Raw genomic sequence first — 115,343 nt, 5'->3', positions numbered from 1 at the left:
ATTTCTATCCCGCGCATTAAGAAGATTATCCGTAACACAAACTTCGAAGATGCGAAGGTGTTAGCAGAGCAGGCTCTTGCTCAACCGACAACGGACGAGTTAATGATGCTGGTTAACAAGTTCATTGAAGAAAAAACAATCTGCTAATCCACGAGATGCGGCCCAAATTACTGCTTAGGAGAAGATCATGGGTTTGTTCGATAAACTGAAATCTCTGGTTTCTGATGATAAAAAAGACACCGGAACCATTGAGATTGTTGCCCCACTTTCTGGCGAAATCGTCAATATTGAAGATGTGCCGGATGTGGTGTTCGCTGAAAAAATCGTTGGTGATGGCATCGCTATCAAACCGACCGGCAATAAAATGGTTGCTCCGGTTGATGGTACTATCGGCAAAATCTTTGAAACCAACCATGCCTTCTCTATCGAATCCGATAGCGGCATTGAACTGTTCGTTCACTTCGGTATCGACACCGTTGAACTGAAAGGCGAAGGCTTCAAACGCATCGCGGAAGAAGGCCAGCGCGTGAAAGTTGGCGACCCGGTAATCGAATTTGATCTGCCGCTGCTGGAAGAGAAAGCCAAGTCAACTCTGACTCCGGTTGTTATCTCCAACATGGACGAAATCAAAGAGCTGATTAAACTTTCTGGTAGCGTCACCGTGGGTGAAACCCCGGTTATCCGCATCAAAAAATAAGCTCAATGCATAAAAAAATGGCGCCTGCGGGCGCCATTTTTATTGTTTAGCACGGCGGTAAAATGAGCTCGTCGTAACCTTTCTCCAGCGTATAGCCCATTACCTGCACCACTCTGTTCCCTGCTGCGCGAACGGCCACATCCAGCTTATTTCCCTGAATAACGCCGCTGACCAGCTCGGAGCAAAACAGATCGCCAGTGCCTTTCAAATCCGTTTCGACACGTGGATAGCCACTGACGGTAACCTCATCCGCCGTCACCAGCACCACATGTATCTGACCGTCATCTTCATCCACCGGCGCACTGGTTATCGCCACCCAGTGCAGAGTCGCAGACAGCAGCCCTTTTGCCGCAGCGATAGCGCTTTGCAGATCCCGGCACGGTTTGCCGCTGAGAATTTCCAGTTCAAACACGTTCGGCGTGATCCCCTGCGCCAGCGGCAACAAATGTTCGCGGTAGGCCTGAGGAATTTCCTCTTTTACATAGATGCCGCTGTCAGTATCACCAATAACCGGATCGACCAGAATCAATAGCTGTGGGTGTTTCTCCCGTAGCGCTTTAAGCCACGTTGCCAGCAGTGCAATCTGACTGGCACTTCCCATATAGCCTGTGGTTACCGCTTTCAGCGTACGCAAAACGTCGCGCTCTTCCAACGCTTGCAGGTAACCGCTAAACCATTCATCCGGGATCACACCACCGTAAAAGGTATCGTAATGCGGCGTATTGCTGAACAGCACTGTCGGCACGGCCAGCACATTGAGATTGTGCTGGCGAATATTTGGCACCGCAATGCTGTTGCCAACGCTGCCGTACACAACCTGAGACTGCACCGCAACGATATCAGCCTGCTGCGCCCGGGTTTTATCCCGAAACAGGATCATCTCCATCCTCTCTTCCTTAACGGGTTAAATCCCCGCGCCCTGCGAATAACTCTCTTCACCAAACACGCCGGTGGAGAGGTAACGATCGCCGCGATCGCAGATAATAGCGACGATCACTGCGCCTGGCGTACTTTTCGCCACGCGCAATGCGCCCGCTACCGCGCCGCCAGAACTGACGCCGCAGAAGATCCCCTCCTGAACCGCCAGCGCGCGCATGGTATTTTCCGCCTCGCGTTGGTGGATATCCAGAACCTCATCCACCAGCGCGGCGTTAAAAATGCCCGGCATATATTCGGCAGGCCAGCGGCGAATGCCAGGAATGCTGCTCCCCTCTTCCGGTTGCAGCCCAACAATAGTGACGGGTTTATCCTGTTCACGCAGAAAACGCGACACGCCGGTGATAGTACCGGTTGTTCCCATGCTGGAGACAAAATGGGTGATCCGCCCGGCAGTCTGCTGCCAGATTTCCGGACCGGTAGTGGTGTAATGGGCGTAGGGGTTATCCGGGTTGTTGAATTGATCGAGCAGCTTGCCCTCGCCGCGAGCGGCCATTTCCAGCGCCAGATCGCGCGCGCCTTCCATTCCTTGCTCTTTGGTGACCAGAATCAGCTCTGCGCCATAAGCGCGCATTGCCGCACGCCGTTCCTGACTCATGTTGTCCGGCATCAGCAATTTCATGCGATAGCCTTTCAGCGCAGCAATCATCGCCAGTGCGATCCCGGTATTGCCGCTGGTAGCTTCAATCAGCACATCCCCGGGCTTAATCTCTCCGCGCTTTTCCGCCTGCACAATCATCGACAGTGCGGCGCGATCTTTGACCGATCCTGCGGGATTATTACCTTCCAGTTTGACCCAGATTTCGCTGCCGTTATCCGGCGTCAGACGTTGCAATTTAACCAGCGGTGTATTGCCGATGGTATCTTCTAATGTATTCACAGTTCCTGCTCAATAAAAAAGCCGGGTAGCGCTACGCTTACCCGGCCTACAAAGCAGTGCTGATGCAGATATTGTAGGCCCGGTAATCAAGGAGCTACCGGGCGATAGACATGCTGCTTAACCTATCAGGCAGTTTCCGCCAGAGCAAGCTCTGTACCGGCTTCAATACGTTCATTGCCGTTATACAACCGCGCATGCTGCAAACCGACAAACAGGCGCTCGCCGCGCTGTGGCGGCTGTTCATCGCGCATCACAACGATGAGAGGTTCAGGGTTCCAGCCGAGCGGCTGCACCACCAGTTGGGTATAGTGCCCTTTCGGGCTGGCTTCCAGCACCTGCACCGGCAGTGGAGAATCCAGGCTGGTGCGGCGGCTGATATCCACTTCCCAGGGGCGCAAAAACAGATCCACTTCGCCCTGCCAGGCGGGTGTATAACCCAGCGGCCAGCGATGTGCGCCCACCTGGAACTGCCCGCCCGTCACCGTGCCTTTCAGGCGATTGACCTCGCCCATAAACTCCAGCACAAAGCGGGTCGCCGGTTCACGCCACACCTGATCCGGCGCATCAGCCTGTTCAATGTTCCCCTGGCTCATCACCACCACGCGGTCGGCCACTTCCGTCGCCTCTTCCTGGTCGTGGGTGACGAACACGCTGGTAAATTTTAGCTCTTCATGCAACTGACGCAGCCAGCGACGCAGCTCTTTACGCACCTGCGCATCCAGCGCGCCAAACGGTTCATCCAGCAGCAGGATCTGCGGCTCTACCGCCAACGCACGCGCCAGCGCCACACGCTGTTTCTGTCCGCCGGAAAGCTGTGCCGGATAGCGTTCGGCCAGATGAGCAAGCTGCACCATCTCCAGCAATTGCGTCACTTTGGCTTTGATTGCCGCGGCGTTCGGCCGTTCGCGACGCGGCAGCACTGTCAGCCCAAAAGCGATGTTGTCGAACACCGTCATATGGCGGAACAGCGCATAGTGCTGAAACACAAAACCAACGCGGCGATCGCGGGCATGCAGCCGGCTTACGTCCGTTCCGTGAAAACGAATACGACCGCTGGTCTGGTGCTCCAGCCCGGCGATAATGCGCAGCAGCGTGGTCTTCCCGGAGCCGGATGGCCCCAGCAGCGCCACCATTTGCCCGGAAGGGATATCTAGCGAGATATCATTCAGCACCTGGGTGCGACCAAAAGACTTCTTAATATTGGCAATCTCAATGCTCATGATTTCCCTCCTGTTGCTGGCGTTTTTCATGGTTGTTCAAACGCCACTGCAACGCACTCTTCAAAAACAGTGTCAAAATAGCCATCAGGGTCAGCAGGGCGGCGGCGGTAAAGGCACCCACCGTGTTGTAGTCCTGCTCCAGCAACTCAATTTGTAGCGGCAGCGACAGCGTTTCACCGCGAATCGAACCGGAGACCACCGAGACCGCGCCAAACTCGCCAATCGCGCGCGCATTGGTCAGCACCACGCCATACAGCAGCGCCCAGCGGATATTCGGCAGCGTTACGCGGCGAAACATCTGCCAGCCACTGGCACCCAGCAGGATCGCCGCTTCATCTTCCTGGCTCCCCTGGCTCAGCATCACCGGAACCAGCTCGCGCACAACAAACGGGCAGGTAACGAAAATAGTGACCAGCACCATGCCCGGCCAGGCAAACATAATTTGCAGGTTATGCGCATCCATCCAGCCGCCAAGCGGACCATTCGAACCGTAAAACAGCAGATAAATCAGACCCGCAACCACTGGCGAAACCGCAAACGGAATATCCAGTAACGTCAGTAAAAGCTGGCGACCGGGAAAGTTAAAGCGTGTCACCAGCCACGCCAGCAGCGTGCCAAACACGAGGTTAACCGGTACGGTGATCAGCGCAATCAACACCGTCAGCCAGATGGCATGCAGCATGTCGGCATTCGCCAGGTTTTCCAGCACCGGTACCAGCCCTTTGCTGAAAGCCTTCACGAAGATATATATCATCGGCACGACAAGGATAAACGCAGAGAGCAAAACCCCCGCGGTAATCAGAAATATTTTCCCCCAGTTCACCTGAGGTTTGTCATAGCGTTTCAATTCGGTTATTTCCGCCATTAGTGACCTACCACACGCTGGCCAAAACGGCTTTGCAGGGTGTTGATGGAAAACAGCAGCAGCAGCGACGCCGCGAGGATCACCGAAGCAATCGCGCTCGCCGCCGGGTAATCAAACTCCTGCAAACGAACAAAAATCATCAGCGAGGTGACTTCGGTCTTCCAGGCAATGTTACCGGCAATAAAGATCACCGCGCCAAATTCGCCGAGACTGCGAGTGAACGACAGCGCCACGCCCGCCATCAACGCCGGAGAAAGTTCCGGCAGCACGACGCGACGAAAGCTCTGCCAGCGCGTTGCGCCGAGGGTTTCCGCCGCTTCTTCGTATTCCGGCCCCAGCTCCTCCAGCACCGGCTGGATGGTGCGCACCACAAACGGGATGCTGGTAAAGGCCATGGCGACTGCGATGCCAAGCCAGGTGTAAGTCACTTTGATATCGAACTTCGCCAGCCACTCGCCATAAAACCCGTTCACGGAGAACAGCGACGCCAGCGTTAAACCGGCCACCGCAGTCGGCAGTGCAAACGGCAGGTCAATCAGCGCGTCCAGCAGCGTACGCCCCGGAAAACGGTAACGGGTGAGGATCCAGGCCATCAGCAGACCAAAAACGCCGTTAAAAGCGGATGCCACAAACGCCGACAGCAAAGTGACTTTATAAGCCGCCACCACCTGCGGGTCGGTGACCACTTGCCAGTATTGCGACCAGCTCATTTGCGCCAGTTGCATTACCAGAGCACTCAGCGGCAACAGCAATACCAGACAAACAAAAAACAGGCTGCTGCCGAGGCTTAAACCAAACCCCGGCAACACACGTTTTGCGGTTCCTGCAAACATCACTTACGCCCCGCCGCCAGTAACTTGTCCAGCTCGCCGCCGCTGGCGAAGTGGGTTTTCATCACATCAGGCCAGGAGCCAAATTTGTCTTCCACGCGGAACAGCGCGGTCTGCGGGAATTTATCCGCCAGCTTCGCCATCACTTCCGGATTATTCACGCGGTAGTAGTAATCGGTGATGATGGTTTGCGCCTGCGGGCTGTAGAGCCAGTTGAGGTACGCTTTCGCGGCCTTTTCCGTCCCGTTGGCTTTAACATTTTTATCGACCCAGGCCACCGGGAATTCCGCCAGGATGTTGACCTTCGGCACCACCACTTCAAAACCCTGCGCTTCGTACTGTTTGCGGATGTTGTTGACTTCGGATTCAAAGGAAATCAGCACATCGCCAAGACCGCGCTCAACGAACGTGGTGGTTGCGCCGCGACCGCCGGTATCGAACACTTCGACGTTTTTCAAAAACTGCGTCATAAACTGTTCAGTTTTCGCTTTATCGCCGCCGTCCGCCTGATCCGCTGCGCCCCACGCCGCCAGATAAGTGTAACGGGCATTACCAGAGGTTTTCGGGTTCGGGAAAATCAGTTTTACGTCGGAACGCACCAGGTCGCTCCACTCGTGGATATTCTTCGGATTGCCTTTACGAACGAGAAACGCCATCGTCGAATAGAACGGTGAACTGTTGTTCGGTAAACGGCTTTGCCAGTCCGCCGGGATCAAGTTGCCTTTGTCGTGCAGGATCTGCACATCCGTTACCTGGTTATAGGTAACGACATCCGCTTTCAGCCCCTGCAAAATCGCCAGCGCCTGTTTTGACGAACCAGCATGAGATTGTTTGATCGTCAGCTTATCGCCAGCGTTATCTTTCGCCCATTGCTGTTCAAACGGTGTATTCAGCGCCGCAAAGAGCTCGCGTGACACATCATAAGAGCTGTTTAGCAGTTCCGTCGCCTGTGCCTGCGCCGCCCACAGCGTCATTGCTGCCAGCGTCAGATATCCTTTTTTCAGTAAGTTAACGGCCATTGCGCACCCTTATAAGCTGATGACTCCACAACCCTCAGTTTATTTATAACGGGTGTGAAACCAGTAACGGTTTTATATACCATTTGGTGATTTGGAATCATAAAAGAGTATAAGCAGAAAGGAGTATGGCCGGGTCTCCCCGGCCAGGAAGGAAGCCGGATATTACAGCGACAGCAGCTTATCGAGCGACGGCGCAAAATAGTAACCGCCTGTTACCGGACGGGTGAAACGCAGCATTGCATCGCGTTTGCCATCAGTATCGCCAAACATGCTCAGCAGTTGCTGTTCAATGTTGTAAAGACGCGCACAGTAAGTACAGAAGTAAAGGCCGTGCGTGCCGCTGGCGGTGCCGTACGGCAGGCTCTGGCGCACAATTTTCAGCCCTTTGCCGTCCTCTTTCAGATCGACACGGGTCAGGTGCGAGGTAACCGGACGCGCATCGCCGTCGATCTCTTCATTCGCCTCTTTGGTGCGGCCAATCATCATCTCCTGATCGGCAACGCTCATACGGTTGAGCTGCTTCAGATTGTGCTCCCAGCGCTGCACCATCACATACGTGCCGCCAGCGTCGACGCCATCCTGAATAATCGCCACTTCGCGGCGCTTCTCATCGCCCGCCGGGTTTTCCGTACCGTCGACAAAGCCGCTCAGATCGCGATCTTCCACCCAACGGAAGCCGTGTGTCTCTTCTTTCACCTCGATAGCATCGCCAAACGCTTCCAGCGCGGCCTGGGCGACAGAAAAATTCACATCATGGCGCAGGGAGAGAATATGGATCAGCACATCATGTTGCGTGGCGGGAGCCAGACCTTTGCCGTAAGAGGGGAAATCTTTCAGCTCCTCTGCGCCTTGCGGGCCGTTCAGCGCGCGCCATGCGTTGTTACCGAAGGCTACCGTCGCCCCCAACGCCGCATCGGGAAATTTTTGCTGAAAAGTTGCCAGCTTATCGACAAAAACTTTACTGCCCGCGCGCAGGGCATCTGTGTCCCCTTTGACGCTGGCTTCAATCCAAATCGCTGCACGGCAGTGTTCCGGCAAAATGCCGCTTTGCACCTGAGACATCACTCCTCCTGGAAAAAACAAGCCACACATGCGTGGCGATAAGCGCGCTATTGTACCGTCTTTTCGCCACGTCGCGGCGCGTTGCGATCAAATTATCGGCGCCATACCAGCTTGCTTAATTTCCAGTTTTTCAGGGTGTCATCAGAAGGCATTAACCCTTCAGGGCCGCTCCATTCGCCAGTAAAGACATAGCTAATGTGCTGGCTGCCCGGCGCTTTACATTCAACGCCAGTACTGTCATCGCCCGCCCCTTTCACACAGTTGCCAAACGCCTTATCAAACACGGCGCTGAACGGTGTGCCGATTTTCACGCCTTTGTCGGTGGCGATATCGCTATCCAGCACATCAATGCGGCTCACCGCGCCATTTTCGCCGTTAACAACCAGCGCCAGTTGGGTATCTTTCAGCGCCTCGAAATAGCGGACAATGCTGCCATTTTCCGTTTTCATGCCGCTACGCAGATGGTAGTCGCCGCTTAACGCATCATTAATGGCCTGCTCATCAAGCGGCGTGCTGGCAGTAATTTTGCCGACGCCGTTTTCGCTCACTTCGATCGAGGAACCAAACCAGTTCCACGGATACGCAGCCGACCAATTCACAGACGCGAGTGTTGAGCAGCCGGTCAATGCCAGCGGCAGCACACAAATAAAAGTACGCAGGGATTTCATGCACCGTTCCTTTTTTTCATTTAACGCCAGTTGGAGTCGCTGGCGGGCAAAAAGTGCCGTTCATTCATCTGAGGAATAAAAACAGGCGCGCAGACGGCGGGACGTCGCCAGCCACCAGAGAATAAAGAGGTCGATAACCAGCAGTGAAAACCCAATACCAGAGAGCGCTTCGCCGCTGAACCAGCGCGAAGGCAGCCACAGCACCAGTGCCAACTGTACCAGCAGCATTAATGGGTAGATCGCACGCCAGAGACGCGGGTGATGCTCACGGCGCGCGCTGAGAAAAAAAGCCAGCGCCGCAGGCAAGCCGGGCAATAAGCCCAGCCAGAACTGATTATGGTCGGGATAAAACAGCATCAGCAGCGCATCGCCCTGCCCGCGCGATGCACCTGCCATCACAAATAAAATCCAGGTACGCGCCTGTAACACCAGCGCGCACCAGAACAGAAAGGGAAGCCGTAGGCGTCCATGCCTGTCGTAGTCGGAAGGTGAAATATCAATACTCTTCATCTTCTATCAAACGTTTTCCTAAGTTAACCGAGTCGCTATGCTCGTAGCCCAGCCGCTCGTACATGCCGATCACCATATCGTTATCTTCACGTACCATCAGATTGATTTTCGGGCAGCCACGGGCAATCAGTTTTTTCTCCAGCCGATTAAGCAAAGCATTAGCAATGCCGCGGCCGCGAAATTCCGGGTGTACGCCGAGATAGTATGCCGAGCCACGATGGCCGTCATAACCGCCCATTACCGTGCCCACCACTTCACCACTCACTTCCGCCACCAGAAACAGACTGACATCGTGATTCACTTTTCGTTCGATATCCATTTCCGGATCATTCCATGGTCGCAGCAGATCACAGCGCTCCCACAAGGTGATCACTTCTTCGAAGTCGTCCTGGCGAAAAACGCGTATCTCCATGGTATTCCCCGTCTTTTCAACTGTGTAAATGGTGATTATGGCCCGAAGCAGCGCCTTAGCCAATATCCAGACTCTTTACCGTAGAAATTTGGCATAATGGCGCTCTGTCACGTATTGAAATGAAAAGTAAAACAATCGCTCTTGTGGATTGTCGTCGCGACCAGGACGATACGATATAACACCAGGGACCACGGATAAAAACATTCAGACGTATGAGCACCTTTAAACCATTAAAAACACTCACCTCGCGTCGCCAGATGCTGAAAGCGGGTCTGGCCGCCCTGACATTGTCGGGTATGTCTCGTGCTATCGCTAAGGACGAGACGCCACTGAAAACCACCACCGGCCACAGCAAGCCAAAGGCGAAAAAGGCCGGAGCACGGCGCATCGTCATGCTCGATCCCGGTCACGGCGGCATTGATACCGGCGCGATTGGCCATAACGGCTCAAAAGAGAAACATGTGGTGCTGGCGATCGCCAAAAATGTCCGCGCTCAGCTACGGGCGCAGGGTATTGACGCGCGTCTGACACGCACCGGCGATACCTTTATCCCGCTCTACGATCGGGTCGAGATCGCCCACCAGCACGGCGCAGACCTGTTTATGTCGATTCATGCCGATGGCTTTACCAACCCGAGTGCAGCCGGTGCGTCGGTGTTTGCGCTCTCCAACCGGGGTGCCAGTAGCGCGATGGCGAAATACCTGTCGGATAAAGAGAACGCCGCGGATGAAGTTGCCGGGAAAAAAACCACCGATAAAGACCATCTGCTGCAGCAGGTGCTGTTCGATCTGGTACAAACGGACACCATCAAAAACAGCCTGACGCTCGGCTCGCATATTCTCAAGCAGATCAAACCGGTCCACCGTCTGCACAGCCGCAATACCGAGCAGGCCGCGTTTGTGGTGCTAAAATCCCCGTCGATCCCCTCGGTACTGGTGGAAACCTCCTTTATCACTAATCCGGCGGAGGAGAAGCTGCTCGGCACCACGGCGTTTCGCCAGAAGATTGCCACCGCCATTGCCGACGGTATTCTGAGCTACTTTAGCTGGTTCGATAACCACAAAGCCCATGTGAAGAGACGCGGATGATGACCCCAGAGATAGCGCCAGTAAAAAACGCCCTGCTTGCCCTGCAGGATAAGATCTGCCGCCAGCTTAGCGACATCGACGGCGCGACGTTTGTTGAAGACGCCTGGCAGCGCGCGGAAGGCGGCGGCGGACGCAGCCGCGTGCTGCGTGACGGCGGCGTATTTGAACAGGCCGGGGTCAATTTTTCCCACGTCCACGGCGATGCGATGCCCGCATCCGCCACAGCGCACCGTCCTGAGCTGGCGGGTCGCAGCTTCGAAGCGATGGGCGTTTCGCTGGTTGTGCACCCGCGTAATCCCTATGTTCCCACCAGCCATGCTAATGTGCGTTTCTTTATTGCGCAAAAACCCGGCGCCGATCCGGTGTGGTGGTTTGGCGGCGGTTTCGATTTAACGCCCTACTACGGTTTTGAAGAAGATGCGATCCACTGGCACCGCACCGCCCGCGATATCTGTCTGCCGTTTGGTGAGGAGATCTATCCGCGCTACAAAAAGTGGTGCGATGACTATTTCTACCTCAAGCACCGCAATGAGCAGCGCGGCATCGGCGGGCTCTTTTTTGACGATTTGAACACGCCGGATTTTGACCACTGTTTTGCGTTTATGCAGGCCGTCGGCAACGGTTATCTCGACGCGTATTTGCCCATCGTCGCGCGCCGTAAAGCGCTGCCTTACGGCGAGCGCGAGCGCGATTTCCAGCTCTATCGTCGTGGCCGCTACGTAGAGTTCAATCTGGTGTGGGATCGCGGAACGCTGTTCGGTTTGCAAACCGGCGGGCGTACCGAGTCGATTTTAATGTCGATGCCGCCGCTAGTGCGCTGGGAGTATAACTATCAACCCGCCGAAGGCAGCCCGGAAGCGGCCCTCAGCGAGTTTATTCAGGTTAAAGATTGGGTGTGATTGCGGGTTTTACAGGCCGGATAAGCGCTTACGCGCCATCCGGCCAATAATGCCTGAACAGGCCTGCAACACATTTACAGCGGCTGGGTCTGCGCTTCCACCACCGCCAGCGCCACCATGTTGACGATACGCCGTACTGAGGCGATTGGCGTCAGCACATGCACCGGTTTGGCAACGCCCATCAGCACCGGCCCGACGGTCACCCCTTCTGAACTGGAGACGCGCAGCAGATTGTAGCTGATTCGCGCAGCTTCAACGTTCGGCATAATCAGGATATTCGCCGCCCCTTTCAGCGGGCTGTCCGGCATCCGCTCATGGCGGATACTCTCATCGAGCGCCGCATCACCATGCATTTCGCCATCGATCATCAGATCCGGCGCGCGTTGACGCACCAGTGTCAACGTATCGCGCATTTTCACCGCAGCGGGCGCACTGGATGAGCCAAACTGCGAGTGCGACAGCAGCGCCACACGCGGTTCGATACCAAAGCGCCGCACGGTTTCCGCTGCCAGCAAGGTGATCTCCGCCAGTTGTTCGGCGCTGGGATCTTCATTGACATAGGTATCAGCAATAAACGTGTTACCGCTGGGCAGCAGCAGCGCATTCATCGCCCCGGCCGCATGCACATTATCGCGATAGCCGAATATCTCCTGCACTACACTGAAGTGCTCATGGTAATCGCCGATGGTGCCGCAAATCATTGCGTCGGCTTCGCCACGATGTACCATGATCGCGCCGATCACCGTGGTATTGGCGATCACGGCGCGCTGCGCCTGCTCTTGCGTAATCCCCCGACGCTTCATGATGCTGAAGTATTCCGTCCAGTACTCTTTAAAGCGCGGATCCGACTCGTTGTTGACGATCTCAAAATCGACGCCCGGACGAATTTGCAGGCCGAGCTTCTGAATGCGCATCTCAATTACGCCCGGTCGCCCGACGAGGATCGGTTTCGCCAGCCCCAGCGTAACCAGCTCCTGCGTTGCATGCAGCACGCGCGGCTCTTCGCCTTCGGTCAGCACCACGCGTTTCGGCGCATTGCGGGCCTGAGAGAAAACCGGCTTCATAAACAGGTTGGTTTTGTAGACGAACTCGGTGAGCTTATCGACGTAGGCATCGAAATCAGCAATCGGCCGTGTCGCCACGCCGGAAGTCATCGCCGCTTTCGCTACTGCGGGCGCGATTTTAACAATCAGCCGTGGGTCGAAAGGTTTCGGGATCAGATAATCCGGGCCAAAGCTCAAATCCTGATCGCCATATGCCGAAGCCACCACCTCGCTCTGCTCCGCATGCGCCAGCTCAGCGATAGCGTTGACCGCCGCCAGCTTCATCTCTTCGTTGATCGCCGTAGCGCCCACATCCAGCGCGCCGCGGAAGATAAACGGGAAACAGAGCACGTTGTTTACCTGATTCGGGTAATCGGAGCGGCCGGTACAGATAATCGCATCCGGGCGCACCGCTTTCGCCAGATCCGGCAGGATCTCCGGCTCCGGATTCGCCAGCGCAAGGATCAGCGGCTGCCGTGCCATGCCTTTTACCATCTCCGGCGTCAGTACTTTTGGCCCGGAGCAGCCAAGGAAGATATCCGCGCCCGCGACCACATCCGCCAGCGTTCGTCTACCGTCATCGTCAACGGCGTAGGCCGCTTTGGTCTCGGCCATATTCGGCTCGCGGCCTTTATAAATAACGCCTTTTGAATCGCAGACCACAATATTGTGTTTCTGCATTCCCAGCGCCACCAGCAGGTTCATACAGGCAATGGCCGCCGCCCCCGCACCCGACACCACCATGCGCACGTCAGAGAGGTTCTTCGACACGACGCGCAGGCCGTTAAGAATGGCGGCAGTGCTGATAATCGCCGTGCCGTGCTGATCGTCATGAAAAACAGGAATGTTCATGCGCTCGCGCAGTTTGGCTTCAATATAGAAGCACTCCGGCGCTTTGATATCTTCAAGGTTTATACCGCCGAACGTCGGTTCCAGCGCGGCAACCACGTCGATCAGTTTGTCCGGATTTTGCTCATCCACTTCAATATCGAATACGTCGATACCGGCGAATTTCTTGAACAATACACCTTTGCCTTCCATCACCGGCTTACCGGCCAATGCGCCGATATTGCCAAGCCCCAGCACCGCAGTGCCGTTAGAGACCACCGCCACGAGGTTGCCGCGCGCGGTGTATTTGTAGGCCGCCAGCGGATCTTTTTCGATTTCAAGGCAGGGCGCAGCAACGCCCGGAGAGTATGCCAGCGCCAGATCGCGCTGCGTGGCCAGCGGTTTTGTCGGGGAGACCTGAATCTTTCCCGGTCGCGGGAATTCATGGAAGTCGAGGGCACTTTGTTTTAGTTGGTCGTCCATTTGAGGTTCCTTTCGCGTTTTGCTTTCAGAGTGATACCGCGTGATGTCTATCCCAATACGGCGCTTAGTATGGCCGCTGTTGCGATGGCAAACTTTGAACATAGCCAAACTCTCACCATACATAAGCAAAATTGTTATCAATTTATCGCATCTTTGTTACATCCCAGAAAAAGCAGGCCGGGACGCTTCTGCTATGCTTTTTTGTTATGCATCTCTCATTCTTATCAAAGTGCGAACGGAAGCACTCCAATAACACATTGCTTTTAAAGGAGTTATTTTTCATGAATTACTTAGACGGCCTGAAACAATTCACCACCGTTGTGGCAGACAGCGGCGATATCGAATCGATCCGCCACTATCAGCCGGAAGATGCCACGACTAACCCTTCTTTACTGCTGAAAGCAGCCGCGCTGGAGCATTTCTCCCATCTGATTGATGACGCGATTGCCTATGGCAAAAAGCGCGGCAAAACGCAGGAGCAACAAGTAGCGGAAGCCAGCGACAAACTGGCGGTCAATTTTGGTGCGGAAATTCTGAAAAGCATTCCAGGGCGCGTTTCAACCGAGGTGGATGCGCGCCTCTCTTACGATAAAGCGAAAAGCATTGCCAAAGCGCACCGCCTGGTTGAACTGTATGAGGAACAGGGTATTCCGAAATCCCGCATTCTGATCAAACTGGCCTCCACCTGGGAAGGTATTCGCGCGGCAGAGGAGCTGGAAAAAGAGGGTATCAACTGTAACCTGACGCTGTTGTTCTCCTTCGCCCAGGCGCGCGCCTGCGCCGAAGCCGGGGTGTTTCTCATCTCGCCATTCGTTGGCCGTATTTACGACTGGTACAACGACCGTAAACCACTCGATCCCTACGTGGTGGATGAAGATCCTGGCGTGAAATCGGTGCGCAATATTTACGATTACTTCAAACAACATCGCTACGAAACCATCGTCATGGGCGCCAGCTTCCGCCGCACGGAACAGATCCTGGCGCTGGCCGGTTGCGATCGCCTGACTATCTCTCCGGCGTTGCTGAAAGAGTTGCAGGGACAAGAAGGGGTCGTGGAACGCAAGCTGGTTCCTTCCCGCCAAACCTTCCACCGCCCGGAACCGCTTACGGAAGCGGAGTTCCGCTGGGAGCATAACCAGGATCCGATGGCCGTCGACAAACTGGCCGACGGTATCCGCCAGTTCGCCGTCGATCAGCGCAAACTGGAAGATCTGCTGGCCGCCAAACTTTAACTTTTGCCAAGGAGTGAACGATGTCCCGTAGAGAGCTTGCTAACGCCATTCGCGCCCTGAGTATGGACGCGGTGCAAAAAGCCAATTCCGGCCACCCTGGCGCGCCGATGGGGATGGCGGATATCGCCGAAGTGCTGTGGAATGATTTTCTTAAACATAACCCGGCCGATCCCACCTGGTATGACCGTGACCGTTTTATCCTGTCCAACGGTCACGCTTCAATGCTGCTGTACAGCCTGCTGCACTTAAGCGGGTATGATTTGCCGCTCGAAGAGCTGAAAAATTTCCGCCAGTTACACTCGAAAACACCGGGTCACCCGGAAATTGGTTACACGCCGGGCGTGGAAACCACCACCGGTCCTCTGGGCCAGGGGCTGGCGAACGCGGTCGGGCTGGCGATTGCCGAACGTACGCTGGCCGCGCAGTTTAACCGCCCCGGTCACGATATCGTCGATCATTACACCTACGTCTTTATGGGCGACGGCTGCCTGATGGAAGGCATCTCCCATGAAGTCTGTTCGCTGGCGGGAACACTGGGGCTGGGCAAGCTGATTGGTTTCTACGACCACAACGGTATCTCGATTGATGGCGAAACCGAAGGCTGGTTTACCGACGACACCGCCAAACGCTTCGAGGCGTATCACTGGCATGTGATTGGCGATATTGACGGTCACTCTCCGGAAGCGGTGAAAAAGGCCATCGAGGAAGCGCAAAGCGTGAAGGATAAGCCGTCGCTGATTATCTGCCGCACGGTGATTGGTTTTGGCTCGCCGAATAAAGCCGGTAAAGAGGAGTCGCACGGCGCAGCGCTGGGTGAAGAAGAAGTAGCACTGACCCGGCAAAAACTGGGCTGGAAATACCCGGCGTTCGAAATTCCCAAAGAGATCTATCAGGCGTGGGATGCCCGTGAACGCGGGGCGAAGCAGCAGCAATCATGGAATGAGAAACTGGCGGCCTGGGAGAAAGCGTACCCGGAGCTGGCTGCCGAGTTTAAACGCCGCATGAGCGGTGGTCTGCCGGAATCGTGGGAGAAAACGACCAGCGAATGGATCAATAATTTGCAGGCGAATCCGGCGAAAATCGCCACCCGTAAAGCCTCGCAGAACACGCTGAATACGTATGGTCCGGTACTGCCGGAGCTGCTTGGCGGCTCGGCCGATCTGGCGCCCAGCAACCTCACCATCTGGTCGGGCTCTAAATCGCTAAAAGAAGATCTTGCCGGTAACTACATTCACTATGGCGTGCGCGAATTCGGCATGACCGCCATTGCTAACGGCATTGCCCACCACGGCGGCTTTGTGCCTTACACCGCCACCTTCCTGATGTTTGTCGAATATGCGCGTAACGCAGCGCGCATGGCTGCGCTGATGAAGGCGCGGCAGATTATGGTCTACACCCATGACTCCATCGGTCTGGGGGAAGATGGCCCGACGCACCAGGCCGTTGAACAGCTTGCCAGCCTGCGTTTAACGCCGAACTTCAGCACCTGGCGACCGTGCGATCAGGTTGAAGCTGCGGTTGGCTGGAAGCTGGCCATCGAGCGCCATAACGGCCCGACAGCGCTGATTCTGTCGCGGCAAAATCTGACGCAAATGGAGAGAACGCCGGAGCAGGTGCAGGCCATCAGCCGCGGCGGCTACATTCTGAAAGAGAGCGCCGGGAAACCAGATCTGATCCTGATTGCCACCGGTTCGGAGATGGAAATCACCGTCAAAGCCGCTGAGCAACTGAGCGCCGAAGGCGTGAATGTGCGCGTGGTTTCCCTGCCTTCAACGGATATCTTTGATGCCCAGGATGAAGCGTGGCGCGAAGCGGTTCTGCCGTCGGATGTCAGCGCACGCGTCGCGGTAGAAGCGGGGATCGCCGACTACTGGTACAAATATGTCGGCCTGAAAGGAGCGATTGTCGGGATGACCGGCTACGGTGAATCCGCGCCAGCGGAAAAACTGTTCCCGTACTTTGGCTTTACCGTCGAAAACGTGGTGGCGAAAGCCAAAGCGGTACTGAAAAAATAAACCTGCGGCGCGCCAGCTTGTCACGGCTGGCGCCCCCCTTTCTTTCACACCCGTCGGGCGCGCTCTAGCGCGTCACCCACAGCGTGGGCCACGCATCAGGGCCATGCCAGCCATCGCAGGCCGGTTCCTGAGCGTAACGTACCAGGCGAAAACGCTGGCCATCAAAACGCCAGCGGCTCGACACGCCGCAATCCTGCAAACCACGGCCTTTCGACAATGTGTTCAGCTCGCCGCTTTTCTCGTCAAATACCGCGTTCATCAGCTCCATCTCATCGTTACCATTATCCGGCGTAAACGGCAGATGCAGGCGAACGGGTTGTGAGGCGAACGGTTTCTGCCGCGACACCAGCCACGCCAGATCGACAATGTTATACGCACCGGCTTCACAGTCGATCATCAGCAACGCTTTGTCATCGGTGAGCGCCGAGACGCGAACCTGGCGGCGCATCGGATCCAGCGAACACTGGCTGTTGTTCATGCGCCAGTTGCCGTAATCCAGCAAATCATTCAGTTCCGCATGGGTCAGCGGCGTCGGGGTCATACTCGCCTGAGCCACCTCTTTCAATGCGGGCGCAGGCGGGACGCTAAGCGGCGGGCCATCGCCCTTTTTAATCCACGCCGTTTCGCTGCCGACGCGTTTTTGCAGCGAATCAATGAACAGCAGCGAGGCTTTCAGCCCCACCAGCGAAATCATCCCTTTGCTGCCCTGCAAGGTAATGGCCTGCCCTTCCTGAATGGTTTGCAGAAAACGGGCGATGGTTTCGCTGTCACTGGTTATCAGATGCCAGGGTGTGATTTGCCAGCGCGCTCCGGCCAGCGTTAACGGTTGTTCGTCAAGCTGCAGGCGGCCAGCGATGGGCGGCTCTTTGGCCGCAGGCAGATCAAGCCCGCCCAGATCGATACGCAGCGTCGCATCGGTTCGCGCACCGGCGCTACGCTCTAATGTCATGACCAGGCCATTGTGTTCGCCGGTGTTACGCGCAACGCAGAAATTCTGGTTATTGCAGGTCACCTGCCAGTCGGAAAAAGATTGTTGTGCAGGCGCAGCCCACAGCAACGGCGCAGAGAAAAGCCCGAACAGCAGAGTGAAAACGCCGCGATAACGCATGAATGGTACAACCCCGGAAGAAGAGACGCAGAACCTGCGTATCTTCTATCTCCGGCTTCGCTTGCTCAATCGGATTTATCGGATAGCTTCATCTGAAACTGCCCGCTATTAACCCTTTAAAATTCAGTCCATTAACCCGGATAATTTCAGGTACTGCAATAAAATCACCGCCTTGCCATCGCGAATCTCGCCGCTGGCGACCATTTCCAGCGCCTGGCTGAACGGAAATTCCAGCACTTCAATATCTTCATCTTCCACGCCGCCGCCATTATTGACCCGCTGCGCATCGCCATATTCAGCAATAAAAAAGTGTACCAGCTCAGTCACGCCGCCCGGCGACATATAGAGTTCGAAGACTTTACGCACCCCGCCGACCTGGTAACCGGTCTCTTCAATCGCCTCTTTGCGGATACAGACTTCCGGTTCATCGTCATCCAGCAAACCGGCGCAGCTCTCAATCAGACGACCATCCTCATTGCCGTTTACCCAGGTCGCAACCCGGAACTGGCGGATCAGCAGGACGCTTTTTTTATCGCGGTTATACAGCAGGATCGTTGCGCCGTTGCCCCGGTCATAAACTTCGCGTTTATGGCGGATGACTTCGCCGTTGCTACGGGTCAGTTCATAGGTGATATTGCGCAGAACAAAGTAGTTCTCAGAAAGGATTTTATCTTTGATGACATTAATTTTCAGTGACATACAGGCTCCAGGGCACTAACACTTAGCGTTATAGTATGCCGAAGAGCCTGTTTTGTCGCGCCGGGTGTTAATGCTTATCCGGCGTTTTTACCCCTAACCAGTCCAGCATGCCTTGTGCAGCATGACGCCCTTCCGCCATGGCCGTCACCACCAAATCGGCACCTCGTACCGCATCGCCACCGGCGAAAATTTTCGGATTGCTGGTCTGGTAACGGTACGGGCTGTTAACGCTGGCGGCAATGCGTCCCCACTCATCCATGCGCACACCCTGACGCTCCAGCCACGGCATGGAATGTGGGTTAAAGCCAAACGCCATGATCACCGCATCGGCAGGCATGACAAACTCGCTGCCCGCAATCGGCACCGGGCGACGACGCCCTTTGGCATCCGGTTCGCCCAGTTGCGTCCGCAGCAGACGAATGCCGCAAACCTTGCCGCTTTCATCCAGCTCCACGTTCACGGGTTGCACATTAAATTCGAATTCCGCCCCCTCATCGCGGGCGTTTTTCACCTCTTTTTTCGAACCGGGCATATTGGCTTCGTCGCGCCGATACGCGCAGGTCACTTTGCTCGCCCCGTGGCGCAACGCCGTGCGCACGCAGTCCATCGCCGTATCGCCACCGCCCAGCACCACCACATTCAGGCCTTCGGTATTGATAAACGGCTCTTGCGCAATTTCCGGCAGCCCCATCAGTTGTTTCGTATTGGCGATCAAAAACGGCAGCGCATCATACACGCCAGGTGCATCGTCGTTCGGCAAATTGGCCTGCATTGAACGGTACGTACCCACGCCGATAAACACCGCGTCGTAATCACTCAGCAGCGTATCCAGCGCGATATCCTTGCCGATCTCGCAGTTCAGCTCGAAACGGATGCCCATCGCGCTGAAGATTTCCCGGCGGCGCGCCAGCAGCGATTTATCCAGCTTGAAGGAGGGAATACCAAAAGTCAGCAGACCGCCGATTTCGGGGTGACGGTCAAAGACGGTCGCGCTGACGCCATGACGCGCCAGCACATCCGCGCAGGCCAGCCCGGCAGGACCGGCACCGATAATAGCGATGCGTTTATCCACTGCCTGCACCTGCCCTAAATCTGGTCGCCAGCCCTGCGCCAGCGCCCGATCGGAAATGTAACGCTCGATATTGCCGATGGTCACCGCGCCGTACTCATCGCGCACCGTGCAGGCGCCTTCACATAAACGATCCTGCGGGCAGACGCGCCCGGTGATCTCCGGCAGGCAGTTAGTTTGATGGGAAAGCTCAACGGCGGAGGCAATATCGCCCTCTTTCACCCGCGCAACCCACTGCGGAATATGGTTGTGCAGCGGACAGGTCCATTCGCAGATGCTGTGTTCACCGCAGCTCAGACAACGTTGCGCTTCACGCTGCGCCTGGTCAGCGCGAAACGGCAGATAGATTTCATCAAAACCGCACTTGCGTGCCGCCAGTGGCAGTTTATCCGGCTCTCCGCGCGCGGGCGTTTTACGCATCTGCAGCACCTTGCGATCGTCAAACGCAGAAGTCTGCGCCGCAACACTGTGCCACGGCTGAGCTTCATGGCCTGCAGTACGCAGACGACGTGTTTTTGCCAGATTCGCCAGCACGTCGCTATTAACCAGTTGCATCGCGTCTGCCGGACAATTTTGCACGCAGGCCGGACCGTCAGCGCGACCCGCGCAGAGATCGCATTTGTGCGCTGTCGCTTTTACCTGGCCTTCGCCAACGGGGGTAACAAGCACTTGCATGGTGCCGAATGGACAGGCGACAACGCAGGATTTGCAGCCAATACATTTCTGCTGGTTAACCTGTACGGAATCATCAACGCGGCTAATGGCGCCGTTCGGGCAACTGCGGGCACAGGGCGCAGCTTCACAATGATGACAGGTCACCGCGCTGCGCTGCTGTTGATTTTTAATAACTGTAATTCGCGGATGAAATTGTTCGGGGCTTAATACATGTAGCTCATTGTTATGCGCCATCACGCAGGCAACTTCACAGGCACGACATCCTATACATTGTTGGCTGTTCGCCATAATAAAACGATTCATGGCAACCTTCTTTTTATTTAATTTGTTTAACCCTGGTTTTAATCAGGCATTTTATTTACCGGGAGTCTCAGAGACAGGCAATGTTCAATTGCCCAGGAAGGTTATCTATTTGTCACGAACTTGTAGCAGATCAATTTCCAGACGCATTTTGGAACAAATGCGTCTGATTGGCAGGGTTAAAAAGGGCTCCGTGCGGCGCGACCATCAGGCGGGTGTTTTTTGCTGCCAATAGCGCAAATAATCAATAACTGTAAAAAAACGTCTTTAGACTGACGAAATGACGGAAGAAAATTTGGGTTAAAATAGGTTCTGCATAGATACGCCTTAAACAGGCATGATAATTTACATTTTCTCCTTTTTTTCTCCACGATTGGTTTCTGCATTGCCGCTACATTGATGCAAGCAATGTGACTATAACGATACGCAGCGATATGAGGTTTTCTTTCTGATGGCGAATTTTTTTATTGATCGCCCCATTTTTGCGTGGGTGCTGGCGATCCTGATCTGTCTTACGGGGACACTTGCCATTATCTCTTTACCCGTCGAGCAATATCCTGATTTAGCACCACCGAACGTTCGTATTACTGCTAACTACCCTGGCGCTTCAGCGCAAACTCTGGAAAATACCGTCACCCAGGTTATCGAGCAGAATATGACTGGCCTCGATAATCTGATGTATATGTCATCGCAAAGTAGCGCAACCGGCCAGGCGACGGTGACGCTGAACTTTAGCGCCGGAACCAACCCGGATGAAGCCGTGCAACAGGTGCAAAACCAGTTGCAGTCCGCGCTGCGTAAGCTGCCGCAGGCGGTACAGAATCAGGGCGTAACGGTGCGTAAAACCGGTGATACCAACATCCTGACCATCGCCTTCGTATCCACCGACGGCTCGATGGATAAACAGGATATCGCCGATTATGTCGCCAGTAATATTCAGGACCCTATCAGCCGCGTCAACGGCGTCGGCGATATCGACGCGTACGGTTCGCAATATTCGATGCGCATCTGGCTCGACCCGGCAAAACTCAACAGCTACCAGCTCACCGCATCCGACGTTACCAAAGCCATTTCGTCGCAGAACGCGCAGATCGCTGTCGGCCAGCTTGGCGGTACGCCTTCCGTTGACCGCCAGGCGCTTAACGCCACCATCAATGCGCAGTCGCTATTACAAACGCCGGAACAGTTTCGCAATATCACGCTGCGCGTCAACCAGGATGGTTCCGAAGTGCGGCTGGGCGATGTCGCAACGGTGGAACTGGGCGCAGAAAAATATGATTACTTAAGCCGCTTTAATGGTAAAGCCGCCTCCGGTCTGGGGGTGAAGCTGGCCTCCGGCGCCAACGAAATGGAGACCGCCGAGCAGGTGATCAACCGGCTTAACGAGCTGGAGCCTTTTTTTCCGCATGGTCTGGAATATAAAGTCGCTTATGAAACTACGTCGTTTGTAAAAGCCTCCATTATCGACGTGGTGAAAACCCTGCTGGAAGCGATCTTACTGGTATTCCTGGTGATGTATCTGTTCCTGCAAAACTTCCGTGCCACCCTGATCCCCACCATTGCCGTACCGGTCGTGCTGCTCGGCACGTTCGCGGTGCTTTATTCCTTCGGTTACAGCATCAACACACTGACCATGTTCGCCATGGTGCTGGCCATCGGTCTGTTGGTGGACGATGCGATTGTGGTGGTCGAGAACGTCGAACGCATCATGACCGAAGAGGGGCTTTCGCCCAGGGAAGCGACGCGCAAATCGATGGGGCAGATCCAGGGCGCGCTGGTCGGGATTGCGATGGTGCTGTCGGCGGTATTTGTGCCGATGGCTTTCTTTGGCGGCACCACGGGCGCTATCTACCGTCAGTTCTCCATCACCATTGTGTCGGCGATGGTACTGTCGGTGCTGGTGGCGATGATCCTCACCCCGGCGCTGTGCTCGACGCTGCTGAAGCCGCTGCACAAGGGCGAGTTACACGGGCAGAAAGGGTTCTTTGGCGCATTTAACCGTATTTTCGACCGCAATGCGCATCGCTATGAAACCGTGGTTGGGAAAATCCTCCACCGCAGCCTGCGCTGGATTGTTCTCTACGTGCTGCTGATTGGCGGCATGGTGCTGCTCTTCCTGCGCCTGCCCACTTCGTTTCTGCCGCTGGAAGACCGCGGGATGTTCACCACTTCCGTGCAATTACCGAGCGGCGCAACACAGCAACAGACGCTGAAAGTGGTGCAAAAAGTCGAAGATTACTTTTTCACTCATGAAAAAGAGAATGTCGAATCGGTCTTCTCTACCGTCGGTTCCGGTCCTGGGGGGAACGGGCAAAACGTTGCGCGCCTGTTTGTCCGCCTGAAAGACTGGGATGCGCGTAACCCGACAACCGGCAGCGCCGCCGCCATTATTGAACGCGCCACCAAAGCCTTTAACCGCATTAATGAAGCCCGCGTCTTTGCCAGCAGCCCGCCAGCCATCAGCGGGATGGGCAGTTCCGCCGGTTTTGATATGGAGTTGCAGGATCACGCCGGAGCGGGCCACGATGCGCTGATGGCGGCACGTGACCGGCTGCTGGAGATGGCAGCGAAAGATCCGGCGCTGACCCGTGTTCGCCATAACGGCCTCGACGACAGCGCACAGTTGCAAATTGATATCGATCAGCGCAAAGCGCAGGCGCTGGGCGTGTCGATTGATGATATCAACGACACGCTGCAAACAGCCTGGGGTTCCAGCTACGTTAATGACTTTATGGATCGCGGTCGCGTGAAGAAAGTCTACGTACAGGCCGCCGCGAAGTACCGTATGTTACCGGACGATATCAACCTCTGGTACGTGCGCAACAGCAGCGGAACGATGGTACCCTTCTCAGCCTTTGCCACCTCGCGCTGGGAAACCGGTTCGCCGCGCCTCGAACGTTACAACGGCTATGCTGCGCTGGAGATTATCGGGGAGTCCGCTCCCGGCGTCAGTACCGGTACGGCAATGGATGTGATGGAGAAGCTGGTCAAACAGTTGCCGACCGGTTTTGGGCTGGAGTGGACGGCGATGTCCTATCAGGAACGGCTCTCCGGCGCGCAGGCGCCTGCGCTGTATGCCGTGTCGCTGCTGGTGGTGTTCCTGTGTCTGGCGGCACTGTATGAGAGCTGGTCGGTGCCGTTCTCGGTAATGCTGGTCGTGCCGCTCGGCGTGATCGGTGCGCTGCTCGCAACCTGGCTGCGCGGGCTGGAAAACGATGTTTATTTCCAGGTCGGTCTGCTGACGGTTATCGGCCTGTCGGCGAAGAACGCCATTCTGATTGTTGAATTTGCCAACGACATGAATGCGAAAGGTGAAGATCTGCTGGTTTCAACGCTGCATGCCTGCCGCCAGCGTCTGCGCCCTATTTTGATGACCTCGCTGGCCTTTGTCTTCGGCGTACTGCCGATGGCGACCAGCACCGGGGCAGGTTCCGGCAGCCAGCACGCGGTCGGTACGGGCGTTATCGGCGGGATGCTCTCGGCCACCATCCTGGCCATCTTCTTCGTCCCGCTGTTCTTTGTGCTGGTACGTCGCCGCTTCCCGCTGAAAGAGCGCGCGCAATAAAGCCAGCAAAAAGGCGACTCCGTGGAGTCGCCTTTTTTTATGTGATTGGTCACATTTTATTTTTAAGCCGTCACTGCTTAACTATTCGTCAGGAAATTATTTACGAAGCATGCCTTCGATAAAATCTTTCCAGTTCCCCAGTTCATGTTCAATCATAACAACCTCTCTTATTATCGCCGCCATTCTACTAAACGCCCCGATGACTGTGAAGGTATTTTAACTGATTGCTTCACTCATCATTAGCAGGGTATTTTTAATGGAGCTGTGTTAACTATGCGCCGGCAATTCGGTTTTTACTGTGAGTGATAGCAATATTCCACAGGCTCTATAAGGATAAATAAAATGGCGATCACATTGTACGATAAATCCGCAATTGAACATGTTGACTGGCAGGAAGTGACAGCGCTGCTCGCCGCCGGTGGGCTCAACCAGCGCGACCCGGCATTAGTCGAGCAGGCATGGCGTAACAGCACCTTCTGCTGGTTCGGTTACCATGAGGGGAAACTGGTCGCCACGGCGCGCGCCATCAGCGATCTGACATGGGCCAGCTATGCGGCGGATATTGTTGTTGCGCCTGAAATGCAGGGCCGCGGTTATGGTAAGCAGTTGATGATCAATATTGTTAAAACGTTATTACCCTTCGGCAAAACATTTATATATTCAGTTCCGGAAAAGACAGGATTTTATCAACAATATGGTTTCCGTTTTTTAACCACTGGAATGGTATGCGCAACATCTGAAAATTTATTCAAACTGGAACAAAGCGGTTACATTCGTTAAAACCGTATTAGCAGAAGAATGATATTTTAATTACATTCCGTTATTCTAATTTCTTGTGCAAATATCCAAAAATGAGACAAAAGGATTCACCATGATCACAATGTACGGCATTAAAAATTGCGACACCATCAAAAAAGCGCGCCGCTGGCTGGAAGCGAACCAGGTGGACTATCGCTTTCACGATTACCGCGCTGACGGCCTTGATGCCCAATTACTGCGTACATTTATTGATGAACTTGGCTGGGAAGCCCTGCTGAATACCCGTGGCACCACCTGGCGTAAGCTGGATGAAAGCCTGCGTGCCACTATTACCAACGCCGATGCCGCCGCCGCGCTGATGCTTGAAATGCCATCAATCATCAAACGCCCATTGCTCTGCGCGCCCGGTAAGCCTATGCTGCTGGGTTTCAATGAATCCAGTTATGAGAAGTTTATCAACGAGGTGTAGTTTATGTCGTGCCCGGTTATTGAGCTGACACAGCAGCTTATTCGTCGCCCTTCTCTGAGTCCAAATGATGAAGGTTGCCAGGCGTTAATGATTGAACGTCTGCGTGCCATCGGTTTTACCATCGAGCCGATGAACTTTGGCGACACGCTCAACTTCTGGGCATGGCGCGGCCAGGGGGAGACGCTGGCGTTCGCCGGGCATACCGATGTGGTGCCTGCCGGCGATGCCGATCGCTGGATCAACCCGCCGTTTGAACCGACCATTCGTGATGGCATGCTATTTGGCCGCGGCGCGGCAGACATGAAAGGTTCGCTGGCCGCGATGGTAGTCGCCGCCGAACGTTTTGTCGCACAGCACCCGCAACATAAAGGACGCCTTGCCTTTCTGATCACGTCTGATGAAGAAGCCAGCGCTGCCAACGGTACGGTAAAAGTGGTCGAGGCGCTGATGGCGCGCAACGAACGTCTTGATTATTGCCTGGTTGGCGAACCCTCCAGTTCGGAAGTGGTTGGCGACGTGGTGAAAAACGGTCGTCGCGGCTCCCTGACCTGCAACCTGACAATTCACGGTGTGCAGGGCCATGTGGCTTACCCGCATCTTGCCGATAACCCGGTACACCGCGCTGCGCCAATGCTCAACGAGCTGGTGGCAATTGAGTGGGATCGCGGCAACGAATACTTCCCGCCGACCAGCATGCAGATTGCCAATATCAAAGCAGGCACCGGCAGCAATAACGTCATTCCTGGCGATCTGTTTGTGCAGTTTAACTTCCGTTTCAGCACTGAACTGACCGACGAGATGATTAAAGCGCAGGTACAGGCGCTGCTGGAAAAACATCAGCTGCGCTACACCGTAGACTGGTGGCTTTCCGGGCAGCCTTTCCTGACCGGGCGCGGCAAGCTGGTCGATGCGGTGGTGAACGCTATCGAGCACTATAATGAGATCAGACCGCAACTGTTAACCACAGGCGGCACGTCCGATGGGCGCTTTATCGCGCGTATGGGCGCGCAGGTCGTTGAACTGGGGCCGGTGAACGCGACCATTCATAAAATCAACGAGTGTGTGAATGCGGCGGATTTACAGCTGCTTGCCCGCATGTATCAACGCATTATGGAACAACTCATTGCCTGACGGGTCTGGAGGATTGCATGGACTGGCTTGCTAAATATTGGTGGATTCTGGTGCTGGTGTTTTTACTCGGCGTACTGCTGAACGTGATCAAAGATCTTAACCGCATCGATCACAAAAAATTCCTCGCCAATAAACCCGATCTGCCGCCGCATCGTGATTTCAACGCCAAATGGGATGACGATGATGACTGGCCGAACAAGGACCAGCCGAAAAAGTAACCCCGCTAACGCATTCACCCCCAGCCGGGGGTGAATTCGCTTTTACAGCAATTCAATAATATCGTCATCGTTCGGCTTACCGCCGCTTAACGCTTCGTCAAAGTAGTGTTTCGGCACGGTGTAACGCAGATGATTTAACGCCAGTTCGATACTGCGATCGTCAATCGCATGACCTAAATCATCGACGATATCCAGCGTCACATCACCGCCAAGATGCAGCAGTGCTTCCTGTGCGCTTACCGCCCATGCCAGATCGATCACCCGATCTTCGCCACCGTGAATGAGATGGATCGTCTGGGCGCTGACAGCATTTTCCGGCAGGCTGGCGTAACGACCGTTAAAAGCAATCACGCGTGATGCCAGATCCGGCTGCGCCTTCATCCCTTCCAGCGCCATAATTGCGCCCTGCGAGAAACCGATAAGCGCCGTCGCCAAAGGGCTGACACCGCTCTGCTGCTGCCAGTAACGCACAATGTCGATAAACCGCGGCATCACCGCATCCACACGCTGCTGGCGATTCTCTTCCGTCACACCTTCAACGGAGAACCATTGGCGTCCCGCGCCTGCGGCTTCAATGCCGCCAATGCTGACAATCAGTGCATCGGGAAAGTGCGGAACAAACCAGCTACCAATTTCGCCCATGGAGACCGGATTATCGCCAACACCATGGAACAACAGCAGGAGCTGTTTAGCCGGGGCGAGTGGGCTTTGCACAACAAAATGGTCATGTTTCATGATGGTCTCCTTAATCGTTGAGTGCAGTTTACGCCCGGCAGTAATAATGACCATGTCATTTAACTGAATGAGATAGTTAAAAAAACTGCATTTTCTGCACCCGTTCTTTCAGGGTAAGCGTGCGCTGCGCATCGAGCTGTTGCAGCGCCTGCGCGGCTTCACTCCGCTGCTGCGTCAGCAACGCTTTGCGCCCGTGAAGCGAAAGGCGCAGGCACACGGTCTGCTCGCTCTCACCGTCTGAAAGCTGCCCGCGCAGCGCCACCAACGGTAACGCACTGTGTTGCAGCAGGCGGGATAACGCGCCGATGGCCGCAGAGAGTGGACGATGAGCAAAAGCAAACCCGGCCAGCTCCTGCCAGTCCTCTTCATTAAGGGTAGACGCCTGCACGGCGGGTAAGGACAACTTTTCCTCACGCCAGGGCGCAAGCCAGGGAAGATCGCGCGCCAGGCGCTGCTGTTCACGTTCCGCCAGCGCCTGGCCTGACGTCGTCAGGGGCAATATGGCCATCGCCGTATAACAGCCGCTACTGGCTTCCCGGTGGCTACCCAGACGCACCAGCACAAACCCGCAACGCTGCCAGAAATGCCACAGCGCAGGCGTGAAGCCAAAACTGACCGACAGATAATCGCAACCGTCGGCCTGCGCCTGCGCACGGGCAATCAGCGCCCGGCCAATGCCTTCACGCTGGCAACCGGGATGCACGGCGATACGGCTGACGCGCAGCCCACGCAGCGTGGCGGCAAGCGGATTTCCGCCATGCGCCGCCAGCGATTGCGCCACCAGGTTGCCGCGTGGGCGACGAAAACCAGCCCACACCGCCTGGCTCAGCGCAGGGCTTAATCCGCCCTCCTCCACCAGCCAGAGTGCAGCAACCACGCTCTGCGCCTTTTGCGCCAGCCAGAAATGCTGCCCTGGCGCATCCATCATGCGTCGCAGATCGAGCGGCGAAGTGCGGTAGTGGGCGCTCGCCAGCAGACGGTATAACGCCGCAGACCGCGAGGGCATTCGCTGCCAGGCATCTTGCGCCAGCGGCAGGATTGTCGCCTCGCCAGCAGGCACCTCGCCAATCTGCGCATCATCAAACAGCAGCAGGTTTTCAATCACCTGCTCCAGCGGACAACCTGATGCCCAGCGCAGCGGCGTATTCAGTGCCTCAAATTGCAGATGGGGAAACCCGGCGCAGAATTTCAGCAGAAACCCCTGCCCGGTGCCTTCATAACCCTGAACCGTGGTGGTGAGCAGAACATGCCGAAAGGCCGAGACAAGCGTATGCAGCAAAGGGCCGGGGATAGCAGCCGCTTCATCCACCACCAGCCAGCCTGGCTGGCTGCCGCTGTGCGCAATCCGCTGCGCCAGCGCATCCGGTGCCATAAAGGAAAAATGTTCTCCGGCGTAAGCCGCCAGCACATCCGTGGCAGCACGCGCAGGTGCAGTTACCGTGGCGGGAACCGACAATCGCGCAATATGCATACCCGCCAGAGCCGATTTCCCTCTTCCGCGCGGCGCAGTAACGACCATTACGCCGGGCGGCATCGTCTGTAATCGTGCAAGGATCCGCGCCTGCTCCTGCGCTGGCGCCCCGGTTGCGGGATGCCAGTCGGCACGCGGAATTTCAGCGGGGAAAGTGAGTGGTTGACCTTCACGCCAGATCAGCGCCTGGCTGTCAGTCAGTACGGTTCGACAAAAATGCCCGACAAAAACCGGCACCGGAATGGGCTCAATGGTATCGCTCCAGCGTGCGCTGTCAGCATCCGGCTGTTGCGGCCATACGCTGAAGGGCGGCGTAAGCAACACCAGCCAGCTACCGGCGGTTAATGTCCCGGCGAGCGCAGCAAACGCGGCGACATCAAAACCCGTGCGGGCGTCAAACACCGCATGATGAAACTCGCGCCCCAGCAGCGTCGTCAGTGCCCGCGGCGCGCAGTGCAGCGGCCAGGATGCGGTTTCGCCCACCCACAGCCAGTCTCCGGGAAGATTTTCGCGCAACGTGCAGGCCTGCGCTTCACACCAGCCGGGCGAGCCGCTGACCACCAGCAAGCGGCGGATGCCCTGCCGCGTCATCTGTGCGCTCAGTTCAGCAAACGGTGACATAGCAGAAGGTCAGAGACGCCCGCTGAAGGTGTCGCACTGCGCCGGATCGCCGTTGTCCATACCGCGTTTAAACCAGCTGTAACGCTGCGCGGAAGTACCATGGGTGAAGGTCTCCGGGAATACTGCGCCCTGGCTGCGCTGCTGCAACCGATCGTCGCCTATCGCCTGCGCGGCATTCAGCGCCTCTTCCAGATCGCCCGCTTCCAGCACGCCTTGCTGCTGCATGCTGTGGCCCCAGACGCCCGCATAGCAATCGGCCTGAAGCTCCATGCGTACTGAGAGTTCATTGGCCTCTTTTTGCGTCGCATTCTGTTGCAGGCGACGAACTTTGGCTTCTGTTCCCAGCACCTTCTGTACGTGATGCCCCACTTCATGGGCAATAACGTAGCCCTGGGCAAAATCGCCGCCCGCGCCAAGTTTATTTTTCATCTCGTCATAAAAGGAGAGATCAATGTAGACCTTGCTGTCCGCCGGGCAGTAGAACGGCCCCATGATCGATTGCCCTGTGCCGCAGCCAGTGTTGGTATGGTTGCGATACATAACCAGCTTAGGTTGTGGATAGGTTCGCCCCATCTTTTGGAAAATTTCGCCCCAGGTATCTTCCGTCGAAGCGAAAATCACGCTGGTGAAGCGGGCAGATTCATCTTCCTGCGGGCTGATACTCCGTTGCTGCTGCGGAGCGGTATTGATCGGCTGCCCGGTGAGCAAACCTGTCAGATCAACGCCGTAATAGCTGGCCACCATCACCACAAACAGCAGGATCAACCCGCCTTTACCGCCTGGCAGGCGAAACCCCGGACCGCGCATTGACGGCCCGCCCGACTCATTGCGCCGGTCCTCTACGTTGCTACTTTCTCGACGCCCTTGCCAGCGCATAACTTACTCCCTATCCCAATGATGGACACTGTATATATGATCGTAGGCGCTCAGGGAAGGATTAGCACGGGAAAAAAGATGCGAAATCCAGAGGATGCAAGCATCCTCTGGCGGTAATGCGGGGTGGGTTTAGTCTAATTTCACGCCCAGACGATGGGCAACGGCTTCATAAGCCTCGATCAGGCCGCCGAGGCTCTGGCGGAAACGATCTTTGTCCATTTTATCCAGTGTTTCTTTATCCCACAGGCGGCTACCATCCGGTGAAAACTCATCGCCAAGTACCACTTCACCTTTGAACAGGCCGAACTCCAGTTTGAAGTCGACAAGGATCAGGCCAGCATCATCGAACAGTTTTTTCAGCACGTCGTTAGCTTTGTAGGTCAGCTCTTTCATACGCGCGAGGTTTTCTTTGTTCACCCAACCGAAGGTTTCGCAGTAGGATTCGTTGACCATCGGATCGTGCATTGCGTCGTTTTTCAGGAACATATCGAACAGCGGCGGGTTCAGCTCGATGCCTTCTTCAATGCCCAGACGCTTAACCAGCGAGCCAGCCGCGCGGTTACGGATCACACACTCAACCGGCACCATATCCAGCTTTTTCACCAGGCATTCGGTATCGGAGAGCAGTGCTTCCATCTGGGTCGGGATGCCCGCTTCCTGCAGTTTGCTCATAATGAAATGGTTGAACTTGTTGTTCACCATGCCTTTACGATCGAACTGCTCAATGCGCGCGCCATCCCCTGCTGACGTATCGTTACGGAATTCGAGCACCAACAGATCCGGGTTTTCGGTACTGTATACGGTCTTCGCTTTGCCGCGATACAACTCAGCTTGCTTTTGCATCTTTCTTACTCCAGGTGTGATGATTTAGAGACGATTTCGCTATTTTACGCCGACGCACACGTTTGCGTCACCAAAATTAAAAAAGGCCGGAGTTTTCCGGCCTTAGGGATTAATGGTTGAACGCTGACTGGAATGCCGCGACCAACGCATCGTTTTGCGACTGCGTCAGAGTATGACCTTTCGGATCGATAAACTGGAGGCTGCTGCGGTTATCCAGATCGCCGACCTGCAGCTTGTAGTCACCGGCGGAGAGGCCCGGATCGCGCGCGCCCAGATCCCGCCAACCGCTGTCAGACAGTGGCTTGTAGGTAACGGAAATGCTGCCGGTAGAACGGGTGCTGTCGGTCACTTTCATGCCCACTTTTTCCAGCACACCCGGCAGGCGCTGCCATACGATATTGAACGGACCACGCACCACCAGCATTGGCAGACCGGTATCATCCGCGCTGCTCTGGACATCCAGCGAGGTTACGCTGCGTTTTTCAGCGGCGTTCTGCGCGTCGGTCGCGGATTTATCCAGACCGCCGGAGATAACGTTCAGCATTTCGGTGCTGTAGCGCTGCAACGATGCCGCGTCAGCCACCGGTTTGCCCGCCTGCTCCAGGTTCAGCAACTTAACCACCACTGCCTGCTGATAGCCCTGCGGTTTCACCGAGATTTGATAACGGCCGCGATACTGCTGATCTTCATCGAGACGGTTCCAGTCAACCCAGCCGGTGGTCAGGCTCTGCGAGGCATCGTCACGTTTGTCGATGCTGTAGTTTTGCGCCTGAATGATGCTGACGACCTGCGGCCACAGCGTGCTGTTGCGGCCGTTTTCTACCATCAGCGTTGCGGTATCGCCCGTAAACTGGGTACGTGCGCCACTCACCAGCGCCAGCGGCTGTGCTGGCGGGCGGATATCCAGCGCTTTGCCGACTGCGCCGCTGCCGTTCGTGACAGGGATGTTGTAATCACCGTTTTGCAGCGGAAGGATCATTCCTGCCGGCGCATGAAGTTCAGCAAGCGGTGTGGCATCCAGATAGGATTCGTCACCGCTAACCTGACGCTTGTAACGTGAATCGGAACTACAGGCGGCGAGCAACATCACAAGTGAAACACCCGCTACCTTCGCCAGGCGCGACTTCTGTACTGAGTAAGCCATCAAATCTCCCTAAACTTTACAGCAGACCGGCATGCTTAAGCGCTGCACGGACAACCTCACGACCACTATTGGTGATCGGCGTCATCGGCAAACGTAGCGTATCGGTTGCTACAAGCCCCAACTCCTTACATGCCCATTTGACCGGGATCGGATTGGGTTCGACAAATAGTTTGTTGTGTAACGGCATCAGACGCTGGTTAATCACGCGCGCTTCGGCGAAATGCCCCTGGGTAGCCAGTTTGCACATTTCTGCCATATCTCGCGCCGCGACGTTAGCGGTCACGGAAATAACGCCGTCGCCGCCGAGCTGCATAAAGTCCAGCGCGCTGGCATCATCACCGCTCACCAGAATAAAGTCATCTGAAACCAGCTCTTTGATCTGATGAACACGCGTTAAGTTCCCGGTTGCTTCTTTAATACCGACAATATTTTTAATTTCCGCCAGGCGACCCACGGTTTCCGGCAGCATATCGCAGCCGGTACGCGACGGCACATTATACAGAATTTGCGGCAGGTCAGTATGTTCGGCGATGGCTTTAAAATGCTGGAACAGACCTTCCTGAGTAGGACGGTTGTAGTACGGCGTGACGGTCAGACAGCCGACAATACCGCTGTTATTAAAGCGTTTCGTCAGGCTGATGGCTTCTGCGGTGGCGTTTGCGCCCGTCCCGGCAATAACAGGGATGCGCCCTTCGGCCAGTTCCACGGTCATCATCACCACATCGGCATGTTCTTCGTGGCTTAGCGTGGCGGATTCACCGGTAGTCCCTACCGATACGATCGCCGAGGTTCCGTTGGCGACATGATAATCAATCAGTTTCTTCAGGCTTGAGCGGCAGACTTTACCTTGCGAATCCATCGGCGTGACAAGCGCGACAATACTTCCCGTGAACATGGGCCATCCTCTGTGCTAACAAGATTCTCAATGGTACGTGCGGTGCTGTAAGAAAAGCAAGAGACCTGAGGCTCAGTGGCGGTTGTATGCCGGTTTTTTTTATGCTTTCCTTATGATTACCTCACGTTTGACAGGAAGCACAGGTTTGACAACCTCATCACAACATTTTTTGGTTATCACTGCGCTGGGGGCCGACCGGCCTGGCATTGTGAACACGATCACACGCCACGTCAGTAGCTGCGGTTGTAATATTGAAGACAGTCGACTGGCGATGCTGGGGGAAGAGTTCACTTTTATTATGCTGCTTTCCGGGTCGTGGAATGCCATTACGTTAATTGAATCCACCCTGCCGCTGAAAGGCGCAGAGCTGGATTTGCTGATCGTCATGAAGCGCACCGACGCCCGTCCACGCCCTGATATGCCCGCCACCGTTTGGGTGCAGGTTGAGGTTCCTGATTCACCGCATTTGATTGAGCGCTTTACGGCGCTGTTTGACGCACACAAGATGAATATTGCCGAGCTGGTTTCGCGCACGCAGCCTGGAAATAAAGATGAAGTCCCGCAGTTATTTATCCAGATCACCGCTCACAGCCCGGCCTCACAAGACGCATCAAATATTGAGCAGGCGTTCAAAGCCCTATGTACAGAACTGCACGCGCAAGGCAGTATAAACATCGTTAACTATTCTCAGCATGATGAACAGGATGGAGTTAAGTAATGAATCCACTGAAAGCCGGTGATATTGCACCGAAATTTAGCTTGCCCGATCAAGACGGAGAACAAGTAAATTTGACCGACTTCCAGGGACAGCGTGTTCTGGTCTACTTCTACCCGAAGGCGATGACACCAGGCTGTACTGTCCAGGCCTGCGGCCTGCGCGATAACATGGACGAGTTGAAGAAAGCAGGCGTAGAAGTGCTGGGTATCAGCACGGATAAGCCTGAAAAACTGTCCCGTTTTGCCGAAAAAGAGCTGCTCAATTTTACGCTGCTGTCTGATGAAGACCATCAGGTATGCGAGCAGTTTGGCGTCTGGGGTGAAAAATCCTTTATGGGTAAAACCTACGACGGCATCCACCGTATCAGCTTCCTCGTGGATGCAGACGGCAAAATTGAACATGTGTTTGATGATTTCAAAACCAGCAACCACCACGACATCGTGCTGAACTGGCTGAAAGAAAACGCCTGATTGCGCCTCCTTTTCCGAGGGCGAATCTCCCAGATTCGCCCTTCTCGCTTCTCTCTTCGCGCCTTATTTGAAGTCGATCACATTTCTTTCCCGCGTCTCGACACTAGTGCCGACAGGTTATTTTTCGCTCAGCGCTGACCATCACTTTTGTCCATCCCTGGCCATTCAAGAACACACAACTCACTGAAATAAAAAGCTTTAACATTCTGGCATACCTTGTGCTAAGGCAGGTTCAACGAATTTTGCCTTCATTAACAAGGAGCCGTCATGAACCGCTTTGTGATTGCCGATCCCGAGTGGTGTATAGGATGCAACACCTGCCTTGCCGCGTGTTCGGATGCCCATAAACTTCAGGGATTACAACAGCATCCGAGGCTCACGCTGGTGCGAACGCAGACGAAAACCGCACCCGTGCTCTGCCGCCACTGCGACGACGCGCCCTGTAAACAGGTGTGCCCGGTCAACGCCATCTCCTTCCAGGATGAGGCGGTTTATCTCAATGAAACCCTGTGTATCGGCTGCAAGCTGTGCGGTCTGGTCTGCCCATTCGGCGCGATCACGCCATCCGGCAGCCGTCCACTGAATATTCCCGCGCGTTACGAACATCATCTGCCGGAAGAGCAACTGCGCGATGTACCCGCCAGCCCGAACACCGACCACCCTTTTTTGCGCTGGAATGCAGGTGTGCAAACCATCGCAGTGAAATGCGATCTCTGCCACTTCCTGCCGGAAGGGCCATCCTGCGTACGGGCCTGCCCGACCAACGCCCTGCATCTGGTGACGGATTCCGCCATGCATAAACAGTTAAAAACCCGCAGAGAGCTGGCCGCCCTGAGTTCTACAGAGATCACTTTCGCGGCCGTTTCCCCTTCATCGGAGCAACGCTAATGGATGCCCTGCAATTATTGATGTGGTCAATCGTGCTGTACGTTGCCGGTGGCGTGGCCTCGCTGTTGCTCTCCCGTCAGCAAATTCTGGCCATCAACGTCGCCGGCATCTCGGCAATGCTCGGCGGATTATTAGGTATTGCCAGCGCACTGGTCGCACTTGGCGGCGGCGAAACACTCGCCTGGCAGGCTGCCGGGCCGTTTGATTTCGCCCACTTTATGGTGCGGCTGGATAGCCTGAGCGCCTTTATGCTGCTGGTGATTTCCCTGCTGGTCACGCTATGTGGGCTTTATTCGCTGGCCTATGTCCGCGAATACCTCGGCAAAGGGCCGGGTGCGATGGGGTTCTTTATGAATCTGTTTATCGCCTCGATGGTCGGGCTGGTGGTGATGGATAACGCCTTCTGGTTCATTGTGCTGTTCGAAATGATGTCGCTGGCCTCGTGGTTTTTGGTTATCACCGACCAGGATGACGAATCGATCCGCGCCGGGATGCTCTACTTCTTTATTGCCCACGCCGGTTCTGTGCTGATCATGATCGCCTTCTTCCTGATGTGGCGGCAAAGTGGCAGCCTGGATTTCGCCAGCTTCCGCACCCTGTCGCTGTCACCGGGCACCGCTTCGGCGGTGTTCCTGCTCGCCTTCTTCGGCTTTGGTGCCAAAGCCGGGATGTTGCCGCTGCACAGTTGGTTGCCGCGCGCTCACCCGGCAGCCCCGTCCCACGCCTCGGCGTTGATGTCCGGCGTGATGGTGAAAATCGGGATCTTCGGCATCATCAAAGTCGGCATCGACCTGCTTGGTCATAGCGGCATTCCGCTGTGGTGGGGCGTGGTGGTGCTGGCTTTTGGCGCAGTTTCTTCAGTGCTCGGCGTACTGTATGCGCTGGCCGAGCACGACATCAAACGCCTGCTGGCGTGGCACACGGTGGAAAACATCGGCATCATTTTGATGGGCGTCGGCGTCGGCATGGCGGGGATTGCGCTGCACCAGCCGGTGATTGCCGCTGTCGGCCTGCTGGGCGCGCTGTTCCACCTGCTCAATCATGCGTTGTTTAAAGGGCTGCTGTTTCTCGGCGCCGGGGCGATTATCTACCGTCTGCACAGCCGCGATATGGAAAAAATGGGCGCGCTGGCGAAGCGGATGCCATGGACAGCGGGTGCATTTCTTGTGGGCTGTCTCGCCATTTCCGCAATGCCGCCGCTCAACGGTTTTATCAGCGAGTGGTACACCTACCAGTCGCTCTTCTCCCTGACGCGCATCGACGCCATCATTCCACGCCTCGCCGGTCCCGTCGCGATAGTGATGCTGGCGATCACCGGGGCGCTGGCCGCGATGTGCTTCGTCAAAGTCTACGGTATTAGTTTCTGCGGTAACCCGCGCAGCGAAAAAGCCGATCAGGCACGGGAAGTGCCATGGCCAATGATTGCCGCCATGCTGGCACTGGCGCTGCTCTGTATTGTGTGCGGCGTCGGTGCCAGCGTCGTCGCGCCGCACCTGTTGCAGGTTGCGCTTTCACTTACCGCCAGCACGTCTCTTGCCGTCACTCAGGGCGCAACGCTGGTTCCCGGCGACGCGCAACAGGCCATGCTGACGCCCTCCACCCTGTTCCTGCTGCTGATTGCTCTGCCGCTGCTGCCCGGCGTGTTCTGGTACATCAACCGCCAGACGCGCGGCAACTGGCGACGCAGCGGAGATGCCTGGGCCTGCGGTTACGCATGGGAGAAAGGCATGGCACCTTCAGCGGGCAGCTTTACCCAGCCGCTACGGGTGATGTTCGGCCCGCTGTATCGCCTGCGTAAACAGCTCGATCCCACCACACCTCTGCAACAAAGCCTGGGAGGCATTACGCAGATAGCCAGCCGTACCGAACCCTTCTGGGACGACAAAATTATCCGTCCGCTGGTCAGCACGACTCAGCGTATTGCCCGTCTGGTGCAGTACCTGCAAAGCGGGGATTTCCGTCTCTATTGCCTGTATGTGATTGCCGCGCTGGTGATCCTGCTGCTGACGATTGCGCTGTGAGGAGGGAATGACGATGTTAGAACAGACTTCTGCGTGGTCACTGGGGTTGTTTGCGCTGTGCCAGGCTGCCTTGTTGCTGGCGCTGACGCCGCTATTTACCGGTATTTCGCGCCAGATCCGCGCCCGCATGCACTCAAGGCGAGGGCCTGGGATCTGGCAGGATTACCGCGACCTGCAAAAACTTTTGAAACGCCAGGCAGTGGCGCCCGCCTCTTCCGGGCTGATGTTCCGCGTGATGCCGTGGGTGCTGCTCAGCAGCATGTTGCTGGTAGCGATGACATTACCGCTGTTTATCCGCACCTCGCCCTTCGCTGGCGCAGGCGATCTGATCACCCTGATTTATCTCTTTGCGCTGTTCCGCTTTTTCTTTGCCCTTTCCGGCCTTGATACCGGCAGCCCCTTCTCCGGCCTCGGTGCCAGCCGCGAACTGACGCTGGGCATTCTGGTGGAGCCGATGTTGATCCTTTCGCTGTTGGTGCTGGCGCTGCTGGCCGGTTCCACCAATATCAGCGCCATCAGCAACACGCTGGCGTCAGGCTGGATCTCACCGGTCGCCACCCTGCTGGCGCTACTCGCCTGCGGGTTCGCCTGCTTTATTGAGATGGGCAAAATCCCCTTCGACGTCGCAGAAGCCGAACAGGAGTTGCAGGAAGGGCCGCTGACCGAATACTCCGGCGCGGGTCTGGCGCTGGTGAAATGGGGCATCGGGCTGAAGCAGGTAGTAATGGCCGCGCTGTTTCTGGCGCTGTTTTTCCCCTTCGGCAATGCCGCCAGCCTGAGCATCGGCGCGATGGCGCTGTCGCTGATTATCACGCTTATCAAATTGCTGGTGGTGTTCGTTCTGGCGTCGCTGGTGGAGAACTCGCTGGCGCGCGGACGCTTTTTGCTGACGCATCACCTTACCTGGCTCGGCTTCAGTCTGGCTGCGCTGTCGTATGTTCTCTGGTTAACCGGTCTGTAAGGAGCACAGGAAAACGATGGAAACTCTTGCTTTGACGACGCTGCTGCTGCCCTTTATCGGCGCGCTGATCGTCTCACTGGCTCCCCGGCGAACCGCCCCGCAGCTCGCCACGCTGTTTGCCCTGCTGGCGACGGCGGCGACGCTGTCGCTGGCGCTCAGTTTCTACAGTGCCGGACGCGAAGCGGTGGATATTCCGCTGCTGGCGGCAGGCCAGATAGTGCTGTTTGGCCTCACGGTCGATCGCATCAGCACGCTGATCCTGTTTGTGGTGGTGTTCCTCGGCCTGCTGGTGGCGCTCTATTCGACCGGCTATCTGACGCGCGGCAACCGCGAACATCCGCACGATGGCAGCAATCGCTACTACGCGTTTTTGCTGATTTTTATCGGCGCGATGTCCGGGCTGGTGCTCTCTTCAACGCTGCTGGGTCAACTGCTGTTTTTCGAAATTACCGGCGGCTGTTCCTGGGCGCTGATCAGCTATTACCAGAGCGAAAAATCACAGCGCGCGGCCATGAAAGCGCTGCTGATTACCCATGTTGGTTCGCTGGGATTATATCTGGCCGCCGCCACGCTGTTCCTCAACACCGGCACCTTTGCCCTGAGCGCCATCAGCCAGTTGCAGGGCGCGCCAACCTTGCTGGTGTATGGCGGCATTCTGTTTGCCGCCTGGGGGAAATCAGCCCAGTTGCCGTTACAAGCCTGGCTGCCGGATGCGATGGAAGCACCAACCCCGGTGAGCGCTTACTTACACGCCGCGTCAATGGTGAAAGTCGGCGTCTATATTTTCGCCCGCGCCATCGCCGAAGGCGGCCAGATACCCCATGTCATCGGCTGGGTCGGTGTGGCGATGGCAACGATAACGATGGTCTACGGCTTTTTGATGTACCTGCCGCAAAAAGATATGAAGCGGCTGCTGGCATGGTCGACCATTTCGCAACTGGCATGGATCTTCCTCGCGCTGTCGCTCTCCACCTTCGGTTCGCCGCTGGCCTTCAAAGCGGGGATTGTTTACATCTTCAACCACGCTTTCGCCAAGAGCTTGTTCTTCCTCGTCGCCGGTGCGCTGAGCTACAGCTGCGGCACTCGCCTGTTGCCGCGCTTGCGTGGGGTGATGCGCACGTTGCCGCTGGCGGGTATCGGCTTTTGCGTTGCCGCACTCGCCATCACTGGTGTTCCGCCGTTTAACGGCTTCTTCAGCAAATTTCCCCTCTTTGCCGCCGGGTTCGCACTGTCGAATAGCTACCCGATCCTGCTGCCGGTGATGGTGCTGGCGCTGGTGGAATCGGTCGCCAGCTTCGGCTGGTTTATCTACTGGTTTGGCCGCGTCGTACCGGGCGAAGCGAGTGAAGAGGTGGCGCAGGCCGCACCGTTGCCGTGGGCAATGAAACTGGTGCTGGTCATTCTGATTGTGATGTCGCTGTGCTCAAGCGTGATTGCTGCGGCGTGGCTTGGATAAGGGAGTCGATGATGACGGGAACTTTGCTTGTTAACAATCTGGCGGGGCTGATGATGTTCACCTCGCTGCTGGTCACCTGCGCCAGACGCTACTCCGTCTCCTGCTGGTTGTATGCCCTGCAATCACTGGTGCTGGTCTCCATCTTTTTCACGCTGTCGCAGTTGCTGGATGCGGAACAACTGCTGATGTGGTCGTTCAGCGCCTTCTTCACCAAGGTGCTGCTGGTGCCGCTGATTATGGGCTATGCGTTTCGCAAGATGGCGCCGGATGGCGCAGGGGAACGGCTGTTTGGCCCGGCAACGCTGGTGCTGATGGCCGCAGCCATTGTGCTGCTGTGCTGGTTTGTCGTCCGTCCGGTGCAACTGCCGATGGTCGCCCAGCTTAAACCAGCGCTCGCTGTCGCCCTCGGTCACTTCCTGCTGGGTCTGCTGTGCATCATCAGCCAACGCAATATTTTGCGCCAGGTATTCGGTTACTGCCTGATGGAAAACGGCTCGCATCTGGTGCTGGCGCTGCTCGCCTGGCGCGCGCCGGAACTGGTTGAGATCGGTATAGCGACGGATGCCATTTTCGCCGTGATTGTGATGGCGCTGCTGGCAAGGAAAATCTGGCGCACCCACGGCACGCTGGATGTTAACAACCTTACGGCGCTGAAGGGGTAATACCATGAGTCATGCATTGATGTTCACGCTGTTGCTATTGACGCCGCTGGTTGTCTCTGCGCTCTGTTTTGCCTGCCGGTTGAGCGGGAATGCGGCGCGGACGCTGGTCACGGTGGTGCACTCACTGGGCATTACGCTGTTACTGATTGTCGCATTGTGGACGGTGGCAGAAGCCGTGCAGGAAGGGGAAATTTTCGGCGCGCACCGCTGGCTGCACATTGATAGTTTGAGCGGTTTATTTTTGTCGCTGCTGGGGATTATCGGTTTTCTCACCGGGCTGTATTCGATTGGCTATATGCGTCATGAAGTCGATCACGGCGAAATCAGCGTATCCACGCTCTGTTACTACTACGGTTTCTTTCATCTGTTCCTGTTCACCATGTTACTGGTTGTGACCAGCAACAACCTGATTGTGATGTGGGCAGCAATTGAGGCCACCACCCTCAGCTCGGCGTTTCTGGTGGGTATTTACGGTCAGCGCTCCTCGCTGGAAGCAGCGTGGAAATACATCATCATCTGTACCGTTGGCGTGGCATTTGGCCTGTTCGGCACCGTGCTGGTGTATGCCAATGCCGCCAGCTTTATGGCCGAGCCGGATCACGCCATTTTCTGGACGGAAGTGCTGAAAGAGAGCAGCAAACTCGACCCGACATTAATGGTGCTGGCTTTTGTCTTTGTGCTGATCGGTTTTGGGACCAAAACCGGCCTTTTCCCGATGCACGCCTGGCTACCGGATGCGCACAGTGAAGCCCCCAGCCCGGTGAGCGCCCTGCTCTCGGCGGTGCTGCTCAACTGCGCGCTGCTGGTGCTGATTCGTTACTACATCATTATTTGTCACGCCATTGGCGACAGCTTCCCCAATACGCTACTGCTGGTGTTCGGCATGCTGTCGGTTGGCGTTGCCGCCTTCTTCATCCTGGTACAGCAAGATATGAAACGCCTGCTGGCCTATTCCAGCGTAGAAAATATGGGGCTGGTGGCGGTGGCGCTCGGTATCGGCGGACCACTCGGCATCTTCGCCGCGCTGCTGCATACCCTCAATCACAGCCTCGCCAAAACGCTGCTGTTCTGCGGCTCCGGCAATGTGCTGCTGAAATACGGCACCCGCAATCTGGATGTGGTGTGCGGCATGTTGAAAGTGATGCCACTGACCGCCGTGCTGCTTGGCGGCGGTGCGCTGGCGCTCGGCGGTATGCCGCCATTCAACATCTTCCTCAGTGAATTTATGACCGTCACCGCCGGGCTGGCGGCTGAGCACCTGGTGGTAACGCTGGTGCTGCTGTTGCTGCTGACGCTGGTACTTGGCGGGCTGGTGCGCATGGTCGCCAAAGTGCTGTTCGCCACGCCGCCGCAGCAGGTTGCCAGCGGTGAACTGGGCTGGCTGACCACCGTTCCGATGGTGCTGTTACTGGTGATGATGCTGGTGATGGGTACCCATATTCCGCAGCCGGTCAGCCGTTTGCTGGCCGGAGCCTCAAGCATCGTACTGTCCGGCGACGATGAGCGCCCCACCCGGCTGAGCTGGCTGTGGGTCACGTTTGATACTACCGCCACGTCGGCAACACCATCGCACGTCCAGGGAGAGTGAAAGTGAGTTATTTAGCAAGCGTGAACCACCAGCAGCCGCGCGGCAATGCCTGCCTTGCGGCGTTGAAAATGCAGTTTCCCGGCGCGGTGCTGGAAGAAGAACGCCAGACCTTCGAACAAGTCACCATTACGGTGAAGATCAACCTGTTACCGGAGATTGTTCACTATCTCTATTACCAGCATGACGGCTGGCTGCCGGTACTGTTTGGCAACGACGAACGCAGCCTTAACGGCCATTATGCAGTCTATTACGCACTGTCGATGGAAGGGGCGGAAAAGTGCTGGATCGTGGTGAAAGCGTTGGTTGATGCCAATACGCGGGAATTCCCGTCGGTGACGCCGCGCGTACCCGCTGCCGTGTGGGGCGAACGTGAGATCCGCGATATGTACGGGCTGATCCCGGTTGGCCTGCCGGATCAACGTCGGCTGGTCTTACCGGACGACTGGCCGGACGATCTGCATCCGCTGCGCAAAGACACCATGGATTATCGCCTGCGTCCGGAACCGACCAGCGACACGGAGAATTACACCTTTATCAATGATGGCGGCAATTCTGCGCGCATCGTGCCGATTGGCCCGCTGCATATCACCTCTGACGAACCTGGCCACTTCCGTCTGTTTGTCGATGGAGAGCGGATTGTCGATGCCGATTACCGTCTGTTCTATGTGCATCGCGGCATGGAGAAACTGGCGGAAACCCGCATGGGCTATAACGAAGTCACCTTCCTCTCGGATCGGGTTTGCGGCATTTGCGGTTTTGCCCATAGCGTCGCCTACACCACCTCGGTGGAAAACGCGCTGGGCATTGTAGTGCCGCAGCGTGCGCACACTATCCGTTCGGTGCTACTGGAAGTAGAGCGGCTGCACAGCCACCTGCTTAACATTGGCCTTTCCAGCCACTTTGTCGGTTTCGACACCGGGTTTATGCAGTTTTTCCGCATCCGCGAGAAGTCGATGACCATGGCGGAGCTGCTGACCGGCTCGCGCAAAACCTACGGTCTGAACCTGATTGGCGGTATTCGCCGCGACATTCTGAAAGAGCAACGCGTGAAGACCATCCAACTGGTGAAAGAGATGCGTGCCGAAGTGACGCAACTGGTGGATATGCTGCTCTCGACGCCGAACATGGCACAGCGCACCCAGGGCGTCGGCATTCTTGACCGCCAGGTCGCGCGGGATTTCAGCCCGGTGGGGCCGCTGATTCGCGGCAGTGGTTTCGCCCGCGATCTGCGCTTCGATCACCCTTATGCCGACTACGGCAACCTGCCGAAAACCCTGTTCACCTGGCCGGATGGCGATGTCTTCTCGCGCCTCATGGTGCGGGTAAAAGAGGTGTTTGATTCGCTGGCGATGATTGAGTTTGGCCTCGATAACCTGCCGGACACGCCGCTGCTGACCGAAGGCTTCAGCTACCAGCCGCATAAATTCGCCCTCGGTTATGTTGAAGCGCCGCGCGGGGAAGATGTGCACTGGAGCATGCTCGGCGACAATCAGAAGCTCTACCGCTGGCGCTGCCGTGCGGCCACTTACGCCAACTGGCCTGTGCTGCGCTATATGCTGCGCGGCAACACCGTCTCCGACGCGCCGCTAATTATCGGCAGCCTCGATCCCTGCTACTCGTGCACGGACCGCGTCACGCTGGTTGACGTGCGTAAACGTAAATCGACGACCGTGCCCTATAAAGAGATCGAACGTTACGGCATTGAACGTCGCCACTCGCCGCTGAAGTAAGGAAAGAAACGATGCTGAAATTGTTGAAGACCATTCTCAGGGCGGGCGAACCCACGGTGAAATACCCGTTTGCGCCGCTGGAGGTGTGCCCCGGTTTTCGCGGTAAACCCGAACTGGATCCGTTGCAATGCATTGCCTGCGGCGCCTGCACCACCGCCTGCCCGGCGAATGCGCTGACCATGGAAACCACGCCAGAGGAAAACCGCCGCGTCTGGCAGTTGTTTATTGGCCGCTGCATTTACTGCGGCCGTTGCGAAGAGGTGTGCCCGACGCGGGCTATCCATTTGTCAGAAGAGTTTGAACTGGCGGTCACCCGCAAAGCCGATCTGTATGTGCGCGCGACATTTCGTTTGCAGCACTGCACCGAATGCGGCGTGCCTTTCGCGCCGGAAAAATCGGTCACACTGGCGGTTGAACTGCTGACACTCAGCCAGAACAACCCGGAACTGGCCGATTCCCTGCGCGCGCAGGTGTGCATCTGCCCGGCCTGTCGGCGTCGTGCCGCGCTGGAACACCACAACAGCACCAACATTCATTACTATCTTGAGGAGCAAGCATGAGTTCCGACCTGAAGATACTGTCGCAGCATGTCAGCCAGCCGGTGCAGCTTGATGAGTCAGCGCAAAAAATCAAACAGCTTTTGCTGCGCGATATCCAGCGTTCCGCCTATGTTTACCGCGTGGATTGCGGTGGCTGCAACGGCTGTGAAATTGAGATTTTCGCCGCCATTACGCCGCTGTTCGACGCCGAGCGCTTTGGCATCAAAGTAGTGGCTTCGCCGCGTCACGCCGACATTTTGCTGTTTACCGGCGCGGTGACCCGCGCGATGCGCATGCCCGCTTTACGCGCCTGGGATGCCGCGCCCGATCATAAAATTGCTATCTCCTACGGCGCATGCGGCGTCGGCGGCGGAATTTTCCACGATCTTTACTGCGTGTGGGGCGGCAGCGACACCATCGTGCCGATTGATGTCTGGATCCCCGGCTGCCCGCCGACGCCGGCGGCCACCATTCATGGTTTCGCGGTAGCACTGGGCCTGCTGGAGCAGAAACTGCACGCGGTTGACCATATCCAGACACCAAACGAAACGGCTAGCGTCAACTGGCCTGCTCTGCCGCTGGCGCTGCGCGTGACCCTTGAGCGCCAGGCGCGGCAACTGGCGGGTTATCGCCAGGGGCGCGAAATCGTCGATCATCTTTTTGCGTTGCTGAGCGAAGGCGAGATCGGCCAGCGCGCATCACGGGTGAATGCCTGGCTGCAACAGGCGGCGGATCCCCGTCTGACGGCGATCGTGCAGCAATTAATGAGTGAGCTGGAGCGCCACCATGTCTGAGCAAACCGCGCAGGTGATGTTCTGGACGCTGCGGCAAAAGTTTGTCGATGACAGCGTTGAACTGGAGGAGAAAAGCCGTCAGGTGATGTACTACTCGCTGGCTATTGGTCATCACGTTGGGGTGATCGATTGCCTCAACGTCGCGCTGGCCTGCCCGCTGGATGCCTACCAACAGTGGCTGACGCTGATGGAGGACGCCGACGCGCGGCGTAAAATGCAGGGGCTGCTCACCTTCGGCGAAATCGTCATCGACGCCAGCCATGTCAATCTGCTGGCGCCCGATTTCGCCCGGCTGGCCAAAACGGCGGAGGAACCGTGGCGAGGCTGGAGCCGCCAGCTATTACAACACTTACAGGATATGGCCCACGAACCGGCGCTCTATCTGATGGTACGCCGGGTGGATTAATTTCATTCACCTTGTTTATACGTGAAGCCTGTAACATTAAAAATTAGAGGGGTATTGTACCCTTGTGCTGGTTTTTACGTCCGAGGACATAACAACAGTGAAAACCGGTTAACTGGTGAGAAAACTGCGTTTATTTGCATGCTTTTTAGCAGGTCATTCAGGTTGCAGTCAGGGAAAACGCAGCGAATCTGGCATCAGCCGGGCAAGGAAAGGCAACGCACCTGCGGCTTAAATGACGCTCGCTAAATCTGGAAGGGCGACGTATCCATGATCTTACAGCAGTTGCTGGAACAGAATGATAAGGCTTCACTTCTTCAGGCGTTTATCCCCCTGCCGCCCCCCTTCAGCCCCGTGCAGTTTATTGAATTACGTCTCAATAACGCCCCTTTCTGGCGCTGTTTTGATGATGGCAGCGCGGCGTTTTGCACGGCCGAATACGGCGACACAATCAGCGACAGCTCGCTGCACGTGGTGCTGCTGGAAGGCAGCGATGTGGCAGAACTGCGCTTTGTGCGCACCGACGGCGGCACTTTCAGCCCGCAAGAGAATGCGCTGTTTGCCTGGCTGACGCGGCTGGCGACGCAGGCGCTGGAGGAGATGCTGGCGAGCGAAAAACTCCGCCAGTCAGTCACGGCGTTGCGCGAAGAGCGCGATCACCACCGGGTGCTGGTGGACATCACTAACTCGGTGCTGTCGCATCTCGATCTTGACGATCTGGTGGCGGATGTTTCGCAGGAGATCCACCGCTTTTTCGGCATCGATAATATTCGCATGGTGCTGCGCGATACGCTGCATTCACACCAGCTTAACTGCCACGTCACCCATTTTCCCAGTTGCCCGCCGGAAACAGAGCGATTCCCGCTACGCAGTGAAAGCCCGGTTTTGCTGGCCGCGCTGAACGAACATCGCGGCGCGCTGCTCCAGCAGGATCAGGATGCGGCGCTGTGGCACAGCGATGCGGTGCTCAGTCAGTTGGCGCTGCAGGGGCTGAACACGGTGTTTATTTTGCCGCTGGCCTACAGCCACCAGTCCACGGGCGTGCTGCTACTGGCGCACCATGAGGCATCCGTTTTCACTGAACAAAATTGTCGATTGCTACAGCAGATTGCCGACAGAATTGGTATCGCCGTCGATAATGCCGACGCGTACCGCAAAGTTATCCATCTGAAAGAGAATCTGAACAGCGAAAACCGCCAGCTCAACGAGCAGATCGCCTCCAGCCAGAGTTTCGGCGACATTATTTACCAGAGCGAGGCGATGCGCGACGTGCTCCAGCAGGTCAATATTGTCGCCCTGAGCGACAGCACGGTGCTGATCCTCGGCGAAACCGGCACCGGGAAAGAGATCATCGCCCGCGCGCTGCATCAGATGAGCCCGCGTAAAGATAAACCGCTGGTGAAAATCAACTGTGCCGCGATCCCCTCCAGCCTGCTGGAAAGCGAACTGTTTGGTCACGATAAAGGTGCCTTTACCGGCGCGATTAACACGCACCGCGGACGCTTTGAAATGGCCGATGAGGGCACGCTGTTCCTCGATGAGATCGGCGATATGCCGCTTGAACTGCAACCCAAACTGCTGCGCGTATTGCAGGAGCGCGAGATCGAACGCATCGGCGGCAACCGGACCATCCCGGTGAATGTGCGGGTGATCGCCGCCACCAACCGCGATCTGCGCCAGATGGTGATCGACCGCGAATTTCGCAACGATCTCTTTTATCGCCTGAATGTCTTCCCGCTGGTGCTGCCGCCGCTGCGCGAGCGCCCGGATGATATTCCGCTGCTGGCGCGCTATTTCACGCAAAAACTGGCGCGTCGCCTGAACCGCACCATTGATACCATCCCGGCTGATACTCTCCGCCAGTTAATGCGCTACGAATGGCCCGGCAACGTGCGTGAACTGGAGAACGTGATTGAACGTGCGGTATTGCTTTCACGCGATAACACACTGAATCTGCACCTCAATGCGCAGCCGGTCAGTATGGTGCAGCCGGTGGTTCACGATCCTTTCCCCTTCCCGCTGCCGAAAGTGGCGGAGATGATGCACCCCGAACCGCCGGAAAATGACGAAGAGGAGCGGGCACGCATTATTCAGGTACTGCGCGAAACCAACGGCATTGTCGCCGGCCCTCGCGGTGCGGCTGCGCGGCTTGGTATGAAGCGCACCACGTTGTTATCACGCATGCAGCGCCTCGGTATTGCGGTACGCGAAGTGCTGTGATCATTTTTGTGAACGGGTTGACACTTTCCCGCTGATTCTCCTGCCCCGGCTGGTACGGGCTATGCATATGACGGCGAGTGGCCTGAAGCCACGCCTTCATTGACATTGCATCAGGAGAATCAAATGGATACCGGCAACGCGTTTGACCTGCGACTTCCTGCGGAAATGGCAAAAGTCGCCGAACAGTCAGGTTTGTATAAAGTCAGCAAGAAGAAAGAGTTGTCGTTCTTTCTCGCGGTAACGGCGGGCGTATTTATCTCGATTGCTTTTGTCTTTTATATCACCGTCACCAGCGGGCCTGCGCCTGCCACCGCGCTGGCAAAACTGGCGGGCGGCGTCTGTTTCTCGCTGGGGCTTATTCTGGTGGTGGTGTGCGGCGCGGATCTCTTTACCTCAACCGTACTGACGGTGATGGCGAAAGCCAGCGGCCTGATAAGCTGGCGGCAACTGATCGGCAACTGGGTCATTGTTTATCTCGGCAATCTGGTCGGCGCGCTATTTTTTGTCGCGCTGATTTGGTTTGCCGGGCAGACGATGAGCAGCAACGGCCTGTGGGGGCTGAACGTGCTGCAAACCGCCGATCATAAAATGCATCACACCTTTATTGAGGCGGTGTGCCTCGGGACGCTGTGTAATCTGATGGTCTGCCTGGCGGTGTGGATCAGTTATTCCGGCCATACGCTGACGGACAAAATTATGGCGATGCTGCTGCCGATCGGCATGTTTGTCGCCAGCGGTTTTGAACACAGCATTGCCAATATGTTTCTGCTGCCGCTGGCGGTCATTATCCGCGATTTTGCCCCGGCAAGTTTCTGGGCGACTGTGCACAGTTCGCCGGATAACTTCCCGGCGTTAACCTTCAGCAGGGTAATTACCGATAACCTGATTCCGGTCACGATTGGCAATATCATTGGCGGCGGAGTGTTAGTCGGCGTGACGTACTGGATTATCTATCTGCGTAATGACCATGCCGGACATTAAGCCCGATGCCGGGCGGCAATGCGTGCGCCGCCCGGTGGCGCTACTCTTCGATGGCAGGCGAATCCGGCCAGGCGTGGATCACCGCCTGAATCAGCGTGGCGAGCGGAATGGCAAAGAAAACGCCCCAAAAACCCCAGAGCCCACCGAAAATGATCACCGACAGAATGATCACCAACGGATGCAGGTTTACCGCTTCGGAGAACAGCACCGGCACCAGCAAATTGCCATCCAGCGCCTGAATAATCAGATACACCGCAAAGCAGCTCCAGAACTCAGTGCCGAGGCCAAACTGGAACAGCGCCACGCCAACCACCGGAATGGTGACCACAAAAGCGCCGATGTAAGGGATCAACACAGAGAAACCGACCAGCACCGCCAGCAGCAGCGAATAGTTAAGGCCAAACAGAATGAAACCAATCCAGGTGGCAATGCCGACGACAATCATCTCCAGCACTTTGCCGCGAATATAGTTGGTGATCTGCTGGTTCATCTCTTTCCACACCTGCCCCGCCAGCCCGCGATTGCGCGGCAAGACGCGGCGCACGGCGTTAAGCATCTGCTCTTTGTCTTTGACAAGAAAAAAGACCATCAGCGGCACCAGCACCAGATAGACCGCCAGCGTCAACAGCCCGACCAGCGAAGCGAGGGAGTATTTCACCACCGAATCGCCCATTGTCAGCATGCGCGAGCGCATATTTTCCGCCATCGCATCAATGATGCCCGCATCCATTAGCGCCGGATAACGGCGCGGCAGCGTGGCGGCGAAATCAGAGAGTTTGCTCAACATGCCGGGCATGTCGCGGATCAGGTAAATCCCCTGCTGCCAGGCTACCGGCATCACCACAAAGGCCATCACCAGCAGAATGCCGACAAACAGCACCAGCACAATCGACGCCGCCCAGTTGCGCGAACAGCCGATTCTTTCCAGACGAACGGTTGGCCACTCCAGCAGGTAAGCGATAACCAGCGCCACCAGCAGCGGCGCAAGCAGGCCGCTAAAGAAGAAGAGGATACAGAATCCGGCAAGCAGAATGACCAGCAGTGCAATCGCCTCCGGGTCGCTGAAGCGACGGCGATACCACTGCATCAACATTTCAAGCATAACGTTCCTTCATAAGCCTTGTGGGCTGAGGGGTAAGAAGTGGAATTGTATCGAAATGTCACAAAAAAGACTTCGCTTTTCGTACGCTTTACGAGAAACATAACATGCGGTCGTTCGGGATGTTTTTTCGCGGCGAAGACCGCTAAACTTGCCAGGCGTTTACCGGAACGAAGCAAGAAAAATCCGGTCATACAGGTGTTTCCAAACAAACAGGTGAGGTTATGTTCAGGCAGTTGAAACGAACGCTGGTCGCAACCCTTATCGCTACAGTGGCGGCAGGTACGGTTATCCCGGCATGGGCCGATTCGGCAGACAACCTGCCAGATATGGGCACGTCCGCCGGCAGTACGCTCTCCATTGGACAGGAGATGCAGATGGGCGACTACTATGTGCGCCAGCTACGCGGCAGCGCGCCGCTGATTAACGATCCACTGCTGGTGCAGTACATTAATGCACTGGGCATGCGGCTGGTGGCGCATGCTGACTCCGTAAAAACCCCGTTTCACTTCTACCTCGTCAATAACGACGAAATCAACGCCTTCGCCTTTTTCGGCGGCAATGTCGTGTTGCACTCTGCGCTTTTCCGTTACACGGATAACGAGAGCCAGCTCGCCTCGGTGATGGCGCACGAAATTTCCCACGTCACGCAGCGCCACCTGGCGCGCGCGATGGAAGATCAAAAACGCAGCGCCCCGCTCACCTGGGCCGGCGCGCTGGGTTCAATCCTTTTAGCGATGGCCAGCCCGCAAGCGGGGATGGCGGCGCTTACCGGGACGCTGGCGGGCACGCAACAGGGCCTGATCAGCTTTACCCAGCAGAATGAACAGGAAGCGGACCGTATCGGCATTCAGGTGCTACAGCGTTCCGGTTTCGACCCGCAGGCAATGCCGACATTCCTCGAAAAACTGCTCGATCAGTCACGCTATTCAACCCGTCCGCCGGAAATTCTGCTGACGCACCCCCTGCCGGAAAGCCGCCTTGCCGATGCGCGTAACCGCGCCAACCAGATGCGACCGGTGGTGGTTCAGTCTTCGGAAGCGTTCTACATGGCCAAAGTCAGGGCACTCGGCATGTATAACTCCGGGCGTAACCAACTGACCGATGACTTGCTGGATGGCTGGTCGAAAGGCAATGTGCGCGAGCAGCACGCCGCGCAATATGGCCGCGCCCTGCAGGCAATGGAAGCGAAAAAGTTCCCTGAAGCGGCGAAAGCGTTGCAACCGTTGCTGAGCGCCGATCCGAATAACGCCTGGTATCTCGATCTGGCGACCGATATCGATTTGGGGCAGAACAAAAGCGCCGATGCGATTAAGCGCCTGAACGCCGCCAGCGAGCTGAAAACCAACCCGGTGTTGCAGCTCAACCTGGCGAACGCCTACCTGGAAGGCGGGCAACCGGCGGAAACGGCGCGGATCCTCAACCGTTACACCTTTACCTATAAAGATGATGTGAATGGCTGGGATCTGCTGGCGCAGGCGGAAGCCGCGCTCGGCAATCGCGACCAGGAACTGGCCGCCCGCGCGGAAAGCCTGGCGCTGGTGGGCAAACTGGATCAAGCCATCACGCTGCTGAGCAGCGCCAGTTCGCAGGTGAAACTCGGCAGCCTGCAACAGGCACGTTATGATGCGCGTATTGATCAGCTGCGCCAGTTGCAGCAGCGCTTCAAACCGTATCAGAAGATGTAACAAGGAGAAGAGATGTCAGACGCGGTGCAAATCTACCATAACCCTCGCTGCTCAAAGAGCCGTGAAACCCTGAACCTGCTGAAAGAGAACGGCGTCGAGCCGCAGGTGGTGCTCTATCTGGAGACGCCGCCGGATGCGGCGACCATCAAACAACTGCTGCAGATGCTCGGCATGTCCAGCGCACGGGAACTGATGCGCACGAAAGAGGATCTGTATAAGTCCCTGAACCTTGGTGATAACACATTATCCGAACAGGAATTGGTGCAGGCGCTGGTGGATAACCCGAAGCTGATTGAGCGCCCGATTGTGGTGGCAAACGGTAAAGCGCGTATCGGCCGTCCGCCGGAGCAGGTTTTAGACATTATCGGTTAAATTTGATTGCCCGGTGGCGCTACGCTTACCGGGCCTGCAAACCGTGCAGGCCGGATAAGACGTAACCGCCATCCGGCCATGATTTATAACTTGAGAATATCTTTCACAAACGGGATGGTCAGCTTGCGCTGGGCGGTGATGGAAGCGCGATCCAGCACATCGAGAGTATCGAACAGCGTACGCATTTCTCTGTCCAGCCGTTTGAGCAGAAAACGGCCCACATCTTCCGGCAATTCAAAACCACGAATGCGCGCACGCAGCTGCAGCGCCTGTAGCTTGTCTTCATCGGAGAGCGGTTGCAGCTTGTAGATCTGCCCCCAGTCCAGCCGCGAAGCCAAATCCGGCAGCCCAAGATTCAACTGGCGCGGCGGACGATCGCCGGTGATCAGCAGACGGGTTTTGCCCTGTTCAAGAATTCGGTTATAGAGATTGAAGATCGCCATTTCCCACGGCTCGTCACCGGCAATGCATTCGATATTATCGATACACACCAGCGAGAGTTGCTCCATACCCTCCAGCACTTCCGGTACGAACCAGGTGCGTTTATCCAGCGGCACATAGCCAACGGCATCGCCGCGCCTGGAGAGCTCCGCACAGGCGGCGTGCAGCAAATGGCTACGCCCGGCGCCTTCACGCGACCAGAAATAGATGTATCCGCTGTGTGCCTGGCGCAGAACGTTTTGCAACGCCGCCAGTAAAGAGGGGTTATCACCCGGCCAGAAACTCGCGAAGGTTTCATCGTCGGGTAAATATAATGGCAAAGAGAGCTGTGCCGGTGTGTTCAGAGGGACCTCAACAGGGCTTACAAAAAACGCAGCGAGTTTACCATAAAACATGGCAAAGTTTGAACCGGGCGCGAAACCCGGCTCAAACAGCAGGCATTAACCCTTCGCGGCGTCGTTGTCCTGCGCGTCCAGCACCACTTCTTCCGGGCGCAGTACGCTAATCAGTTTGAAGATCAGGCTCAGACAAACGCCAACAATGGTCGCCAGCGCCATGCCCTTCAGTTCCGCCGCGCCAATGTGCACTTTCGCGCCGCTGACGCCGATGATCAGAATGACGGAAGTGAGGATCAGGTTCTGCGCTTTGCTGTAATCGACTTTCGATTCAATCAATACGCGAATACCGGATGCGCCAATCACGCCGTACAGCAGCAGCGATACACCGCCCATGACCGGAACCGGGATGATCTGGATCGCCGCCGCCAGTTTGCCGACGCAGGAGAGCAGGATCGCGATAACAGCCGCGCCGCCGATAACCCAGGTGCTGTAAACGCGGGTGATGGCCATTACACCGATGTTCTCACCGTAAGTGGTATTCGGCGTGGAGCCAAAGCAGCCGGAAATGATCGTCGAGAAACCGTTAGCAAACATCGAACGATGCAGGCCGGGATCGCGGATCAGATCTTTTTTGATGATATTCGCCGTCACCACCAGATGCCCCACGTGCTCGGCAATCACCACCAGCGCCGCAGGCAGAATGGTGAAAATGGCAAACCACTCGAAACGCGGCGTATAGAATGTCGGCAGCGCAAACCAGTGCGCCTGCGCGATCGGCGTGGTATCGACAACACCCATGACGAAGGAGAGCGCGTAGCCCGCCAGCACACCGATGAGGATCGGGATAATCGCCATAAAGCCACGGAACAGCACGGAACCAAACACCGTTACGCCCAGCGTGACCATCGAAATGATCACCGTTTTGCTATCCGCGCTTTGGCCTTCAGCCGGCAACAGACCGGCCATATTCGCCGCCACACCCGCCAGTTCCAGGCCGATAACCGCCACGATAGCGCCCATTGCCGCAGGCGGGAACATCACATCCAGCCAGCCGGTACCGGCTTTCTTAACGATAAAGGAGACGATGCAGAACAAGACGCCGCACATAATGAAACCGCCCAGCGCCACTTCATAACCGAGCGGCAACAGCAGCAGCACCGGCGAGATAAACGCAAAGCTGGAACCGAGGTAAGCCGGGATTTTCCCCTTACAGATGAAGAGATAAAGCAGTGTCCCGATACCATTGAACAGCAGCACGGTGGCCGGGTTAATGTGAAACAGGATTGGCACCAGCACGGTCGCGCCAAACATGGCGAACAGGTGCTGCAAACTAAGCGGGATCGTCTGCAAAAGCGGCGGTCTTTCACTCACCCCGATAGCACGGCGCGTCATAATGTTTTTCCTCTGAGTGTTGTTGTTTATCTCCCCGTCCTTTGCGGCGGGCAGTTTATGAATCCAAAAAAAAGCCGACTATCAAAGTCGGCTTTCGATTTGTCATGCGTTACTTCGTACCAAAGATTTTGTCACCGGCATCGCCGAGGCCCGGAATAATGTAGCCGTGCTCATTGAGGCCCTTGTCGATCGCCGCGGTATACAGCTCGACGTCCGGGTGCGCTTTCTCCAGCGCCGCCAGACCTTCCGGCGCGGCAACCAGCACCAGAACTTTGATGCTGTGACAGCCTGCGTTTTTCAGCAGATCGATGGTGGCAATCATTGAACCACCGGTCGCCAGCATCGGGTCAACCACCAGCGCCATACGCTCGTCGATGTTGGACACCAGTTTCTGGAAGTACGGTACCGGCTCCAGCGTTTCTTCATTACGGTAGATACCGACCACGCTGATGCGCGCGCTCGGCACGTGCTCCAGCACGCCTTCCATCATGCCCAGACCGGCACGCAGAATCGGCACCACGGTAATTTTTTTACCTTTGATCTGCTCAACCTCCACCGGGCCGTTCCAGCCTTCGATGGTGACTTTTTCGGTTTCGAGGTCAGCCGTCGCTTCATACGTCAGCAGGCTGCCCACTTCTGAGGCGAGTTCACGAAAGCGTTTGGTGCTGATATCGTTTTCACGCATCAACCCAAGCTTGTGTTTGACGAGTGGGTGTTTAACTTCCACGACCTTCATACTCTTCTCCTTTCCCCTGACAGGTGGCAGCCACAAAAAAAATCGCCGGATTATACCGCTTTTTTTCCGTTGCGCTACAGATAGCCGCTTGATCGCGATCAATCAGGCTGGAAAATAGTATATCGGAACTTATAAGGTACGCCCGGCAATAATAGGCTCGCAAACGTTTGCCTGGGCTGCTAGAATTGCGCCGAATTTTATTTCTACCGCAAGAAAACGCGTGGGGACTGAAGCAGTGACCGATAAAACCTCTCTCAGCTATAAAGATGCCGGTGTTGATATTGATGCAGGCAATGCTCTGGTTGACCGAATCAAAGGCGTGGTGAAGAAGACCCGCCGTCCGGAAGTGATGGGCGGTCTGGGCGGCTTCGGCGCGCTGTGCGCTCTGCCGCAAAAATATCGTGAACCGGTACTGGTTTCCGGCACTGATGGCGTTGGCACCAAGCTGCGTCTGGCAATGGATCTGAAACGTCATGACACCATCGGTATCGACCTGGTCGCCATGTGTGTAAACGACCTGGTGGTACAGGGCGCTGAGCCACTGTTCTTCCTCGACTATTACGCCACCGGCAAGCTGGACGTGGATACCGCCGCCAGCGTGATCAATGGCATCGCCGAAGGTTGCCTGCAATCCGGTTGTGCGCTGGTTGGCGGCGAAACCGCAGAGATGCCGGGCATGTATCACGGTGAAGATTACGACGTGGCCGGTTTCTGCGTGGGCGTGGTAGAGAAAGCAGAAATTATTGACGGCTCCAAAGTGGCCGACGGCGACGTGCTGGTGGCGCTGGCTTCCAGCGGTCCGCACTCCAACGGTTACTCGCTGGTGCGTAAAGTGATAGAAGTAAGCGGCTGCGATCCGCTGACCACCCAACTGGAAGGCAAACCGCTGGCCGATCACCTGCTGGAACCGACGCGTATTTACGTGAAATCGGTGCTGGAGCTGATTGAAAACGTTGATGTACATGCTATCGCTCACCTGACGGGCGGCGGTTTCTGGGAAAATATCCCGCGCGTGCTGCCAGATAACACCCAGGCAGTTATCGACGAATCCTCCTGGCAGTGGCCGGCGGTCTTCAACTGGCTGCAAAGCGCCGGTAACGTCAGCCGTCATGAAATGTACCGCACCTTCAACTGTGGCGTCGGTATGGTTATCGCGCTGCCTGCCGCGGAAGCGGATAAAGCCATCGCCCTGCTCAATGCCAAAGGTGAAAACGCGTGGAAAATCGGTATTATCAAAGCATCCGATTCCAGTGAGCGTGTGGTCATTGAATGAAAAACATTGTGGTGCTGATTTCCGGTAACGGAAGCAATTTGCAGGCGATTATCGACGCCTGCAAACAGAAGAAAATCAACGGCACCCTGCGGGCAGTATTCAGTAACAAGGCCGACGCGTTCGGCCTTGAACGTGCGCGGGAAGCGGCAATTCCTGCGCATGCCCTTCTTGCCTCGCAGTTTGCCAGCCGCGATGCCTTCGATCGTGAACTGATGCATGAAATTGACGCCTACGCGCCGGATGTGGTGGTGCTGGCAGGTTACATGCGCATCCTCAGCCCGGCATTTGTTGCCCATTACGCCGGACGTCTGCTGAATATTCACCCTTCACTGCTGCCGAAATACCCAGGCCTGAACACGCACCGCCAGGTGCTGGAAAATGGCGATGAAGTACACGGCACCAGCGTGCATTTTGTGACGGAAGAGCTGGATGGCGGCCCGGTCATTTTGCAGGCCAAAGTCCCGGTGTTTGACGGCGACACGGAAGAAGAGATCACCGACCGCGTACAAGCGCAGGAACACGCGATTTATCCGCTGGTGGTGAGCTGGTTCGTTGATGGCCGCCTGAAGATGGAGAATAACAGCGCGTGGCTTGATGGCGTCTGTCTGCCTCCTGAAGGCTATGCGGCCGACGAATAATCGTCCCCCTTTATTGTTCTGCTGCCGGATGGCGCGATGCTTATCCGGCCTACGCTGTTTTCCTGGGCCGATATCAGGCCGGGTAAGCCGAAGCCGCCATCCGGCGTCAAACGCGCCCAATGTATTCTTATCCCCGCAGTATTTTCATCACCTTAAGTCAGAAAAAAGATTACTGTCATACTTTTTTGGCACAGTTGGACATCTTAGGGCTAAGCTCGCCATAATAAGTTGTGTTATACGAAGGAACGCCAGCAACGTTCACCTGTCAGTCGCGGACACCGTAAGAGTGAGAAGATATTGCTGTGTCCCGAGTAAGAACCGGAGTGTAAACAGGAATGGGTCAGGAAAAGTTATATCTCGAAAAAGAACTAAGCTGGTTGTGCTTCAACGAACGTGTTCTCCAGGAAGCGGCAGACAAAAGTAACCCGCTAATCGAGCGCATGCGTTTTTTGGGAATCTATTCCAATAACCTCGATGAATTTTATAAGGTGCGTTTTGCCGAGCTGAAACGCCGGTTGATCATCAGCGAAGAGCAAGGCACCACTACCAACTCACGTCATCTGCTGGGCAAAATTCAATCCCGCGTGCTGAAGGCCGACCAGGAATTCGACAGCCTGTACAACGACCTGCTGCTGGAGATGGCACGCAACCAAATCTTCCTGATCAACGAACGGCAACTGTCGCAAAACCAGCAAAGCTGGCTGCGCAACTACTTCAAGCAGTATCTGCGCCAGCACATTACGCCGACGTTGATAAACCGTGAAACCAACCTGGTGCGGTTCTTAAAAGATGATTACACCTATCTGGCGGTCGAGATCATTCGCGGCAACGATATCCGTTACGCCCTGCTGGAGATCCCGTCGGACAAAGTACCGCGTTTCGTGAATCTGCCGCCGGAAACGCCACGTCGCCGCAAACCGATGATCCTGCTGGACAACATTCTGCGCTACTGCCTTGATGACATCTTTAAAGGCTTCTTCGATTACGATTCGCTGAATGCCTACTCGATGAAGATGACCCGTGATGCCGAATACGATCTGGTGCACGAGATGGAATCGAGCCTGATGGAGCTGATGTCGTCGAGCCTGAAACAGCGTCTGACCGCCGAACCGGTACGCTTTGTTTACCAGCGCGATATGCCCGACGCAATGGTGGCAATGCTGAGTGAGAAGCTGACCATCTCCCGTTATGACTCCATTATCCCCGGCGGGCGTTACCACAACTTTAAAGACTTTATTGGCTTCCCGAATGTCGGCAAAGCCAACCTCGTCAACAAACCGATGCCGCGTCTGCGCCATCTCTGGTTTGACAAATTCCGCAACGGTTTCGATGCCGTTCGCGAACGCGATGTACTGCTCTATTACCCCTACCACACCTTCGAGCACGTGCTGGAGCTGCTGCGCCAGGCGTCTTTCGACCCGAGCGTGCTGGCGATTAAAATCAATATCTATCGCGTGGCGAAAGACTCACGCATTATTGATTCGATGATCCATGCGGCGCACAACGGCAAAAAAGTGACCGTGGTGGTGGAGTTGCAGGCGCGTTTCGATGAAGAAGCCAACATCCACTGGGCGAAACGGCTGACGGAAGCGGGCGTGCAGGTGATCTTCTCGGCACCAGGTTTAAAAATTCACGCCAAGCTGTTCCTCATCTCCCGCATGGAAGGTGAAGAAGTGGTGCGCTACGCGCATATCGGTACCGGGAACTTTAACGAGAAAACTGCACGTCTATATACCGACTACTCGCTGATTACGGCCGATGCGCGCATTACCAATGAAGTGCGCCGGGTGTTTAACTTTATTGAGAACCCGTATCGCCCGGTGAATTTCGATTACCTGCTGGTGTCGCCGCAAAACTCGCGCCGCCTGCTGTATGACATGATCGATGCCGAGATCGCCAACGCGCAGAATGGACAGCCTTCCGGCATTACGCTGAAGCTGAACAACCTGGTGGACAAAGGGCTGGTGGATCGCCTCTATACCGCTTCCAGCTCCGGCGTGCCGGTGAATCTGCTGGTGCGCGGTATGTGTTCGTTGATCCCGGAGCTTGAAGGCATCAGCGAAAATATTCGCGTGATTAGCATCGTTGACCGTTATCTTGAGCACGATCGCATCTATATTTTTGAGAACGGCGGCGATAAGCGAGTCTGGCTCTCTTCCGCTGACTGGATGACCCGTAATATTGATTACCGTATCGAAGTGGCAGCACCGCTGCTCGATCCACGGCTTAAACAGCGCGTTCTGGATATCATTGACATTCTGTTCAGTGATACGGTAAAAGCCCGGTACATTGATAAAGAACTGAGCAATCGCTACGTGCCGCGCGGCAATCGTCGCAAAGTACGCGCACAGCTGGCGATTTACGATTACATCAAATCACTCGAGCAGCCCGATTAATCTATGCCGATACAAGAAAAGATGCCCCGCCCGGAGGAGTTCGCCGCGGTCGACCTGGGTTCCAACAGTTTCCATATGGTGATTGCACGCGTGGTGGACGGGGCGATGCAAATCATCGGCCGCCTGAAGCAACGTGTGCATCTGGCAGATGGTCTGGACAGCAATAACATGCTGAGCGAAGAGGCAATGGAGCGCGGGCTGGCCTGCCTGTCGCTGTTTGCCGAGCGCCTGCAAGGGTTCGATCCCTCCAGCGTCTGCATCGTAGGCACGCACACGTTACGCCAGGCGCTGAACGCCACGGAGTTTCTCAAACGTGCCGAAAAAGTGATCCCCTACCCTATTGAAATCATTCCGGGCAACGAAGAAGCGCGACTGATTTTTATGGGCGTGGAACATACGCAGCCGGAGAAAGGTCGCAAGCTGGTGATTGATATCGGCGGCGGTTCGACGGAGCTGGTTATTGGCGAAGATTTCGAACCGAAGCTGGTAGAAAGCCGTCGCATGGGCTGCGTCAGCTTTGCGCAGATGTACTTTCCCGGCGGCACCATCAATGGTGAAAACTTCCGCCGCGCGCGCATTTCCGCCACGCAAAAGCTGGAATCGCTGGCCTGGCAGTTCCGCATTCAGGGCTGGAATGTGGCGCTGGGCGCGTCCGGCAGTATCAAAGCAGCGAATGAAGTGCTGATCGCCTCAGGCGAGAAGGACGGGTTTATTACTCCGGAGCGCCTGGAAAAACTGGTCGATGAAGTGCTGAAGTATAAAAACTTCAGCGAACTGAGCCTACCAGGGCTTTCTGAGGAACGTAAAGCGGTGTTCGTGCCGGGCCTCGCCATTCTGTGCGGCGTATTCGATGCGCTGGCGATCCGCGAACTGCGTCTCTCCGACGGCGCGCTGCGTGAGGGCGTGCTGTATGAGATGGAAGGTCGCTTCCGTCATCAGGACATTCGCAGCCGTACGGCGCAAAGCCTTGCCAGCCAGTACAATATTGACCGAGAACAGGCTCGCCGCGTGCTGGAAACCACCACGCAGATGTACGATCAGTGGCAGGCGCAAAATCCCAAGCTCAACAACCCGCAACTGGCGGCGCTGCTGAAGTGGGCAGCGATGCTGCATGAAGTGGGGCTGAACATCAACCACAGCGGCATGCACCGCCATTCAGCCTACATTCTGCAAAACAGCAACCTGCCCGGTTTCAACCAGGAGCAGCAGCTGATGATGGCGACCCTGGTGCGCTGTCATCGCAAAGCGATCAAACTCGACGAGTTGCCGCGCTTTACGCTGTTCAAGAAGAAGCAATTTTTGCCGCTGGTTCAGTTACTGCGCCTTGGCGTGTTGCTGAATAATCAGCGTCAGGCGACCACTACGCCGCCAACGCTGTTTCTGAAAACCGATGAGAATCACTGGACGCTGCGCTTCCCGCATGACTGGTTCAGCCAGAACGCACTGGTACTGCTGGATCTGGAAAAAGAGCAGGAATACTGGGAAGCGGTCACCGGCTGGCGGTTAAAAATCGAAGAAGAACAGGCTCCGGAAGTGGCGGCCTGAGCCGCCCTCCGCTTACTCTTTGGCCAGCGTCTCCAGCGGAGCAGGCTTACCAATCAGATAACCTTGTAGATAATCGATACCCAGCGCGACAGCCGCGCTGCGTATCTCTTCGCTTTCAACATACTCCGCCACGACCTGCATTTTCTTCATCCGCGCCAGATGGCAGATAGATGCCACGATTTGATAGTCCAGGCTGTTTGCGACGATATTACGGATAAAACTGCCGTCTATTTTCAGCATATCGGCGTTCACATCTTTCAACTGGGCGTAGCTGGCATAACCGGTACCAAAATCATCAATGGCAACCCGGCACCCCATTTGTTGTAACTGGGCGAGCGTTTGCCCGGCCTGCTGTATATTCGGCATCATGCTGTTTTCGCTGATTTCAAAAATCAGTTGCCACGCTTCGATAGCGTAATCCCGCAGCAGGGTTTTTACCTCCTGCGCGAACTGCGCACGGCAGACAGAGGCCGGAGAAAGGTTGATCGAGAAACGCTGTGCTGGCAGCGTCTTGCGGTTATGCGCCATAAAGCGCAGCACATTTTCAATCACCCACAAATCAATCCGCGACGACAGGCCGAACTCCTGCGCTACCGGTAAAAACTCACTCGGTCGGATACAATGTTGCGGATCCTCGCCCAGGCGCAGCAGAATTTCATAGTAGCTATCGCCGCGCACGCCGGAAATCAACTGCGCCATCAGCAGAAAATGATCTGCTTCCAGCGCCTTTTGCAGGCGATTCATCATCTCGGCTTTGCTTTTCAGGCTACGTTGCAGGTTTGCCACGCCCCGGTTCTGCAGGTTTTCCGGCCGGTTGGTAACCAGCGAAATATCGGCCGTGGTGATCATCTCGCCAAGCAGCAGATAAAGATGCTGAACAGGCGAACGGACATAGCAATAGCTGATACCAACGGGTAACTGCACCTGCATCTCGTCCCAGATGAAACGAAACTGTTTGATGTGCGCATCCAGTTCATCAATACGCGTCTGCCAGGCGTGGGTATTCAGGCGAATCACCAGATCGTGGCCCGAAAGCTGGTGAACAGCCTCCCCCTTCTGTAATAACGGCTTTAACCAGTTAGCCAGGTGCTGTTTAAACTGGATGCGAAACATCACGCCATAGCTGCGTCCTAAAAGTTCAAGCGCCGGTATGCGCAGGAAACAGAGCACAGACCATGGGGTATTCGCCAGCTCGCGGCTTAGCGCCCGCAGATTCGGTAAATGCGTCATCGGATCGACCGACGCCAGCCGACGGGTTCGGTTAAACACCGCTCGCCGCCGACTCGCGATTCCTGCCAGCACGAGGATCATGAATGTGAACGTCAGGTAACGGGAAGAGATGATAGCGATCTGCACATCTCTGGAGGTAAAACAGGACAAACTGCGATAAAAATAGTGGATCGTCAGAATCAGCAGCGGCGACCAGACAAACGACATAAACCGGAAGCCGTAACGCATCGATCCCCACAGCATCACTGGCAGCAGCAGCGAGAGCGTATAGTTGGTGTTAAAGATAATGCTGCAACTGGTGGAAGGCATTAACAGTTGGTACTGCAACCCCAACACCAGAGAGAACCAGACACACAGTTCCGACCAGGTCACTTTAGGATCAAATTCCATGCGCAGCTGGGAAAACCATGAAAGCGCATAGCGTGGGTGGCGAATAATGCGGATCAATAAATAACTTAATGTAACCCCCGTTACCGCCCCCGCTAACAGCCCCTTCCAGGTGATCAACAGCGACATATCCAGCACCATCCTCGACGACTCGCTCGAGTGCTTGCCGAAGAGATTCAGCCAGTTCCCCAGTTCCAGAAGAAGCAGATATAGCGTTGCAGGGCATAATACGTGCCAGAGAATGCGCTGATAAATCAGCGATGACGTACCATATGTGACCAGATGTCGGCGAGTGACAAATATTCGATAACCGACCCAGCTAAACAGGACAGGAATAAGCTCTTGCACGCTTTTCAGGAGCATACCCAATGGCCCCAAATGCCAGTTATGCCAGATTAACGCAACGATCATGCCTGGCAGCACGGCCCAGCCATAAAACATCATCAGACCGATCAAGAGCGACATTGGCAGGTAATAGAGAATAACGTTCTGCCCGTAAATCGAAGTAAATACATTAGCCAGACTAAATAATGGATAAAAGATAACGGGAAGAACGAACGGCAATGCCCACCATTTATCCTTTAGGGAATTATACTTGTTAATTAATGACATAGACGCTCAAAGACGGTAGCCTGATCCGGGCTGAAATTTCAACCAGGCATCCAGCCTGGCTTAACAAGACACAAGGTGAAAGCACTCGCAGTAACAGGGTGAAATTTTAGTTCTGCACGGTAAGCGAAAGTTGATATAAATCAAAATAAACGTATCGGCGGGTTTTATTTCCATGTGATTTGTCTGTATTTTTGTTTTTATATTCGCAGCGTAAATATTTAATTTTTCTTATATAATCCCAATATATGTTTTAACGGGCTGCAGGCTTAATTGACCTTCCCCGGAGACTGTGCCTTAATAGCCTTGTCGCCCGTTAATCGGGTATTCCTAAAGGAACCACAGTGAGTCAGGCAACCAGTATGCGAAAACGACATCGATTTGACAGTCGCATGACCCGTATCGTACTTCTCATCAGCTTTGTCTTTTTCTTCGGCCGTTTCGTCTATTCCACCATTGGCGCCTGGTATCATCATCAGGATAAAGTCCAGTCGCAACAAATCAGCCAGACTATCGATCCCACCGCACAACGTTAAGATTTAACCCGTTTTTTGTACACGCTCAGACGCGTGGGTTTGCGCATGCCCTTTAAAAACTGCAAAAAAAATCGCCAGCAAATCGGTTGATATTGCTGACGATAAAGGGACACATTGCGCCTGATGGCGTTTACATCACGCTGTCGGGATCGAAGCTAGCAAGAAACGCATCGGCTTTCTGCGGTTTCGCTTGCAGGTTAAAGCGTTGCAGGATGATATCCGCCGCAGGCCCCGGATTAGGGCTCACATAGACGCCCGGCCCGGATACGCCGGATTCGGTCAGCGCCTTTAACACATGAGCATCGCGTAAAGCATGTCCGACAACCGCGACTTTGCGGCCAGCGAGGCTCTGTTTGATCACCGTAAAGAACGCCTCATTGGCCATCACATCCTGGAGATCCTTCGCCGTCAGCCGCAGGCTTTCCAGTTCGGAGAGGGTTCCGCTGAGCTTAATGATCGAGACTTTGCCCTTTTCCGGTAGCTTCGGATCGGACGGCGTGATCACCACATATGGAATGCTGCTCGTCATGCAGGCGATTTCGAAGAGTGGATCATAGTTGGTGGTGAGGATGGTTTTGAATTTCTTCACTGCCTCAAAATGGGCCCCGGTCGGCCAGACCTTCTGTGGCGTATCCAGTAACGCTTTAACATCCTGCAGCAATGCCTCGCGCCCGCGCTGGCTTTCGTAATACTCCGCCACTTCGTCAAATGAGTAGCGGGTGTAAATGTCGCTGGCCGCAACATCCGGCCAGAGCTGCGCAGCCAGGCTACTGATAATCAGATTCGCTGTCGGATAACCGGCAGATATCGACAGCCCTGCGCCACCGAGAAGCACCCATTTATCATTATCATGCACCGGAAGTGATTCGGCTGATTGCACAGCGGCAGGCGGCGGCGTTAACTGCGCATCGCGCAGGCGCAGCAGCTCTTTCAGCGCCGTCTGGGTACAAAAATCCACCAGCGCTTTCGCCACTTTATCTGCAAGATCCTTCGCTAACTCAAATTCCGCGCGAAAATGCCCCGTATCCCACGCGGCCACGGCCTCGCGAAACGCATCCCGCAGCTTGTCCTCTTTGCTTCCATATTCCAGCTTTTTTATAAAGGGCAACACGGGAATGTTCAGCGCGCGAGCGGCGTCATATTCAAGATGCGTGACGGATTTCCCCTCTCCACCGCCATAACCGCTCTTCGGCTCCCAGCCGTAACTGTCGCCAAGAAGCAGGACAAACAGGTGACAATCGCGGATTTTCGGCTCAATCACTTCCCAACTGGTCTGCCCGTTTGGGCTAAACTCTTCGGCATTCACCGGCTCAAAACCAAGAAAATTTAACCGATCGACCACCTGCTGTCGCTCGTTACGCAGATCCTTCATCGTGCTGCTAATGAACACGCGTAGTTTATTGGCCATTTATTGCCCCTTAGATTTATCAACGCCTTCCCGACACAGCTTCAAACAACTACTTCTCCGCGACCCGCGCCAGCCAGTCGCTATACGCACTGCCCGCATCCGCCGGCAGATTTTGCCGGTGCGCGGCAAATTCCTCGTTCATACCGAAGATTTTCCACACCAGCGGCGTCAGACGCGCAGCCGGGCTATTATTGCGTTCGGCTTCGCGCAGCAACTCCAGCGTACGGCTTTGGTATTCGGCCAACGCCTCCGAGTGATAATCAAAGGCTTTTCCCAACCCGGAGAGATACATCAGTTTCGGCACCTCAACCTGCGGCCACTGGAGCGCCATATGCAGCGGCCAGTCGAGCATCGCCCGCTCGCCCCACATCACCTCGCGCGGCGTGGTTTTGTTCACCACCAGCGTAAGCGTAAACGCCTGCGCCAGCTCGCCCAGATAAATCTCCATCGCCTCCGCAGACGGGCGCAGATAAAACGCATCCAGCGGTTGCTGGCGCGTGAGACCAATTACAGCGAGCAGACGCTGTTCAAGATCGAGCACCAGCGCGCCCAGCTCAGCCTGTTTGCTACGGCCCGCTTCGGCAGCTTTTTTCGTACGCGTTGCGCAGTCCCACAGGCTCAACGTGATGTGCCACTCGCGCTGTTCTCCTTCCCCGCTGCAACTCACAGCCCCCGTAACAAAGTAATTCATGGCTGGCGGGACGATATCGAACAGCGCGTTGCCATCCATTTCACCGCCAATCAGTACCGGCCCGCCGCCTTCGACAACCTGTACATAAAAACGGCTGGCGTAATCGCTCCAGTAGTGTGCCGCTTCGGCAAAATAGAGCGGGATAGCCCGCGCCAGACGGCCAATATCATCCTCGCGCTGTGATTCGCTGCGTTCAGGGCCGTCGTAGAGTTTCGACAGGGCAAAGAAACCAATGGTCGGCGCCCCTTCCGGCTTCTGTGTGAACAGCCAGTTGGCGTTGCACAGGCCGTAATGCCAGATCGGTTGAGTGAGCGACAGCGTGCTGAATTTCAGTTCGGAAGCATCAGCAGGCGTGGAAGTAGCCGCGTGCTTCTGCATCTCCTGAAAGGCTTTGGCGAACTCATCAAGGTGCTGTTTCAGCGGCATATACCCCAGCGCGTACATCCGTGCCAGCAGCTTTTCGCCCTCCTCGACATTACCCAGCGCCAGCCAGGCTCGCAGTAGATTAAGACCGGTCATCGGCTCGTGGCGATGTTCGTCATACACTGGCGCCACCAGTTCGGCGATCAGCGGGATCTGCCCGTTATTGCCGAGATCGCCGGAAATCATCATTAGCGCACTGCCGTCATACAGACCGGCACTCAGTACTTCCTGATAGAGTGTGCGGGCAGCAGCAATATCCTGATGTTCCAGATAATGGCGAGCCAGCCATAACTGCGCACGCCAGCTACCGGGCAATGCAGACGCGGTTTTCAGCGCGGCAACATAAGCGTTTTCCCCGCCGCGCTCCTGCTGAATGCTCACCCACCATAACAGGCCGTTGTCCTGATTCGGATCGGCCTGAATCGCCTGCCACAGCGTCTCTTCCGCGCGCTGCTCTTCACCGCGCTCGGCAAACACTTTGGCTAAATTGGTCAGCAATGTGCCGGTTTCGCCCACTTTGGCGATGCCCGCCCGCAGCGTATTTTCCGCCGCCGCCAGCTCGCCATTTTTCATCAGCACGATGCCCTGGATGGTGTGACTGCGCTCGGGAAGATAGTCAATCTCCACCAGGCGTTCGGCGGCAGGGATCAAATCCGCGGCAAAACCATCGTTCAGCCCGCCGATAATCGCCTGATAGAGTTCGGCGGCATCATTGCGTTTCTCTTCTAGCGACGGCAGAAACACCTTCTCGCGCCACTCGCTGCGCGGGATGTGCATCTCCCGCCCGTAGGCGTCGTACGCCACGATCAGCTCATCGTTTTGCGGTGGTTCAGGAGAATGAGTTTCGGTTTCCGGCGTTTTTTTGCCGCTAATGGCAGAAAGGAGGCGTTTAAACATGGCGTTTGCCTTGTCGGTTGGTGGGTTTTTGGCTGTATCAGCGTAGACCTTAACCGTCGCCGCGTCTAAAGAAAAGCCACTAAATACGAGGGGTTAGTGAGGCTATGCACCAGGTTTCAATATCCGATCAGTTCATCGCGAGGCGTTTCAGGATTTCTTTTACATAGTGCTCAATTGCGATGTTATGTTGCTGACCGATCCGCGTAATAAAAGCCTGGAGAGCATCGCTGGTGGAGTGAAGCACATCAGCCACAAGATTGTCGAAATCGCTTTGGGTCAAACGGTGATTTCCCTTCAGCGTGGAATGCTGAAGCACCGTGTGCGCGACGATTTCGAGCACCGCACGCCGGTAATTATCGGTACGCAGAACATCCAGATCGCGCTGGCGGATATCAAAGGTGAAGTTGAAACTGACAAACCCGGAATCAACCGGTAGCGAGTAAGTCAGCCGCTCGCCTTCCAGCCAGACCTGCGGCTCATAGCCGTCGCCCAGTAGCCGTGTTCCTTGCATAGCCTTTTCCCCTGCTTTTATATTCCCGGTTACCTTAACGGTTCTGAAAATAGTCAGTAAAGCGATAGCTAATGGTGGTTGCAGTTTTGTGGGAATGAGACTGAAGCCTGGAATATTACGTTTCAGAGCAGTGTTCAATGCAAGAGATGGTAGCGCCGCATTTGACATCTGGAAATATAGGCATAGAAACCGCAAATGGCGGCTTCATACAAGGCGGCAATAGAAAGGATTTAATCGTATGAGTGTTGGGAAAAAAATTGGGCTAATTGCCATTACAGCTATCGCCATCATTGCGTTTTTGCTTGCATGGAAATGGCCCGTAATAAAATTTGGCCTCGAAGACGGTGGTAAATACACTGAAAACGATCGCCAGGTATACGGATTCTTCACGCCTGACATTTTAAAGAAAATGCCGCGTATAACAGCTAATTACGAGTTTGATTACCATACTGTATCCGGTCCTGGCTCGGTGGGAAACAGCCTGACATTCCACGGCACGACGGATACCAGCCAGATAGATACATATCTGAATTCGCTTGGCTACGTTAAGCAACAGAGTTGCATGGTGCAAGGCGTATGCTGGAAAGGTAAAGATCCAACTGAAGATATTGTCGTCAGCGCAGTTCCTGAAATAAATGTTGTTCTGGTACAGGTCGATTACACACCTGGATCGCGATAAATCCTCAGCCGCAAGGCGCAATGTCGTTCACTTAGGTGAAAGACATTGCGTACTTATACGAACTTAGTAATTTGTGGTGTCCCTACCACTCATGCGCCCTGCTGCTCTCCCGGACAAGCTCTCAATTTTTACGGCCTTGATAACGCGAAGGCCAGATGACTTCTGGCTGGATATTCAGAGCCTTAGCAATTAACCGCTCCCCTTTCGGCCAGTGGCGAGTTAAGGCATTAGCGAGTGTGGATGAAGCCAGCCCCGACTCACGGGAAAGCGCCGCCAACGATGTTCCTTTCTTCTTTAAGCCCGCAATAATATCTGCTTTATGCCAGTCCGGATGTTTCATGGTTGTTCTCTTTTTCGATCAACTGTCATGACAAGAACTAAAACTAGCACTGATTAAAAGAGGCGCTCTTTAAAGATGCTAAAGAGCATCATGTTTCTTTGAGTGAGAAAATGCAGAACAAAAGTGGCATCGGCAGCGCAAACATATCCTCAATGTCCGCAGTGAGCGATGAGCAGACATTCGTACTTTTTCTATAATTGATATAGGCTTGCGACGCAGTAGCGTTTTTCTCAATAGGAAGCAGGTAACTTGCATAGCTGTCGCGGTGGATGAATCATTAATATATTATTCAGACTACACTTAACTGTGTTTTTTCCTGAATAAATTCCCTCGCACTTATCGTGAAGTGGTAAAACAGGGATTTCAGATAGTTGGATGCTCATTTTTCAAAACTCAGCAGGTAATCGCATGATCTTAAGTGCTAATCACGTTGGTTTTTCAGTTAAAAATATTGAAGACTCATTATTCTTCTGGACTCAGATCCTCGGAGGTGAGTTATTACGCGAAGGAAAAATGTCTGGCCCTATAATCGATGAAGTCACAGGTGCAAGGGGAGCCGATGTACGAATGGCTTTGCTTGAACTGGCTGATATTAAGATTGAATTACTACAATACAATAACATTGAGCAGCCAGAAGAACCTTCAGCACCCTATATCCCAGGCTACGCTCACCTTGCTTTTATAGTTGAGGATCTTGATACGCTATTGAGCAAAGTATCGGACTATGGCTGGAAGACGCCGGGTAAACCTCAGACAGTGTTGTCAGGCCCCATGCAGGGAACCAGAGTAATATATTTACAAAGCCCTGATGGTCAGACGCTTGAATTGATGGAACTCAGTCAATGAAGTCCACATCTTATGACCTGTTATCCTCTAATTAAAACAGTGATGTCTGCAAAGTCCGCTTTTGGCTCTCTGCGGACGTTTGCATCAGATAGTGCCCGCTAAGGGTGAAAAGCGAACAGGTAAGTTTTAATCATGCCTGACGGAGATATAACTCAAATCGCACCGATATTAATTAACGGGAAACACTGTCAGTCATATGACATGAGAAATTAATAAGAAAAAACTCAGATATTCTTGCCAGGCGGGCAGGACCGGCCAATGATTTCAGCAAGGAAATCCATTACCACGACAGCAGAGTGATCACGCTTAAGTTCAGGGTAGGCAACCAGCCAGATGTTCCTCACGGGCGAAGGCAGATTTTCCTGCAGCCTTACCAGTTCGCTGTCATTATCACCCATAAAGCAGGGTAAAGTAACGATGCCCAATCCTTTCCGGGCAGCCTGTTGCTGCGCCATCAAATCGCTTGCCCGAAAGATAACACGCCGCCCGTTCAGCAGTGATTCCAGCCATTGCTGCTGCGTGACATGTGCAAGCGTGCTGTCATAAGCAATAAACACCCAGTCCTCCTGAGGAATTTCTTGCCAGAACTGAGAAGCATAAAGACCAAAGCGCATAGTACCTATACGCCTTGTCATCAGGTCTGGATCGTCAGGCCTTTCAAGGCGAACCGCAATGTCAGCCTCACTTTTATTCAGAAGAGCATGGTGCGAAACGCCGGATAATGACAACGTGATACCCGGATGTTTCCGGGTGAAGCCTGCTATAGCAGGCGCAATGAGGTGTGCTGCAACGGCAGGTGACGCGCTGATATTTATAGGCACGGCCGGTTCGGCACACAATGACCTCGCCTGGATTCGAATACGGTCTGCAATGCGGTACATTTCGTCAGCGCCGGAGGCGATAATCCGGCCGTGTCCAGTAAGCGTGGTACGGCGTGGCAAGCGCTCTGTGAGCCTGAGCCCAAGCGAACTTTCAAGGGCTGTAATCCGGCGGCTTACAGTGGCGTGATCCACGCCAAGCTCCCTGGCTGCGGCAGACAGGGAACCACACCGGGAAAGAGCGAAAAAAAAATGTAAATCCTGCCAGTCCATACCTCACCTCTTGTGCATTTTTACACATGTATGGTGCTTTTATACCTGTATTCTTCCTGTAATAAACTCATTTATAGTTTTCTCACTTCATGAGTGAGGAAAAAATAATGTCGTTAGCAATGATTATCAGCCAGCCGGGTGGCCCTGAGGTTCTTAAAGCGGTGGAAAGAGAGTCAGTCAGTCCCGGTCCCGATGAAGTCCGTATCAGACACGAAATAATCGGCGTGAATTTCGTTGACATCTATTTTCGCTCAGGACTCTACCCTCAGCCATATCCCCAGGCGGTGCCTGGTTTTGAAGGGGCCGGAGTAGTCACAGCAACGGGCAGTAACGTCAGCGCCTTTGCTGCTGGAGACCGCGTTGCCTATACGGGAAATCCGATGGGCGCTTATGCTGAATCCCGCAATATACATGCCAGCCGCCTCATCAGGATTCCGGATGGTGTGGACACCCGTACAGCCGGTAGTGCGATGCTTCGGGGCCTTACCGCACATATGTTGCTCAACAAAGTAAGGGAAGTCAGGGCTGGCGACTGGATACTGGTTCATTCTGCTGCCGGAGGGCTGGGGCAGATAGTGACCCGCTGGGCAACGATGAAGGGTGCCAGGGTTATCGGTACAACGGGCTCACCGGAAAAAGTGGCAACGGCCCGCCTTGCTGGCGCGAGTGAAGTTTTGCTCCATACAGAAGCTGCATGGCCGGAGAAAGTCCGCGACATCACGGAAGGATATGGCGTGCATCTGGCCATCGACGGTATCGGAGGAACAATGCTGTCCAGAACGCTCAGCGTGGTCCGCCCTTTTGGCACTGTTGCCAGTCTTGGACAGCCTGCCGGCCCCATACCTCCGGTGCGGGTGGAAGAACTGGGATTTGCCCGATCTATAGCACTGATGCGACCAAGTTCACTCGCCTATACAGATGATGCTGCGCTTTACAGGAAAGGGGCCTCCGACCTTATGTCAGCACTGTCGGCAGGACTTGAAAGTCATATTGGCGCTGAATTTACCCTTACCGACGCAGCAGAAGCACACCGGGTTCTGGAGGCGGGTCATACAACAGGAAGCGTCATTCTCACGGTTCAGGATTAAGACTCTGACGTGAATGAAACGAGCGACGCAGGCATCTTTAAGGTATGCCATATCAGTGACGTGACGGCCAGGCTGGATTTATGTCCCTTAAGGACAATCATTCCCCCCTTGTCGTCCCCTTCAGGTGCTGCTAAGGAGATATGCAAGAAATTAGATAAAGGGGATGAGTCTGCTAAATCACTAACGTTCATACAATATCCGCTCCTGGAACCGAGCGGACGGGCTAACGAAGATGAGGGACCGCAGTGATCGAAAAGCGGACGCGATACTTATTCCATCAGGCGTCCATTAATCGTAACCACTTGAATTGGTAGCCCCCCCCCCTTCATTCGAGCCTGAAAACTTGTGGCGTTTCACGAGCCTGTGTATTCTCATTCATGGCCCGTGCTGCCCGCCGCTCGCTTCCTGAAGGGAAAAGGTGAAAGCATGTTTATTCTCAACCTCATTAATTTTGAAACTCTTGACGGTCGGGATGTGGTAATGCGAGCCCCACCATTTCCTGACAACAGGAGAAAATATGTTTTCTATCGAGCAAGCCAAACAAATGGCTGCAAAGTTAAAAGCCTCTCTTGAATTACGTGAACATAAGATTTCTTATTCCATTGCGCTCGAAACGGTTGCACACCAGTTAGGCTTCAGAGACTGGAACACTGCGGCAGCAACGTTACTTCCGCAGATCCCCCAGTCTCAAATTCAATTCAGCAAACCCATACCCATCCTACGAATTTTTGATGTCCGAAAAGCACAGGAGTTCTATCTTGAATTTCTGTCATTCAGCGTCGAGTTTGAACACCGGTTCGAGCCCGGTTTACCGCTGTATATGGGCATTGCCAGAGAAGGGTTACAGTTACACCTTTCTGAGCATCACGGTGACGCCAGTCCGGGTGCAACGATATTTATTCCAGTAAAAAATATTGCGTTGTTGAGAAATGAACTCCACGGCAAACAATATGGATACGGTCGCCCGGAAATAGTTAAGCAAGACTGGGGAGACGTCATGGAAGTCTACGATCCGTTTGGCAACCGACTCCGCTTCTGTCAACAAAGCTAGTTTGTCTTTCTTAAATGGGGAATTGCCGATAGGGCTTTCCCCTTTTTAAGGTAAGCATGAATTTAGCAATGTCAGCCTTTAGCACATAACTACGCCCGTACGCTATCAGCGAGGATCGGAATTAACACTGTAAGCGTGTCAAACGATGGATAGCGGATTAAAGTAGCAATAAGCTCTCTAAAATTATTCTCTATAAAAAAACCCGCTTTCGCGGGCTTTGAAATATTCGATACATCCAGCAGGAACTAAATCATTCCCACTCAATTATTTTATGATAATAAATTCACATTAAAATCAAAGGATTAAATATAAATTTATCGGTGATACCATAATTAATACCACGTCAGGAAAATACTTTTTTTGAATGGAGCGCCCTATACCGCAACAACTCTACATTAGACTACCGATCCAAGAGAGGAGTGAAAAGGTCTCGAAGAGCTCTGTCGTCAAACTTCTCCCGATCATTCTTCTTCGACGACGGGAAACTCGGAGAGGGAACGGGACTGCTCCGGTTTTCAATCTCGCCGATTCGATCCTCAATGGCTGAGACTGCGTTACTCAACACAGAGTCCGGCACACCGAAACGCGGCGCGAACTTTTTGAGAGCATCAATACGATCGGATAAGGAGGACTCGCTATCATCTTCGCTGATGCGGCTGGTATTCTCCTCGAACTCTTCTAGCACAGCCGTCTGCAAGGCATAGTTGATGCTAGGCGGCAGCCCTTGCGCTGCATCCACTGCATCCACTGCATCCACGAGATTGGCAAGCATGTCACTTGAACTCCAGCGTATAGTGTCCGTGATCGCCTTCTCGAGGAGCTCCAGTAATTCGGTTTCGTATATGAATGGACGCCCATAACCCTTGTCACCTAGCCGACAAAACAAGTCGATCAAGGCCTCTCCATCTGACCATGCACCAAAGCCCTGCTGTGGATTGCGGACAATTGTCATGATGCTGTCAGCAAACGCCCGTTCGTTCGTGAGCCACCACCAGTCCATCAACATCCCTAAGCGTTTGGAGTTTGCGGCGTCGTTGTATTCAAGCGAGCGCGCGTCGCCAGCCCGAGGGCGCCAGTGCGGACGCGTTTCGATCATTTCAAGCATACCAGCGCAGGCTCGGGCGATCTTTGTTTGATCGTCTTCGCTAAGACCGCGCGGATACACGAAATTCCACAATCTCGACAACCAATCTATGGAGAAGGCTGTGGGGACAAGACGAATGAGTAGCTCTGTGTCCAATAGATAGGATGAGAGATAGTCCTTGAGCGAAGGGTTGAGAAAGGACACTCTTGGTCCGCTGATGTTGACAATGTTGACGAAGCTACCTTCTAGAATGCGAAGGGCCTCTTCGAAATCCTTAGGCCCGTGCGGTAGACCGTAGGCTGTGCTCATCGCTGTATGTAATGGCTCGAAAGACGCACGAAGCGTACCAAGGGACACCCCATACTCCGTGAGAAAAAACATCGCCATCAAGAGATGTCTGCACCGATGATCGATGTGTGTCCGGAATGCGGTATCCCAAATCTGGCTAGGGTTATTTAGAGCACCGATAAAGGCCGCAGGATAGTCAGCGGGTTCGATATCACCAATTCGAAATTCATCGGTCATGGCCTCAATGACACGCGGGTTATAATTCTTATGATCAATAATTTCCGCAAGCCTGTTACTTTCCAATAGCGCATGGATATGCGACTTCGGTGTCTCTGACACGTATAGATGATTGTAAAGAATCCGCGCTTTAATCCGGCGAGTATAAACACCAACATCGAGAACGTACTTCGTTACATCGAGGCGCTGGTCGCCAAGATGTTCGGAAACTCTCCGGGCTTCTTCAAATATGTATCCCCGCGTCGTAAGGATAAAACGAGCATTTGGGGAACGACGTACGCGGCTCATGAACCGCGCTAAATCAGAATCCTTGTGCGCCAGAGCTTGCCGGTCGAGGGCAACCTTTCCTAGGAAGTCGTCGAAAAGGAAGACCTGCTTTTTGCTGTCGATAATGGCCGCGAAGCCGTCCTCTAGACTACGGATAGGAACGAGCTCCCACTGCTCATTCAGGAAGGTGTAACACAGCATCTCGGCCAGTGTCGTTTTACCGACACCCGGGGGCCCTGAGATGATAAGAAGCCGATGTTTCTCCAGTGTAGCCAATGATTCATCGAAGCTCGGGTTTAATGCGTAGACTCGAACCTTCTGCTCAATATCCTCTCTCGTGAACGCTGCAAAGGTATGGGCCGCCGCGCGTACGACGCGTTCTAGAACACCCGCACCTGAAAGCCATAGTTTGATGTGCGACTTGAGAATATCTGGGTACTTCCGTAGAAGACCGTTGAGGTCCTCCGGACCAAAAATATCCGCCTCAGACCTCAGACTAGGCCCTATGAGCGGAGCGAGTTTACTCTTGCCAAGCGGGGTGAACTTACAGGAAGTTGCTAAAATGTAGCGAACCGGGCCGAGCTTATCGATTGAAAATCGCTCACGCTTCATAATGGCTGTCAACTTGCCGAACGGCGAACCTTCATAATGCTTCGCCTGTAGAATGACGTTACCATTAGCCTGCGCGTGCCGACCATCAATGCCGCCATCTGGCCCTGCACAAAATGCTTCGAAGCGAAGTCCTTCTTCTCGCCCTATGAGGTCTCGAACAAGATCCTCAAAGTCGGCCCATGATAGATTTTTGAAGTCGTAACTCATGCTGCCGTATCGCCCACAGCGTCGGTAGCTGTGTTCATATTCGCAACTGCTAGAGTAGCTAGCGCTTGTGGCCCCATCATCATCTCGTAATGTGCGAGGTGATTTGTAACTTCGAAAATTCTGCGAAAAACATCGAGATAACGGGTGACCATCGCGTCATCGGCAGAAATGTACAGGTCATCGTTGAAACTGTGTGACCCATCATTCACCCAAGAAAAGAGCGAACCACATATTTGCTTATCTCGTCCCTCGAATCTCGCGCAGATGTCATCCTTATCGAGGTTTCCGAGAATCTTGAAGTAATTCTCCAGGATGCGCCTTAGCGTGTTTTGGATTGCGATATTTGATCGGTTCGGCGACCTCACCTCCGCCCAAAGGAGCTCATAAGAAGTACTGATCGGGTTGTGATTGTAGCCGGTGATTACGGATACATTGTTTACTTTCCGTACGATCCAAAACGTCTCGTGTGCTCGGCACTCTGTGCCGCGTTTGGGATCGAAAGATACTTCCTTATGGAAGTAGATGTTGTGCGTCATTAGAAAGACCTGCTTTATAAACCCAGTCCCACTGCAAGCCTCATCAAGCACTCGTTTGATCAAAGCACTGACGATAAAGAGCACATCGCTGTCGAGGCTCGAGACAGGATCGTCGAACACAACAACTCGCTCCGCGTTTATCCCGCTTGCGTTCATGCTGCCTCTAATGAGATGGTAAAAGTAGAGGAAAGTGATAAAGGTGCGCTCTCCCTCGCTAAGGCTGGTAGCCGCTTCGCTCCCATCCCCTCTCACAATTTCATAGAGGTTTTCTTGCTGGCCAGCTGTCGCGAGGCGGAACCCCGTAAAGCCGAACGATCTTAGAATAGCGTTAATCTCCGTAACTGTTGGCTTAACACTCGTTACTTCACGTTCCAACTCAGCAAGTTCATTACTGGCCTTTGCGAGCGCCGCTCGTTTTGAAGCAAGACTGGCGGTCAGGCCAGTAACGGCACGATCGAGCCCCCTTTTCGCGGTATCGTAATCAGTGAATACGAGCCTCGATTCCTCAAGTAAACATCTCCAGATTTGCGATACAAGAGTGGCCCGCTCGGTCGCCAGATTGTCAACCATCGCATTGTGCTTATCGATCTCAGTATTCGCATTGGAGATAGCTTCTTGAAGGGAGGTGACGATTTCACCAACAGGCTCAAGCGTGACTTGCGAACTTGCCTCTTTCCGTTTGCCGTCGATTTGCCGAAGATTCAACTCTAACCGTGCCGAGAGTCGATCAATGTCGGCGCGAAACGCTACCAAATCAAGGTACTTGCTTCCCGCGTTGTGGATCAATTCGAGCCGAGCCAAAAGGTTTTTGGAGTGAGATTCATATGAGTCACTTATGCGATCGATTGCAGCGATATCATTAAGATAGGTCTCGTCAAAGTAGTCATTCAATTTTGTTTTTAGAGAGTCATTCATCTCCTGCTGGCAGAATGGGCACTGTGACCCCGCTTCGTCTACATAACCAAGGCCTTGCCGTACCCAATCGCTGTTACCGAGGAGACGTATGAGTGCAGCGATGTCGATGTCCTCTTTCCCTACAATTTTTTTCGAAAGAACTGCCGAGCCTTCGAGGATAACAAGGTCGTTGGCGTCAAACACTACGATGGGTGTGAGCCGTTCAAGCCCTTTCTCAAAAATTGTCAGTGCACGTTGTTTGAGCTCGTCAAGCGGAACAATCTCAGCAGAATTCTGAGTCCACTCCATTAGGATCTTGTTGCAAAAGCTGACCTTAGAATTTCGGAAGCCAGTGAATGCCTCTTGAAAATGAGGATCGTGGACTGTCTTGATCTCCCAGCATTTCTGTTCGATGCCAGCCCTTAAAGTCTGGAGCTCCCCGAGCTTGCCGAAGCTTATGTCGCCCAAAGTATTTTGGAGTTGGGCAATGTCGCGGGTCAGGGATTGCACTTGGGCGTTCGCCGCTTCGATCTTGGCAAGCGTTTCAGCCTCGGCCTGCCCTAGCGTGAAAATGCCCGGCATTTGTTGAGCATAATTCCGAAAGCAAAAGTCACTGTTGTAGACCAGACATTCTAATGGCTGGCCAGTCCATGTAACTGCGCAGGTAGGTTTTCCTGCGGGGTTCGCAATGACACGCGAAATAGTTGTTTTACCCGACCCGTTGGTGCCAAAAATAAAATTGATAGAACGGAGCCCTGACAAACGTTGCGTATTTGCGCCATAACTTGCTTCGTTTGCTATTTCAATATTAGCCAGCATTATTTTCCCCTTTCGCACGACTCCCACGTCGATTATTGGTTCCCCAAGGCGCGAAAATGCTACGTTGTCAAGACTACTCCCAATATAATGTTCAATATCAAATCGAGGCACGTCAGGGCAAGAGCTTCTGATGACAGATAGTTTTCTGTGTAAAACCTATAATATCATGACACTTGAGGGGCGGTTCAATGCATGACATATAATGGAGACATAGGTCAATCACTCCCATCATTTTCATGAAGGTCTCGTGAGTTCTTAAGGTTACTCCAGAAGTCCTCATCAGTTCCAAACATGCCTGCAAGAAGGCGCTCCTCATTAGCGTTGAGACAACGCTGCCCGCATATGATATCCCCAACATCCTGCCGAGAAACCCCCATAGCTTCCGCTAGCTCATCATGAGACATGTTCAGCGGTTTTAAAAACTCCTCTGTCAGAATTTCTCCCACTGTCACAGTCCCGGCGGTATCTGCTTTTGTGTAGTATGCAAGAATCTCAGAACGCCCCTGCTCATAAGTCAGCTCGCCTGAAATAATATGTGCCTTAACGGACTCGTACAGTGGCGTACCACTGGGGTCCATTCCTTCAAGTCTCAGGGAAGCCTCTGCTTTGCGAAAGCCCTCAATGCGTAACCGTGTATAGGGAGACCTGGACATGTTTTTCCTTTGAGTTGCAGGATTGAGGTTCGCTCAGTGAAAGCGTCAGTTCACGCTACCTCGTTAACTGACGCGCGCGATTCAAGATTTATTATTGCCGGATAAGCTATCTCCTGCAAAATCATCATGCTCCCGGTTATCCCGACGAGTAGCTGTTTGTTTACGTATTTGAGCCGCCAATTCCCCTCCAAAAGTTTGTTGGACTCGGGAAGAGTTGCTACTTCGCTTCATTGCCTGGTACTCAGCAGCCCCGTTAGCCATACTGCTTCCCATATGGCTTGCCATGCGGCCAGCACGAGAGAACGATGCAGCAAAACCTTCGCTTCCCCCACTGGAACTACCTTTACCAGATGGTTGCTGTCCCGACGTTTCTACAGAACCGGTATCTACACCACCACCAAATCCGCCGCTTGAACCACCACCGACAGATCCGGATTCTTCGGCCATTGCCGTTTGTGCAGATTCAAATGCGGCTTTTAATGCAGAAGCCCCACCACTGACTTGAGCTGTAGCGCTCATTGCCATTGTTCCAGCACCACTAATTGCAGTAGCAGCAGCGCCCGTAATCATACCTGCTCCAAAACCTCCGATGCCTTGTAAGGGTGCCCCTCCTACAACGCCAGATAACAACAACGGTAATTTATTAGTCAATACTAAAAGAATGATTGACGCCAGAAGCAAAACGATAAGACTATTAAGATCAGGAACATCATCTTTAATAATAGAAAAATATTGATCTATAAATGATTGTCCAACCCCAATAATTAATGTCATCGTGAATAATTGAATGCCAATCGACAAAACAGTTCGTAAGTAATTAATTGCTATATCAGAGGTCCATTTCGAACCACCAAACCCAAGCAATATAACTCCTGCATAACATAACACCCATGCAGAAACCAACATGATTAGCATATTTATCGCTATAAGAGACATCACTACCAGAACGATTATCGCGACTGTTATCATAATGGTGGATATCATTGGCGACCAAATTGATGCGGCTGAACTGACCTTTGTTAATATCGCAAACGCCATATCAACTATGCTTGATGGTGAAATACCAGTACTTATTCCTAAAGCGTTTGCTGCAAGCTGTCTCATTGAGTTAATTATGGATTGCGATATGGCTGGGCCGTTGATTAAAATATAATAAAAAAAACCAATGACGGCAAAAAAGCGAACTATTTCTGCAAGTACACCAGTCAACCCCTCCCCTTGGATCGCCATCATACCAAATCTCCAAACCATACTTATTAATACCACCCCCCAGAAGAGCCAATTCGCATAATTACCAATTACTGTTGTCCATGTGCTAGCTACTTGTTGAAACTTATCTAACAAAGTATCAAGTAACCCACTACTATCTAATTGACCAGCATAGGCGTTTACAGAAAAGAAAAGTATGGTACCTAAAAAAGTGAGTTTGCTTACTGTTTTCATAATTACCATTCTCGTTTAGGGCTTGGATTGTTTTTACTACGCAACGCACACTTATCGTATCTATGTGCATCTAATTTATTAGATGGCGTCGATAAACAATCTTTATCGTTTTTTTCGCAAGAACATAGAATCAATGAACTAATTACAATAAATGCCATCATAATTTTCTCTTTCATTCAGTTGCTCCTCACCAAATTCGCTTCGGACTTGGTGTATTCTGTCCAGCTAATACTTTTTGATCGGCTACTATTTGTTGGGCTTCTTTATCGGCCTGCACCTGTGCCAAGGTTGTAGCCGCATTTTGTTGCGCCATAAGTAATGAGCGGATTTGGAGTAACTGATTTGCCTGTGCGCTGGCCAGCTGATTAGCTGACTGAATGGCTTCCATCTGCCCTTGTGCACCGCTTGCCTGACTCTGCAATCTGACAAGGTTATCAGCATCGCTTTGGAGCATTATCTGCTGTTCATCGAGAGCCTTAAAAACAGCATCGTTTGCTTTCTTACGGGCTTCTGAGTTGTTTTTGTCGGCATTTTGCAGTGCCTTAATCTCATCAGCTGTACATGAGACATTACTGTTAAAGCACGGAGAAGACCGGTAATAGTTAACATCCTGATAACGCTGTAGATAAGAATCAAGGCTACCCGCCTGATTTTTGTAGTAGTTCAGCGTATCCTGCGCCTGCAGAAGTTTTTTGATAGTTGAGTTAGCCTGATCCCATATATAGGCGGCAGGTGCGACTGTGTTTTGTAGCATGTTTTCGTATTGCTGCAGTTGCGTCTGGTATTGCTGGATTTGTTTTGCTACTGCCTGAACGTTGTTGACTGCGCTGATTGTGGTCTGAACCACGTTAGTTCCATCAATAACAGGAATGCCTGCTTTCACCGGAAATGCCACGATGGACGCCACGAAGGAAGCTACTAAGGCATTTTTAGCGGCTAAAATGCCTCTCTGCGATGAAAATACTCGGAGCATAAATTTCATTTGCTTACCTCAATTTCAAGTGATTACTAACATTGAACTCTCGGACTGATAACAGATGCTGATATATAGGAAGCCATGCATTTATTTATCCAAGATTCTATCCATAATATTCCTTAGTTCCTGACTAGTTGATTCTATTTTCGCAAGCAACGTTTTTATCATTGTGGGCGAAAAATTCACTGTGCGAGGATCTTTAGCCAGCCACAATTTAAGTAACCCACCAAGTCGACCGAGATCAGCATTTACTCGGCTCAGTTCATTAACCTGTTTTATGTCGACGATAGAATCAACTTGATAACCCATTGCAACTCTACGAACAAAACCGGTAACACTTAATCCAGATGCTTCTGCATTTTCTTGGATGAGAACTTTTTCTTCGGGTAAACAGTAAACTTTTATTGGCGTACTATTTTTTCTAGTCTGCGTAACTTTCATATAACTCTCCATACAGGCGGTAGCCTGGCAGCCTCGCAGAGCAGGACTACCTTGAGCCGTGATGCGGCGAATAGGGAGTGGTAAAGTTGGAACACCCCAGCGGTGGGCCTACTTTACATGTCCTGCCCTCCAGTTGCCGTAGTATATCTGTGCACGTCGATGTGTATTTCGGTGTATAGGTTGTGTTTTCTTAGTGTATTAATGAAGGATTACTCGAGTAAAAATCTACAGCAAACATGTTTTTTGCAAGGAAACTATGTTCCTCCATTTTGAAAATGACCTTTAGTAGTTACATATGGACCTCCACAAACTATATTTACGTTTCGATATATTGTAAGAAACCTTTTATTTTCCTATGAACTTTTTTAATTAACTTGTTTGAGCATGTGCATTGCAGATTTTAGCGGCTAAAATCTGCCTCGCTATGCATAAAGCTAGGGGCGTACCTCATATGTCATGAAATCAACCTCAAGTGTCAATATACAAAGCGTGTAAGTAATATCTTCTTCTGGCGTGCAACCATCGGCCTTTGGCCGATTCTAGATTTGAAAACGCCTGCTCAAGCAGGTGATTTCAAAGCCTGAAGATACTGGACGATCCTGTAAATGCTGCTGAATAGTAAAAAAATCGGGCCGCTGTGGCACGCTACCGGGCCGCCATAACACGTCATCGGGCCGTTGTGGCACACTATCGGGCCGCTGTGACACGTTTTATCTTCGAACTTTTAACCTCAATGCCAATTTCAAGCAATTGCCTAGCATCTTCTTTCAATCGTCGACGATAATTACGCAAAGTCATATTACTTGTCCCTTCACCACAGACTGCTATTATCAACTTATCCGTATACCATCCTCCAGCTGGATCATGCTTATGAGTTAAGACGTGACGAGCGACTGCTTGACTAATACCATGTTGTAATCGAGCTATCGGACCAGGAGAATAATAAAAATGCAAATCTCTTTTTAACAACATTGTGAGCGCTACCCCCAGTCGTACACGCCATAATCGGCGTTTCCCTCCCGTCAAAGGATCAGGCCGAGTCATCGGTGATGGCACTACATGATCGATAAGCCCCCCGATTATGCAGTCGCCGCTTTTCTCCAGCTCTGGCGTTATAATTTCGACTGTTGCAACGCGAAGATCTATCATCAGCTTTTGTATGCGACCATAGCTATACTGCCTATCAGATAATGTTCGACGTACTTTAGCTGGATCTACTAATAATTCGATTCCACCATCAGAAACTTCACGGCGTTTCTCGGCAACATATAATATTGCCTCCATGATATCGGCATGACGCTGACCGAGTCGTCCTGTAACACGACAACGTCCGAAACTCGTCTCCATCCATTGTCCCTTAAGCTCTTGAGGACGCTGACTTGGCTGATAAAGAATCACACGGGATTGCCATGCTGTACTTGTAGGTGCCACTTTGTTACCAGCTGTCATTGTCAGCACCACTCAAGGAAAACTTTCTTGCTTGAGAAAGTTTTTTATTATCCCGCGAGTTAAGCAAAGCTGTTCTTAATACCCCGCCATCGTGTCTCTGGAACCAATAATCTGGGGCACGTTCTCCATAATTTGCTTTATTGATTCCAAATCTAACAAATTGACCTCGAACGCCATCAGCAATACCATACGTCTTTGCTTCTAAGGCGGTCATACCAGCAAGATAAGATTGCCACCGTATATTATCAACCAGGACACTACTACCTCTACTTGCCTGTTGCATGTCACCAAATCCCATCGTGGCAGCGCTTTTGTTTGAATGGTGCAAGAAAATAATTGAACAACCTAAATCAGCAGCCATGCCTTCAAGTTTTCCAATAACGTTCGACATTGCACCACTATTATTTTCATCTTCTAGATGAAAGCGGCGAAGAGTATCAAAAATAACCAGACGCCTACCTTCTGAAACTTTCATGAGAAAATCGTTCCAATTAGAAGAAATAATATTTGGGAATTTTCCAACCAAGGGTTCAATTAACAAATTATTTGCTACAATCTGCTGCTGTTGCATAGTTAGATATTTACCTAAAGCATGCAAACGATGATGAATTATGGCAGCAGAATCTTCTGCAGGAAGATAAGTCGCTAAGCCTGTTGGAAACTTTCCAAAATTTAAAAGATCGTGACCGCAGCTAATCTGTACAGCCAACTGTAGTGCTAACATTGATTTCCCAACTCCCCCGGGAGAAATGATTGCTCCGACAGTACCGGCTACTAGATTGGGTAACACATAATCAATTGATGGCGGAGTAGTTGTAAATAATTCCTTTATATTTAATGACATAATTGTTACCTACCTAACATGACACCAGGGCGAGATGCTTTAAACATTGCTGATTTACGATCCGCAATCCACTGTTCTACTTCGGACAGTTGCCATGCAACATTTCGACTGGTAAGTGCTATACGGCGAGGAAATTCGCCTCGTTGCTCAAGGTTATAAATAGTCCGGGCTGACAATGGGATCATTTTCAGAAGTGTTTTTCTATTAATAAGTGTGTTACTTGCCTTTGTTTGCATCTACCTTCCTCCAGTTTCCTCTCAGGCTCATAGAATGCCAAGCATTACCACTTGAGAAAATTCTTTCATTGTATAAAATGGTTGACATGAAAATTACTTATTGGAAGGGCTGTGATCAAGCTGTCGCGGCCGCGATCAAAGAATTTGAAGAACAATCTTCTCCGTATTCATTATCTTCTCGGAGATATCCCTTACTACGTTTAATAAAAGAGGTCATTGATCCAGCAGTAGCAGACTATATAAATTCACTGCCAACAAGCTACAGATGCTACATTGCTAGTACAGAAATAGGATTTAGCGAACTAATAAAAACCGTGGGCTTTGATACCTTGGCCCGCGCGCAACGACATCTATTACGTCATTTTGTGCTAATCAAAGATCAGCAAACGTCCCTTGATCGTAGCTTTAGCGATACAGTCGAATCGATTATAGAATTAGTTAATCAATGTGCGAATAAGCCTCAAATAAAACTATCGCCTGTAGTAACCGGTGGGACTATTAACTCTCAGCGCAAACTTGGCTTTTGTGAGTTTTGTGGTAATCAGACAGAATTCTCTAAATTTATTCGCTTAATATCAGAGCACGTTACTATCGATACTCTCTTTCCTATAAATAAAAAAATTGTACTTAGCCATCGATATTGCTCTAACCATAGGCCTAGACTGGCTAATGGCCAATGGAATCCCCTTTATAGACAAGGGAAGCGTTCTCTCGAACAGTTTAATAAGGAAGTATTAAGGCTGAGACGGCAATGTGCTAAACCGAGCAAGGTTAACGCCAATTCTGGCGATGCGTTGATTGATTACTACTTTTCTCATTGGATGCTCAGTCAAACCTTTACACCAGTAGATATTTGCGAACTGAGAAATATTGCGCGGCGTATGACTGATTCTAAGCTCACTGATATTAAGAAAAAGATTCTTGCCTTAAAACATCAAGGACTTAGTCAATCTGAGGTTGCAAATGCCCTTACGAGAAACCATCACATACCTATGACACGTCAAGCAGTGTCCAAGGCATTAGCATCTGTTCGTAAAGAATTTTATATTCAAAACGTTACTTATTAATGTTTTTCCTTCGAACAACTAAAATAATTAGAAAGCCAATAAATTTACTTACAAATAATAAACTAAATCACGCAGTTAATTTGCCGCAGTTATTTACTTTATATTTAATATGTTTTAAGAGCTATATAAAAAAATATAAGAAAGGTCATCAAACTGAAAAAGATGAATACGCATAATCAAATAAGACAGAATTTTAACTTGGAGTAAGCGCATTTCTAATTTCAATTAACCGTTGTAAAAGCTCATCAAAAGTAATCACAACAACTTCGGAAAAGGCATTTCGAACCAATTCAAATGATTTTTTCTGATCATTTTCAGTTGGTGAAACGCCTGCTATAATTATACACCGGATAGCGAATCCATGGATATTATTCAGGCTAGCATTCATTTTCAGGACAGGAAGTGTCATCTGTAGTTTAAAGCGCTGATCGAGTAATTGAGAAAGCGCTCCATTCAACTCTGCGGAACAAGCATAAACATCGCCACCGCGATATGGTTTCTTACTTAAAAGTTCCGTTTCAGGTTTTTTAATTTCTACGAGAGCCAGATTACCTGAGGCAGCTGATGCATAAACAAAATCAGTATATTTTCCTTCGCGTCCATTTAACTTTTTCCCCCCAGCATATGCTTGTCCCTGCACCAAATAAACTGGAATAGCAAAGGCAAGGCTCAAAATAAACGGGTTGTCCATCAAAAAATTTTGCCATTTACTTTCAGTAAGCTTACAACCAAGCATTTCACGGTAACGGGCTATCAGCTGCTCGAGAGTGACTAATTCAATATCATTTTTCAGAGCTAGCAAAGAGCGAGGCTCAGTTTTAGCTAAGGCCTCTACATTATCTTTCACAAGCTGAACAACGGCATGTCTATCTTGAGGCCCCAGCGCTGTATTGTCACGGCCACCACTTGTTTTCTCAGCGATAGTACCTGAACGTAATTTTTTTATTAATGCAGGATAATACTCTGGATCTGCAACATGTAAAATAGATTGATATGTTTGGAATTTCTTCTCATTTCGCGCCTCTCTCTGATATCGAGAAGTAATTGTGTTGAGTTCCTTTCGAAGTCGATTAAAACGTTTTATGCCAAGTAAGAAAAACGGTGGGTTGATAATAGCCTTATCGCCCCCCTGTATAATCAGAATACTTACATCATCTCTACTTGTTACAGCATCACAAATATACCGATATTCCCAGAGAAGACCCAAGCCAAAGCGATAATCTTTTGCAAATCCATCGGGTAGCTGTTCCAGAAGGCCGACTACGTCATCCTCTGATTCGGGTAAAGGATAAGGCTCAACTATAGACCGGGTGATAACAATGCGTTCAAGTCTGTCATATTTTGGAGAGAGGTACTCATCTGTGTCCTGGCGAACATTAATCGGCCAAATTGTCATTTTATCAGGGCAGATGTTCATTAACAGAGCAATCGGAGAATCAGAGGAGAATTGTTCTGGAGGTACATCTGTAAAAAAAACATCAACCCCTTCTTCCGACTCAGCAGACTGAATAATTAGAAAAGGGCCACCATCTTCACGGTCGCGCTGATTATATGCAGAGGGTCGCAGAGAGGCCAAATCAAACTCCTTAGTTGTATAGAAGGTTACGAATTAATCAGGCTACAATAGTCGTAGGTAATCTGTTGCTCAACAGCAAATTTTAGCGGCTAAAATCATCTTCTGATGTCAGATTAGGCAACCTCCCACATTTAACCCATTGATTTTTAATTAGTTAGCACCCATTCATCAATCATATTCGCCCAATCTTGCAGCATCTCTGATCTCTGCTCGCGGTACTCGGCCTTGTTGTAAACAGCCCGTACCCCTTTCTGTTCATGTGCAAGACACTTCTCAATCCAGTCAGTATTGTACCCGGCCTCATGTAGTAAGGTGCTGGCTGTACGCCGTAAGTCATGGGGACCAAACTTTGGCAATGACTGCCCTTCTTTCTGTGCCAGACGATACGTCAGTGTCAACACCCGGTTTAAAGTAGCGCTACTCATTGGCGCATCGGAATCGTAGCGCGAAGGAAGGATAAAATCAGAGCTACCGGCAAAGGTTTTGAGAGCAATCAAAATATCCATTGCCTGTCGGGAAAGAAAAACCAAATGTGGATTACGTCGTTTCATCCTCTCCTTTGGTATCGTCCATACAGCTTCACTAAAATTAATCTCGTTCCAGGTCGCGTTAGTAAGCTCACTTTTACGTACCATCGTTAACAGCAAAAGTTTAACCGCTGCTCTGATTGATGGTGTCGTACCTACCCGCTCCATATATCGATACATCAGACCGATTTCAACTGGCGTCAATGCCCTGTCACGAGGCTCAAATTTCGCTATGCTTGCAGGCCGTACCAGATCAGCTGGATTCTCCACCTTCTGACCGCGCTCAATAGCCCAGCGATAGACTTGCAATACAATCTCTCTGGCGTGTACAGCTGTCGCCGGTGCCCCTCTCTCGACAACGTTATCAGTTAATGCGCGTAAGTCTTCATGTGTAATCTCAATCAGTTTCTGCTGGGCAAATTTTGCCTTCAACTCTCTTTGATATACCGAACGTCGCATATCACGCGTCGATTCAGCCATTTGATAGCCACGTAACCATTTCTCAGCCCATGCGCCAAAAGTCTCCGCATCTTTGATACGCGCTTTATCTCTGGCTTTTTCCCTCGCAGGCGATCTTCCACCGGCAACCATTTTTTTAGCTTCATTGAGCCGTTCACGCGCTTCTGCAAGCATGATCCCTCCAACACCATAGCGGCCAAAAGTAACGGTCTCCTGTCTTCCGTTTATTGAATAGTTGTAGCGAAATGAGATCGTTCCAGCCGGAGTCACCGCAACATACAGACCATCGCGGTCATTAACTTTATAGAGTTTTTCCTTCGGCTTAAGGTGGCGCAGCTTGGTGTCAGTCAACATGGTTGATTGTTTTCCTATATTAATTAATACCATGTTGTAAAAAGTTCAGAAAAGTTATTTAACTATCTGTTTTTATTTGAATTATAAAAAACAAATACCATAACTCAGCCGAAATTTATCACATGGTACTTTTTCAAACCTGAATTCAAAACCAGAGAGTACCATCAAAAATTCCATTGAAAAAACCGTGCTTCCCGTTGCTAACAGCTGCCAGAAAGTGCCAGACATAAAAACAAAAAAGCCCGCAATTACGCGGGCTTAGAGGTGTTTTACTGCTTTTACGTGCAGGCTGTTGCCAGACGTTAAATCATTCCCACTCAATAGTCGCTGGCGGTTTGCCGCTGATGTCATACACCACGCGGGAGATACCGTTCACTTCATTGATGATGCGGTTGGAAACGCGACCGAGGAAATCGTACGGCAGGTGCGCCCAGTGTGCGGTCATAAAATCGATGGTTTCTACTGCACGCAGAGAGACAACCCAGTCGTATTTACGGCCGTCGCCCATCACGCCGACGGAGCGGACCGGCAGGAATACGGTGAAGGCCTGGCTCACTTTGTTGTAGAGGTCGGCTTTATGCAGCTCTTCGATAAAGATCGCATCGGCACGACGCAGCAGGTCGCAGTACTCTTTCTTCACTTCGCCCAGTACGCGAACGCCAAGGCCCGGCCCCGGGAACGGGTGACGGTAGAGCATGTCGTACGGCAGGCCGAGTTCCAGACCAATTTTACGCACTTCGTCTTTGAACAGCTCTTTCAGCGGCTCAACCAGGCCCATCTTCATCTCTTTCGGCAGACCGCCCACGTTGTGGTGAGATTTAATAACGTGCGCTTTACCGGTTGCGGATGCGGCAGATTCGATCACGTCCGGGTAGATAGTGCCCTGCGCCAGCCATTTCACGTCTTCCAGCTTCAGTGCTTCTTCGTCGAACACTTCCACGAACACGCGGCCGATGATTTTGCGTTTTGCTTCCGGATCGTTCTCGCCAGCCAGTGCTGAAAGGAAGCGATCTTCTGCAGGAACGTGAACAATGTTCAGACCGAAGTGGTCACCGAACATGTCCATCACCTGAGCGGCTTCGTTCAGGCGCAGCAGACCGTTATCAACGAATACGCAGGTCAGGTTTTTGCCGATGGCGCGGTGCAGCAGCATTGCGGTGACGGAGGAGTCCACGCCGCCGGAAAGGCCAAGGATCACTTTATCATCGCCAACCTGCTGACGAATGCGTTCAACCGCGTCGTCGATGATTTTCGCCGGTGTCCACAGCGCTTCGCACTGGCAGATATCGCGCACGAAGCGCTCCAGCATACGCAGGCCCTGGCGGGTGTGGGTCACTTCTGGGTGGAACTGCACGCCGTAGAAGCGTTTTTCTTCATTCGCCATGATGGCGAACGGGCAACTTTCGGTGCTGGCAACGGTTACGAAATCGGACGGAATGGCCGTCACTTTGTCACCGTGGCTCATCCACACGTCAAGCAGCACTTTGCCTTCGGCGGTCAGGGAATCTTCAATGCCGCGAACCAGCGCGCTGTCGGTCTGCACTTCAACCTGCGCGTAACCGAATTCACGCTCGTTAGAACCTTCAACGTGGCCGCCGAGCTGCATCGCCATGGTCTGCATGCCGTAGCACACGCCAAGCACCGGAACACCAGCTTCGAACACATACTGCGGTGCGCGCGGGCTGTTCTCTTCGGTGGTGCTTTCCGGGCCGCCGGAAAGGATGATGCCGCTTGGGTTGAAGTCGCGGATCTGCGCTTCGGTGACATCCCACGCCCACAGTTCGCAGTAAACGCCCAGTTCACGCACGCGGCGCGCAACCAGTTGGGTGTACTGAGAACCGAAGTCGAGGATGAGAATACGATGTTTATGAATGTTGTCCGTCATTGACGTTACTTCCGAGGCAAGTGGCAATGAATATACTCGTCGTCTTGCAGGCTGAACCTGAACAGAGAGTATGAAAGTCAGCGCCCGGTGAAAGCACCGGGCGCGGAAATCATTAAGAACCCATGCGGTAGTTCGGGGATTCCTTGGTGATGGTCACGTCGTGAACGTGGCTTTCCTGGATACCGGCACCGCTGATGCGTACAAATTCCGCTTTAGTACGCAGGTCGTCGATAGTACCACAGCCGGTCAGACCCATACAGGAGCGCAGGCCGCCCATCTGCTGGTGAATGATCTCTTTCAGGCGGCCTTTATAGGCAACGCGACCTTCGATACCTTCCGGTACCAGTTTGTCGGCAGCGTTATCGCTCTGGAAGTAACGGTCGGAAGAGCCTTTGGACATCGCGCCCAGAGAACCCATACCGCGGTAAGATTTGTAAGAACGGCCCTGGTAGAGTTCGATTTCACCCGGGGATTCTTCAGTACCGGCCAGCATAGAGCCAACCATGACTGCGGCAGCACCTGCGGCGATGGCTTTGGCGATGTCGCCGGAGAAACGGATACCGCCGTCGGCGATAACCGGAATGCCGGTGCCTTCCAGCGCTTCAACCGCGTCGGAAACCGCAGTGATCTGCGGAACACCTACGCCGGTTACGATGCGGGTAGTACAGATGGAGCCTGGGCCGATACCGACTTTCACCGCGCTCACGCCAGCTTCAGCCAGGGCACGAGCACCTGCGCCAGTTGCAACGTTACCGCCGATGATTTGCAGATCCGGGTATTTAGCACGGGTTTCGCGAATGCGCTGCAACACGCCTTCGGAGTGGCCGTGAGAGGAGTCGATCAGCAGTACGTCAACGCCTGCAGCAACCAGCGCGTCAACGCGCTCTTCGTTACCGGCGCCAGCGCCGACTGCCGCGCCAACGCGCAGCTGGCCTTGCTCATCTTTACAGGCGTTCGGTTTACGTTCTGCTTTCTGGAAGTCTTTCACGGTGATCATGCCGCGCAGGTGGAAACTTTCGTCAACGACCAGCGCTTTTTCAACGCGTTTTTCGTGCATTTTGGCGAATACGACTTCGCGGGATTCCCCTTCGCGAACGGTCACCAGACGCTCTTTCGGCGTCATATACACGCTGACCGGCTGGCTCAGATCGGTGACGAAACGCACGTCACGACCGGTGATGATGCCGACCAGTTCGTTGTCGCCGTTGACAACCGGGTAACCGGCAAAGCCGTTACGTTCGGTCAGTTCTTTTACTTCGCGCAGGGTGGTGGTCGGCAGAACGGTTTGTGGATCTTTAACCACGCCGGATTCATGTTTCTTCACGCGGCGAACTTCTTCCGCCTGGCGCTCGATAGACATGTTTTTGTGAATAAAGCCAATGCCGCCTTCCTGTGCCAGCGCAATCGCCAGACGCGCTTCAGTCACGGTATCCATCGCCGCAGAGAGCATAGGAATGTTCAGGCGAATGGTTTTGGTGAGCTGCGTGCTCAAGTCGGCAGTATTCGGCAGAACGGTGGAGTGAGCGGGAACGAGGAGGACGTCGTCAAACGTCAGTGCTTCTTTAGCAATACGTAGCATGGGCAATATCTCTGACCTGGGGGGTTAAATATTGCCGTGGCATTATACAGAGCGTAACCGATTGCATCCACACTTTTTTGAGAAAAAACTTGCCATCCCCTCGTATCGGGTTACTATCGACTGAATAACCTGCTGATTTAGAATTTGATCTGGCTCACATGTCGTCGTTCCAATCCCCCTCAATTTATACCGTCAGCCGCCTGAACCAGTCGGTGCGTTTACTGCTGGAACGCGAACTCGGTCAGGTGTGGATCAGCGGGGAAATCTCCAATTTTACCCAGCCCGCTTCCGGCCACTGGTACTTCACCTTAAAAGACGATACCGCTCAGGTGCGCTGCGCGATGTTCCGCAACAGCAACCGCCGCGTTACGTTTCGCCCGCAGCACGGCCAGCAGGTGCTGGTTCGCGCCAACATCACACTGTATGAACCGCGCGGGGAATACCAGATTATCGTCGAAAGCATGCAACCGGCCGGCGAAGGCTTGTTGCAGCAGAAGTATGAGCAGCTAAAAGCCAAACTCGCTGCTGAAGGGTTGTTTGATCAGCAGCTTAAGCAGCCTCTCCCCTCGCCTGCGCACTGCGTGGGTGTGATCACGTCGAAAACCGGCGCGGCGCTGCACGATATTCTGCACGTGCTGAAACGCCGCGATCCGTCGCTGCCGGTAGTCATCTACCCAACGGCGGTGCAGGGCGAAGACGCGCCGGAGCAAATCGTACGTGCCATTGCGCTGGCAAACGCACGTCAGGAGTGCGACGTGCTGATTGTTGGTCGCGGCGGCGGCTCGCTGGAAGATCTCTGGAGCTTTAACGACGAACGCGTCGCACGTGCGATTTTCGCAAGTCGCATTCCGGTGGTCAGCGCCGTCGGTCATGAAACCGATGTCACGATTGCCGATTTTGTTGCCGATCTGCGCGCGCCAACGCCTTCGGCCGCAGCGGAAATTGTCAGCCGCAACCAGCTTGAATTGCTGCGCCAGGTACAGGCGATGCAGCAGCGCTTAGAGATGTCGATGGATTATTACCTGGCTGGCCGCAACCGCCGCTTTGCCCTGCTGAACCATCGCCTGCAACAGCAGCACCCACAGTTACGGCTGGCACGCCAGCAAACGGTGCTGGAGCGCCTGCAGCAGCGCATGCAAAACGCGCTGGATACACAGTTAAAACGCGCTTCTGCCCGTCAGCAGCGCGTGATGCAACGTCTGAATCAGCAAAACCCGCAGCCGCGGATTCATCGCGCGCAAAGCCGCGTGCAGCAACTGGAATATCGCCTTAGCCAGAACATTCGCGACCGTGTAAGCACCACGCGCGAACGTTTTGGTTCTGCTATTACGCATCTGGAAGCCGTCAGCCCGCTGGCGACGCTGGCGCGCGGTTACAGCGTGACCACCTCTCCGGCTGGCGAAGTTCTGAAAAAAACCCGCCAGGTGAAAGTCGGCGATAAGCTTACCACCCGCCTGAATGACGGCTGGGTGGAGAGTGAAGTCAGCAACGTGACGCCCGTAAAGAAACCGCGCCAGCGTAAATCATCTTAATTTGTACGATTAATCTATAAGCTGCCCCTATACTTTTGTTGTTCTTTTCATCAAGGAGAGCGACATGAAAACACGCCCGTTTAGCAGCGTTATCCCACCCTATATTCTTCGCCGCATTATCGACCACGGATCAGAAATGCAGCAGCGTTGCGCACAACAAACATTAACCCATGTGCAGACGCTGATGGCGCACAGCCACGGCAAACCCAGCGCGCCGCTGGTCACCTCACCCGGCGAGCTGGTACGCGATATTTATGATGCGCAGCAAAAAGAGAGCCTGCCCGGTAAGCAGGTACGCTACGAAGGCCAGCCATCGAATGGTGATGTTGCCGTGGATGAAGCTTACGACTATCTCGGTGTTACCCACGACTTTTTCTGGCAGGTTTTACAGCGTAACTCCCTCGATAATAAGGGAATGGTGCTGAGCGGTACCGTGCATTATGGTCAGCAATATCAGAACGCTTTCTGGAATGGTCAGCAGATGGTGTTTGGCGACGGCGACGGTGAAATCTTCAATCGCTTTACCATCGCGATTGATGTAGTAGCGCATGAACTCAGCCACGGCGTCACAGAAACGGAAGCCGCGCTGATCTATTTTGAACAATCTGGTGCGCTTAATGAGTCGTTATCGGATGTTTTTGGATCGCTGGTGAAGCAGTACCACAAGCAGCAAACGGCGGATCAGGCCGATTGGATCATCGGCGAAGGGTTGCTGGCAAAAGGAATTAATGGCAAAGGCCTGCGTTCAATGTCTCATCCCGGCACCGCCTATGATGACCCGCTGCTGGGTAAAGATCCGCAGCCTGCGCACATGAAAGATTTTGTGAAAACCCGTGAAGATAACGGCGGCGTGCATCTGAATTCCGGTATTCCCAACCGCGCGTTTTACCTTGCGGCGACGGCGATTGGCGGCTATGCCTGGGAAAAAGCCGGTTACGCCTGGTACGATACCGTCTGCGATAAGGCGCTGGCGCAAAATGCCGATTTCGCTGCCTTTGCGAAACTGACCATTCAGCACGGCGAAAAACGCTCGGGCCAGCAGGTTGCGGACGCTATCGAGAAGGCCTGGAAAGAGGTTGGAGTGTTGTAATGAACGAACCCGAATTGACCGATGATGCTGTGGTCGAAGTCGCCCGCGAAGGCGGGCTGGCTTATATCCCGAAGCTGAGCGGCACGCGAAAAATCGTGATTGCTCAGCTTAACGCGGAACAGCGCCAGCGCCTGGTCAGTATCCTGCATCAGACCCTGCCGCTCGGGCAACCGCCCGGGCAGCCGGATTCACCGGGGCGCGGCGATCAGCGTTTTTACCGTTTGCAGATAACCTGGACCACGCAGCAGACCGATGTGCTGTTGCTGATCCCGGAAAGTAAAGCGCCACCGTCGCTGGTGGAACTGTGGCGCGATGGCGAAGCCTGCATCTGCAAGCCTTAAAGCGGGGTAAATTCGACGCGTTTTTTAGAGATCAACCCGTGGCCGTGCTGGCAAAAAAAGTCCACCGCGCCGCAGGCTTTTAACACTTCCAGAGGCTGATGGCACTCCGGGCAGTTTGCCTGTACTTCAATATCATTGTCGCAACTGTCGCAATGCGCATGCGTTCCCACCAGTTCCAGCGGGTTGTGGCAGATTGGGCATTTGAGATCCATAACGCTCTCCTCGTTTATTTTTTCACTGCCCTTATCATACACCTTAAGTGACAAAACCTGCCGGATTCAGTTCATCAGCCAATTCGTAACACTTCCGCGAATTAAACCTAAAGAATCTGATTTGGAATTGTGAAAGTTATTTTTGGCAATGAAAGCTAAAGAGCTTCGCAATAACCCATGCTAAAAAATATACTCAATTAAACTTCACTCACTATTATATTTGTTTTTAGACGTTATTTTTCATACAAGAATAGCCCCTTATGCAGGGGCAGGATTTGAAGCGGAATTTAAAGCGAACTTTTCTTCGCTCCCTCAACCTCTTCTTTACAAGTGCTATCATTAGTAAAATTATATTGCAGATATAAATACCCGGTATCTGTACCTGTCGCCCGTACGTCGAGAGATACCATACTGAGATTGTTTTTTAATGGAGACCCTTTTTCTCCTTTCCACTCCGCAGATAAAAAGCGTTCTTTTTTATTTAATGCCATCACCCAATCTTGTGGTTCTTTCCAGAGAGAACCAGACAGAAGATAATCGCTTTTGTCGGCTTTACCATAGATAGAGGTTAAGGCGTTACTTAACTCCTCAAACTTCGATTTCAAAGCAATTCCATAACTGTCCGTATTAATGCTTTTACCTACTGCGCGTATTTGACAGAGTCCAGCTTTGGGGGAGATCTGAAGCCCGAACACCTCGAAATCAGCATTTTGTTTAGGCAATTTCGACGTAGTGTAAAGGTTAACGCTATTTTCTAAAGGCTTAAGTTCAACGCCAGTCATATCTTCAATATTTTGTTTTGACAATCCAGCTTCTAACCCAAATGGTCCTTCTGCCGGAGGCATTTTAGGTGATTGTTGAACCGGACTGTTTTGCTGTGCGGGTTCCTTGTCGACTTTTGTGTTACTTATTGATTGTGAATCAACTTTGATCTCAGCCAAGCCATATTTAGCGATTAAATATTTCTGCTGTAGCATCGCCATACTTTGTTCTTGCGTCGCAACAGTCGACAATTTCAAAGCCTGGATTAATCCGCCAGTGTACTGGTTAGCATCGGCCTTCGCTTCATCGATTCTGGTATTAAGAGTGTCCATTTCGGCTTTAATCGAACTGGCAAGTTCCGGATCAGGTTTTACGCTACTGACGGCTATTTCAATCTTCGCCCCTGCTTCAATCGCATTAATACGCTGTTCCAAAAGAGCCTTATTGGTTCCTAAAACTTCCAGCCTTGCCGTAACCAGATTCTTAATTAGCCCGCCCGCAAACTGCTTACCTGTCTCATTCGCAGCAGAGATTTCAGTTTCCGTGCGTGATAATTCATTTTTTAGATTTGTGACTTCCTGTTTCTGCTCAGGGGTCAATTCTTTAGGGCCACACCCCGTCAACAGAGTTAATGCCACCAATGTTGCTACAACCGTTTTTTTCATATCCCTATCTCATCTGTAAATGATGAGATTAATCCTAACAGGAAGTTTTTTTCTTTTAAACGATTGCAGACATATCCTCCTCGTTTCGGAAGACCTTGTTATATAAATTGAAAAATGTGACGGGTTACGATCTGGAAGTAATTTCATCTGAGGCGCCATGCGCCCAACCGGTGAAGGGAAAAATAGCCGGTGCCGCCGTGAAGCATCACTACCGCTTCAAATACACTTTATAATTTGCCTGGGCTTAAAACGTAAAACCCCTACTCGTTGGCTATCCAACTTTCGGGGTTCGCTTCAGATTTGCGGGTTTAAAGCGAGTAATTACTTACTCTTCTTAATGTGTTTAATCAGGCGCTTACGCTTACGCAGCTGGTTCGGCGTCAGGGTGTTGCGCTTATCCGCAAACGGGTTTTCCCCTTCCTTGAACTGAATACGGATTGGCGTACCCATTACGTCCAGCGATTTGCGGAAGTAGTTCATCAGATAGCGTTTATAGGAATCCGGCAGGTCTTTTACCTGGTTGCCGTGGATCACCACAATCGGCGGGTTATAACCACCGGCGTGGGCATATTTCAGCTTCACGCGGCGACCGCGCACCAGCGGCGGCTGATGATCTTCCGCAGCCATATTCATAATACGGGTCAACAGCGCGGTACTGACGCGACGTGTGGAGCTGTCATAAGCTTCGCGTACGGATTCGAACAGGTTGCCAACACCGCTGCCGTGCAGCGCAGAGATAAAATGCACTCGGGCAAAGTCGATAAAGCCGAGACGGTAATCCAGCGTCTCTTTAACCTGCTCTTTCACTTCCTGGCTCAGGCCGTCCCACTTGTTGACGACAATCACCAGCGAGCGGCCGCTGTTAAGGATAAAGCCCAGCAGCGACAAATCCTGGTCAGAGATGCCTTCGCGGGCATCAATCACCAATAATACCACGTTGGCGTCTTCAATCGCTTGTAGGGTTTTGATAACGGAGAATTTTTCCACCACGTCGGTGATCTTACCGCGCTTACGCACACCGGCGGTGTCGATAAGTACGTACTCACGTTCATCGCGCTGCATCGGAATGTAGATGCTGTCGCGCGTGGTGCCCGGCATGTCGTACACCACCACGCGGTCTTCGCCGAGGATGCGGTTAGTGAGTGTAGACTTACCGACGTTCGGACGACCGACAATCGCCAGCTTAATTGGCAGATCCTGCGGGTTGAATTCCTCTTCCGGCTCTTCTTCTTCACCTTTTTCACTGGCTTCGAACTGCGCCCAGTATTCGGCGTCTTCATCCACCTCTTCCGGCGGATTCAGTTCGTCCATCCACGGCATCAGCACGTGCTCCAGCAGGCTGGTGACACCGCGACCGTGAGAAGCGGCGATGGCATAAATTTCACCGAGGCCCAGCGCGTAGAAATCCGCGGTTGCCTGATCCGGGTCCAGACCGTCGGTTTTGTTAGCGACGAGGAAAGTCGGTTTTTCGCGTGAACGCAGATGCTTAGCAATAGCCGTATCTGCTGGCATCAGACCCGCGCGGGCATCCACCATAAACAGCACAACATCGGCTTCTTCAATCGCCAGCAGCGACTGTTCCGCCATGCGCGTTTCCACACCGTCTTCAGTGCCATCAATACCGCCGGTATCGATACAGATAAATTCGCGGCCTTCTACTTCAGCACGACCGTACTTACGGTCACGAGTCAGACCCGGGAAATCGGCCACCAGCGCATCACGGGTGCGTGTTAAGCGGTTAAATAGCGTGGATTTTCCAACGTTAGGGCGCCCGACAAGCGCGACCACAGGTACCATGTTTAAAGCCTCATTACAGGAAATTCATTAGCAAAACGTCGCAATTTGCGCGGCGTTTTAAAAACAGGAAAACGGCTCCTGCAACAGGAGCCGTCTTCGGAAACGACAAACTCAGCGCAGTTAGCGCGAGAGTGCGTACAGCGTACCGTCTTTCGCCTGGATCAGCAGCTTGCCGCCAGCTACGACTGGCTCGGTCAGGAAACCGGAACTGTCGACTTTCTGCTGCGCGACGAAGCGCCCGTCTTCAACGTTGATCCAGTGAACATAACCTTCACTATCGCCTGTCACGATGTAACCATTATACAACGCCGGAGCGGTAAGGTTACGGTGCAGCAGATCGCTTTGCGTCCACAGGGTCACGCCACCGTCGGTGGTCAGTGCCAGAACGCGGTCATTCTGATCGATAATGTAGATACGATTACCATCAACAACGAAGTCGCTCACCGAGCCCAGCTCACGTTTCCACATGATCTGGCCGCTGCGCAGATCCAGCGCCGTCAGGTTGCCGTTATAAGCCAGTGCATAAACGACGTTGTCAACCACAACCGGCGTGGTATCCACATCGCTCAGGCGATCGATTTCGGTCGGGCCGTTCGCCTGGGAGATACGCTGCTGCCAAATCATCTGCCCCTGCTGCATCAGTACCGCGCTCACACGGCCATTATCGCCACCAACAATCGCAGCGCCAAAGGCGGTAGTCGGCGCAGATTCGCCGCGCAGGGAGAGCGCAGGCATATCCAGGTTGACCGTCCATTTCACCGCGCCATCGCTTTCATTCAGCGCCTGCAACTGGCCGTTACTGGTATGAATCAGCACCAGACCGTCGCTCACTACCGGGCGGGAAAGTGCTTCACCAGCAACTTTTGCCTGCCAGGCCTTCGAACCATCGCTGGTATTGAGGGCATAAACCTGCGCTTTTTCAGTACCGACGTACACATGACCGCCAGAAACGGTTACACCGCCGGAAAGCAACGCAGCGCGCGTGGAGAACCAGCCGTCTTTCTCTGCCAGATTGACCGACCAGATTTCATGGCCATCTTCAATGCTGACCGCTTTCACCACGCCGTGACGATCGGCAGCATACACTACGCCGTCAGCAAATGCCGGGTGCAGGTTAGAATAGAAATCGCCGATACCGTTGCCGACAGAAGTGCTCCACGCGGTTGTCGGGGTGAACTGATTTTCAACCACCGGCAGCGGGGACATTTTGACAACATCTTCTTCGCTATTGAACAGGGAACAGCCGCTCAATAACGTCACGGAAAGCAGCCCTGGCAGAAGTAATTTACGCAATTGCATCGGGTCCCTCTTAGATGGACAAATTATTAATTTTCATCTGCATCATTTCGCTGAGCGCAGGAGAAGCATTGTTTTTAATGCCGTTTTCCCATGCGGTGCGCGCACCTTGTTTGTCGCCTTTGCTCAACAGCGCTTCACCGCGCAGATCGGCAACAATTGCCGACCAGCTTTCGCCTTTAACGGCATCCAGCGTTTTGAGCGCAGCGTCTTGCTGCTTCTGCTGCACCTGAACACGGGCCAGACGAACGTTGATCATCGACTGCAGATTTTCATCACTGGTCGCAGCAAGCCCCTGTTGCAATTGCGCGGCTGCTTTATCCAGTTCATTTTTTTCTACGTATTGCTGTGCCAGTTCCAGTGAAGCCAGCGCGCCATAAGTGTTTTTGTTGTCAGCGGCAAATTTCTCCGCAGCTGTGAACGACTCTGGCTTATCAGCCTGAAGCGCGGAAATCGCGTTTTCATAGGCCTGCGATGAAGCTCTCGCCGTATCTGCCTGATGGCCGTTCCAGTAACGCCAGCCCATCAGCGCACCAATACCCAAAACAACCCCAACAGCCAGCGCTTTGCCATTTTCGGCAAAGAAGCGCTTGATAGCGTCAACCTGGTCGTTTTCGTTCTCGTAAATTTCCACGCAATCCTTCTCCTTAACGATAATTCACCGGCGAGATTAGCCCAGTAGTGTGCGCAAATGCGCTGCAACGCTATCCTGCGTTACCGTACTCTGTTCACCAGAGCGTAAATCCTTCACCACAACATTACCGTCGGCGATTTCAGACTCGCCGAGCACCAGTGCGACGCGAGCGCCCCACTTATCTGCACGAGCGAATTGCTTTTTGAAATTGCCGCCGCCGTGGTTCATCATCAGCCTCACGCCAGGCAACGCATCGCGTACCTGTTCGCCCAACTGCATTGCAGCGGACTGCGTATTGGCGCCAGACGCCACCAGGTATATATCGACAACGGATTCTGCTTTAAATTCCGGATTAACTGCCTGAACCAACAAAACAAGTCGTTCAAGACCCATCGCAAAGCCAACCGCCGGGGTCGCGCGACCGCCAAGTTGCTCAACCAGACCGTCATAACGACCGCCTGCGCAGACGGTTCCCTGCGCACCAAGGCTGGTTGTCACCCATTCGAAAACGGTGCGGTTGTAGTAGTCAAGACCGCGCACCAGACGCTGGTTAACGGTATACGCGATACCGGCGTCATCAAGGAAAGCGCACAGCCCGGCGAAATGTTCGCGGGATTCGTCGTCGAGGTAATCACCCAGTTTCGGCGCGTCGTTCAGCAGAGTCTGGATGTCCTGATTTTTAGTATCCAGCACGCGCAACGGGTTGGTATACATGCGGCGCAGGCAATCTTCGTCCAGCTTATCTTTATGCTGTTCAAGGAATGCGACCAGCGCATCGCGGTAAGTTGCGCGTGCTTCCAGCGAACCAATAGAGTTGAGTTCAAGGGCAACGTGAGACGCAATGCCCAGCTCACGCCACCAGCGGGCGGTAAGCATAATCAGCTCAGCATCGATATCCGGCCCTTGCAGACCAAACACTTCGACACCCAGTTGATGGAACTGGCGATAGCGCCCTTTCTGCGGACGCTCGTAGCGGAACATCGGCCCGACATACCACAAGCGCTGTTCCTGATTGTACAGAAGACCATGCTCGATGCCGGCGCGTACACAGCCCGCCGTACCTTCAGGACGCAGCGTCAGGCTATCGCCGTTGCGATCGTCAAAGGTATACATCTCTTTTTCAACCACGTCGGTTACTTCGCCGATCGCGCGTTTGAATAACGGGGTCTGCTCTACAATCGGCAAACGGATTTCACTGTAACCGTAGCTGCCGAGCACGTTTTTCAGGGTGCTTTCAATGCGCTGCCAGATGGCGGTTTCGCCAGGCAGATAATCGTTCATGCCGCGAATGGCTTGAATATTCTTTGCCACGTTTATTCTCTTTATGAATACAAAAAATGAACCCTCAGGGCCGCGACGAGTCAGGGTCGCGCCGGGCGGGTTCATCATACACGGGAAGCCAGTCGCTTCCCAGCTACGTTATTTTTCTACCTGTTGCACGTCGATGCGGCGCGCTTCATCCAGAATTGACGCTTTTGCGCGAATACGGGCCTCAAGCTGAGCGATCATATCTGCGTTATCAAGGCGATCTTTGCGCACGCCGTCTTCATACAGGCCGCTTTTCTTATTACCGCCCGTCACGCCGAGCGTGGAGACCAGCGCTTCACCAGGGCCGTTCACCACGCAGCCGATAATGGAGACATCCATCGGCGTAATGATATCTTCCAGCCGCTGTTCCAGCGCGTTAACCGTACCGATCACGTCGAACTCCTGGCGGGAGCAGGTCGGGCAGGCGATAAAGTTGATCCCGCGGGAACGAATACGCAGTGATTTCAGAATATCAAAACCGACTTTGATCTCTTCTACCGGATCGGCGGCCAGCGAAATGCGCAGAGTATCGCCGATGCCTTCAGAGAGCAGTAAGCCAAGCCCGATAGCGGATTTCACTGCACCTGCACGGGCACCGCCCGCTTCGGTGATCCCGAGATGCAACGGCTGATCGATCTGCTTCGCCAGCAGACGATAGGATTCGACGGCGAGGAATACGTCAGAGGCTTTCACGCTGACTTTGAATTGATCGAAGTTAAGACGATCGAGGTGATCGACATGACGCATTGCCGATTCGAGCAGCGCCTGCGGTGTCGGTTCACCGTACTTTTCCTGCAGATCTTTTTCCAGCGAACCGGCGTTAACGCCGATGCGGATTGGGATATTTTTATCGCGGGCGCAGTCAACTACCGTGCGGATACGTTCTTCGTTACCGATATTGCCGGGGTTGATGCGCAGGCAGTCAACGCCATATTCGGCCACTTTCAGCGCAATGCGGTAGTCAAAATGGATGTCCGCCACCAGCGGAACACTCACCTGCTGTTTGATAAGTTTAAAAGCTTCTGCCGCATCCATCGTAGGGACAGAGACACGGACAATATCCGCACCGACGCGCTCCAGCGCCTTGATTTGATTGACCGTCGCTTCCACATCCGTGGTGCGCGTGTTGGTCATTGATTGCACAGCGATGGGAGCCCCATCGCCGATCGGCACGTTCCCCACGTAAATCCGTTTCGATTTCCGACGTTGAATCGGGGCCTGGTTATGCATGAAAAATCTCCCGCGTTGCCCGTCTGTTACTGTGTTGCTGATTGTTCGGCATTGAGGGTCAGACGCGCAACCTGGTTAGTTCTGATAAAACGACTCAGATCGACAGGTTTTCCCTGATACTGGATCTGTACTGCTGCCGGAGCGCCAATTTTCAATTTATACGGCGCCTGACCGGTCAGATTGAGCGTGGCATCTTTACGTTGCAGGCCGCTAAACAGTTTTTTACCGGTCGCATCGCTCACTTCGAGCCAGCAGTCGGCATTGAAACTCATCACCAGCGCATTGGTATCGGCGACAGCGCCAGCAACACCAGCCTGATCGGTAGGCAGTTGCCCATTGTTCGCGGTTGCAGCAGGCTGCTGAGTTGATTCAACATTCGCCTGAGACGGAGAAACCACCTGGTTCTGGTTGGCGGTATTCACCGGCGCTTGCTGCGCAGTAGTCGGCGCCTGTGCGGTGGTTGCCGGAGCCGGGGCTTCAATCGGCGTAGAGGAGTTATCGTCCGTCGCGGCAGCAGTGGCAGGATCGTTGTTCAACGGTACACTTTGCGCGTTATTGCTGCTGTTGCTGGCATTAAGTTCCGCAGAGGATTGATCGGCCATCGTGCTGATCTCTTCCTGCTGCGCTTTATGATTCTGCCACCACCAGGCGCCCGTCAACCCCACCACCACAAACAGCACCAGCCAGGTAAAACTCATCAACCAGCCATCGCGTTTTTTGCGCGGTTTGCCTAAAGCAAAGGTCTGCATCGGAGCAACTTTCGCCGCTCTGACCGGCGCTTGCTTCTCGATCATCGGCAGTAATTCTTCTTCGGGGATGTGCACCAGGCGGGCATATGAGCGGATATAACCACGCACAAACGTCGATGCCAGATCGGCAGGCGATCGATCCTCTTCGATATCGCGTACCGTGGAGACCTTCAGACACAAGCGTTCTGCAACCGCCTGTTGGCTGAGTCCAAGTTGTTCACGGGCGCTGCGCAGACGAACGCCAGTGGTTTGTACTTCGTTTTGGTCTTGAGTGGCTTCAGTATTCATTCGCTACAACTACTGGTACGTGAAAAGTAAACATTCAGGCGCGTGTGGCCACAATGCCCACACGCGCCGCGAAATAACCGGGTCAGTTAAACGTAGACCCACAGTATAAGACTGTCAGGCTCGTCATAACAGAACAGCTTTAGGCACTTTTTGCTAAGCCGTTGTTCCATCACTACATACTGCCTTAAAGTCAGGAGAAACGCACCGTAATTATTATTAGCCTGCATACGTACAGGCTAAATATTCGACATTTGTATAAAATGCAGCACATTCTTCGCGCTGCATAGCAGCCTTACAGCGCCTTCACCGCAATCGTTTCACCCTGCATACGCTTACGCATTGTACGCTTGGTGCGGTCGATCACATCGCCGGCCAACTGACCACAAGCGGCGTCGATATCATCACCGCGCGTTTTACGCACGATGGTGGTAAAGCCATAACTCATCAGCACTTTGCAGAAACGATCGATACGGCTGTTGGAGCTACGACCATACGGCGCGCCCGGGAACGGGTTCCACGGAATCAGGTTGATTTTGCACGGCGTATCTTTCAGCAGTTCGGCCAGTTCATGTGCATGCTCCGTTCCATCGTTTACATGGTCCAGCATCACATACTCAATGGTCACACGGCCCTGGTTGGCGTTGGATTTTCCAATGTAACGACGAACAGCGCCGAGGAAGGTTTCGATATTGTACTTTTTGTTGATCGGTACAATTTCATCACGAATTTCATCGTTTGGCGCATGCAGGGAGATGGCCAGCGCAACGTCAATCATATCGCCCAGCTTATCCAGCGCCGGAACCACGCCTGAAGTCGAGAGCGTGACGCGACGTTTAGAAAGACCAAAACCGAAATCATCCAGCATGATCTCCATTGCCGGCACCACGTTCGTCAGGTTGAGCAGCGGCTCGCCCATGCCCATCATCACCACGTTGGTGATCGGGCGAGTGCCGGTGACTTTCGCTGCGCCGATAATTTTCGCCGCACGCCACACCTGGCCAATGATTTCGGAAACGCGCAGGTTGCGGTTAAAACCCTGTTGCGCGGTAGAGCAGAATTTACACTCCAGCGCACATCCCACCTGTGAAGAGACGCAGAGCGTTGCACGGTCTTCTTCCGGGATATAAACGGTTTCAACGCGCTGATCGCCAACGGCAATCGCCCATTTGATGGTGCCATCGGAAGAGCGTTGTTCTTCCACAACTTCCGGGGCGCGAATTTCAGCCACTTCTTTTAATTTGTTGCGCAGAACTTTGTTGATGTCGGTCATCTCATCAAAGTCGTCGCTGCAATAGTGATACATCCACTTCATCACCTGGTCGGCGCGGAAGGGTTTTTCACCTAAATTTTTGAAAAATTCACGCATCTGCTGACGATTTAAATCCAGCAGGTTAATTTTTGCGTCTTTGTTTGGAACCGTGAGAGCGTCGTTCTCAGGCATGGCAATTTGTTCAGACATATTTTATTCCGGCCTCGTTATTACACGTTATGGCCCGTGGAGGGTTGAAAAGAAGCGCCCCAGGCAAGCATCTGCTCATCCTGGGGCGCAGTATTGTACAAATTCTGACGCACAGATACCACGTTTGCACGCGGCATTTGCCAAAGAAAAGTGTAAAACTCGTTACACGATTAGCGCGTGCGCGGGCAAACTTCGCCTTCAGCAAAGAAGAAAGCGATTTCGCGGGCCGCAGATTCTACGGAATCGGAACCATGCGTACCGTTTTCAGTGAAGCTGTCTGCGTAGTCAGCGCGCAGAGTACCAGCCAGCGCATTCGCCGGGTTGGTTGCGCCCAGCAGATCGCGGTGACGCTGCACAGCGTTTTCACCTTCCAGTACAGAAACCACGATCGGGCCAGACGTCATGAACTCAACCAGACCGTCAAAGAACGGGCGACCTTCATGCTCGGCGTAGAAACCGCGCGCCTGCTCAACGGTCAGGTGCAGCATTTTGGTGCCAACGATTTTGAAACCAGCCGCTTCGAAGCGAGAGAAGATGCTGCCAATAACGTTTTTTGCCACCGCGTTCGGTTTAATGATGGAAAAAGTACGTTCAATAGCCATGTTTACCTCTGTAAGTTGTTCTGTTGCCCTGAATAGGTGTGGCGCGGATTATAAAGAGCAACGCGGGCGTTGCCTATGGATGAAGGTAACATTTTTTTAAAATGAGACGAGTTTTAGCAACACCGTTCACCAAACTCGCCATTTGCGCGGTTATTGCACAGTAAACTGCACTGTCGCAACCTGTCCCGCATCATCCATAACCAATAACTGATATTCACCGGCTTTATCAAGCCGCAGATTCAATAAACTCGTATGCATCGTTAACGGTTCGCCATTTAAAAACCACCAGCGCTCCCCTTCTCCACCACTGCTTTGCAACGGCAGCAGCGCAAATGCCTGTCCCGGAACGCGTTTGATCACTGCGCCTTCCCGCACGCCGCTTAGTAACAGCGGTGGCGGTGCGTTATCATCGCGCGGAGGACAACGGGGATCGGCGGCAGGCAAGCGCGCAGCGCGACGTTCACTGACAGGCAACCAGGGTTCCAGCGGTCGCGGCCAGACAATCCAGGTTTTCTGCTGCGCATCCGGGCAATCCGCCGCCACTCTGCGCCCTGCGCTGTTTAACCACAGCGGAAAGCGAATGCCGTGCAACCCTTCCTGCTCCGGCATCAGCAGCGTTGGCGGCTGGCTACCGTCCAGTAACCACGTTGCCAGGCGGCGGCGACAATTGCTGTCTCCCTCTGGCAGACTCTGCCCTCCCGGCCAGCAAATGGTGCCGCTACTTACGGAAGCTGGACGCGGATCGCGCGGCAGGCGGGATTGTTCGATTGCCGAGCGCGGTTGCAGCAGGTTGTTAACCTGATTCAACAGCGGCACTGCACTGGCGAAACCAAACTGACCGGCAACGGGTGTACCGTCCGGCCGCCCCGTCCAGATGCCGATCACATAGCGAGCATTAATACCTATCGCCCACGCATCGCGGTAGCCATAGCTGGTACCGGTTTTCCATGCCAGCGGCACCATCTGCGGCAACACGTCATCCGGTACCGGCTGTGCTTCGCCAGCCAGAATACGACGGATGATCCACGCTGCGCCCGGCGACATCAACCGGCGTTCTTCCAGCGGAGCATTCGGCGTCATGCGTAATCTTCCCGCATTGCCGTGGCGGGCAAAGGCACTGTAGGCCGCGGCGATATCCTCCAGCCGCGCTCCTGCGCCACCGAGGATCATCGCCAGATTGGGTTCTGCACCGGCAGGCAGAATCAACGGCAGACCGGCATTGCGCAGGTTAGCGGCGAAGGTTTTCGGGCCATAGGCTTCCAGCACCTGTACCGCAGGCAGGTTCAGCGATCTTACCAGCGCTTCGCTCATACTCACCGGGCCATGAAAACCGCTGTCGAAATTACCGGGGCGATAATCTCCCACCCGGCGCGGAACGTCCTGCAATAGCGAGGCCGGATGAATCAGACCGTCATCAAGTGCCAGACCATAAATAAAGGGTTTTAATACCGACCCCGGCGAACGGACCGCGCTGACCATATCAACATGACTAAAGCGGCTGTCATCATTAATATCCACCGATCCGACCCAGCCACGCACCTTCATGTTGGTGTGATCGACAACGATTATCGCCAGCGAACTGCGCGGCGGTAAACGCGACTTTACACCCAGCGCCATCTCTTCCAGTTGCCGTTGCAGGCTGGCATCAAGCGTGGTCGTTATCTTCAACGCCTTACTGGATGCCAGCATGCGCCGGGCAAATAATGGGGCCAGTTGCGGCATCTGTCGCGGAGCCAGCCACACCGGCTCTTCGCGCGACTCTTGCACCTGCGAGGCAGGCCACACTTTTTGCGCCACCATGCGATCCAGCACTTTGTCGCGCGCCGCCTGCGCGCGTTGCGGCCAGCGATCCGGCCGCAATCGGCTGGGTGCCTGCGGCAAAACGGCCAACAGTGCCGCTTCGGAATAGCTGAGTTTCGCCGGTGATTTACCCAGGTAAGCCCAGCTCGCCGCGCCAACTCCCTGCAACGTGCCGCCAAACGGCGCGCGATTAAGGTACAGGGTGAGGATCTCGCGTTTGGAAAGGTGCCACTCCAGTTGCATCGCGCGCCATAGCTGGCGGATTTTGCCGCCAAAAGTGCGCGGGTGCGGATCCAGCAACCTGGCGACCTGCATGGTCAGCGTGCTGCCGCCAGATACCACCCGTCCGGCGCGCAAATTCTGCCAGGCGGCCCGCAAAACGGAAAACGGATTAACGCCGGGGTGCGCCCAGAACCAGCGATCTTCATACTGAATGAGCGCCTGTAAATAGTGCGGCGAAACCTCTTCGATGTTCACCGGATAGCGCCAGATGCCCTCCGCGTCGGCAAAACGCCATAACGGCGTTCCCTCTTCCGCTACCACCACCCGTGCGGGAGCGACTTCATTCAGCGGTAACGGCCAGATTCTGTCCGCAGCAATAACGCCGAGAATCAGCAACAACAGCCCTCCCGCCAGCCAGCGCCAGCGGGTATGTAACAGAAGCTTTTTCACGTTACGGGACAATAATCATCGGGCTACGGGTCGCGCCGGTTGCCCGCCACTGCGGAACGTACATCGATTCCACTTGCGGCGCTGGCACCTGATACGTCCCCGGCGTTACCGCGCGCGCCAGATAAACCAGCGTCACCGGCTGGCCTTCGCTCACTGGCACGGCAGCCACAAAGCGATCGTCACGGAACTCCATATGCTGAATGTCAGCCTGCTGCATCCGGTTAAGCAGTTCCTGTACTTCGCTACCACTCTCCTGGAGGCTGGCGCTGCTGCTCGCGAGATTCTGATTTTCCAGCTCCAGACCTGCAGGCAGTAAATCCACCACCAGCGCATCCGGGACATTCTGGCTGGCGCTCACCTCCAGCCAGACCAGCACCAGCTCGCCACTTTTCAGCGATGAGAGCGATTTGCTCCGTCCGTCGGTGCCCAGCACCGTGCGTTCAATGTGCAGCACGTTGTCAAAAGGCGCAGGTGCCTGCATCGGGTACCCGCTACTGTCCAGGCGCAGCCATAACGGTGAGCTACCGCTGTTGGTCACCTGCAATGCCGCCAGTTGATCGGCATCGAGGTTACGGGTTTGCGTTTTATCGCCACTGAGCGCCGCCGTCTCCAGCGAAGTTTGCGCCTGCCACGCCCCGGAGGCATTTTGCAGATTACGTCCGGCCATAAATAAGGCATTGCTTTCCTGCGTCGATAACCAGCGCTGCCCGTAAGCCTGTTCCGAGAGCGTCGTCAGCAGGCGCGTCTGCTCCTGTTCCAGCAACGTATTCTCTTCCAGCAGCGCCAGCATCAGCGCGTTGTCACGCAAATCGCTGCCATAATCCGCCAGCCAGCGATTATCCTTCGCCCGCGGCGTTTTCAATGCCAGAGCCAGCGCCTGTTCGCTGCGTTGCGCGTCGCCCATCAGTTTTAACGCCACGCCCAACTGCATCAGTGGTAACCCGGCTTTGGCCTGGTCGTGACGCTGCCAGATTTCACGCAGCGCACCCAGTGGCGTTTTTTGCTGACGCGCCAGCACCAGCCCGGCATAGCTTTGTACTGCAAATTTCGTTGCCGGGAGATCGTCGCTATAACGCACCGCCATCGTTGCAGGGTCCTGCAGGTAACGCAGCAAGCGGTTATTCGCGTTGTTCAGCGCTTCCGTCGGAACGCTGTATCCTTGCGCCGAGGCGCTGACCAGAAAATCGGTAACATACGCCGTCAGCCAGTACTCTTCCGGCCCGCTCTTATCCCACAGCGAGAATCCACCGTCGTCGCGCTGCATTTGCAGCAGTCTGGAGATACCAATATCCACCGCTGCGCGCCGCTGTTCGTCGCTGTCGCCCTTAATACCGAGCGCTTTAAGCTGTGCGGCATTGGTATAAAGCGACGGGAATAGCCCGCTGGCGGTTTGTTCAAGGCAGCCATACGGATAGGCTTTTAGCTCCTGAATGTAGCGCGCGATGTTGAGCGGCGGCTTGCCGCTCAACAGCAGGCGCCCCTGAAGTGTGGCCGGTGAAATGCCCGCCAGATGTTGTTCCGGCGCGTGCCAGCTCTCGCCAGGTTTAAGCATTGCGCCGCTGTTGACCGTTTGTGCAGCAAATGGCGGGCGCACACCGATTTTCCACTGCTTCTGTAACGGCGCGAAGGTTTCGCCTGGCAGCGTCAATCCGCTGATTTGCGCGTTAATTTCGCCATCGCCAAACCCATCCAGCGCCCGTACCGGAATAAACACGGTGGTGCGTTCACCCGCTGACAAAGTAAGCGGCTCCGGCGATTGACTTTCCAGCGCCAGTAATCCCCCGGCGCTGAGGGCAACATTGAGCGTTTGCGGCCGATCGGTCAGGTTGGTGAGATCCAGGGTCAGGCGCGACGTGTCGCCGCTGCCGAGGAAACGCGGCGTGTTCAGTTCGGCTATCACCGGTGCGGCCACCACCACTTTGCTTTCACTGCTACCAAAATCCTCTGCCGTCCATGCCTGTGCCATTACCCGCAATTCACCGTTAAAATCGCCAATCGGTAACGTCACCAAGCCTTCGCCGTTTTCATCCAGCTGTACCGGCTGCGCCTGCTGGGCAATGATAGTGACGTGATTGACCGGCGGTTTTCCGCCGCGATTCATTTCATCGCCATCGCCACCGAAGCGCAGCGCGGCAAGCCGCCCTTGCCCTTCAATCACCTGGCCGTAAATATCATAGATATCCGCGCCGTAGCGTTTCTGCCCGAAAAAGGCCTGCCACGGATCCGGCGTCACGTAGTCGGTAATATTCAGCACGCCGCTATCTACGGCGGAGAGCAGTACCTTCACCTGTTTCGGGGTTTCGCCGTTTTTCACCGTCGCCTTCACTTTGACGGTCAGCGGCTGGTTGGGACGCATTTTTGGTGGCGCATCCAGCGCAATGTTGAGCTGGCGGTTTTCATCGCCCATCGGTAAGTGCAGCAAACCGACCGCGCGTTTTGGCGTGGCGGATTTCGATTTATCGCCCGGGCGGATCACCAGCGTGCTGAGGTAGAGATCGTGACGCTGCCATTTTTGATCGAGCGGAATACTCAGATCGAGGCCGTCGGCTGGCACATCAATCTCTTTCCACCACAGTGGTCCCTCGCTGGATTCGATCATCGCGTAACCTTTACCTGCGGCTGGCGCGGTGATGTGCAATTTCACGGTGTCGCCCGGTTTATAACCCGGTTTGTCCAGCTTCATGGTGACGCGGTCAGGCCGCGCAGCGCCCGCACCGTCGCTGTTGTCCTGCCAGCTATAACCGGCCCAGAAACGCACGCTGCTGATGGTGTCATCTGGCCCTTTCACTTCCAGGCGGTAAGAACCCCAGTCCACCGGGAAACTCACCTTGCCGGTTTCATCCGCCGCAAGGCTGAGGCTCTGCTCACCTTCCACCAGATCTTTCTGGTTGAACTGAGACTGCCAGCCTTCGCTTTCCGACCAGTTCCAGAAATAGTCGCGCCGTTCGCGGATCAGGCGCACCTGCAAATCATTAACCGCCTTTTTCGTCCCGGCGGCATCGGCATAGACAATATCGAACGCCGCGTTGCTTCCTTCATCAACAATCGGCTGATTGACGGTGGTGTCGGTGCGGTAGTCGTAAACGGCTTTAGCGGCAAATTGCGGACGGATCCCCGGCAGCGACTGCGCAGGCCAGATAGCCTGTTCCGCACGGCGCGTAACCGGACGCCCGCCCGATTCCAGCAGACTGGCCTGCAAAATCACCTGTAACGGCGAGTGCGTCTCCTGCCACTGACTCGGCGTACTGACCGCACCCTGGCCTTCTTTATCCAGCGTCAGATGCACTTCATCCAGGCTGCGGCTCAGGTTCTCTTCAGCAATATCGCCAAACTGGAAGCCAGGCAGCGCGGCTACCGCGTCGCGCAGAGGGCGAAGGAACAGTTGCCCCTGCAACGTATTGCCGCTGGCGGGGGCGCCATAGAGATAGTGACCATTCACGTTGAACACCACATCTGCAGCCGGATCCACCGGCGTTGGCTGCGGCGTAATGTTCAGCGCCATGCGCTCCGGCATAAAGTCTTCAACGTGGAAACCCCACTCGCGCGGCAGGTTATCGCCAGTATTGGCGCGGATATGCCACATTCCCGTTTGCGCGCTGGCATCCAGCGAGTAAGTAAAGTGATACAGGCCATTCTGCGGCTGGCTGACCACTGTGCGTACCACCTGGCCATCCGGTTTGACCACTTCGAGTTTGACCGGCTGCTCCGCCAGCGGTTTACCGTCGCTGTCACGTAGCAGGCCATTAAGGATTACCGTTTCACCAGGACGATACAGATCGCGCGGGCCAAACATAAAGAACTGTTTGCTGTAGCCCGGCTCGCCGGCAATAGCGAATTCGGCCAGATCCAGCGCCGGTAATTTCAGATCCAGCAGCGTGGTTTCACCGTCTTTGCGCGCCAGCACCAGCGCTACTTCCTTATCGGTGTTCAGGGTAGCGTGCCCATCAGCATCGCTGGTCGCCTGCGCCAGGGTTTGCCCCTTCTCATTCAGTAACGACACCTCAATGCCAGAAAGCGCTGCGCCGTTTTCCAGCCCCTGGGTGAAAATATCCAGCCGGTTATGGTAACGGTGCGCCGAGAGGCCGATATTGCTGAGGGTGAACAGCGTGGCGGCATTGCTGTAGTTGTAATGCCCGGCCTGATTCATCACCGCGATATAGACGCCAGTCTGCTGCAACGGCTGGATACCGCTTAACGGCAACAGCAGTTTTTCCCGGGTATTGCGCGCCGGATTGAGATCAAAGCGGCCGGTATAGACCAAATCGGCCATTTTTAATAGCGTGTCCGATTCCCAGTTCGAGAGCGAGCTGCGGTATTCCCACTGGCTGATAAATGCCGCCAGCGACTCCGGCTTCACGCGATAAAAGTTAACATCAACATTATTGACGTTCAGCGCCATGACGGGCAGCCCCTCCACGACTTTACCCGGCAGCAGCGAACCCCGGCTGGCAAAACCGACGCTTGGCTGAACGTCGCGCGTGGCGATGGTTTTCTCATAATCGATGCCGAAGGTAGCTTTATTCAGCGCCACCAGCCCACGATCGACCGATACCAGCAGTTCGCGATTCGGCTCCAGATGCCGCAGACGCAGCTCTTTCAGATTGGGTGCCAGCTCCCATGCGCCATCCACCTTGCCGCTCTTTTTATCCACCAGATGCACGGTAGAGGCAAAATTCTGCGCAGGATCGAGCGGGACCGAGAAAGTCAGCACCAGCGTGGCGGAGCCATCCAGTTGCACTTCAGAAGCATCCAGCAGCGTCAGCGGCTTGCCTTCACTACGGGCGGCAAGCTGAGCCAGTTTCTCTTTGTCCGGCGCGGCAGGAAGCGTTTTTTGCTCAGCGCTAGTGGAAGACGCAGCAGGCGCGCTGGCGGCTTTCGGTTTATCGTTGTTATCGCAGCCAGCAAGCGTAAGGGTGGTCAGCAGCGCAGCAGTCAGCGCCGCAATACGTAGCGGTTTCATTCGTTATCCCTGGTTCATTAACCTGTTGAAAGAGGCCCACCTAGTATTATGCGCAGCCGCATGAATTACAAAATGTCTGATGAATTCTGGAAAGCGCCTCGCAAAGGCGGCGTTCTCATCATGCTGGCATTGTTACGGGGATCACAGGTCGTAACGTAACATGTAACGTTGCGAGTCATTTGTTTTTAAAACAATAAGATAGCTGGATAAATATTACTTCAGACTGCTAACGTTACGCTGTCTGTGCACCTTTGTGCGCGGTTCTAATAAGAGAGATCATTATGTCCAGAGCCGTGAATGCCCTACAAAATTTTGGTAAGTCCCTCTTTGGTCCGGTACTCATTTTGCCCATCGTCGGCCTGTTTATTGCCGTCGGGAATATTTTTGGCAATGGCAATCTGGCCGAATATTTGCCATTCCTCGGTCACCCACTTATTCAGAACATCGGCCAGTTAATCGCTAAATCCGCGGTCTCCGTGCTCGCCAACCTGGCGCTGGTATTTGCCGTTGGTATCCCGGTCGGACTGGCTTCGCGGGATAAAGGCTACGCCGCGCTGATTGGTCTGGTGACGTTTATTGTGTTTATCAATGCCATGAACGTGACGTTGCAAATGCAAGACGCGCTGGCTCCCGCCGCTCAGATGAAAGCGGCTGGTCAGAGCATGGTGCTTGGGGTACAGGTGCTGGAAATGGGCGTATTTGCCGGGATCCTGACCGGCGCGCTTAGCGGTTATCTGTACAACAAATATTCCGGCGTACAGTTTTCCGGCGCGATGGCGATTTACTCCGGTCACTGCTTTGTAGCGATGATTATGCTGCCGGTGTCGATGGTGCTTGGCGTGGTAATGAGCGAGCTGTGGCCCTTCGCCCAGCACGGTATCAGCACGCTGGCGCTGGCGATTAAAGGCGCCGGGCCATTTGGCGTGGCGGTGTACGGTTTTCTTGAGCGCATTCTGGTGCCGACCGGGCTGCATCATCTGGTCTATACGCCGTTTCTCTATACCGAACTGGGCGGTACAGCGGATGTTTGCGGCAACACCTATCAGGGTGCGCGGAACATTTACTTCGCGGAAATCGCCTGTCCTGACGTGAAGCAACTCAGCAGCACGGTAGTCTGGGATGCGCGCGGGATCAGTAAAATGTTCGGCCTGCCTGCCGCCGCGCTGGCGATGTACGTTACGGCAAAACCGGAACGCAAAGCGGCCGCCAAAGCAATTTTGATCCCCGCCGCGCTCACCTCGCTGCTGGTCGGCGTGACGGAACCGATTGAATTCTCTTTCCTCTTTGTTGCGCCGCTGCTGTTTGTGGTGCATGCAGTGCTGACCGGGATCGGCATGATGCTGTTCTCGTTGTTCGGCGTTCATGCCATCGGCGCGAACGGCATCATCGATTTTATTCTCTACAACCTGCCGCTCGGTATCCAGAAGTCGAACTGGCCGATGTATATCCTTGTCGGCGTCATTATGTTCGCCCTCTACTTTGTGATCTTCCGCTTTTTGATTCTGCACTTCGATATGAAAACGCCAGGCCGCGAGGAAGAGAACGAAGAGACACGCCTTTACAGCAAGCAGGATTACCAGGCGAAAGGCAATAACGACGCGATGGGCGAAGCGATTATCGCCGGGCTGGGCGGACGCGCCAACATTGAGGTGGTGGACAACTGTTACACCCGCCTGCGCGTCACGGTGAAAGACGCGGCGGTGATTAACGAACCGCAACTGAAAGCGACCGGTGCAAAGGGCGTGATCAGACAAGGTAATAACGTTCAGGTGGTCTACGGGCTGCATGTCAAAAAAATGCGAGAAGCCGTTGAGATGTTTCTCTGAAGGAGTCCAGAAATGGTTAAACCCCCGTTTATTTTATCTATCGCCGGTGGCGGCAGTACGTATACACCGGGCATCGTGAAAAGCCTGATGGTTCAGCTGGAAGCATTCCCGCTGGCGGAAATTCGTCTCTACGACATCGATGCAGCGCGGCAAAACACCATTGCGCCGGTGGTGGAAAAAGTGATCCGCGACCACAGCCAGCGCATCAAATTTACCGTAACGAATGATGCGGAAACGGCATTCAGCGGTGCGCATTTCGTCTTTGCCCAGATGCGCGTTGGTCAGTACAAGATGCGCGAACAGGATGAGAAGATCCCGCTGCGTCATGGTGTGGTAGGCCAGGAGACCTGCGGCCCCGGCGGGCTGGCCTATGGCATGCGCACCATTCTGCCGATGGTCGAGCTTATCGATCAGGTTACGCGCTATGCGCATGAGAACGCGTGGATCGTCAATTACTCTAACCCTGCGGCGATCGTCGCTGAAGGGGTGCGTCGGCTGCGTCCGCAGGCGCGGGTGCTGAATATTTGCGATATGCCGGTCGCCGCGATGCGCAATATGGGGGCGATCCTCGGTGTCGACCGCCACAAGCTGGAAGTCGATTATTTTGGCCTGAATCACTTCGGCTGGTTTACGCAGGTGCGCGTGGATGGCGAAGATCGCCTGCCGGAATTGCGCGAACACGTTGCCCGCTTTGGCCTGCTGACCGAAGACGCCGCGCAAACGGATCCGCAGCACGCCGATCCGTCATGGGTGAAAACCTGGCGCAATATCAAGCCGATTATGGAGCACTTCCCGGAGTATCTGCCGAACCCGTATTTGCAGTATTACCTGATGCCAAACGAGATCGTCGCGCACCAGGATCCTGACTACACGCGCGCCAATGAAGTGATGAACGGGCGCGAAAAGAAACTGTTTGCCGCCGCACAGGAGTATCAACGCAGCGGAGTCCTGCCCGATGCGTTTCATGTTGGCGTCCATGGCGCGTTTATCGTTGATGTGGCCTGCTCGCTGGCATTTGATCTTCGCCAGCGCCACCTGGTGATTGTGGAAAATAAAGGTGCGATCGCCAATCTGCCGTATGACGCAATGGTGGAAGTTCCGGCTTACATCACTTCCTCCGGCCCGGAACCGGTACGCATGGGTGCAGTGCCGCTCTTCCACCAGACGCTGTTAATGCAGCAACTGGCCTCGGAGCAACTGCTGGTTGAAGCCACCATTGAAGGCAGCTACGAAAAAGCGCTCCAGGCGTTTACCCTGAACCGCACAGTGCCGACCATGCAGCATGC

99 protein-coding genes (2 of these 99 running past the window's edge) are annotated in these 115,343 nt (G+C 53.9%); 42 read left to right on the top strand and 57 right to left on the bottom strand.

Annotation, left to right across the window (positions count from 1 at the left end; genetic code table 11):
- Window positions 1–147: the 3' end of a phosphoenolpyruvate-protein phosphotransferase PtsI gene (ptsI, locus tag DK872_RS07185; RefSeq protein WP_007370906.1), read on the top strand. The gene continues 1,581 nt to the left of window position 1, outside the view; 147 of the gene's 1,728 nt are visible here — the last part of the coding sequence; the start codon falls outside the window, past its left edge; its stop codon occupies window positions 145–147.
- A 40-nt stretch (window positions 148–187) separates the two neighbouring features.
- Complete coding sequence (gene crr, locus DK872_RS07180; RefSeq protein ID WP_000522253.1) at window positions 188–697, top strand: PTS glucose transporter subunit IIA; 510 nt, start codon at window positions 188–190, stop codon at window positions 695–697.
- A 46-nt stretch (window positions 698–743) separates the two neighbouring features.
- On the opposite strand, the gene pdxK is transcribed toward crr, so the two are convergent.
- The 10 genes from pdxK to DK872_RS07130 all read right to left on the bottom strand — a co-directional run bounded on the left by pdxK (window position 744) and on the right by DK872_RS07130 (window position 9,099).
- The gene (gene pdxK, locus DK872_RS07175; RefSeq protein ID WP_007370905.1) at window positions 744–1,583 is read right to left on the bottom strand and encodes a pyridoxine/pyridoxal/pyridoxamine kinase; all 840 of its coding nucleotides are present in this window, start codon (window positions 1,581–1,583) and stop codon (window positions 744–746) included.
- Window positions 1,584–1,601: 18 nt separating this feature from the next.
- Window positions 1,602–2,513 (bottom strand): cysteine synthase CysM, encoded by a 912-nt coding sequence (gene cysM / locus DK872_RS07170; RefSeq protein WP_007370904.1) that lies wholly within the window; start codon window positions 2,511–2,513, stop codon window positions 1,602–1,604.
- A gap of 125 nt (window positions 2,514–2,638) precedes the next feature.
- Window positions 2,639–3,733, bottom strand: coding sequence for a sulfate/thiosulfate ABC transporter ATP-binding protein CysA (cysA, locus tag DK872_RS07165; protein ID WP_071921159.1), 1,095 nt, complete (start codon window positions 3,731–3,733; stop codon window positions 2,639–2,641).
- Window positions 3,723–4,598, bottom strand: a complete 876-nt coding sequence (gene cysW / locus DK872_RS07160; protein ID WP_035888069.1) for a sulfate/thiosulfate ABC transporter permease CysW — start codon at window positions 4,596–4,598, stop codon at window positions 3,723–3,725. Before cysW ends, cysA begins: the two co-directional genes overlap by 11 nt.
- Window positions 4,598–5,431 carry a sulfate/thiosulfate ABC transporter permease CysT gene (gene cysT / locus DK872_RS07155; RefSeq protein ID WP_007370901.1) on the bottom strand — a complete coding sequence of 278 codons (834 nt, stop codon included), beginning with the start codon at window positions 5,429–5,431 and terminating at the stop codon, window positions 4,598–4,600. The genes cysW and cysT overlap by 1 nt, the downstream gene beginning before the upstream one ends.
- Window positions 5,431–6,447, bottom strand: coding sequence for a sulfate ABC transporter substrate-binding protein (locus DK872_RS07150; protein ID WP_007370900.1), 1,017 nt, complete (start codon window positions 6,445–6,447; stop codon window positions 5,431–5,433). Before DK872_RS07150 ends, cysT begins: the two co-directional genes overlap by 1 nt.
- Before the next feature lie 162 nt (window positions 6,448–6,609).
- A complete protein-coding gene (locus DK872_RS07145; protein ID WP_007370899.1) occupies window positions 6,610–7,509 on the bottom strand; it encodes a Dyp-type peroxidase in 900 nt (299 codons plus the stop codon).
- 92 nt (window positions 7,510–7,601) lie between these two features.
- On the bottom strand, window positions 7,602–8,177 hold the full coding sequence (locus tag DK872_RS07140) for an RpoE-regulated lipoprotein (RefSeq protein ID WP_007370898.1): 576 nt from the start codon (window positions 8,175–8,177) through the stop codon (window positions 7,602–7,604).
- A 60-nt stretch (window positions 8,178–8,237) separates the two neighbouring features.
- Entirely contained in the window at window positions 8,238–8,687 is a 450-nt protein-coding gene (locus DK872_RS07135) for a DUF2919 domain-containing protein (RefSeq protein ID WP_072439974.1), read from the bottom strand.
- Window positions 8,674–9,099: a GNAT family acetyltransferase gene (locus DK872_RS07130; RefSeq protein ID WP_007370896.1), complete on the bottom strand. Its 426-nt coding sequence runs from the start codon at window positions 9,097–9,099 to the stop codon at window positions 8,674–8,676. Before DK872_RS07130 ends, DK872_RS07135 begins: the two co-directional genes overlap by 14 nt.
- 212 nt (window positions 9,100–9,311) lie before the next feature.
- Between DK872_RS07130 and amiA the strand changes: the two genes are divergently transcribed.
- Window positions 9,312–10,187 carry an N-acetylmuramoyl-L-alanine amidase AmiA gene (amiA, locus tag DK872_RS07125; RefSeq protein WP_007370895.1) on the top strand — a complete coding sequence of 292 codons (876 nt, stop codon included), beginning with the start codon at window positions 9,312–9,314 and terminating at the stop codon, window positions 10,185–10,187.
- On the top strand, window positions 10,187–11,086 hold the full coding sequence (gene hemF / locus DK872_RS07120) for an oxygen-dependent coproporphyrinogen oxidase (protein ID WP_007370894.1): 900 nt from the start codon (window positions 10,187–10,189) through the stop codon (window positions 11,084–11,086). The genes amiA and hemF overlap by 1 nt, the downstream gene beginning before the upstream one ends.
- A gap of 74 nt (window positions 11,087–11,160) precedes the next feature.
- Here hemF and maeB read toward each other — a convergent pair whose 3' ends face one another.
- On the bottom strand, window positions 11,161–13,440 hold the full coding sequence (gene maeB / locus DK872_RS07115; protein WP_007370893.1) for an NADP-dependent oxaloacetate-decarboxylating malate dehydrogenase: 2,280 nt from the start codon (window positions 13,438–13,440) through the stop codon (window positions 11,161–11,163).
- 281 nt (window positions 13,441–13,721) lie between these two features.
- Here maeB and tal point away from each other — a divergent pair, with 281 nt between their 5' ends.
- A complete protein-coding gene (gene tal, locus DK872_RS07110) occupies window positions 13,722–14,672 on the top strand; it encodes a transaldolase (RefSeq protein WP_007370892.1) in 951 nt (316 codons plus the stop codon).
- 20 nt (window positions 14,673–14,692) lie between these two features.
- A complete protein-coding gene (tkt, locus tag DK872_RS07105; RefSeq protein ID WP_007370891.1) occupies window positions 14,693–16,687 on the top strand; it encodes a transketolase in 1,995 nt (664 codons plus the stop codon).
- A 64-nt stretch (window positions 16,688–16,751) separates the two neighbouring features.
- On the opposite strand, the gene DK872_RS07100 is transcribed toward tkt, so the two are convergent.
- The 3 genes from DK872_RS07100 to aegA form a co-directional block, all read right to left on the bottom strand.
- Window positions 16,752–17,795: a DUF1176 domain-containing protein gene (locus tag DK872_RS07100; RefSeq protein ID WP_161518192.1), complete on the bottom strand. Its 1,044-nt coding sequence runs from the start codon at window positions 17,793–17,795 to the stop codon at window positions 16,752–16,754.
- A 123-nt stretch (window positions 17,796–17,918) separates the two neighbouring features.
- On the bottom strand, window positions 17,919–18,494 hold the full coding sequence (gene nudK / locus DK872_RS07095; protein WP_144136364.1) for a GDP-mannose pyrophosphatase NudK: 576 nt from the start codon (window positions 18,492–18,494) through the stop codon (window positions 17,919–17,921).
- A gap of 67 nt (window positions 18,495–18,561) precedes the next feature.
- Window positions 18,562–20,541: a formate-dependent uric acid utilization protein AegA gene (gene aegA, locus DK872_RS07090; RefSeq protein ID WP_161518191.1), complete on the bottom strand. Its 1,980-nt coding sequence runs from the start codon at window positions 20,539–20,541 to the stop codon at window positions 18,562–18,564.
- A 448-nt stretch (window positions 20,542–20,989) separates the two neighbouring features.
- Here aegA and acrD point away from each other — a divergent pair, with 448 nt between their 5' ends.
- On the top strand, window positions 20,990–24,103 hold the full coding sequence (gene acrD / locus DK872_RS07085) for a multidrug efflux RND transporter permease AcrD (RefSeq protein WP_035888083.1): 3,114 nt from the start codon (window positions 20,990–20,992) through the stop codon (window positions 24,101–24,103).
- Window positions 24,104–24,199: 96 nt separating this feature from the next.
- On the opposite strand, the gene ypfM is transcribed toward acrD, so the two are convergent.
- Window positions 24,200–24,259 carry a protein YpfM gene (gene ypfM / locus DK872_RS07080; RefSeq protein WP_100181659.1) on the bottom strand — a complete coding sequence of 20 codons (60 nt, stop codon included), beginning with the start codon at window positions 24,257–24,259 and terminating at the stop codon, window positions 24,200–24,202.
- A gap of 186 nt (window positions 24,260–24,445) precedes the next feature.
- On the opposite strand from ypfM, the gene DK872_RS07075 reads away from it, so the two are divergent.
- The 4 genes from DK872_RS07075 (at window position 24,446) to DK872_RS07060 (ending at window position 26,680) form a co-directional block, all read left to right on the top strand.
- Entirely contained in the window at window positions 24,446–24,883 is a 438-nt protein-coding gene (locus DK872_RS07075) for a GNAT family N-acetyltransferase (RefSeq protein WP_161518190.1), read from the top strand.
- Between the two features lie 91 nt (window positions 24,884–24,974).
- Window positions 24,975–25,331 (top strand): ArsC family reductase, encoded by a 357-nt coding sequence (locus DK872_RS07070; protein ID WP_161518189.1) that lies wholly within the window; start codon window positions 24,975–24,977, stop codon window positions 25,329–25,331.
- Window positions 25,332–25,334: 3 nt separating this feature from the next.
- A complete protein-coding gene (gene dapE, locus DK872_RS07065; RefSeq protein ID WP_007370883.1) occupies window positions 25,335–26,462 on the top strand; it encodes a succinyl-diaminopimelate desuccinylase in 1,128 nt (375 codons plus the stop codon).
- A 17-nt stretch (window positions 26,463–26,479) separates the two neighbouring features.
- Window positions 26,480–26,680: a YpfN family protein gene (locus tag DK872_RS07060; RefSeq protein WP_072439966.1), complete on the top strand. Its 201-nt coding sequence runs from the start codon at window positions 26,480–26,482 to the stop codon at window positions 26,678–26,680.
- 42 nt (window positions 26,681–26,722) lie between these two features.
- Here the strand turns inward: DK872_RS07060 and ypfH are convergent, their stop codons facing one another.
- The 6 genes from ypfH to dapA all read right to left on the bottom strand — a co-directional run bounded on the left by ypfH (window position 26,723) and on the right by dapA (window position 33,265).
- The gene (gene ypfH / locus DK872_RS07055) at window positions 26,723–27,415 is read right to left on the bottom strand and encodes an esterase (RefSeq protein ID WP_072439964.1); all 693 of its coding nucleotides are present in this window, start codon (window positions 27,413–27,415) and stop codon (window positions 26,723–26,725) included.
- Between the two features lie 76 nt (window positions 27,416–27,491).
- A complete protein-coding gene (locus DK872_RS07050) occupies window positions 27,492–29,507 on the bottom strand; it encodes a tRNA(Met) cytidine acetyltransferase TmcA (protein ID WP_072439962.1) in 2,016 nt (671 codons plus the stop codon).
- 9 nt (window positions 29,508–29,516) lie between these two features.
- Complete coding sequence (locus tag DK872_RS07045) at window positions 29,517–30,383, bottom strand: neutral zinc metallopeptidase (RefSeq protein WP_071921164.1); 867 nt, start codon at window positions 30,381–30,383, stop codon at window positions 29,517–29,519.
- 129 nt (window positions 30,384–30,512) lie between these two features.
- Complete coding sequence (gene purC / locus DK872_RS07040; RefSeq protein WP_007370878.1) at window positions 30,513–31,226, bottom strand: phosphoribosylaminoimidazolesuccinocarboxamide synthase; 714 nt, start codon at window positions 31,224–31,226, stop codon at window positions 30,513–30,515.
- Window positions 31,227–31,335: 109 nt separating this feature from the next.
- Window positions 31,336–32,370, bottom strand: coding sequence for an outer membrane protein assembly factor BamC (bamC, locus tag DK872_RS07035; RefSeq protein WP_071921165.1), 1,035 nt, complete (start codon window positions 32,368–32,370; stop codon window positions 31,336–31,338).
- 16 nt (window positions 32,371–32,386) lie between these two features.
- Window positions 32,387–33,265 carry a 4-hydroxy-tetrahydrodipicolinate synthase gene (gene dapA / locus DK872_RS07030; RefSeq protein WP_007370876.1) on the bottom strand — a complete coding sequence of 293 codons (879 nt, stop codon included), beginning with the start codon at window positions 33,263–33,265 and terminating at the stop codon, window positions 32,387–32,389.
- A gap of 145 nt (window positions 33,266–33,410) precedes the next feature.
- Here dapA and DK872_RS07025 point away from each other — a divergent pair, with 145 nt between their 5' ends.
- The 14 genes from DK872_RS07025 (at window position 33,411) to focA (ending at window position 48,696) form a co-directional block, all read left to right on the top strand.
- Entirely contained in the window at window positions 33,411–33,983 is a 573-nt protein-coding gene (locus DK872_RS07025) for a glycine cleavage system transcriptional repressor (protein ID WP_007370875.1), read from the top strand.
- Entirely contained in the window at window positions 33,983–34,453 is a 471-nt protein-coding gene (gene bcp / locus DK872_RS07020) for a thioredoxin-dependent thiol peroxidase (RefSeq protein WP_007370874.1), read from the top strand. The genes DK872_RS07025 and bcp overlap by 1 nt, the downstream gene beginning before the upstream one ends.
- A 267-nt stretch (window positions 34,454–34,720) precedes the next feature.
- Complete coding sequence (locus DK872_RS07015) at window positions 34,721–35,341, top strand: 4Fe-4S dicluster domain-containing protein (protein ID WP_074778808.1); 621 nt, start codon at window positions 34,721–34,723, stop codon at window positions 35,339–35,341.
- The gene (hyfB, locus tag DK872_RS07010; RefSeq protein WP_071921167.1) at window positions 35,341–37,362 is read left to right on the top strand and encodes a hydrogenase 4 subunit B; all 2,022 of its coding nucleotides are present in this window, start codon (window positions 35,341–35,343) and stop codon (window positions 37,360–37,362) included. The genes DK872_RS07015 and hyfB overlap by 1 nt, the downstream gene beginning before the upstream one ends.
- 13 nt (window positions 37,363–37,375) lie before the next feature.
- Window positions 37,376–38,323: a respiratory chain complex I subunit 1 family protein gene (locus DK872_RS07005; protein WP_090396346.1), complete on the top strand. Its 948-nt coding sequence runs from the start codon at window positions 37,376–37,378 to the stop codon at window positions 38,321–38,323.
- A 16-nt stretch (window positions 38,324–38,339) separates the two neighbouring features.
- Complete coding sequence (locus DK872_RS07000) at window positions 38,340–39,779, top strand: hydrogenase 4 subunit D (protein ID WP_071921168.1); 1,440 nt, start codon at window positions 38,340–38,342, stop codon at window positions 39,777–39,779.
- Between the two features lie 11 nt (window positions 39,780–39,790).
- Window positions 39,791–40,441, top strand: coding sequence for a hydrogenase 4 membrane subunit (gene hyfE / locus DK872_RS06995; RefSeq protein ID WP_043952721.1), 651 nt, complete (start codon window positions 39,791–39,793; stop codon window positions 40,439–40,441).
- Window positions 40,442–40,445: 4 nt separating this feature from the next.
- Window positions 40,446–42,029, top strand: coding sequence for a hydrogenase 4 subunit F (hyfF, locus tag DK872_RS06990; RefSeq protein ID WP_107147361.1), 1,584 nt, complete (start codon window positions 40,446–40,448; stop codon window positions 42,027–42,029).
- A gap of 68 nt (window positions 42,030–42,097) precedes the next feature.
- Complete coding sequence (locus DK872_RS06985) at window positions 42,098–43,759, top strand: NADH-quinone oxidoreductase subunit C (RefSeq protein ID WP_090397560.1); 1,662 nt, start codon at window positions 42,098–42,100, stop codon at window positions 43,757–43,759.
- An 11-nt stretch (window positions 43,760–43,770) separates the two neighbouring features.
- Window positions 43,771–44,319 carry a hydrogenase 4 subunit H gene (gene hyfH, locus DK872_RS06980; protein WP_161518188.1) on the top strand — a complete coding sequence of 183 codons (549 nt, stop codon included), beginning with the start codon at window positions 43,771–43,773 and terminating at the stop codon, window positions 44,317–44,319.
- Entirely contained in the window at window positions 44,316–45,092 is a 777-nt protein-coding gene (locus DK872_RS06975; RefSeq protein ID WP_035888107.1) for an NADH-quinone oxidoreductase subunit B family protein, read from the top strand. Before hyfH ends, DK872_RS06975 begins: the two co-directional genes overlap by 4 nt.
- Window positions 45,085–45,498, top strand: coding sequence for a formate hydrogenlyase maturation HycH family protein (locus DK872_RS06970; protein WP_007370864.1), 414 nt, complete (start codon window positions 45,085–45,087; stop codon window positions 45,496–45,498). Before DK872_RS06975 ends, DK872_RS06970 begins: the two co-directional genes overlap by 8 nt.
- Window positions 45,499–45,765: 267 nt before the next feature.
- The gene (locus DK872_RS06965) at window positions 45,766–47,715 is read left to right on the top strand and encodes a sigma 54-interacting transcriptional regulator (protein ID WP_161518187.1); all 1,950 of its coding nucleotides are present in this window, start codon (window positions 45,766–45,768) and stop codon (window positions 47,713–47,715) included.
- Between the two features lie 123 nt (window positions 47,716–47,838).
- Window positions 47,839–48,696 (top strand): formate transporter FocA, encoded by an 858-nt coding sequence (focA, locus tag DK872_RS06960; protein WP_107147357.1) that lies wholly within the window; start codon window positions 47,839–47,841, stop codon window positions 48,694–48,696.
- 40 nt (window positions 48,697–48,736) lie between these two features.
- On the opposite strand, the gene DK872_RS06955 is transcribed toward focA, so the two are convergent.
- The gene (locus tag DK872_RS06955; RefSeq protein ID WP_007370861.1) at window positions 48,737–49,798 is read right to left on the bottom strand and encodes an AI-2E family transporter; all 1,062 of its coding nucleotides are present in this window, start codon (window positions 49,796–49,798) and stop codon (window positions 48,737–48,739) included.
- Window positions 49,799–50,019: 221 nt separating this feature from the next.
- Between DK872_RS06955 and bepA the strand changes: the two genes are divergently transcribed.
- Together bepA and arsC are read left to right on the top strand one after the other, a co-directional pair.
- Window positions 50,020–51,483, top strand: coding sequence for a beta-barrel assembly-enhancing protease (bepA, locus tag DK872_RS06950; RefSeq protein WP_090396333.1), 1,464 nt, complete (start codon window positions 50,020–50,022; stop codon window positions 51,481–51,483).
- Between the two features lie 12 nt (window positions 51,484–51,495).
- Window positions 51,496–51,855 (top strand): arsenate reductase (glutaredoxin), encoded by a 360-nt coding sequence (arsC, locus tag DK872_RS06945; protein ID WP_035888115.1) that lies wholly within the window; start codon window positions 51,496–51,498, stop codon window positions 51,853–51,855.
- Window positions 51,856–51,938: 83 nt separating this feature from the next.
- Here arsC and DK872_RS06940 read toward each other — a convergent pair whose 3' ends face one another.
- The 3 genes from DK872_RS06940 to upp all read right to left on the bottom strand — a co-directional run bounded on the left by DK872_RS06940 (window position 51,939) and on the right by upp (window position 54,762).
- The gene (locus DK872_RS06940) at window positions 51,939–52,640 is read right to left on the bottom strand and encodes a DnaA inactivator Hda (RefSeq protein ID WP_222104925.1); all 702 of its coding nucleotides are present in this window, start codon (window positions 52,638–52,640) and stop codon (window positions 51,939–51,941) included.
- A gap of 96 nt (window positions 52,641–52,736) precedes the next feature.
- Window positions 52,737–54,026, bottom strand: coding sequence for a uracil permease (gene uraA / locus DK872_RS06935; RefSeq protein WP_007370857.1), 1,290 nt, complete (start codon window positions 54,024–54,026; stop codon window positions 52,737–52,739).
- 109 nt (window positions 54,027–54,135) lie between these two features.
- A complete protein-coding gene (gene upp / locus DK872_RS06930) occupies window positions 54,136–54,762 on the bottom strand; it encodes a uracil phosphoribosyltransferase (protein ID WP_007370856.1) in 627 nt (208 codons plus the stop codon).
- A 235-nt stretch (window positions 54,763–54,997) separates the two neighbouring features.
- Here upp and purM point away from each other — a divergent pair, with 235 nt between their 5' ends.
- From purM to ppx, 4 genes are all read left to right on the top strand, one after another.
- A complete protein-coding gene (gene purM, locus DK872_RS06925; RefSeq protein ID WP_007370854.1) occupies window positions 54,998–56,035 on the top strand; it encodes a phosphoribosylformylglycinamidine cyclo-ligase in 1,038 nt (345 codons plus the stop codon).
- Window positions 56,032–56,673 (top strand): phosphoribosylglycinamide formyltransferase, encoded by a 642-nt coding sequence (gene purN, locus DK872_RS06920; protein WP_007370853.1) that lies wholly within the window; start codon window positions 56,032–56,034, stop codon window positions 56,671–56,673. The genes purM and purN overlap by 4 nt, the downstream gene beginning before the upstream one ends.
- Before the next feature lie 335 nt (window positions 56,674–57,008).
- Window positions 57,009–59,069, top strand: a complete 2,061-nt coding sequence (gene ppk1, locus DK872_RS06915; protein WP_007370851.1) for a polyphosphate kinase 1 — start codon at window positions 57,009–57,011, stop codon at window positions 59,067–59,069.
- A gap of 3 nt (window positions 59,070–59,072) precedes the next feature.
- The gene (gene ppx / locus DK872_RS06910) at window positions 59,073–60,614 is read left to right on the top strand and encodes an exopolyphosphatase (protein ID WP_035888122.1); all 1,542 of its coding nucleotides are present in this window, start codon (window positions 59,073–59,075) and stop codon (window positions 60,612–60,614) included.
- Between the two features lie 12 nt (window positions 60,615–60,626).
- On the opposite strand, the gene DK872_RS06905 is transcribed toward ppx, so the two are convergent.
- On the bottom strand, window positions 60,627–62,843 hold the full coding sequence (locus DK872_RS06905; RefSeq protein ID WP_161518186.1) for an EAL domain-containing protein: 2,217 nt from the start codon (window positions 62,841–62,843) through the stop codon (window positions 60,627–60,629).
- A gap of 341 nt (window positions 62,844–63,184) precedes the next feature.
- On the opposite strand from DK872_RS06905, the gene DK872_RS06900 reads away from it, so the two are divergent.
- The gene (locus DK872_RS06900) at window positions 63,185–63,376 is read left to right on the top strand and encodes a YfgG family protein (protein ID WP_071531982.1); all 192 of its coding nucleotides are present in this window, start codon (window positions 63,185–63,187) and stop codon (window positions 63,374–63,376) included.
- A gap of 130 nt (window positions 63,377–63,506) precedes the next feature.
- On the opposite strand, the gene DK872_RS06895 is transcribed toward DK872_RS06900, so the two are convergent.
- From DK872_RS06895 to DK872_RS06885, 3 genes are all read right to left on the bottom strand, one after another.
- The gene (locus DK872_RS06895; protein ID WP_072439952.1) at window positions 63,507–64,784 is read right to left on the bottom strand and encodes a DUF4062 domain-containing protein; all 1,278 of its coding nucleotides are present in this window, start codon (window positions 64,782–64,784) and stop codon (window positions 63,507–63,509) included.
- 49 nt (window positions 64,785–64,833) lie between these two features.
- Window positions 64,834–66,795 (bottom strand): lipopolysaccharide assembly protein LapB, encoded by a 1,962-nt coding sequence (locus tag DK872_RS06890; RefSeq protein ID WP_161518185.1) that lies wholly within the window; start codon window positions 66,793–66,795, stop codon window positions 64,834–64,836.
- Window positions 66,796–66,922: 127 nt separating this feature from the next.
- Entirely contained in the window at window positions 66,923–67,306 is a 384-nt protein-coding gene (locus DK872_RS06885) for a hypothetical protein (protein ID WP_161518184.1), read from the bottom strand.
- A 238-nt stretch (window positions 67,307–67,544) separates the two neighbouring features.
- On the opposite strand from DK872_RS06885, the gene DK872_RS06880 reads away from it, so the two are divergent.
- Window positions 67,545–67,985, top strand: a complete 441-nt coding sequence (locus DK872_RS06880; RefSeq protein ID WP_161518183.1) for a hypothetical protein — start codon at window positions 67,545–67,547, stop codon at window positions 67,983–67,985.
- Window positions 67,986–68,106: 121 nt separating this feature from the next.
- On the opposite strand, the gene DK872_RS06875 is transcribed toward DK872_RS06880, so the two are convergent.
- On the bottom strand, window positions 68,107–68,325 hold the full coding sequence (locus DK872_RS06875) for a helix-turn-helix transcriptional regulator (protein WP_072439946.1): 219 nt from the start codon (window positions 68,323–68,325) through the stop codon (window positions 68,107–68,109).
- 408 nt (window positions 68,326–68,733) lie between these two features.
- Between DK872_RS06875 and DK872_RS06870 the strand changes: the two genes are divergently transcribed.
- A complete protein-coding gene (locus DK872_RS06870; protein ID WP_035942126.1) occupies window positions 68,734–69,171 on the top strand; it encodes a VOC family protein in 438 nt (145 codons plus the stop codon).
- 224 nt (window positions 69,172–69,395) lie between these two features.
- Here DK872_RS06870 and DK872_RS06865 read toward each other — a convergent pair whose 3' ends face one another.
- On the bottom strand, window positions 69,396–70,262 hold the full coding sequence (locus DK872_RS06865; protein WP_007370835.1) for a LysR family transcriptional regulator: 867 nt from the start codon (window positions 70,260–70,262) through the stop codon (window positions 69,396–69,398).
- Between the two features lie 107 nt (window positions 70,263–70,369).
- On the opposite strand from DK872_RS06865, the gene DK872_RS06860 reads away from it, so the two are divergent.
- Entirely contained in the window at window positions 70,370–71,350 is a 981-nt protein-coding gene (locus tag DK872_RS06860; protein WP_161518182.1) for a quinone oxidoreductase, read from the top strand.
- A 517-nt stretch (window positions 71,351–71,867) separates the two neighbouring features.
- Window positions 71,868–72,401: a glyoxalase superfamily protein gene (locus DK872_RS06855; protein WP_161518181.1), complete on the top strand. Its 534-nt coding sequence runs from the start codon at window positions 71,868–71,870 to the stop codon at window positions 72,399–72,401.
- Between the two features lie 400 nt (window positions 72,402–72,801).
- Here the strand turns inward: DK872_RS06855 and DK872_RS06850 are convergent, their stop codons facing one another.
- The 10 genes from DK872_RS06850 to DK872_RS06810 form a co-directional block, all read right to left on the bottom strand.
- The gene (locus tag DK872_RS06850) at window positions 72,802–75,096 is read right to left on the bottom strand and encodes a restriction endonuclease (RefSeq protein ID WP_161518180.1); all 2,295 of its coding nucleotides are present in this window, start codon (window positions 75,094–75,096) and stop codon (window positions 72,802–72,804) included.
- Window positions 75,093–77,345 (bottom strand): AAA family ATPase, encoded by a 2,253-nt coding sequence (locus DK872_RS06845; protein WP_161518179.1) that lies wholly within the window; start codon window positions 77,343–77,345, stop codon window positions 75,093–75,095. The genes DK872_RS06850 and DK872_RS06845 overlap by 4 nt, the downstream gene beginning before the upstream one ends.
- 215 nt (window positions 77,346–77,560) lie before the next feature.
- The gene (locus DK872_RS06840) at window positions 77,561–77,998 is read right to left on the bottom strand and encodes a HigA family addiction module antitoxin (protein WP_161518178.1); all 438 of its coding nucleotides are present in this window, start codon (window positions 77,996–77,998) and stop codon (window positions 77,561–77,563) included.
- A gap of 81 nt (window positions 77,999–78,079) precedes the next feature.
- Entirely contained in the window at window positions 78,080–79,441 is a 1,362-nt protein-coding gene (gene trbL, locus DK872_RS06835; RefSeq protein WP_161518177.1) for a P-type conjugative transfer protein TrbL, read from the bottom strand.
- A gap of 2 nt (window positions 79,442–79,443) precedes the next feature.
- Window positions 79,444–79,617 (bottom strand): hypothetical protein, encoded by a 174-nt coding sequence (locus DK872_RS27305; protein WP_202625977.1) that lies wholly within the window; start codon window positions 79,615–79,617, stop codon window positions 79,444–79,446.
- An 11-nt stretch (window positions 79,618–79,628) separates the two neighbouring features.
- Complete coding sequence (gene trbJ / locus DK872_RS06830; RefSeq protein WP_161518176.1) at window positions 79,629–80,423, bottom strand: P-type conjugative transfer protein TrbJ; 795 nt, start codon at window positions 80,421–80,423, stop codon at window positions 79,629–79,631.
- An 81-nt stretch (window positions 80,424–80,504) separates the two neighbouring features.
- Window positions 80,505–80,858, bottom strand: a complete 354-nt coding sequence (traJ, locus tag DK872_RS06825; RefSeq protein ID WP_104659001.1) for a conjugal transfer transcriptional regulator TraJ — start codon at window positions 80,856–80,858, stop codon at window positions 80,505–80,507.
- A gap of 687 nt (window positions 80,859–81,545) precedes the next feature.
- Entirely contained in the window at window positions 81,546–82,307 is a 762-nt protein-coding gene (locus tag DK872_RS06820; RefSeq protein ID WP_161518175.1) for an ABC transporter ATPase, read from the bottom strand.
- Complete coding sequence (locus DK872_RS06815) at window positions 82,294–83,151, bottom strand: helicase RepA family protein (protein WP_161518174.1); 858 nt, start codon at window positions 83,149–83,151, stop codon at window positions 82,294–82,296. Before DK872_RS06815 ends, DK872_RS06820 begins: the two co-directional genes overlap by 14 nt.
- Window positions 83,152–83,156: 5 nt before the next feature.
- Window positions 83,157–83,387: an AlpA family transcriptional regulator gene (locus DK872_RS06810; protein ID WP_161518173.1), complete on the bottom strand. Its 231-nt coding sequence runs from the start codon at window positions 83,385–83,387 to the stop codon at window positions 83,157–83,159.
- Window positions 83,388–83,473: 86 nt separating this feature from the next.
- Here DK872_RS06810 and DK872_RS06805 point away from each other — a divergent pair, with 86 nt between their 5' ends.
- Window positions 83,474–84,454 (top strand): LuxR family transcriptional regulator, encoded by a 981-nt coding sequence (locus DK872_RS06805; RefSeq protein ID WP_237656182.1) that lies wholly within the window; start codon window positions 83,474–83,476, stop codon window positions 84,452–84,454.
- A gap of 193 nt (window positions 84,455–84,647) precedes the next feature.
- Here the strand turns inward: DK872_RS06805 and DK872_RS06800 are convergent, their stop codons facing one another.
- The 4 genes from DK872_RS06800 to guaB form a co-directional block, all read right to left on the bottom strand.
- Entirely contained in the window at window positions 84,648–86,030 is a 1,383-nt protein-coding gene (locus DK872_RS06800) for a Shedu immune nuclease family protein (protein WP_161518171.1), read from the bottom strand.
- Window positions 86,031–86,176: 146 nt separating this feature from the next.
- Window positions 86,177–87,370 carry a site-specific integrase gene (locus tag DK872_RS06795; RefSeq protein ID WP_161518170.1) on the bottom strand — a complete coding sequence of 398 codons (1,194 nt, stop codon included), beginning with the start codon at window positions 87,368–87,370 and terminating at the stop codon, window positions 86,177–86,179.
- 307 nt (window positions 87,371–87,677) lie between these two features.
- Complete coding sequence (gene guaA / locus DK872_RS06790; protein WP_007370832.1) at window positions 87,678–89,255, bottom strand: glutamine-hydrolyzing GMP synthase; 1,578 nt, start codon at window positions 89,253–89,255, stop codon at window positions 87,678–87,680.
- Between the two features lie 112 nt (window positions 89,256–89,367).
- Complete coding sequence (guaB, locus tag DK872_RS06785) at window positions 89,368–90,834, bottom strand: IMP dehydrogenase (protein WP_007370831.1); 1,467 nt, start codon at window positions 90,832–90,834, stop codon at window positions 89,368–89,370.
- Window positions 90,835–90,992: 158 nt separating this feature from the next.
- On the opposite strand from guaB, the gene xseA reads away from it, so the two are divergent.
- The 3 genes from xseA (at window position 90,993) to DK872_RS06770 (ending at window position 93,797) form a co-directional block, all read left to right on the top strand.
- On the top strand, window positions 90,993–92,366 hold the full coding sequence (xseA, locus tag DK872_RS06780; RefSeq protein WP_007370830.1) for an exodeoxyribonuclease VII large subunit: 1,374 nt from the start codon (window positions 90,993–90,995) through the stop codon (window positions 92,364–92,366).
- Between the two features lie 64 nt (window positions 92,367–92,430).
- On the top strand, window positions 92,431–93,456 hold the full coding sequence (locus tag DK872_RS06775; RefSeq protein ID WP_007370829.1) for a M4 family metallopeptidase: 1,026 nt from the start codon (window positions 92,431–92,433) through the stop codon (window positions 93,454–93,456).
- A complete protein-coding gene (locus DK872_RS06770) occupies window positions 93,456–93,797 on the top strand; it encodes a protealysin inhibitor emfourin (RefSeq protein ID WP_007370828.1) in 342 nt (113 codons plus the stop codon). Before DK872_RS06775 ends, DK872_RS06770 begins: the two co-directional genes overlap by 1 nt.
- Here the strand turns inward: DK872_RS06770 and DK872_RS06765 are convergent.
- The 12 genes from DK872_RS06765 to DK872_RS06710 form a co-directional block, all read right to left on the bottom strand.
- On the bottom strand, window positions 93,794–94,009 hold the full coding sequence (locus tag DK872_RS06765) for a zinc ribbon domain-containing protein (RefSeq protein ID WP_007370827.1): 216 nt from the start codon (window positions 94,007–94,009) through the stop codon (window positions 93,794–93,796). The two genes, DK872_RS06770 and DK872_RS06765, sit on opposite strands and share 4 nt — an antisense overlap.
- Before the next feature lie 287 nt (window positions 94,010–94,296).
- Entirely contained in the window at window positions 94,297–95,436 is a 1,140-nt protein-coding gene (locus DK872_RS06760; RefSeq protein WP_007370826.1) for a hypothetical protein, read from the bottom strand.
- A 321-nt stretch (window positions 95,437–95,757) separates the two neighbouring features.
- Complete coding sequence (gene der / locus DK872_RS06755) at window positions 95,758–97,233, bottom strand: ribosome biogenesis GTPase Der (RefSeq protein WP_035888175.1); 1,476 nt, start codon at window positions 97,231–97,233, stop codon at window positions 95,758–95,760.
- Window positions 97,234–97,353: 120 nt separating this feature from the next.
- The gene (gene bamB / locus DK872_RS06750; RefSeq protein WP_007370823.1) at window positions 97,354–98,532 is read right to left on the bottom strand and encodes an outer membrane protein assembly factor BamB; all 1,179 of its coding nucleotides are present in this window, start codon (window positions 98,530–98,532) and stop codon (window positions 97,354–97,356) included.
- A 10-nt stretch (window positions 98,533–98,542) separates the two neighbouring features.
- A complete protein-coding gene (locus tag DK872_RS06745) occupies window positions 98,543–99,163 on the bottom strand; it encodes a YfgM family protein (protein WP_007370822.1) in 621 nt (206 codons plus the stop codon).
- Between the two features lie 36 nt (window positions 99,164–99,199).
- Window positions 99,200–100,474: a histidine--tRNA ligase gene (gene hisS / locus DK872_RS06740; RefSeq protein ID WP_007370821.1), complete on the bottom strand. Its 1,275-nt coding sequence runs from the start codon at window positions 100,472–100,474 to the stop codon at window positions 99,200–99,202.
- 108 nt (window positions 100,475–100,582) lie between these two features.
- Window positions 100,583–101,701 (bottom strand): flavodoxin-dependent (E)-4-hydroxy-3-methylbut-2-enyl-diphosphate synthase, encoded by a 1,119-nt coding sequence (gene ispG, locus DK872_RS06735; protein ID WP_035888176.1) that lies wholly within the window; start codon window positions 101,699–101,701, stop codon window positions 100,583–100,585.
- A gap of 26 nt (window positions 101,702–101,727) precedes the next feature.
- A complete protein-coding gene (gene rodZ / locus DK872_RS06730) occupies window positions 101,728–102,738 on the bottom strand; it encodes a cytoskeleton protein RodZ (RefSeq protein ID WP_035888179.1) in 1,011 nt (336 codons plus the stop codon).
- Window positions 102,739–103,030: 292 nt separating this feature from the next.
- Window positions 103,031–104,197: a bifunctional tRNA (adenosine(37)-C2)-methyltransferase TrmG/ribosomal RNA large subunit methyltransferase RlmN gene (locus DK872_RS06725; RefSeq protein ID WP_035888181.1), complete on the bottom strand. Its 1,167-nt coding sequence runs from the start codon at window positions 104,195–104,197 to the stop codon at window positions 103,031–103,033.
- A gap of 170 nt (window positions 104,198–104,367) precedes the next feature.
- Window positions 104,368–104,799, bottom strand: coding sequence for a nucleoside-diphosphate kinase (gene ndk / locus DK872_RS06720; RefSeq protein ID WP_004144312.1), 432 nt, complete (start codon window positions 104,797–104,799; stop codon window positions 104,368–104,370).
- A 150-nt stretch (window positions 104,800–104,949) separates the two neighbouring features.
- Window positions 104,950–107,271, bottom strand: a complete 2,322-nt coding sequence (gene pbpC, locus DK872_RS06715; protein ID WP_161518169.1) for a peptidoglycan glycosyltransferase PbpC — start codon at window positions 107,269–107,271, stop codon at window positions 104,950–104,952.
- Between the two features lies 1 nt (window position 107,272).
- Window positions 107,273–112,231: an alpha-2-macroglobulin gene (locus tag DK872_RS06710; RefSeq protein WP_161518168.1), complete on the bottom strand. Its 4,959-nt coding sequence runs from the start codon at window positions 112,229–112,231 to the stop codon at window positions 107,273–107,275.
- A gap of 281 nt (window positions 112,232–112,512) precedes the next feature.
- On the opposite strand from DK872_RS06710, the gene DK872_RS06705 reads away from it, so the two are divergent.
- Together DK872_RS06705 and DK872_RS06700 are read left to right on the top strand one after the other, a co-directional pair.
- The gene (locus DK872_RS06705; RefSeq protein ID WP_161518167.1) at window positions 112,513–114,057 is read left to right on the top strand and encodes a PTS transporter subunit EIIC; all 1,545 of its coding nucleotides are present in this window, start codon (window positions 112,513–112,515) and stop codon (window positions 114,055–114,057) included.
- Between the two features lie 12 nt (window positions 114,058–114,069).
- Window positions 114,070–115,343, top strand: the 5' portion of a protein-coding gene (locus DK872_RS06700; protein WP_161518166.1) for a 6-phospho-alpha-glucosidase. It continues 88 nt past the right edge of the window; the window shows 1,274 of its 1,362 coding nt (coding positions 1–1,274); its start codon is at window positions 114,070–114,072; its stop codon lies off the right edge, out of view.

The organism is Kosakonia sp. MH5 (genome assembly GCF_009935945.1).
Lineage (GTDB): Bacteria > Pseudomonadota > Gammaproteobacteria > Enterobacterales > Enterobacteriaceae > Kosakonia > Kosakonia radicincitans.
The sequence above is the reverse complement of the archived record's forward strand: the minus strand, read 5'-3'. Positions and strand labels throughout refer to the sequence as shown.

Coding starts and splice junctions, on each gene's coding strand:
- DK872_RS06765 (WP_007370827.1), bottom strand. CDS start 94,009: ATGGATCTCAAATGCCCAATCTGCCACAACCCGCTGGAACTGGTGGGA.
- ispG (WP_035888176.1), bottom strand. CDS start 101,701: ATGCATAACCAGGCCCCGATTCAACGTCGGAAATCGAAACGGATTTAC.
- DK872_RS06880 (WP_161518183.1), top strand. CDS start 67,545: ATGAGTGTTGGGAAAAAAATTGGGCTAATTGCCATTACAGCTATCGCC.
- guaB (WP_007370831.1), bottom strand. CDS start 90,834: ATGCTACGTATTGCTAAAGAAGCACTGACGTTTGACGACGTCCTCCTC.
- hyfF (WP_107147361.1), top strand. CDS start 40,446: ATGAGTCATGCATTGATGTTCACGCTGTTGCTATTGACGCCGCTGGTT.
- crr (WP_000522253.1), top strand. CDS start 188: ATGGGTTTGTTCGATAAACTGAAATCTCTGGTTTCTGATGATAAAAAA.
- arsC (WP_035888115.1), top strand. CDS start 51,496: ATGTCAGACGCGGTGCAAATCTACCATAACCCTCGCTGCTCAAAGAGC.
- guaA (WP_007370832.1), bottom strand. CDS start 89,255: ATGACGGACAACATTCATAAACATCGTATTCTCATCCTCGACTTCGGT.
- aegA (WP_161518191.1), bottom strand. CDS start 20,541: ATGAATCGTTTTATTATGGCGAACAGCCAACAATGTATAGGATGTCGT.
- DK872_RS07140 (WP_007370898.1), bottom strand. CDS start 8,177: ATGAAATCCCTGCGTACTTTTATTTGTGTGCTGCCGCTGGCATTGACC.
- bamB (WP_007370823.1), bottom strand. CDS start 98,532: ATGCAATTGCGTAAATTACTTCTGCCAGGGCTGCTTTCCGTGACGTTA.
- acrD (WP_035888083.1), top strand. CDS start 20,990: ATGGCGAATTTTTTTATTGATCGCCCCATTTTTGCGTGGGTGCTGGCG.
- ppx (WP_035888122.1), top strand. CDS start 59,073: ATGCCGATACAAGAAAAGATGCCCCGCCCGGAGGAGTTCGCCGCGGTC.
- DK872_RS06975 (WP_035888107.1), top strand. CDS start 44,316: ATGAGTTCCGACCTGAAGATACTGTCGCAGCATGTCAGCCAGCCGGTG.
- DK872_RS07050 (WP_072439962.1), bottom strand. CDS start 29,507: ATGTCACCGTTTGCTGAACTGAGCGCACAGATGACGCGGCAGGGCATC.
- DK872_RS06970 (WP_007370864.1), top strand. CDS start 45,085: ATGTCTGAGCAAACCGCGCAGGTGATGTTCTGGACGCTGCGGCAAAAG.
- tkt (WP_007370891.1), top strand. CDS start 14,693: ATGTCCCGTAGAGAGCTTGCTAACGCCATTCGCGCCCTGAGTATGGAC.
- cysW (WP_035888069.1), bottom strand. CDS start 4,598: ATGGCGGAAATAACCGAATTGAAACGCTATGACAAACCTCAGGTGAAC.
- dapE (WP_007370883.1), top strand. CDS start 25,335: ATGTCGTGCCCGGTTATTGAGCTGACACAGCAGCTTATTCGTCGCCCT.
- focA (WP_107147357.1), top strand. CDS start 47,839: ATGGATACCGGCAACGCGTTTGACCTGCGACTTCCTGCGGAAATGGCA.
- DK872_RS06865 (WP_007370835.1), bottom strand. CDS start 70,262: ATGGACTGGCAGGATTTACATTTTTTTTTCGCTCTTTCCCGGTGTGGT.
- purN (WP_007370853.1), top strand. CDS start 56,032: ATGAAAAACATTGTGGTGCTGATTTCCGGTAACGGAAGCAATTTGCAG.
- nudK (WP_144136364.1), bottom strand. CDS start 18,494: ATGTCACTGAAAATTAATGTCATCAAAGATAAAATCCTTTCTGAGAAC.
- der (WP_035888175.1), bottom strand. CDS start 97,233: ATGGTACCTGTGGTCGCGCTTGTCGGGCGCCCTAACGTTGGAAAATCC.
- DK872_RS06710 (WP_161518168.1), bottom strand. CDS start 112,231: ATGAAACCGCTACGTATTGCGGCGCTGACTGCTGCGCTGCTGACCACC.
- DK872_RS07135 (WP_072439974.1), bottom strand. CDS start 8,687: ATGAAGAGTATTGATATTTCACCTTCCGACTACGACAGGCATGGACGC.
- DK872_RS07060 (WP_072439966.1), top strand. CDS start 26,480: ATGGACTGGCTTGCTAAATATTGGTGGATTCTGGTGCTGGTGTTTTTA.
- DK872_RS06890 (WP_161518185.1), bottom strand. CDS start 66,795: ATGTTTAAACGCCTCCTTTCTGCCATTAGCGGCAAAAAAACGCCGGAA.
- rodZ (WP_035888179.1), bottom strand. CDS start 102,738: ATGAATACTGAAGCCACTCAAGACCAAAACGAAGTACAAACCACTGGC.
- DK872_RS06860 (WP_161518182.1), top strand. CDS start 70,370: ATGTCGTTAGCAATGATTATCAGCCAGCCGGGTGGCCCTGAGGTTCTT.
- tal (WP_007370892.1), top strand. CDS start 13,722: ATGAATTACTTAGACGGCCTGAAACAATTCACCACCGTTGTGGCAGAC.
- bcp (WP_007370874.1), top strand. CDS start 33,983: ATGAATCCACTGAAAGCCGGTGATATTGCACCGAAATTTAGCTTGCCC.
- trbJ (WP_161518176.1), bottom strand. CDS start 80,423: ATGAAATTTATGCTCCGAGTATTTTCATCGCAGAGAGGCATTTTAGCC.
- DK872_RS07000 (WP_071921168.1), top strand. CDS start 38,340: ATGGAAACTCTTGCTTTGACGACGCTGCTGCTGCCCTTTATCGGCGCG.
- DK872_RS07070 (WP_161518189.1), top strand. CDS start 24,975: ATGATCACAATGTACGGCATTAAAAATTGCGACACCATCAAAAAAGCG.
- purC (WP_007370878.1), bottom strand. CDS start 31,226: ATGCAAAAGCAAGCTGAGTTGTATCGCGGCAAAGCGAAGACCGTATAC.
- bepA (WP_090396333.1), top strand. CDS start 50,020: ATGTTCAGGCAGTTGAAACGAACGCTGGTCGCAACCCTTATCGCTACA.
- amiA (WP_007370895.1), top strand. CDS start 9,312: ATGAGCACCTTTAAACCATTAAAAACACTCACCTCGCGTCGCCAGATG.
- DK872_RS06725 (WP_035888181.1), bottom strand. CDS start 104,197: ATGTCTGAACAAATTGCCATGCCTGAGAACGACGCTCTCACGGTTCCA.
- DK872_RS07005 (WP_090396346.1), top strand. CDS start 37,376: ATGTTAGAACAGACTTCTGCGTGGTCACTGGGGTTGTTTGCGCTGTGC.
- hyfE (WP_043952721.1), top strand. CDS start 39,791: ATGACGGGAACTTTGCTTGTTAACAATCTGGCGGGGCTGATGATGTTC.
- DK872_RS06850 (WP_161518180.1), bottom strand. CDS start 75,096: ATGAGTTACGACTTCAAAAATCTATCATGGGCCGACTTTGAGGATCTT.
- cysT (WP_007370901.1), bottom strand. CDS start 5,431: ATGTTTGCAGGAACCGCAAAACGTGTGTTGCCGGGGTTTGGTTTAAGC.
- DK872_RS06955 (WP_007370861.1), bottom strand. CDS start 49,798: ATGCTTGAAATGTTGATGCAGTGGTATCGCCGTCGCTTCAGCGACCCG.
- DK872_RS07045 (WP_071921164.1), bottom strand. CDS start 30,383: ATGCGCTGGCAAGGGCGTCGAGAAAGTAGCAACGTAGAGGACCGGCGC.
- pdxK (WP_007370905.1), bottom strand. CDS start 1,583: ATGGAGATGATCCTGTTTCGGGATAAAACCCGGGCGCAGCAGGCTGAT.
- trbL (WP_161518177.1), bottom strand. CDS start 79,441: ATGAAAACAGTAAGCAAACTCACTTTTTTAGGTACCATACTTTTCTTT.
- hemF (WP_007370894.1), top strand. CDS start 10,187: ATGACCCCAGAGATAGCGCCAGTAAAAAACGCCCTGCTTGCCCTGCAG.
- ndk (WP_004144312.1), bottom strand. CDS start 104,799: ATGGCTATTGAACGTACTTTTTCCATCATTAAACCGAACGCGGTGGCA.
- DK872_RS06770 (WP_007370828.1), top strand. CDS start 93,456: ATGAACGAACCCGAATTGACCGATGATGCTGTGGTCGAAGTCGCCCGC.
- cysA (WP_071921159.1), bottom strand. CDS start 3,733: ATGAGCATTGAGATTGCCAATATTAAGAAGTCTTTTGGTCGCACCCAG.
- traJ (WP_104659001.1), bottom strand. CDS start 80,858: ATGAAAGTTACGCAGACTAGAAAAAATAGTACGCCAATAAAAGTTTAC.
- ypfH (WP_072439964.1), bottom strand. CDS start 27,415: ATGAAACATGACCATTTTGTTGTGCAAAGCCCACTCGCCCCGGCTAAA.
- DK872_RS06810 (WP_161518173.1), bottom strand. CDS start 83,387: ATGCAAACAAAGGCAAGTAACACACTTATTAATAGAAAAACACTTCTG.
- upp (WP_007370856.1), bottom strand. CDS start 54,762: ATGAAGGTCGTGGAAGTTAAACACCCACTCGTCAAACACAAGCTTGGG.
- DK872_RS06820 (WP_161518175.1), bottom strand. CDS start 82,307: ATGACAGCTGGTAACAAAGTGGCACCTACAAGTACAGCATGGCAATCC.
- bamC (WP_071921165.1), bottom strand. CDS start 32,370: ATGGCTTACTCAGTACAGAAGTCGCGCCTGGCGAAGGTAGCGGGTGTT.
- DK872_RS07150 (WP_007370900.1), bottom strand. CDS start 6,447: ATGGCCGTTAACTTACTGAAAAAAGGATATCTGACGCTGGCAGCAATG.
- DK872_RS07100 (WP_161518192.1), bottom strand. CDS start 17,795: ATGCGTTATCGCGGCGTTTTCACTCTGCTGTTCGGGCTTTTCTCTGCG.
- uraA (WP_007370857.1), bottom strand. CDS start 54,026: ATGACGCGCCGTGCTATCGGGGTGAGTGAAAGACCGCCGCTTTTGCAG.
- hyfH (WP_161518188.1), top strand. CDS start 43,771: ATGCTGAAATTGTTGAAGACCATTCTCAGGGCGGGCGAACCCACGGTG.
- DK872_RS06885 (WP_161518184.1), bottom strand. CDS start 67,306: ATGCAAGGAACACGGCTACTGGGCGACGGCTATGAGCCGCAGGTCTGG.
- DK872_RS07145 (WP_007370899.1), bottom strand. CDS start 7,509: ATGTCTCAGGTGCAAAGCGGCATTTTGCCGGAACACTGCCGTGCAGCG.
- xseA (WP_007370830.1), top strand. CDS start 90,993: ATGTCGTCGTTCCAATCCCCCTCAATTTATACCGTCAGCCGCCTGAAC.
- DK872_RS06705 (WP_161518167.1), top strand. CDS start 112,513: ATGTCCAGAGCCGTGAATGCCCTACAAAATTTTGGTAAGTCCCTCTTT.
- DK872_RS06870 (WP_035942126.1), top strand. CDS start 68,734: ATGATCTTAAGTGCTAATCACGTTGGTTTTTCAGTTAAAAATATTGAA.
- DK872_RS06875 (WP_072439946.1), bottom strand. CDS start 68,325: ATGAAACATCCGGACTGGCATAAAGCAGATATTATTGCGGGCTTAAAG.
- DK872_RS06965 (WP_161518187.1), top strand. CDS start 45,766: ATGATCTTACAGCAGTTGCTGGAACAGAATGATAAGGCTTCACTTCTT.
- ppk1 (WP_007370851.1), top strand. CDS start 57,009: ATGGGTCAGGAAAAGTTATATCTCGAAAAAGAACTAAGCTGGTTGTGC.
- DK872_RS07130 (WP_007370896.1), bottom strand. CDS start 9,099: ATGGAGATACGCGTTTTTCGCCAGGACGACTTCGAAGAAGTGATCACC.
- hyfB (WP_071921167.1), top strand. CDS start 35,341: ATGGATGCCCTGCAATTATTGATGTGGTCAATCGTGCTGTACGTTGCC.
- DK872_RS06895 (WP_072439952.1), bottom strand. CDS start 64,784: ATGGCCAATAAACTACGCGTGTTCATTAGCAGCACGATGAAGGATCTG.
- DK872_RS06855 (WP_161518181.1), top strand. CDS start 71,868: ATGTTTTCTATCGAGCAAGCCAAACAAATGGCTGCAAAGTTAAAAGCC.
- DK872_RS06845 (WP_161518179.1), bottom strand. CDS start 77,345: ATGCTGGCTAATATTGAAATAGCAAACGAAGCAAGTTATGGCGCAAAT.
- DK872_RS06815 (WP_161518174.1), bottom strand. CDS start 83,151: ATGTCATTAAATATAAAGGAATTATTTACAACTACTCCGCCATCAATT.
- DK872_RS06985 (WP_090397560.1), top strand. CDS start 42,098: ATGCAGTTTCCCGGCGCGGTGCTGGAAGAAGAACGCCAGACCTTCGAA.
- maeB (WP_007370893.1), bottom strand. CDS start 13,440: ATGGACGACCAACTAAAACAAAGTGCCCTCGACTTCCATGAATTCCCG.
- DK872_RS06905 (WP_161518186.1), bottom strand. CDS start 62,843: ATGTCATTAATTAACAAGTATAATTCCCTAAAGGATAAATGGTGGGCA.
- DK872_RS06805 (WP_237656182.1), top strand. CDS start 83,474: ATGAAAATTACTTATTGGAAGGGCTGTGATCAAGCTGTCGCGGCCGCG.
- DK872_RS27305 (WP_202625977.1), bottom strand. CDS start 79,617: ATGAAAGAGAAAATTATGATGGCATTTATTGTAATTAGTTCATTGATT.
- dapA (WP_007370876.1), bottom strand. CDS start 33,265: ATGTTCACGGGAAGTATTGTCGCGCTTGTCACGCCGATGGATTCGCAA.
- DK872_RS06760 (WP_007370826.1), bottom strand. CDS start 95,436: ATGAAAAAAACGGTTGTAGCAACATTGGTGGCATTAACTCTGTTGACG.
- DK872_RS06795 (WP_161518170.1), bottom strand. CDS start 87,370: ATGTTGACTGACACCAAGCTGCGCCACCTTAAGCCGAAGGAAAAACTC.
- DK872_RS07015 (WP_074778808.1), top strand. CDS start 34,721: ATGAACCGCTTTGTGATTGCCGATCCCGAGTGGTGTATAGGATGCAAC.
- DK872_RS06775 (WP_007370829.1), top strand. CDS start 92,431: ATGAAAACACGCCCGTTTAGCAGCGTTATCCCACCCTATATTCTTCGC.
- DK872_RS06840 (WP_161518178.1), bottom strand. CDS start 77,998: ATGTCCAGGTCTCCCTATACACGGTTACGCATTGAGGGCTTTCGCAAA.
- DK872_RS07075 (WP_161518190.1), top strand. CDS start 24,446: ATGGCGATCACATTGTACGATAAATCCGCAATTGAACATGTTGACTGG.